The 115343-nt window shown below is 48.1% G+C and carries 85 protein-coding genes (2 of these 85 cut by a window edge); 62 read left to right on the plus strand and 23 right to left on the minus strand.

Annotated elements, in window-relative coordinates; genetic code table 11:
• Positions 1–276: the beginning of a carbamoyltransferase C-terminal domain-containing protein gene (locus LZD49_RS04015; RefSeq protein WP_234666033.1), read on the minus strand. Its footprint begins 1434 nt before the window's first position; the window shows 276 of its 1710 coding nt (coding positions 1–276); its start codon is at positions 274–276; its stop codon lies off the left edge, out of view.
• Positions 277–658: 382 nt separating this feature from the next.
• On the opposite strand from LZD49_RS04015, the gene LZD49_RS04020 reads away from it, so the two are divergent.
• The 4 genes from LZD49_RS04020 to LZD49_RS04035 are packed head-to-tail and all read left to right on the plus strand — an operon-like array spanning position 659 to position 4585.
• Complete coding sequence (locus tag LZD49_RS04020) at positions 659–1654, plus strand: glycosyltransferase family 4 protein (RefSeq protein ID WP_234666034.1); 996 nt, start codon at positions 659–661, stop codon at positions 1652–1654.
• Positions 1626–2960 carry a glycosyltransferase family 1 protein gene (locus LZD49_RS04025; RefSeq protein ID WP_234666035.1) on the plus strand — a complete coding sequence of 445 codons (1335 nt, stop codon included), beginning with the start codon at positions 1626–1628 and terminating at the stop codon, positions 2958–2960. Before LZD49_RS04020 ends, LZD49_RS04025 begins: the two co-directional genes overlap by 29 nt.
• Positions 2941–3513: an HAD-IIIA family hydrolase gene (locus tag LZD49_RS04030; RefSeq protein WP_234666036.1), complete on the plus strand. Its 573-nt coding sequence runs from the start codon at positions 2941–2943 to the stop codon at positions 3511–3513. Before LZD49_RS04025 ends, LZD49_RS04030 begins: the two co-directional genes overlap by 20 nt.
• Positions 3506–4585 (plus strand): glycosyltransferase family 9 protein, encoded by a 1080-nt coding sequence (locus LZD49_RS04035; protein WP_234666037.1) that lies wholly within the window; start codon positions 3506–3508, stop codon positions 4583–4585. The genes LZD49_RS04030 and LZD49_RS04035 overlap by 8 nt, the downstream gene beginning before the upstream one ends.
• A 41-nt stretch (positions 4586–4626) precedes the next feature.
• On the opposite strand, the gene LZD49_RS04040 is transcribed toward LZD49_RS04035, so the two are convergent.
• Complete coding sequence (locus tag LZD49_RS04040; RefSeq protein WP_234666038.1) at positions 4627–5049, minus strand: response regulator; 423 nt, start codon at positions 5047–5049, stop codon at positions 4627–4629.
• A 63-nt stretch (positions 5050–5112) separates the two neighbouring features.
• A complete protein-coding gene (locus LZD49_RS04045) occupies positions 5113–5565 on the minus strand; it encodes a hypothetical protein (protein WP_234666039.1) in 453 nt (150 codons plus the stop codon).
• A gap of 308 nt (positions 5566–5873) precedes the next feature.
• On the opposite strand from LZD49_RS04045, the gene LZD49_RS04050 reads away from it, so the two are divergent.
• From LZD49_RS04050 to LZD49_RS04075, 6 genes are all read left to right on the plus strand, one after another.
• On the plus strand, positions 5874–6401 hold the full coding sequence (locus LZD49_RS04050) for a DUF4142 domain-containing protein (protein ID WP_234666040.1): 528 nt from the start codon (positions 5874–5876) through the stop codon (positions 6399–6401).
• 123 nt (positions 6402–6524) lie between these two features.
• Entirely contained in the window at positions 6525–7682 is a 1158-nt protein-coding gene (locus LZD49_RS04055) for a zinc-dependent alcohol dehydrogenase (RefSeq protein ID WP_234666041.1), read from the plus strand.
• A gap of 8 nt (positions 7683–7690) precedes the next feature.
• Positions 7691–8185 carry a hypothetical protein gene (locus tag LZD49_RS04060; protein WP_234666042.1) on the plus strand — a complete coding sequence of 165 codons (495 nt, stop codon included), beginning with the start codon at positions 7691–7693 and terminating at the stop codon, positions 8183–8185.
• Between the two features lie 321 nt (positions 8186–8506).
• On the plus strand, positions 8507–11713 hold the full coding sequence (locus LZD49_RS04065) for a chemotaxis protein CheB (protein WP_234666043.1): 3207 nt from the start codon (positions 8507–8509) through the stop codon (positions 11711–11713).
• Complete coding sequence (locus tag LZD49_RS04070) at positions 11686–12699, plus strand: chemotaxis protein CheB (protein ID WP_234666044.1); 1014 nt, start codon at positions 11686–11688, stop codon at positions 12697–12699. Before LZD49_RS04065 ends, LZD49_RS04070 begins: the two co-directional genes overlap by 28 nt.
• A gap of 42 nt (positions 12700–12741) precedes the next feature.
• Entirely contained in the window at positions 12742–13779 is a 1038-nt protein-coding gene (locus tag LZD49_RS04075) for an SDR family oxidoreductase (protein WP_234666045.1), read from the plus strand.
• Positions 13780–13808: 29 nt separating this feature from the next.
• Here LZD49_RS04075 and LZD49_RS04080 read toward each other — a convergent pair whose 3' ends face one another.
• Complete coding sequence (locus LZD49_RS04080) at positions 13809–14183, minus strand: hypothetical protein (RefSeq protein WP_234666046.1); 375 nt, start codon at positions 14181–14183, stop codon at positions 13809–13811.
• A gap of 223 nt (positions 14184–14406) precedes the next feature.
• Here LZD49_RS04080 and LZD49_RS04085 point away from each other — a divergent pair, with 223 nt between their 5' ends.
• From LZD49_RS04085 to LZD49_RS04100, 4 genes are all read left to right on the plus strand, one after another.
• Positions 14407–14718 (plus strand): helix-turn-helix domain-containing protein, encoded by a 312-nt coding sequence (locus LZD49_RS04085; protein WP_234666047.1) that lies wholly within the window; start codon positions 14407–14409, stop codon positions 14716–14718.
• A 215-nt stretch (positions 14719–14933) separates the two neighbouring features.
• Positions 14934–15350 (plus strand): hypothetical protein, encoded by a 417-nt coding sequence (locus LZD49_RS04090; protein ID WP_234666670.1) that lies wholly within the window; start codon positions 14934–14936, stop codon positions 15348–15350.
• Positions 15351–15438: 88 nt separating this feature from the next.
• Positions 15439–16044 carry a hypothetical protein gene (locus LZD49_RS04095; protein WP_234666048.1) on the plus strand — a complete coding sequence of 202 codons (606 nt, stop codon included), beginning with the start codon at positions 15439–15441 and terminating at the stop codon, positions 16042–16044.
• Between the two features lie 350 nt (positions 16045–16394).
• On the plus strand, positions 16395–18518 hold the full coding sequence (locus tag LZD49_RS04100; protein WP_409021291.1) for an alpha-L-fucosidase: 2124 nt from the start codon (positions 16395–16397) through the stop codon (positions 18516–18518).
• 82 nt (positions 18519–18600) lie between these two features.
• Here LZD49_RS04100 and LZD49_RS04105 read toward each other — a convergent pair whose 3' ends face one another.
• A complete protein-coding gene (locus LZD49_RS04105) occupies positions 18601–19287 on the minus strand; it encodes a hypothetical protein (RefSeq protein WP_234666049.1) in 687 nt (228 codons plus the stop codon).
• Between the two features lie 242 nt (positions 19288–19529).
• On the opposite strand from LZD49_RS04105, the gene LZD49_RS04110 reads away from it, so the two are divergent.
• From LZD49_RS04110 to LZD49_RS04140, 7 genes are all read left to right on the plus strand, one after another.
• Entirely contained in the window at positions 19530–20087 is a 558-nt protein-coding gene (locus LZD49_RS04110) for a Crp/Fnr family transcriptional regulator (RefSeq protein ID WP_234666050.1), read from the plus strand.
• A gap of 96 nt (positions 20088–20183) precedes the next feature.
• Positions 20184–20603, plus strand: a complete 420-nt coding sequence (locus tag LZD49_RS04115) for a hypothetical protein (protein ID WP_234666051.1) — start codon at positions 20184–20186, stop codon at positions 20601–20603.
• A gap of 32 nt (positions 20604–20635) precedes the next feature.
• A complete protein-coding gene (locus tag LZD49_RS04120) occupies positions 20636–21694 on the plus strand; it encodes an efflux RND transporter periplasmic adaptor subunit (protein ID WP_234666052.1) in 1059 nt (352 codons plus the stop codon).
• A gap of 48 nt (positions 21695–21742) precedes the next feature.
• Positions 21743–24850, plus strand: coding sequence for an efflux RND transporter permease subunit (locus tag LZD49_RS04125; RefSeq protein WP_234666053.1), 3108 nt, complete (start codon positions 21743–21745; stop codon positions 24848–24850).
• Complete coding sequence (locus LZD49_RS04130) at positions 24847–26199, plus strand: TolC family protein (protein ID WP_234666054.1); 1353 nt, start codon at positions 24847–24849, stop codon at positions 26197–26199. The genes LZD49_RS04125 and LZD49_RS04130 overlap by 4 nt, the downstream gene beginning before the upstream one ends.
• Positions 26200–26243: 44 nt before the next feature.
• Positions 26244–27563, plus strand: coding sequence for an NAD(P)/FAD-dependent oxidoreductase (locus tag LZD49_RS04135; protein WP_234666055.1), 1320 nt, complete (start codon positions 26244–26246; stop codon positions 27561–27563).
• Positions 27560–29971, plus strand: coding sequence for a GAF domain-containing protein (locus LZD49_RS04140; RefSeq protein WP_234666056.1), 2412 nt, complete (start codon positions 27560–27562; stop codon positions 29969–29971). The genes LZD49_RS04135 and LZD49_RS04140 overlap by 4 nt, the downstream gene beginning before the upstream one ends.
• Before the next feature lie 92 nt (positions 29972–30063).
• Here LZD49_RS04140 and LZD49_RS04145 read toward each other — a convergent pair whose 3' ends face one another.
• Positions 30064–30954 carry a helix-turn-helix domain-containing protein gene (locus tag LZD49_RS04145; RefSeq protein ID WP_234666057.1) on the minus strand — a complete coding sequence of 297 codons (891 nt, stop codon included), beginning with the start codon at positions 30952–30954 and terminating at the stop codon, positions 30064–30066.
• A gap of 191 nt (positions 30955–31145) precedes the next feature.
• On the opposite strand from LZD49_RS04145, the gene LZD49_RS04150 reads away from it, so the two are divergent.
• The 16 genes from LZD49_RS04150 to LZD49_RS04225 all read left to right on the plus strand — a co-directional run bounded on the left by LZD49_RS04150 (position 31146) and on the right by LZD49_RS04225 (position 66085).
• Positions 31146–35273, plus strand: a complete 4128-nt coding sequence (locus tag LZD49_RS04150) for a hybrid sensor histidine kinase/response regulator transcription factor (RefSeq protein ID WP_234666058.1) — start codon at positions 31146–31148, stop codon at positions 35271–35273.
• Positions 35274–35595: 322 nt separating this feature from the next.
• The gene (locus tag LZD49_RS04155) at positions 35596–38676 is read left to right on the plus strand and encodes a TonB-dependent receptor (protein WP_255720947.1); all 3081 of its coding nucleotides are present in this window, start codon (positions 35596–35598) and stop codon (positions 38674–38676) included.
• A gap of 40 nt (positions 38677–38716) precedes the next feature.
• On the plus strand, positions 38717–40297 hold the full coding sequence (locus LZD49_RS04160) for a RagB/SusD family nutrient uptake outer membrane protein (RefSeq protein ID WP_234666060.1): 1581 nt from the start codon (positions 38717–38719) through the stop codon (positions 40295–40297).
• A 12-nt stretch (positions 40298–40309) separates the two neighbouring features.
• The gene (locus LZD49_RS04165; RefSeq protein ID WP_234666061.1) at positions 40310–41500 is read left to right on the plus strand and encodes a hypothetical protein; all 1191 of its coding nucleotides are present in this window, start codon (positions 40310–40312) and stop codon (positions 41498–41500) included.
• 83 nt (positions 41501–41583) lie between these two features.
• Positions 41584–43713: a glycoside hydrolase family 44 protein gene (locus tag LZD49_RS04170; protein WP_234666062.1), complete on the plus strand. Its 2130-nt coding sequence runs from the start codon at positions 41584–41586 to the stop codon at positions 43711–43713.
• Positions 43714–43837: 124 nt separating this feature from the next.
• Positions 43838–45196 (plus strand): glycoside hydrolase family 44 protein, encoded by a 1359-nt coding sequence (locus tag LZD49_RS04175; protein WP_234666063.1) that lies wholly within the window; start codon positions 43838–43840, stop codon positions 45194–45196.
• Between the two features lie 44 nt (positions 45197–45240).
• Positions 45241–46167, plus strand: a complete 927-nt coding sequence (locus LZD49_RS04180) for an RICIN domain-containing protein (protein WP_234666064.1) — start codon at positions 45241–45243, stop codon at positions 46165–46167.
• 450 nt (positions 46168–46617) lie between these two features.
• Positions 46618–49809, plus strand: coding sequence for a TonB-dependent receptor (locus LZD49_RS04185; RefSeq protein ID WP_234666065.1), 3192 nt, complete (start codon positions 46618–46620; stop codon positions 49807–49809).
• Between the two features lie 14 nt (positions 49810–49823).
• A complete protein-coding gene (locus LZD49_RS04190; protein ID WP_234666066.1) occupies positions 49824–51641 on the plus strand; it encodes a RagB/SusD family nutrient uptake outer membrane protein in 1818 nt (605 codons plus the stop codon).
• A gap of 220 nt (positions 51642–51861) precedes the next feature.
• Positions 51862–55992, plus strand: a complete 4131-nt coding sequence (locus tag LZD49_RS04195; RefSeq protein WP_234666067.1) for a two-component regulator propeller domain-containing protein — start codon at positions 51862–51864, stop codon at positions 55990–55992.
• Between the two features lie 94 nt (positions 55993–56086).
• The gene (locus LZD49_RS04200) at positions 56087–57742 is read left to right on the plus strand and encodes a sodium/sugar symporter (protein WP_234666068.1); all 1656 of its coding nucleotides are present in this window, start codon (positions 56087–56089) and stop codon (positions 57740–57742) included.
• A 44-nt stretch (positions 57743–57786) separates the two neighbouring features.
• Positions 57787–60240, plus strand: a complete 2454-nt coding sequence (locus tag LZD49_RS04205) for a glycosyl hydrolase family 95 catalytic domain-containing protein (RefSeq protein ID WP_234666069.1) — start codon at positions 57787–57789, stop codon at positions 60238–60240.
• Between the two features lie 31 nt (positions 60241–60271).
• On the plus strand, positions 60272–61957 hold the full coding sequence (locus tag LZD49_RS04210) for a glycoside hydrolase family 43 protein (protein ID WP_409021292.1): 1686 nt from the start codon (positions 60272–60274) through the stop codon (positions 61955–61957).
• A gap of 100 nt (positions 61958–62057) precedes the next feature.
• Entirely contained in the window at positions 62058–62972 is a 915-nt protein-coding gene (locus LZD49_RS04215) for a ThuA domain-containing protein (RefSeq protein WP_234666070.1), read from the plus strand.
• 50 nt (positions 62973–63022) lie between these two features.
• Positions 63023–64957 (plus strand): alpha/beta hydrolase-fold protein, encoded by a 1935-nt coding sequence (locus LZD49_RS04220; protein ID WP_234666071.1) that lies wholly within the window; start codon positions 63023–63025, stop codon positions 64955–64957.
• A gap of 96 nt (positions 64958–65053) precedes the next feature.
• Positions 65054–66085 carry an endo-1,4-beta-xylanase gene (locus tag LZD49_RS04225; RefSeq protein ID WP_234666673.1) on the plus strand — a complete coding sequence of 344 codons (1032 nt, stop codon included), beginning with the start codon at positions 65054–65056 and terminating at the stop codon, positions 66083–66085.
• Positions 66086–66151: 66 nt separating this feature from the next.
• Here the strand turns inward: LZD49_RS04225 and LZD49_RS04230 are convergent, their stop codons facing one another.
• A complete protein-coding gene (locus tag LZD49_RS04230) occupies positions 66152–66880 on the minus strand; it encodes a LytTR family DNA-binding domain-containing protein (protein ID WP_234666072.1) in 729 nt (242 codons plus the stop codon).
• A complete protein-coding gene (locus tag LZD49_RS04235) occupies positions 66849–67889 on the minus strand; it encodes a sensor histidine kinase (protein WP_234666073.1) in 1041 nt (346 codons plus the stop codon). Before LZD49_RS04235 ends, LZD49_RS04230 begins: the two co-directional genes overlap by 32 nt.
• A 275-nt stretch (positions 67890–68164) precedes the next feature.
• On the opposite strand from LZD49_RS04235, the gene LZD49_RS04240 reads away from it, so the two are divergent.
• From LZD49_RS04240 to LZD49_RS04265, 6 genes are all read left to right on the plus strand, one after another.
• The gene (locus LZD49_RS04240; protein ID WP_409021299.1) at positions 68165–69076 is read left to right on the plus strand and encodes an ABC transporter ATP-binding protein; all 912 of its coding nucleotides are present in this window, start codon (positions 68165–68167) and stop codon (positions 69074–69076) included.
• Positions 69063–72680, plus strand: a complete 3618-nt coding sequence (locus LZD49_RS04245; protein ID WP_234666074.1) for a M1 family aminopeptidase — start codon at positions 69063–69065, stop codon at positions 72678–72680. The genes LZD49_RS04240 and LZD49_RS04245 overlap by 14 nt, the downstream gene beginning before the upstream one ends.
• A 68-nt stretch (positions 72681–72748) precedes the next feature.
• Positions 72749–72952, plus strand: coding sequence for a hypothetical protein (locus tag LZD49_RS04250; RefSeq protein ID WP_234666075.1), 204 nt, complete (start codon positions 72749–72751; stop codon positions 72950–72952).
• A gap of 203 nt (positions 72953–73155) precedes the next feature.
• Entirely contained in the window at positions 73156–73734 is a 579-nt protein-coding gene (locus tag LZD49_RS04255) for a Crp/Fnr family transcriptional regulator (protein ID WP_234666076.1), read from the plus strand.
• Between the two features lie 87 nt (positions 73735–73821).
• On the plus strand, positions 73822–74358 hold the full coding sequence (locus tag LZD49_RS04260) for a YceI family protein (RefSeq protein ID WP_234666077.1): 537 nt from the start codon (positions 73822–73824) through the stop codon (positions 74356–74358).
• A gap of 153 nt (positions 74359–74511) precedes the next feature.
• Positions 74512–74889, plus strand: a complete 378-nt coding sequence (locus LZD49_RS04265; protein ID WP_234666078.1) for a nuclear transport factor 2 family protein — start codon at positions 74512–74514, stop codon at positions 74887–74889.
• A 133-nt stretch (positions 74890–75022) separates the two neighbouring features.
• Here LZD49_RS04265 and LZD49_RS04270 read toward each other — a convergent pair whose 3' ends face one another.
• Positions 75023–75679 carry an ABC transporter permease gene (locus tag LZD49_RS04270; RefSeq protein WP_234666079.1) on the minus strand — a complete coding sequence of 219 codons (657 nt, stop codon included), beginning with the start codon at positions 75677–75679 and terminating at the stop codon, positions 75023–75025.
• 91 nt (positions 75680–75770) lie between these two features.
• Between LZD49_RS04270 and LZD49_RS35975 the strand changes: the two genes are divergently transcribed.
• Positions 75771–75971 (plus strand): hypothetical protein, encoded by a 201-nt coding sequence (locus LZD49_RS35975; protein WP_409021293.1) that lies wholly within the window; start codon positions 75771–75773, stop codon positions 75969–75971.
• Positions 75972–76200: 229 nt separating this feature from the next.
• Here the strand turns inward: LZD49_RS35975 and LZD49_RS04275 are convergent, their stop codons facing one another.
• The 4 genes from LZD49_RS04275 to LZD49_RS04290 all read right to left on the minus strand — a co-directional run bounded on the left by LZD49_RS04275 (position 76201) and on the right by LZD49_RS04290 (position 80162).
• Positions 76201–77739, minus strand: a complete 1539-nt coding sequence (locus LZD49_RS04275) for a SulP family inorganic anion transporter (RefSeq protein ID WP_234666080.1) — start codon at positions 77737–77739, stop codon at positions 76201–76203.
• 450 nt (positions 77740–78189) lie between these two features.
• Positions 78190–78588, minus strand: a complete 399-nt coding sequence (locus tag LZD49_RS04280) for a DoxX family protein (protein ID WP_234666081.1) — start codon at positions 78586–78588, stop codon at positions 78190–78192.
• The gene (locus tag LZD49_RS04285) at positions 78585–78728 is read right to left on the minus strand and encodes a hypothetical protein (RefSeq protein WP_234666082.1); all 144 of its coding nucleotides are present in this window, start codon (positions 78726–78728) and stop codon (positions 78585–78587) included. Before LZD49_RS04285 ends, LZD49_RS04280 begins: the two co-directional genes overlap by 4 nt.
• Before the next feature lie 147 nt (positions 78729–78875).
• The gene (locus LZD49_RS04290; protein ID WP_234666083.1) at positions 78876–80162 is read right to left on the minus strand and encodes a spondin domain-containing protein; all 1287 of its coding nucleotides are present in this window, start codon (positions 80160–80162) and stop codon (positions 78876–78878) included.
• Positions 80163–80301: 139 nt separating this feature from the next.
• On the opposite strand from LZD49_RS04290, the gene LZD49_RS04295 reads away from it, so the two are divergent.
• Together LZD49_RS04295 and LZD49_RS04300 are read left to right on the plus strand one after the other, a co-directional pair.
• Entirely contained in the window at positions 80302–81006 is a 705-nt protein-coding gene (locus LZD49_RS04295) for a response regulator transcription factor (protein ID WP_234666084.1), read from the plus strand.
• Position 81007: 1 nt separating this feature from the next.
• Complete coding sequence (locus LZD49_RS04300; protein WP_234666085.1) at positions 81008–82513, plus strand: HAMP domain-containing sensor histidine kinase; 1506 nt, start codon at positions 81008–81010, stop codon at positions 82511–82513.
• A gap of 217 nt (positions 82514–82730) precedes the next feature.
• Here the strand turns inward: LZD49_RS04300 and LZD49_RS04305 are convergent, their stop codons facing one another.
• Entirely contained in the window at positions 82731–83057 is a 327-nt protein-coding gene (locus tag LZD49_RS04305; protein ID WP_234666086.1) for a VOC family protein, read from the minus strand.
• A 119-nt stretch (positions 83058–83176) separates the two neighbouring features.
• Here LZD49_RS04305 and LZD49_RS04310 point away from each other — a divergent pair, with 119 nt between their 5' ends.
• Positions 83177–84151 (plus strand): GlxA family transcriptional regulator, encoded by a 975-nt coding sequence (locus tag LZD49_RS04310; RefSeq protein ID WP_234666087.1) that lies wholly within the window; start codon positions 83177–83179, stop codon positions 84149–84151.
• Between the two features lie 87 nt (positions 84152–84238).
• Here LZD49_RS04310 and LZD49_RS04315 read toward each other — a convergent pair whose 3' ends face one another.
• Positions 84239–85813: a VCBS repeat-containing protein gene (locus LZD49_RS04315; protein ID WP_234666088.1), complete on the minus strand. Its 1575-nt coding sequence runs from the start codon at positions 85811–85813 to the stop codon at positions 84239–84241.
• 242 nt (positions 85814–86055) lie between these two features.
• Positions 86056–86460, minus strand: coding sequence for a hypothetical protein (locus LZD49_RS04320; RefSeq protein ID WP_234666089.1), 405 nt, complete (start codon positions 86458–86460; stop codon positions 86056–86058).
• A 271-nt stretch (positions 86461–86731) separates the two neighbouring features.
• On the opposite strand from LZD49_RS04320, the gene LZD49_RS04325 reads away from it, so the two are divergent.
• Positions 86732–87034: a hypothetical protein gene (locus LZD49_RS04325; protein ID WP_234666090.1), complete on the plus strand. Its 303-nt coding sequence runs from the start codon at positions 86732–86734 to the stop codon at positions 87032–87034.
• A gap of 113 nt (positions 87035–87147) precedes the next feature.
• On the opposite strand, the gene LZD49_RS04330 is transcribed toward LZD49_RS04325, so the two are convergent.
• From LZD49_RS04330 to LZD49_RS04345, 4 genes are all read right to left on the minus strand, one after another.
• The gene (locus tag LZD49_RS04330; protein ID WP_234666091.1) at positions 87148–88695 is read right to left on the minus strand and encodes a serine hydrolase; all 1548 of its coding nucleotides are present in this window, start codon (positions 88693–88695) and stop codon (positions 87148–87150) included.
• Positions 88696–88739: 44 nt separating this feature from the next.
• Positions 88740–89936: a hypothetical protein gene (locus LZD49_RS04335; protein ID WP_234666092.1), complete on the minus strand. Its 1197-nt coding sequence runs from the start codon at positions 89934–89936 to the stop codon at positions 88740–88742.
• On the minus strand, positions 89929–90309 hold the full coding sequence (locus LZD49_RS04340) for a BlaI/MecI/CopY family transcriptional regulator (RefSeq protein WP_234666093.1): 381 nt from the start codon (positions 90307–90309) through the stop codon (positions 89929–89931). Before LZD49_RS04340 ends, LZD49_RS04335 begins: the two co-directional genes overlap by 8 nt.
• A 108-nt stretch (positions 90310–90417) precedes the next feature.
• Complete coding sequence (locus tag LZD49_RS04345; RefSeq protein WP_234666094.1) at positions 90418–91365, minus strand: hypothetical protein; 948 nt, start codon at positions 91363–91365, stop codon at positions 90418–90420.
• A 315-nt stretch (positions 91366–91680) separates the two neighbouring features.
• On the opposite strand from LZD49_RS04345, the gene LZD49_RS04350 reads away from it, so the two are divergent.
• Together LZD49_RS04350 and LZD49_RS04355 are read left to right on the plus strand one after the other, a co-directional pair.
• Positions 91681–93783, plus strand: coding sequence for an HRDC domain-containing protein (locus LZD49_RS04350; RefSeq protein WP_234666095.1), 2103 nt, complete (start codon positions 91681–91683; stop codon positions 93781–93783).
• 192 nt (positions 93784–93975) lie between these two features.
• On the plus strand, positions 93976–95427 hold the full coding sequence (locus tag LZD49_RS04355; protein ID WP_234666096.1) for a T9SS type A sorting domain-containing protein: 1452 nt from the start codon (positions 93976–93978) through the stop codon (positions 95425–95427).
• Positions 95428–95556: 129 nt separating this feature from the next.
• Here the strand turns inward: LZD49_RS04355 and LZD49_RS35980 are convergent, their stop codons facing one another.
• Together LZD49_RS35980 and LZD49_RS04360 are read right to left on the minus strand one after the other, a co-directional pair.
• Positions 95557–95778 carry an alpha/beta hydrolase fold domain-containing protein gene (locus tag LZD49_RS35980; RefSeq protein ID WP_409021300.1) on the minus strand — a complete coding sequence of 74 codons (222 nt, stop codon included), beginning with the start codon at positions 95776–95778 and terminating at the stop codon, positions 95557–95559.
• 6 nt (positions 95779–95784) lie between these two features.
• Positions 95785–96522, minus strand: a complete 738-nt coding sequence (locus LZD49_RS04360) for an IclR family transcriptional regulator (RefSeq protein ID WP_234666097.1) — start codon at positions 96520–96522, stop codon at positions 95785–95787.
• 289 nt (positions 96523–96811) lie between these two features.
• Here LZD49_RS04360 and LZD49_RS04365 point away from each other — a divergent pair, with 289 nt between their 5' ends.
• The 3 genes from LZD49_RS04365 (at position 96812) to LZD49_RS04375 (ending at position 104095) form a co-directional block, all read left to right on the plus strand.
• The gene (locus LZD49_RS04365; RefSeq protein ID WP_234666098.1) at positions 96812–99913 is read left to right on the plus strand and encodes a TonB-dependent receptor; all 3102 of its coding nucleotides are present in this window, start codon (positions 96812–96814) and stop codon (positions 99911–99913) included.
• 19 nt (positions 99914–99932) lie between these two features.
• Positions 99933–101375: a RagB/SusD family nutrient uptake outer membrane protein gene (locus tag LZD49_RS04370; RefSeq protein WP_234666099.1), complete on the plus strand. Its 1443-nt coding sequence runs from the start codon at positions 99933–99935 to the stop codon at positions 101373–101375.
• Between the two features lie 107 nt (positions 101376–101482).
• Positions 101483–104095: a GH39 family glycosyl hydrolase gene (locus LZD49_RS04375; protein WP_234666100.1), complete on the plus strand. Its 2613-nt coding sequence runs from the start codon at positions 101483–101485 to the stop codon at positions 104093–104095.
• 47 nt (positions 104096–104142) lie between these two features.
• On the opposite strand, the gene LZD49_RS04380 is transcribed toward LZD49_RS04375, so the two are convergent.
• Positions 104143–104349: a hypothetical protein gene (locus LZD49_RS04380; protein ID WP_234666101.1), complete on the minus strand. Its 207-nt coding sequence runs from the start codon at positions 104347–104349 to the stop codon at positions 104143–104145.
• A 115-nt stretch (positions 104350–104464) separates the two neighbouring features.
• Here LZD49_RS04380 and LZD49_RS04385 point away from each other — a divergent pair, with 115 nt between their 5' ends.
• From LZD49_RS04385 to LZD49_RS04425, 9 genes are all read left to right on the plus strand, one after another.
• On the plus strand, positions 104465–106126 hold the full coding sequence (locus tag LZD49_RS04385; RefSeq protein WP_234666102.1) for a sodium:solute symporter family protein: 1662 nt from the start codon (positions 104465–104467) through the stop codon (positions 106124–106126).
• Between the two features lie 26 nt (positions 106127–106152).
• Positions 106153–107637: a GH39 family glycosyl hydrolase gene (locus LZD49_RS04390; RefSeq protein WP_234666103.1), complete on the plus strand. Its 1485-nt coding sequence runs from the start codon at positions 106153–106155 to the stop codon at positions 107635–107637.
• A gap of 5 nt (positions 107638–107642) precedes the next feature.
• Positions 107643–109025 (plus strand): glucuronate isomerase, encoded by a 1383-nt coding sequence (uxaC, locus tag LZD49_RS04395; protein ID WP_234666104.1) that lies wholly within the window; start codon positions 107643–107645, stop codon positions 109023–109025.
• A 5-nt stretch (positions 109026–109030) separates the two neighbouring features.
• Positions 109031–109864, plus strand: coding sequence for an SDR family NAD(P)-dependent oxidoreductase (locus tag LZD49_RS04400; protein ID WP_234666105.1), 834 nt, complete (start codon positions 109031–109033; stop codon positions 109862–109864).
• A gap of 32 nt (positions 109865–109896) precedes the next feature.
• A complete protein-coding gene (locus tag LZD49_RS04405) occupies positions 109897–110673 on the plus strand; it encodes an RraA family protein (RefSeq protein WP_234666106.1) in 777 nt (258 codons plus the stop codon).
• A gap of 21 nt (positions 110674–110694) precedes the next feature.
• Positions 110695–111672: a mannonate dehydratase gene (locus LZD49_RS04410; RefSeq protein ID WP_234666107.1), complete on the plus strand. Its 978-nt coding sequence runs from the start codon at positions 110695–110697 to the stop codon at positions 111670–111672.
• Between the two features lie 149 nt (positions 111673–111821).
• Positions 111822–112457, plus strand: a complete 636-nt coding sequence (locus tag LZD49_RS04415; protein WP_234666108.1) for an RNA polymerase sigma factor — start codon at positions 111822–111824, stop codon at positions 112455–112457.
• Positions 112458–112547: 90 nt separating this feature from the next.
• Positions 112548–113396: a FecR family protein gene (locus LZD49_RS04420; protein WP_234666109.1), complete on the plus strand. Its 849-nt coding sequence runs from the start codon at positions 112548–112550 to the stop codon at positions 113394–113396.
• A gap of 114 nt (positions 113397–113510) precedes the next feature.
• Positions 113511–115343, plus strand: partial view of a TonB-dependent receptor gene (locus LZD49_RS04425; RefSeq protein ID WP_234666110.1) — the 5' portion only. The gene runs 1659 nt beyond the window's last position; only the first 1833 of its 3492 coding nucleotides appear in the window; its start codon is at positions 113511–113513; the stop codon falls past the right edge of the window.

Raw genomic sequence — 115343 nt, forward strand, 5'->3', positions numbered from 1 at the left:
ATCATCCAACTGGCTTTCGTACACCGACGCCTCCGACACACTCTCCGGATCAAAGGAGTAGGCAATGCGGTCGACGTCTTGCAGGGTAATACCTGCTGTTTTGAGGCAGTAGTCGATGGCGTGGAAAGGCAGTTCCCAGGTGGAGAACGGCACGGGGCGTTTACCGTGTTTGATATGGGTAAAACGCTCTTCTTCGGCAGCCGCGATGATCTTGCCGTCTTTTACCAGTGCGGCGGCGGTATCGTGAAAAGCTGCATTGATTCCAAGAATATACATAGGCCAGATATGCGGTTTGTAAAATGCAGACGCCTGGGCACAAGTACCATGCCAGTACACACATCCCCGCCGAATTAAAATATTAAAATGCCATAAGTGAAGCCTCGCGTGCGGTCTTCTATACACACACGTATACACTCGCAGGAGACGTGTCATTTTCCTTTTGCCGGGCCAATGGGGATTTAAAACAGGGCACAGAACAACCTGGGGATATTCTTCCATGCCGGAAATTCTCTAAAATGCTTCATATACGTTGCGTTTAGAAGCGTTTGCCATGATTAACCGCCTCTGATTTGGCAAATGCCTGAGGGTCAGGAAAGCGTTTGTCGGGAATGGCACCGTTTTTTACTAGGCACCGCCTGTTTCACATACATGACCACATATGGACGGGACCCACAGAGGCCGGTTAAGGATCTTTACCTGGCACATCCACGGAAGCTATCTTTACTATTTTTCACAAGGCAACTATGACATTTTTATCCCCGTCAGTGACACCCGCACAGAGGGCTATTATGGCCGGGGCGAGACATTTCCTTTCGGGCCCAATGTGATAGAAGTGGATGCCGCCGAGGTCCGCAATATTGAATTTGATTGTATCCTGTTTCAGTCGGAACAGAACTACCTGTCCGACCAGCACTATATCCTGGCCGATTGGCAGAAGGAACTTCCCCGTGTATATGTGGAGCACAATACGCCCGAACGGCATCCCACCAACACCCGCCACGTCATGACCGACCCGGCCGTTACGATGGTGCACGTGACGCATTTCAATAAGCTGATGTGGGATAATGGTACGTCGCAAAATGTGCGGGTCATCGAGCACGGCGTCTGCATTCCGGCGGTTTCTTACCAAGGCGACATCCCACGCGGTATCGTGGTGATCAACCACATCCAGCAACGAGGACGCATCACGGGCTGGGACATTTTCGATGAAGTGCGCAAACATGTACCGCTCGACCTGATCGGGATGGGGACCAGTGAATCCGGCGGGCTGGGGGAGGTACTCAACCCGCAGTTGCCGGAGTTTATCAGCCATTATCGTTTTTTCTTCAACCCGATCCGCTACACCAGTTTCGGATTAGCCGTATGCGAGGCCATGATGACAGGCATGCCTGTGGTAGCGCTGGCGACCACCGAGTATGTGACGGTGATCAAAGACCGTGAATGCGGACTGATCGACACAAATATCGAGCGACTTATCGAAGGCATGAAGGCACTCATTGCCGATCCGGCCCGGGCCAGGCAGCTCGGTAAGGCGGCAGAAGAAGTGGCGGTAGAAAAATTTAACATTGCCCGGTTCGTAACGGATTGGGAAAACACTTTCAGACAAACCATCCAAGACCATTATCATGAAAAGGAAAATAGCATTCATCAGTGAGCACGCCTCTCCGCTTGCGGTATTGGGAGGAGTTGATAGTGGCGGGCAAAATGTGTATGTGGCCGAGCTTTGTAAGTCGCTTGCAAAGCTGGGTTACCTGATCGATATCTTTACCCGCAAAGACCGCAGTGACCTTCCCGAGATCGTTTCATGGCTGCCTGGAATTCGGGTGGTGCATGTTGACGCCGGACCTGCCACGGAGGTCCCTAAGGAGCAATTGCTGGGTTTTATGGATGAGTTCAGCAAAAACATGATCCGTTTTATCGGACAGCGGCACATGGAGTATGAGCTGATACATGCCAACTTCTTCATGTCGGGCCTTGTCGCTTCGCGTGTTAAGCGGCGGCTGGGGATTCCTTATGTGGTGACATTTCATGCGTTGGGCAAAATCAGGAAGCTTCATCAGCAGGACAGGGACGCATTTCCCGAAGAACGGCTCGATATTGAACAGATGATCGTTGACGATGCCGACTATGTCATTGCCGAATGTCCCCAGGACAAGCAGGACCTGGTAGAGCATTACCAGGCCGACCCGTCCCGCATTACCATTATCCCGTGCGGTTTCAGTTCCGACGAATTTCATCCGCTCGCCACGTCGGTAGCGCGAAAGCAATTGGGATTGGAGAAAGACGAGCTGATACTGTTGCAATTGGGGAGGGTGGTACCGCGCAAAGGGATCGATAATGTGATCCGTGCGATAGGTTACCTCCGCGATGTGCCCAAGCTGCGATTGCTCATCGTGGGCGGTTCGGAAGAGGTGCCGGATTTTGAAAAGGATGAAGAATTCAGACGCCTGCGCGACATTGCCGAGGAAGGGGGCGTGCGCTCGCAAGTCGAATTCGTCGGGCGCAGAAACCGCCAGGAGCTTAAACAATACTATCAGGCAGCCGACTTTTTTATTTCAACGCCCTGGTATGAACCCTTTGGCATTACCCCGCTTGAAGCGATGGCTTGCGGAACGCCGGTGATCGGTTCTGCGGTTGGAGGGATTAAATATACCGTTAAAGACCGTGAAACAGGATTTCTGGTGCCGCCACACGATCCTAAGGCACTGGCGCTGGCCGTGCGGGAGGGCATTTCGTGCCCCAACAGATACCGGGAATTGTGCCGTAAAGCCCTGGAGAGGGTAAACGCGCACTTCACCTGGTCGTACGTCGCCGAAAAGGCGGACCAGCTTTACCGCCGCGTGGGTCACCGCATTCCGACGCGGCCAGCGATTTACACGATTCAACTGAGGAATGCTGGCGATATGCAGCCAGCTGATTATCGAAATAGCACCGCTGCCTATGCAATCCCGCGCAGATAGGGCTGTGTTTCTGGACAAAGACGGCACGCTGATCAAAGATGAGCCTTATAATGTAGATCCCGCCAAAGTGGTTTTTGAAGCGGATGTGTTCGAGGGTTTAAGGACTTTGCAAGGTGACGGCTACCGGCTGGTGGTGGTAACAAACCAGCAGGGTTTGTCTATGGGATTATTTTCCAAGACGGAGCTGGATGCTTTGATCCGCTATTTTGAGGACATTTTCGCGGATAATGGTTTAGTCCTCTCGGGATTTTACTATTGTCCGCATCTGCCCGAAACGGCCGAAGATTCCTGTAAATGCCGCAAACCGGAGCCGGGTCTGCTGTTGGAGGCTGCGGCCGACCTGAATATTGATCTGGAACATTCCTGGATGATCGGGGATATTCTCAACGATGTGGAAGCTGGAAACCGGGCCGGCTGCCATAGCATCCTGATCGACAACGGGAACGAAACGGAATGGCTGGAAGGGGCGCATCGTGTTCCGCAATATACCGCCCGCCATTTTCTGGATGCTGCCGATTACATTACTTCACAAACTGTTGCCGACAATGTCTGAACATTTGCCATTTCGCAATGTGCTCTGCATCAGGGCCGACAATATGGGCGATGTGATTATGTCCTCGCCGGCCATGCGCGCTTTGAAAGAATCCTTTGGAAGCCGCATTACATTGCTCACTTCGAAGGCCGGCGCAATGATCGTGCCTTACCTAGATTGTGTGGACGGGTTGGTGACGGCCGATCTGCCCTGGGTCAAACATACGGGCGGGATGGGTTACGACCTTCCTGCGCTGGCCCGGCAAATCGCTTCGATGCATTTCGATGCGGTGGTCATTTTTACGGTTTACAGCCAGAGCGCGCTTCCGGCCGCGATGCTTGCGTACATGGCGGGCATTCCCGTGCGCATAGCCTATGCACGGGAGAATCCCTATGAGCTGCTCACTACCTGGCTCCCCGACGATGAACCTTACGAACGCATCCGCCATCAGGTGGAGCGCGACCTTAATCTGGTCGGGGCAGTGGGCGCGGAGGTTGCAGATTGCAGACTTTCATTGACACAACATACAGATGCGCTGGCCGGACTGAGGGTAAAACTGGCAGCAATGTCCATTGACACCATTACACCCTACGTTGTGCTACACCCCGGAGTTTCGGAAGAAAAACGGCAGTATCCTGTCCACCTTTGGATAGAAACAGGGCGGCTTTTGGCAGCAAAGTATGGATTGCCCTTGTTAATATCGGGATCCGGGTCGGAGAAGGCGCAGGCAGATGCTATCGCGCAGGGCATTGGAAACGGTGCCTGGTCGGTGGCGGGAGCATTGTCGCTGGGTGAACTGATCGCATTGATCGGCGGGGCAGATTATGTCGTCTCGGTGAACACGGCCACTATGCACATTGCGGCTGCTATGCAAACCCCCGTGGTGGGCCTATATGCACAAACCAATCCCCAGCACACGCCCTGGAAGAGCCCCCATGAATTGCTTTATTTCTCAGTCCCTTCACACTTACAGAGCCGGAACACTATCATCCGAGACGTTGCCAGGCGGTTTTATGCTAAAACAATTGCCTATCCATCTCCCGCAGACGTGGCTACCGCGGTAGAACGGTTACTTATGACAGTCAACTTTTAGTAAGTGGTGCAACGACGGGAAAAAGAGCAAGTATGAGCAAGCTAAAAATTATTAGGAGCTGCACACCTTCTCCAATAGTCAATCATAACCTTGATCGTCTCCTTGATTTCCTCGAATGCTCCGGGTTTTACAAAAAAGCCCTGTGCAGAAGTACTATACGCATCGATAACAGCCCGTTGGTTGATTGCTGTGGTAAAGTATACGTAGGGAATACATTTTAGACTGAGCTCGGCGTCGGTCTGGACTTTTTTTCTGAGTTCCAGCCCATTTAATTTCGGCAGATTTATATCGGAAATAATAATGAAAGGCCGTTCGGTTGTTGAATAAAGATAGTCGAGGGCTGATAAACCATCAGCGAAGTACATTCTTTTGTTCTCATATCCTAATTCTTTGAAGACTTCTTCCAACACAAACTGATCGTCGGTGTCATCTTCAATAATAATTATTGTGCCTGTTTTATCCATAGGGGCGTAAGATACATGAATAGGGTATTATAAAAAAGTAATGCTATTAAATCCCATATGCTATTATGTCTTCTGAAGTTCATTCAACTTTTTATCCATCGCAGCTATTACCGCACCAAAAATCAGGTGAGCCAAAAATAATTGCGAGTAAAACGCCGGACGGTTTGTGTGGGCAGTTCCTGGACGGCTGCTAAATAATGTTTCCCAGAAAAGTATGCCGGTTATTCCTGCAAAAGCGCCGTAACATAATCCGTTTCCCAGCGAAGGCTCCACCTTGGACGAGCGAAGCGTCCATTTATAAACAGCTGTAAATCCGACACCTACAACATAGTGTAAGACCCAGCCCAGCGGTTTCGAAAATTTGGCACCAGTCTTAAAGGTGTTATTGATGAAGGTGCCAAGTAATGCCGGCTCGCGGAAATTTTCTTTTTCGAGTCTGGATGCCATAAAACTGAACATGGTCATAGCGGACGTGCCGGCTACTGCCGATATGGAGGTTTTCTGGATTACATTCATAATACTCTAATACGAAGGAAAATGTTGCCCGGTTTGCGTTTCTAACGGCTAGCTCCGGTTTGTCGATATACATAATTCTTATGCCAACGCTCACCAGGTTTTCCCGAATTCTGCGGAAACCGCTGCTGTCGGTACATGGGGAAAAGGTCAGGGCGCCAGCATCGCTGGCATGATTTTTAGAAATCGCGCCTGCATTTTAAAACCACCTTACGGCGCATTTCATATCCGTAGCGGTGGCCCGGCCCGGATGCATACCCGGACGGTATGGCCAACAAATAGTTCTAGCAGTTTAAATCTTAACCAATTACATGATGAAAGCGGTTTTATTACTAATAACCTGTGTTTTGTTCAGCGCGGTACTGGCTTTTTCCGACCGGCTTGAGCGTGATTCGCCAGACGAAAAATTCGTGCTGGCTGCGGCCGATGGCGGGATGCTTGAAGTGATGTTGGGCAAGCTTGCCACCAAACGGGCAACGTCTGCCGAATGCAAGGCTTTTGGAAAAATGATGGTCGACGATCACACGAAAGTCAATGATGAATTGAAAGCACTGGCTGGAAAGAAGCAGGTGATGGTTCCGACCAAGCTAAGCAACGTTAAACAGCAGATGTACGACAGTCTGGCTGCCCAAAGCGGGGAGCAGTTTGATATGCTTTATATGAATATGATGATTGCCTCTCATGAAGAGACGATCGGACTGTTTCAGACCGAATCCAACGACGGACAGGATCCCGATTTCAAAAAATGGGCAGATACTAAAATCCCGGCATTGAAACATCACCTGGAAAAGGCAAAAGCACTGTTTCCAACAAAACCTGCGGGCTCGTCGGGTAAATAACAGGCCATTTGGTGCGCACTGCCATTCGCAAACTACCGCACGGGCGGCCGATTTCCCCAGGAATGGTTTTTAAGCATGGCGCGCATCGATTTAGAAAAAATCAACAACTAAGAAAAAGAAAATATGCTAGCAATGAATTATCGCGGGCCTTACCGTGTCAGAGCAGACCGCAATAAGCCTATGCCTGAAATTGAGCATTCCAGCGATGCGATCGTGCGGGTAACCCGCTCATGTATTTGCGGGTCGGACCTGCATTTGTACCATGGATTGGTGCCCGACACCCGCATAGGCACCACTTTCGGACACGAATTTATTGGTGTTGTGGAAGAGATTGGAGACTCGGTTCAAAACCTGAAAGTTGGGGACAACGTATTGGTTCCGTTTAATATCGCCTGCGGAAAATGTGTTTTTTGTGAGCAGGGCTTGTATGGCAATTGCCATGAATCCAATCCGCAGGCTACCGCGGTGGGCGGCATTTTCGGCTATTCACATACAGCCGGAGGGTTCGATGGTGGGCAGGCAGAATATGTGCGGGTACCTTACGCGGACATTGGGCCTACGATCATTCCCGAGGATATGGATCATGACGACGCGGTGCTCCTCACCGACGTTGTTCCCACAGGTTATCAGGCGGCCGAAATGGGAGGTATCAAACCGGGTGATACGGTGGTAGTCTTTGGGGCCGGACCTATCGGGATCATGGCGGCGAAGTCGGCCTGGCTATTTGGCGCGGGCAGAGTTATTGTGATCGATCATATTGAATACCGACTTGAATTTGTGAAGAAGTATGCACAGTGTGAGGCATATAATTTCCGTTCACTGGAAGATCCGGTGCTTTTTATTAAAAAGACAACGGACTGGATCGGTGCCGACGTCTGCATTGACGCAGTCGGCTGTGAGGCTGCCGGAGACGCGTTGCAAACCATCACCGGCCGCAAACTCATGTTGCAGGCCGGTTCGGCCACTGCACTGCATTGGGCGATCAATTCAGTCAAAAAAGGAGGTATTGTCTCGATCGTCGGTGTTTATGGGCCAACCGGCAATCTTATCCCGATTGGAAATGTGGTCAATAAAGGAATAACGATCAGGGCTAATCAGGCTTCCGTTAAACGTTTGCTTCCACGGCTCATCGAACATATTCAGGCGGGACGGATCGATCCCAAGGCGATCATTACGCACCGGATTCCAATGGAAGAAGTGGGAGATGCCTACCATATTTTTTCGGCCAAGCTCGATAATTGTATCAAAACAATACTTATTCCACCATCAGCCAGAAAATAATCAGTGTTATGAAAAAGACAGCAGAAGATTATCGCCACATTAATGGCTGGGGAATCGATTCGGACCCGTTGGACGTGCCGAATTACCCGATGAAAAGACGGACCGAAAACGACAACAAAGGGATGATTTGGGAGCGGCCTGCCCAACAGCCGGCTTTGGTTGAAGTGCTTCATTCCAATGAACGCCCCGGCATCTCGGCCGTATTTGGCTCGCCTAATCCGCCGTCAGGTTTGAGTGGCCGGCTTCGGCGATTTGCTTTCAGGTACAGTGAATCCACCTGGACACACTGGTTGGCGCTTCTTTTCGCCGATCGGATCAATATGATGGAAGGACTGGGAGATGATTTAAAACGAGGTCATATTCCAAACTTATTCGCAGAACATGGCGGTGCATCAGAATTAAAATACAACAAAATTGGCCTGGCCCGCAAGTTGCTCACGGTAGGCGCCATCATTACGGTGATTGTCGTAGTCAATAAGTTGCGGTCCCGAGATGATGATTAAAAGATGCAGTTGTACGAAGCGGGTATAGTTTTAGGGGTCACTGAAAGGTGACCTCTAAACGTTTTAAGGTTGGTCGCTTTTTATTATTCACAACCATTGCACCTATAAGTCGGAAGCGCCATCCTGCTCATTTGACCCGCTTAATACATCCCATTTGCCTGTTATAAGGTATTGGCACAATTTTAGCTTACACAAACAGCGCTTTTTAAAGTCGGAACCGGCAGGCAAGTAAGATGGGACGGGGCTGTTATTGTGCCCGGTTAACCCAAATAGGTTGCAATTAGCACTACCTTGCCGACTATTCACCTTTCCAGAAAACTTATGTTTGCGGCAGAACCACACCATATCATAGCAATAGGCGCTTCGGCGGGTGGCCTTGATGAGCTCAATACTTTTTTTGACCACACGCCTTCCGACGGGGTTTCCTATATCATTGTCCAGCATTTATCTGCGGAATTTAAAAGCCATATGGTAGAATTGCTTTCCAAGCATAGCAAACTGGTCGTACAGGAGGCCCAGGACGGCATGTTGATAAAAGGCAATGAGGTGTTTCTCATCCCCAATGATAAGGTTATGACTGTACGTGATCATTGTCTGTATCTGAAGGAAAAAAGCAATGATCGTATTCCCCACATGACGATCAATGTTTTTTTTAGTTCTCTGGCCTTAGATTATGGCCCAAGGGCAATCGCGGTCGTGCTTTCAGGGCTTGGATCGGACGGTACGGACGGCGTCAAGGCTATCAAAAAGGCAGGTGGGTTGGTGATTGCGAGGGAGCCTGACGGCACGGAATTTCACAGCATGCCGGCCAATGCGATCGCTACGGGCCTAGTGGATTTTATACTGGAGCCGGAAGCAATGCCGGCGGTCATAGAAGATTACGTAAAACGTGAATTGGATCTATTAGCGTCAGGAATACATGATGAAGAGCACGTAGGTAAAATTATTTCGCTCATCAGCAAGCAACTGCCGCATGATTTTTCCGATTACAAGCACTCCACCATATTAAGAAGGATCAAAAGAAGGGCCGCATCCAATAATTTTAGTAACCTGGAAACCTACATCCAATTCCTTAAAGCCAATCCCGGAGAGTTGGAGATCTTAGCGAAGGATTTTCTCATCAGTGTAACCGGATTTTTTCGTGATACGGAATCTTTCAGTTTCATCGAGGCCCAGGTATTGCCCACGATTATAGCGGGACTGGCGCCTCAGCAGGAACTTAGGATGTGGGTAGCCGGATGCGCAACAGGTGAAGAAGCCTATTCGCTGGCAATGCTGGTCAGTGAACAGTTAGGGGATGAGATCAACAACCATGTGGTCAAAATTTTTGCGACTGATATCGATGGTGCTGCCTTATCGCAGGCGAGTAAGGGCATCTATAAGCCAGGTATCCTGGTGAATGTATCACCGGAACGTCTCAAGAGGTTTTTCCGAATGGAGGGCGACGATTACATCGTCAATCCGGCACTCCGCAAGATGGTTATTTTCGCCCAACATGACCTGGTTAAAAATCCGCCGTATTGTAATATGCAGTTGATAAGCTGCCGGAATGTTTTGATCTACATGACGCCGGCCCTTCAAAAGAAAATATACCTGATGTTGCTATTTGGCCTGAAACAGTATGGCTATCTTTTTCTGGGCTCGAGCGAAAACCCTTTACCTATCCTGCAAAGCCTTAAAGTAATCAGCAAAAAATTTAAAGTTTACAAAAACCTGGATGCCAATCAGCATGTAAGGTTCGAATCATTCTCTCTGCCGGAAGTTTCTTATAAAAAACATACGGATGTCCCCCGGTCTCAGGATCAGAACTTTAAGGTGCCAGATCGGACGCTCGGTGACGCTATCAATGAGACGGTTATGAGGGATTTGGGGCAACTGGTAGTATGCATCGATCAAAATGAGAAGGTTCTCAAATTTTATGGCGATACTACCAAATTTCTAATGCAGAGAATCATGACCACGGATTTTGCCGAGCTCCTTCCAGGCCCATTGGCAATCGCTTACAATGCGCTGGTGGACGTAGTCTTGCAGAACGATGAGGCAGCTTCGGTCAGCGGGATCAAAATAAAACAAGGTGAACAAGTTATTGAAGTAACCCTATCGATAAGTCCAATGATTTCCAAAGGCCGGAATAATGGCCTGCTCGTGGTCCGAATCAGTGAGGACAAGGCAAATGAGATCGCAGCAAATGGCAATCTGGTCTTCGATGAAAAACTTTATTTCGACCAGTACACACAAAACCTGGAACAGGAAGTGAAAGAATTGAGGGAGAAGCTGATGGCATCGAACGAAAAATTGTATTCGCTCGATGAAAACATGCAGTCTTTCAATGAAGAGCTGCTTTCTGCGAATGAAGAAATGCAAAGTACCAGTGAGGAAATGCAGTCTATCAATGAGGAATTGCACACAATCAATTCTGATTATCAGCTGAAAAATAAGCAGTTGCTTGAACTCAACGATGATCTTAATAATTATTTCCGGAGCAATATCAACGGGCAACTATTTATAGATGATCAACTAAAGTTAATCAAATTTTCCCCAGGGGCAGTTAAGTTGATCAATCTGCTTGAAAGTGACATTGGCAGGCCGCTAAGCAACATATCTACCAATTTTAAGATAGAGACCATTATCCAGGATATCAACCGGGTATTGGCCGATGATATAGTTGTAACCAAAGAAATTGAAACAAAGGATGGCAACTGGTATCAGGTGATGACGATGCCTTATATTAAGTTAATGAATAACAAGACCGCGGGGGCCATCATTACGTTTAACGATATTACAAAGCTCAAAATAATTCAGCAGCAACTTGATAAAAGGAACGAGGTGTTGATGCGCATCAATGCCGACCTGGATAATTTCGTGCATACCGCGTCCCATGATTTGCTGGACCCATTAAGTAACATTGAAGGAAGTATTTCGCTTATGAATTCCATGGATACCCCTGACCCGGAGCTCAAAGAAGTCTTGCCGATCATCAACGGTTCGGTAAAGAAATTCCGTTCGCTGATCAGTGAGATTGCCGCGGTCGCTAAAATAGAAAGCAATGCCCTCGAGGTAGAGCCAGTCGATGTGGAGGAACTCATGGATAACATTGAATGGAGTCTGAGCGAGCGGATCAAGGCCAGCGGGGCGTTGATCAAAAGGGACTTTCAGGTAAAACAGATTGTGTTTTCGAAAAAAAACCTGCGGAGTATTCTTTATAACCTTGTCGCGAACGGTGTAAAGTACCGATCTGAAAGAGTGCCAATTATTGTTGTCCGGATCGCGTCAGAACGTGATTCTATCGCTCTGTCCGTGGAAGACAACGGAACTGGTATAGAACAACGTCATCTTGCTACCATTTTCGAGAAATACACAAGGCTTCGGACTGATGGTGAAGGCTACGGCATTGGCTTGTACCTGGCCCGCAAGATCGTTCATAGTTCGGGAGGTAGAATCGATGTTGAAAGTGAGCCGGGCCGTGGCAGTAAGTTTACAGTACACTTCAACCAAATATCATGGCCAATCAACCCAGGTTCATTGTAGTAATAGGAGCATCTGCTGGTGGCTTGAACGCACTTGCCGAGTTGGTACAAACCCTGCCTACCGGATTGGATGTCGCCTACTGTATCGTCCTGCATTTATCCCGAAAAGGCATTGGCGATTTCGTGGTGCACCGGTTGAGTAAGTCGACGGCCATGGAATGCAGTATGGCTATAAACGGCACTCTGATTGAGGCAGGGCATATCTACGTTGCCCCTCCCAACCAGCATTTGCTTGTGAAGAGTGGTAAAATTTTGTTAGGATCCGGTCCCCAGGAAAATCGTTTCAGGCCTTCAATCGACGTACTCTTCCGCTCTGCCGCTGTCGCATATACGTCGAACGCCATAGGGATTATATTGAGCGGTATGCTGGATGACGGAACCTCGGGGATGTGGGCCATCAAGAGAAGTGGTGGAACTTGTATTGTTCAGGATCCCAATCAGGCCGAATATCCCGACATGCCGCTGTCGGTAGTAAACAACATGGATGTGGACTACGTTATTGAGCTTGATGAAACCGGCCCGCTTATAGCCCGGATAACTGCTCTGGACAGGGGAGTGCCTACATCGGCTCCTCAGGATGTGGTGCTTGAATCACAGATAGCCGAAAAAACGGCAGTGGGTATAGATGATGTGGAACAAATTGGGGACAAAAGTGTTTTTGCCTGTCCGGACTGTGGTGGCAACCTGTGGACAGTAAAAGGGGATATCATCAATCGTTACCGGTGTCATATTGGTCATTCTTATACAGAGCGGGATTTAGTGGTCAAGCAGGCAGAAACGGCAAGTACAACGTTGTGGGTAGCCCTGAGGATGATGGAAGAGCGCAAACACCTGCTTCGCAAACTCGAAATCGAGTATAGCAACAAGGGGTACACTTCCTTGTCATTAGATCATCTCGAAAGGAAGAATGAAATGGAGAAGCATATTGACACGCTTAAAATTATTCTTTCAGAGCTACAAAACCACGATACAGCTCTTCTATTCTGAAACAGCTCGTGCTTGCACTAACGCCTTTTAATTTTACATGTCATGAAGAACACTTTCGGTTTTTTGCAGGAAAATAAATGGCAAACCTTGGGTATTGCGCTCGCCGGCTTGGGTGCAATGGCTATCGCAAGGGCTGCATACAGGCGCGTAACAAGCCTGGACTTTCGTGAAAAAGTCGTGGTAGTTACGGGTGGCTCGCGCGGATTAGGGCTCGAAACCGCACGCATCCTCGCTGGCAGAGGTGCCAGAATCGTGCTTTGTGCCAGATCGCAGGAGCATCTGGAAATCGCAGCGAACGAGCTCACTGCGCTTGGAGCGGAAGTGTTGACCATTGCCGCCGACTTATCGCATCAGGATGAAGCGCCGCGGGTGATCGAAAAGGTCATCGGACACTTTGGCCGGATCGATGTGCTGATCAACAATGCGGGTGTGATGATGGTCGGGCCCGAAAATTTGATGGAAATAGAAGATTATCACCGGCTGATGGACGCCAACTGCTGGTCGGCGTTGTATATGATTAAAGCGGCGCTGCCGCATTTCCGGGTACAAGGAGGCGGCCGCATTGCCAATATTTGCTCGATAGGCGGAAAAATATCTGTGCCGCATATGCTGCCTTACAGCGTTAGCAAATTTGCATTGACCGGCCTTTCGGAAGGACTGGCTGCTGAGCTTAAAAAGGACAATATTCACATTACCACCGTGGTGCCCAACCTGATGCGCACAGGAAGTCCCCGGAATATATCCCTGAAAGGTGCGCACGAGGATGAATACGCCTGGTTTAAGATCGCGGATTCGCTGCCGTTTTTATCGATGGACGCCCGTGTAGCGGCATCGGAAATTGTGAAAGGCATTGCCGCCGGTGATTCCGAAGTGATCCTGACGCCTATTGCTCGGGCGGCATCAGCCATGAACGGTATTGCTCCGGGAGCGGTAACCACCATCATGCAATGGACTAACGATTTCCTTCCCCAAGGTGGCGATCAGGAAGTGAAGAAAGGATTTGAGAGCGAATCCGAAGCAACAACTGGCCTCATCGGTTCACGAACCGACGAGGCAGCCGTAAGAAACAACCAAATTTAGAAAGTGACTAGCTAAAAATACGCATTCGGTCACTTCTTAGCTTGCCTGACCGCTTTTATCGGAAAATCTCCGTATTGAGATCCTATCGTTCCGGTTAGAGTGTCCCCTTTCTGCATAAAATTGTATTTGAATACGCCGTTCTGATTTTCTGTTGTAAAAGTGACTTTTCCCTGATCAACTGTTAATTCCTTCATCTCATTCTTTTCAGCGGCCTCAACGTATCCGACCGTTTTATTTTCCTTTTGCTCGAAAACCAAAAGTCCGGATTCGTATTCGGGTGGAACATCACTGATCAGGTATTTCCAGGTCCCGACCAGGTCGTCGGCCGTGAAAGCTTTTCGTGCTGCCATCGAGAACACGCTGATTGCGACAACCATTAGAAAGATGCACTGTTTTGTTTTCATGTCAATTCAGATGTTTGAGTTGGAAAGATCAGGTACTTAGTCGGAAATTAAAAATAAATATCGGCTTTGTGACATTTCAAGACCTGCTTCAGATCAAAAAACTAAAAAGGAGATTTTGCGCTTGTTATCTAGTTAGCTAACTTTAAAGCTTACAGGAGGCAATAGGTTGTATAATGCCTGGCAGTGGAGGTGAATCTGACGGCGGCAAAAAACGAATACTTCGATGAGCAACGGGACTTCAGATAAAAAGCTAACCGCTTTTTCCGCACAACCGGACGATCAGCAACGCAAACGAGCAACGGCCGGGAATGCGCAATATGAAGAAGAATTTGAAGTCTCCACATTAGGAGCTATGATTCAGGAATTGCGTAAGAAACAAGGTTTAACACAGGAGCAACTTGCGAAGAAATGTGGTACCACAAAAACCTACATTTCACGTATTGAAAACAACGCCAGCGACATCAGGCTTTCGACTTTGATGCGGATCATCAGGCAGGGTCTGGGGAGCAATTTAAAGCTTAGTGTGACGGATTGATGACTGGTGCTTTGTATTATTACCACATTACAATCGGCCACATCGCCAAGCCGTACTCATGATGCGACATCTTACTATCCAAACAAAAAGCACTTATGCGAAAAGCCTTTATTTTGATTTTTATTACAATAATTACAATAGGGTTAGTTTACGCCCTGGTCCATTATATTGGAGTACAAGGTTTTTTCTTCGCGTGGGTGCTTAACTTTATGTTAATGGGATGCGTGCTTACTTTTACTGAAACGTTAAAGAGCCAACTTAGTTCTTCATACTATAATGAAAAAGTGTGGGAGTCGAGGGGGAAAATATATGAGTCTCTTGGAATAAATTGGTTCAGAAAATTGCTGATCTGGATTGGTTGGGAAAGATTGAACAAAAAATCGAATCCAATAGAGAAGAACACCAAAGCTTTAATGCATCTTCATTACCAAACAAAACAATCGGAGTTGGGACATATAATAATTTTTTTCATAGTGATGGGATTCAATATTTTCGTCGCGTTTAAGTTTGGACTCCTTAAATCTCTCTGGCTATTAACACTCAATATATTTCTAAATCTGTATCCTATTTTACTTCAACGGTATAATCGCCCACGACTGGCAAGAGCGATAAATTTAAGTAAACGCAGATAAAGTAGTACATAGAAACTAAGAAGCGGAGACGTTGCCCTCTATGGAAGGATAGCCTACCAGCCGCGCTAACATCACAACAAGCAAAAAAATGAAATTCAAAACGCTATTCCTCTTCACGCTTGCAATGGCCATTGCGTTGTTCAGTTTTACAAATCAAAATAAAATTGATAAGTGCTTTATATCTTTTTCAGATGCCACTAGCTTAACGGCAACCAAGCCTGAAAGACTCCCGAAAACTTCGGAAAAAACCCGGACTGTTGCCACTGAAAACGGAGAAGTTGAAGTTACCCGAATTGACGGTTATCGCGTTTCGTACAACAACGAGAAAAAAGCTCAATTCGTAAGCTTAAAAGTCGAGCTTTCTGCACAAGATTCATACGAAACTGACCAGAAAAGATTACTTGATAATTTGAAATATCTAAATGCCCATTCATCGGGAATGGAAACCAAAGAACTAATAGAGCTTCAATTCAACGGCTACAAAATTTTCGGTTTAAGCCGGGGGTCAATAGAAACGGGAAGTACTTTGGGGACTTTTGTGATGTTTCCGGGCAATGGTGTGACTGTTTATTTTTATTTCAACAATGTCAAACCCGAATTAAGAAGTTTTGATAATATAGAAGATTACAAAAAACAACGAGACAGATTTATCGAAGAGTACACAAAGCACTTGACAGCTTGCAGCGATAAATGAAAGCAGGCCTGACATCAAAACACGCTCTGTATTTAACCTATCTCTAACTTGCAGGCGCTTTTCACGCGGGCCCTTCCCGGGCCGTCTGACCGGATGCCTCGGCAGAATCCTTGTCCCTTAACCGAACAAAGTGACCAGGATTATTGTGAAAGTCTGTTTTGGTCAAAAAAAAGTGTTTTTTCTGCACAATTTTTACCAGTAGCGTGACCTAGTTTTGCCTGGTCTCCCAATGAGTCATCAGATTGCATATAGACTGCTCAGTGACTGACCAGAAATGGTAGCTCATGGAGTAAATTGATACAATGGAATAACCCGATTAAAAATCAAACCACAACACCAACCGTAAAATAATGAAAAAAAGTAAGTCGGTAGACAGCCAGGCAAATAGCCGGAGAAATGTTCTGAGTGGGCTGTTAGTTGCGCTATTATTTGCACAATTAATCGGGGAATGCCTGGGGCAACCCACGCCTCCAAAGGCAGTTGGTCCGGTGCCTAGCAAAAACCAAATCAGATGGCAGCAAATGGAATACTATGCCTTCATTCACTTGTCAACCAATACATTCACGGATCAGGAGTGGGGATACGGGGAAGATGATCCCAAGATTTTCAATCCGGAAAAGCTGGATTGTCGCCAATGGGCGCGGGTATGTAAGGCAGCCGGGATGAAGGGCATTATCCTGACAGCAAAACATCACTCCGGGTTCTGTCTGTGGCCTTCTAAGTACACGGAATATTCGGTAAAAAACTCCAATTGGAAAGGAGGGAAGGGTGATATCGTTCGGGAATTGGCCGATGCATGTAAAGAATATGGTCTCAAATTGGGAATATACTTGTCTCCATGGGACCGTAATTACGCCGATTACGGCAAGCCGGAATACATTACTTATTTCCGCAACCAGCTTACGGAACTACTTACGAATTATGGCGATGTTTTTGAAATCTGGTTTGACGGCGCGAATGGCGGCTCGGGATATTATGGCGGCGCCAAAGAGACGCGTCATATCGATGCAAAAACCTACTACGACTGGCTCAATACCTATCAATTGATCCGAAAATTGCAGCCTAATATTGTTATCTGGAACGATGGCGGTGATAGGGCGGACCTTCGCTGGGTTGGCACCGAAGACGGCCACGTTGGTGAAAAAAATTGGAGCCTGCTAAATGCAACCGGCGAAGTCAGCAGGGATATGCTGCGCCATGGTCTCGAAAATGGGGATTCATGGGTGCCGGGAGAAGTTAATACCTCGATTCGTCCGGGCTGGTTTTACCATGAATATGAAGACAGCAAGGTTAAAACACTGCCACGGCTATTGGAGACCTATTACAGCTCCTTCGGCCGGAACGGAACACTATTGCTCAATTTTCCGGTCGACAAAAGAGGGCTGATTCATGAAAACGATGAAAAAGCGGTTTTGGAACTGGCGGCAGCCGTTAAAAAAGCCTTTGCCGTAGATCTTGCTGCGAACAAAAAGGTCAGTGCGTCCAATATCCGGGGCAATGCGAAAGAATATGGTCCTGATAAAGCTGTGGACGGAAAGTGGGATACTTATTGGGCTGCTGACGACAACCTGACGTCTGCTTCACTGACTATCGATTTCGGAAAACCGACCACCTTTAACCGCTTTCTAGTGCAGGAATACATTCCCCTGGGTCAGCGGGTGAAATCCTTTCAGGTCGAAGCGAAGGTCGGGAGCGAATGGAAGCAACTGGCGTCCCAGAGCACGATCGGTTATAAGCGGATTCTGGTGTTTCCAACGGTCGAAGCAACGCAACTCCGTTTTACCATTACAGATGCGAAAAGTTCTCCGGTGATTTCAAGTATTGGGGTTTATAATGCCCCTCAGGTGCTTACCGCGCCGGCCATCAGCAGAAATAGGGATGGCGCTGTGACCATAGAAGCCGCTGATAAAGAATCCGATATTTACTACACGCTCAACGGCAGCTCACCAAATAAGCAGTCAATGCGGTATAAGGGGCCGATCCAGGCGGACGGAAAAGTTGACATTCGTACCATTGCCTTTGATGCAAAGTCAGGGGAGAGCAGTCCGGAAGCAAAGGAGAAATTTGACATCGCTCATAAAAACTGGAAGCTGTTGGACCTCAGCGACGACAAAGCCAGCGCTGTGATCGACGGGAACCCCAATACAGCCTGGTACCGCCCGAAGGAACAAAAAATGCCGGCTGATATCGCCATTGATTTGGGAAAAGAAGAGACTTTGACCGGTTTCAAATACCTTCCGGGACAAGGCAGAACCAACGGTATCATTTCCCATTTCCAATTTTATGTTTCAACCGACGGTCAGACGTGGAAACTGGCAACTGAGGGTGAATTCTCAAATATTAAGAACAATCCGTTAAGCCAGACCAAGCAATTCGACGCTATTAAAGCCCGGTATGTCAAGCTCCGGGCGCTCCGCAATACGGAGGGAAATGATGATGCCGGTTATGCTGAAATCGATGTAATTACTCAATAGTGCATCGCTGAATTCGAAAGATCCTGCGGCAGCTACGGGGCCGCCGGATCTTTCGAATGATAATGTACCAAACTATCTTGCCTCAGACATCTTCGTCTGCAATCGCGTCGGCGTGTGCTTCGGCATCGTAGCTATCTGCATATTTGATCTCTTCAAGCCAGTATGCCGAACTCACGATGTCATAGGTGATGGAAGTCTCGCTTCGGGAAACCGTGTTCAACTGCCACAGTATGTCCTTCGCCTCATCAAAACGATCTCCTTCGATCTGATTTGAAAAAAGGCGAAGTATCAAACTTCGGTCTGACATGCCAGCTGCAAGAATTCTTAAAATCGGAGCTTCCGGGTTGCCATCGAAAATACTGACGTCGCCTTCAATTTCAATTGTGAAGCGAACCGCTTCTGCACGTGGGAATTTGCCGTTATAGGCGTCATAAAGCAATTGAGTCGACCTAAAAAGATCGGGATGTAGGGGCAGTTCGGGATATTCTTCCCAAAGTTTTTCAGTTAATATCTCATGTGAAAGATTGTCGATCTGCCCGTCTGTCAGACGTCCGGCAATTGTGTAATCCAAAACTATTTTTGCTGCTTCCTCAGGCTCAAAGTCGGTCAAGGACAGCATACACATTTCCTTTAACTCAGAATCATTGATGTCGGCGGGGTTATCATAATCCATCGCACTTAGCAGACTTATGAAATCTTTTTGATCCCAGGATCCGGGCAATTCCTGAATTTGCTCGAAAGACAGGACTTTCACTTTAAATTGACTCATTTTCTTATTTAATTATGTTTGAAAAACAAGCTCTGAGATGGAGAGCGAATAACAGGGACTAACGCCCAATGCAGGTAATACCATTCTCTAGCATAATCGTGCCTGGCGTGCGGGGCTGAGGCATTCGCTGATTTTTGGTATCCACGAGGTTATCACAGGAAATGATCAACTTTGTATGATTTGGACTGTACCCTTCTGGTGATAAGATCATTTTTTAAATTTGGATTTAACAAAATAGACCCATGGAAATTAAAGATTTTTTCACCTCAAAATCTTTTTCGGAAGAAGAAGCTTCAAAAATTGCCTCCGTTTTCAAAATGGAGACAGTTCATAAGGGACAAAAGATTTTGGAGCCGCATAACCGCGGGACAAAGGTTTACTTTGTGCAGGAAGGTCTACTCAGAACTTATTATTTAAAAGACGGTAAAGACATTACGCATCATTTTTTCTTGGAAAACACATTCGCATTGCCGCTGGAGAGCATTTTTTACAACAAGGTGGCTCCATACGGGATCGAATCTCTCGAGACGGGGATCGTCGTTTCTGCCCATTACCATGAGTTTGAGAGAATCTCAGAAATCTATCCATCTCTTCAGAAAATGATCAGATTACTCTTGATCGATGTATTACATGCTTTCTCCGAGCGGCTCTATGCCATTCAGTTTCAAACCGCGCAGGACCGTTACAAAGCCATCGTAGACAACCATCCGGATCTACTGGTGCGTGCCCCACTCGGGCATATTGCGTCGTATATCGGCATAACCCAACAGACCCTGAGTGTTTTAAGAGCACAACGCTAGATGAAATATTTTCGACTACCTTTCATTTTTTAATCTAGCTTAAAAGAAATCTTCCTGAATGCCCCGAGCTTTGCATTGTTAATTAAATGTTTAACTATGAAAGACTCAGAGCGTGTGCCCGGCACGTACCATTTTGTTTTTATTACAGACGAGGCCGGTATCAGCAGCACATTTCAAGACGTAAAGAAACAGGTCGTTCAGGGGAACGACAATCATGTTTCGCTTATTTGTTTCGCAGAAAACAGGGATCATTTGTTTGTAAAAGAGCTAGGCATCATGCACAGCCATTTTCCGGATCGTTTTCTAACCTACTTTGAAGAAGCAGCATCGTTGGAATCAGGTCCCATACCGCAGGAAACGCTCGAATCGGTAATCAATGAAAACACCCGGGACGTGCTTCATTTTTATCTGACCGGAAGCGCCTACTTTGTTCATTTAGTCTATCAGTACCTGATCTTCCTGGGCATTCCAACCAGCGGGATCACTACCCACGAAATCAGTGGGATTTCCTTCTAAAAAGCAGTCTAATACTTAATTTATCATTTATCATGAAACGTACTCATTTATGTGTACTTGCACTTGCTGCATGTACACTTGGTTCCTGCAACAAAAAACAAAAAGATCTGGCAGAGGCCCCTGTCAATGCCTTATCGGTGGTCACTACCACAGTTCAAAAAAGGCAATCCGACCACCAGATTTCCATTAGTGGGAATATCGAAGGTGAGAAAACCGTAAGACTTGGGTTTATGGTGGCTGGCAAGATCGGCTACATAGCCGCCGAGGAGGGACAAAAAATCGGGAAAGGGCAGCTGATTTCCAGCCTGGAACCGACAAACTATGCGATTGGAAAAGAAATCGCCGATGTACAGGTAGCACAGGTGCAGGACGAATACCAGCGTCTGAAAATCATGCATGACCGGAGAAGCATCAGCGAAAGTGATTTTTCAAAGATCAGCCATGGACTCGAACAGTCGAAAGCACAACAGAAGCTCCAAGCCAAAAATCTTTCGGATACCAGACTGTATAGCCCGATCAGCGGGGTGCTTTTAACGAAGGGTGCAGAAGTTGGTGAGATCACAGGGACGGGGACTCCACTCTTTGTCGTAGCTGACATCAGCACAGTGAAAGCGGTTGCGTATATACCGGAGGGTGAGTTGCATAATATCAAATTGGGCCAGGAGGCAACAGTACTGGTTTCATCGTTAAACGAGACGTTTAAAGGAAAAATAACGGAAGTCGGGTCGGCTGCCGATCCGTCGTCACGTGCCTTTACAGTGAAAATCACGATCAGGAACCCGAAGCTGTTGATTCGCCCGGGAATGATCGCCGAAGCCAAGATCAATTCGGGTGAAAAAAGTGAATTTCTCGCCGTTCCGACGGAAGCAGTGCTCAAAAATCTAGACAACCAGAGCATTGTATATGTGGTCGATAAAGGCAAAAATAAGGCCTTTGAAAGAAAAGTGAGCCTGGGCAGATTGACGGATAACTACATCGAAATTCTGGCCGGACTCCATCCCGGAGATGTGATCGTAACCTCAGGGCAAAACAAGCTGACAAACGGTGCAGACGTTGCCGTAAAGCAAGCAGACGTTGCTGTGAATCATTAAGTTGATCTGTATAACTCTGATTGACAATAACTTACAAATCGAATCATCATGAATTTCGTAGAAGCATCTCTCAAATACAAACAGGTTACCCTTTCAATACTACTGCTATTGTTTGCGGTGGGGGTGAATTCGCTGTTGAATATGCCACGGCGGGAAGACCCCAAAATTACCATTCGCCAGGGGCTTGTGATTGCCTTTTTTCCCGGAGCCAATTCGGCGCAAGTGGAAGACCAGGTTACTAAAAAAATCGAACAATACCTTTTTCAATACGCGGAAGTAAACAAGGCTAAAACGTATTCGACCACCTCCGACGGAATGGTGGTAGTGAATGTAGAATTGAGCGAACAGGTGAAGGAACCGGACATTTTCTGGAGTAAGCTGCGGCATCAGCTGTTGATATCTAAACAAATCGATCTTCCGGACGGCGTAAAAGGACCCATTGTCAATTCCGATTTCGGCGACACAGAGGCGCTGGTGATTGGAGTCGAAAGCAGTGAAGCCAGTTATTTGCAATTGAAGGATTACACCCGCAAGCTGGAAGATGCAATCCGTACTGTGCCTGCAACTTCCAAGGTGAAAAGGATCGGCGAGCAGAAAGAACAGATTGTGATCAGCTCCAACTCGGAAAAACTTTCGCAATATGGCCTGAGCCTCAGCCAGGTGGTCAAGGTGCTACAAAGCCAGAACATCATTAACGCAACAGGGGATATTAAAACTGAAAACAGCCAGACACCGCTTTACACGGATGGTTATTTCAACTCGGAAGGTGAGCTTGCCAATCAGATCGTAGGCGCTTCCAAATCGGGACAGACCATCCGCCTGGACGATGTGGCAACCTTAACGCGAACTTACAACGACCTGACGAGCAAAACGACCGTCAATGGGAATAAGGCGATGATCCTTTCCGTACAAATGCAAGAGGGGAATAACATTGTCAAGTTCGGGGAGCAGGTACAGGGCAAGATTGATGAGGTGAAGAAACTACTGCCTGGCAATGTAAAGCTGACCACGATCGTCAATCAGCCGCAAATGGTGGACTCTAACATCTCCCATTTTATCCACGAGTTTTTTCTGGCCATTATCTCGGTTGTAGTGGTCGTAATTTTACTGCTTCCGTTCCGCATTGCGACCGTTGCCGCCATGGCCATACCTATGACCGTTGCCGTCACATTCGCGCTCATGCAAGCTTTCGGAATAGAATTACACCAGGTCTCCCTGGCCGCTCTGATCGTTGTTTTGGGAATGGTCGTCGACGATGCCATTGTGATTGCGGATAACTATGTGGAGCTGCTCGACGAAGGCGTGGACCGCTGGTCGGCCGCCTGGCGAAGTGCCAGCGACCTGGTCATCCCGGTACTTGCCGCAACGGTCACAATTATAGCCTCCTTTGCGCCGATGGTGCTTTTGACAGGAACAGTGGGCGAATTTATCCATGCTTTGCCCGTAACCGTCGCCATCGCTCTGGCCTCGTCTTTCATTGTCGCGATGGTTTTAACGCCGCTTTTGTGCTACACTTTTATCAAAAAGGGGTTGCACGACCACAGCGATGAAGCAGCCAATAAAAAGAAAAAGGAAACCTTGCTGGACAAAATGCAGAATGGCTACAACGTTGCACTGGACTGGTGTGTAAAACATCCGAAAACGACCGTCCTTGCTAGTTTAAGCACAATACTGATAGCGGGGTACCTTTTTTCAACACAAGTCAAGCAAAAATTTTTCCCTGCCGCTGAAAGAAACCAGTTCGTTGTGGAGCTCTGGATGCCAACGGGTACGAAGATGAACAAAACCGAGCAGTCTATTGCAAAGGTTGAAAAGATCGTGAAAGCAGATAAGCGGGTACAGTCTTATGCCACATTTGTCGGCACCAGCGCCCCGCGGTTTTACTACAATTTCTCACCCGAAGTGCCGGTCCAAAATTATGCGCAGATCCTGATCAATACAGAAACAGAAGCAACGACGGATGAGGTGGCGGAGGAGTTGACGCACGTGATCGACAACCTGGTTCCCGAAGGTATGGTACAGGTGAAGCTTATGCAGCAGGGCCAGCCACTGAAAGCGCCTGTGGAAGTGCGCATCATTGGGGAAGATATAAACCGGTTGCAGCAGATAGGGGCACAGGTCGAGCAGGTTGTTAAAAAAGCAAAAGGCAGCCGCTTGGTGCGGGACGATTACCGCGAAGATTACTATGGAATTGGCATACATCTTAAAAATGACGCGAGCAGACTTGGCTTTACTACGACGAGCATTGCAAGCTCGGTTTACGTAGGCTTTGCAGGGGCACCGGTGTCGACTATTTATGAAGGAAATGAGCCTGTCGACATCGTTTTAAGGCTAGACGAAAAGAACCGCCGTTCCACCGACGACCTGTCAAATACCTACCTTGAATCACCGGTGACCGGTTCCAGTGTTCCATTAAGGCAGGTTGCCGACATCGTTCCACAGTGGTTTACCGGCAAAATCATGCACCGTAACGGCGTGCGCACGCTGACGGTCCAATCCGAAACACAAGCAGGAACTTTGCCTTCGGAATTGCAGGCTGAAATCCAGGCAGAGATTTCGAAAATAAAGCTTCCCACCGGCTACAAGATCCAGTATGGAGGTGAATATTCGAATAAGGCCGAGACGTTCAGTCAGATGATAGCAGTGCTTGGCGTGAGCCTGGTGTTGATATTCCTGGTGCTGCTGCTGCAATTCCGTAACCTGAAAGAAGTCGCGATTATCATGCTCACGATCCCTTTAAGCCTGTTCGGTGCCGTGTTCGGACTTTATATTACGGGCAACAATTTCAGCTTCACGGCTTTTATCGGGCTCATTAGCCTGTCGGGTATTGTGGTCAGAAACGCGATTATCCTCGTCGATCATACCAACGAACTGATCAGGCACCACGGCATGGACATCGCTACGGCTGCTGTTGAATCCGGCAAAAGACGTCTTCGCCCCATCTTTCTGACAGCCATGGCGGCCGCGATCGGCGTGCTTCCCATGATCCTTTCCGGCTCTACGATGTGGGGCCCGCTGGCGAGTGTGATCGCAGTGGGTGTGATATGGAGCATGGTGATGGCGCTGCTTACTGTTCCGGTGCTTTACATCGGCTGGATGAAGCCATCGGACAAAGAAGAATTATTGAAAAATAGCCTAATAACAGAACTGCAATGAAAAATAGGACCATCATTAAATCACTAGGGGTTTTAGCAACGGTGTTGCTGCTCAACCCCGGCAAAATAAATGCCCAGCAGGCCCCGCTTACGCTGGACCAGACGATAGAAAAGGCTTTGCAAAACAACAAAATGTACAGTGTCAAATCTTCACAGGTTGAAGAAAAACAGGCAAAAGTAAAAGAAGACCAGATCAAGGCTTACCCGGCCGTTTCGGTTAATTCTACTTATCAGTACAATGCCAGCATCGGTCACCTTTCCATACCGCAGGGAGCTCTGGGCCAGCTCCCGCTGCCGGAAGGCAATGCGGCAATGCCCGACAACGATTTGAATTTCGATCTTGGAGAGCATCACACATTCAATGCAGGCGCGACGATCTATCAACCGATTTCACAGTTAAGCAAGATCAAAACGGGTGTGGCAATTTCTAAAACAGACGTGGAAATTGCCGACCGGGAGAAGGTAAAAGTATCGCTGGAAATTCGTCAGGCAGTGGAAAAACTATATTATGGTATCCTGATCTTAGGCAAGCAAAAAGAAGAAGCCGTAGCGAAGCTGGAACTGGCAAGGATCAAATTCTACGATGTAGAAAGCGGGAAATTGTCGGGCAAAACCATTGAGTCGAATGAATCCGGTTTGCAGGCCAACATTGCGGACAAGGAGCAGAAACTGCTAAAACTGGAAATCCGGCAAGACGATTACCTGGCCGATCTGAGCCGTTTGACCGGCATTGAAACCGGTGAAATCAACCTTAGCAATGCAGCATTACCGCCAACGGAAGTCACCAAAACGCTGGAAGATTACAGGACCGGGGCCATGGAGAATAATGTGGATATCCAACTGGCGGATCTCGGTAAGATTAAAAGTGAACTCGCTATTAAGGCAGCCAAGCTGAGCTACCGGCCCGATATCGGCGTATTTGCAGGCTATACTTACCAGAAAGGGAATGTGATTTTACCACGAAACAATCCTATTGCGGGAGCGAGCCTTAAATGGGACGTGCAAAGTATTTTCAGTAACAAAGAAGTGATCAAACAACGTTACCTGGTTTCGCAGCAAGCGCAAACGCTCCTGGCCGATAAAAAGGACGAGGTGAACGACAACGTCGACAAGGCCTACCGCAAGATCCGCCAGGCGCAGTCGCTCATTCAAGTGGCCCAGCGCGCCTATACCTTCCGTATGCAGGAGTTGAAAGAGCAGGAAGACAAAAAGCTCGCAGGGATGAATACCCAAACCGACCTGCTTGATACCAAATCGTCACTGGCCAAATCAGAGGCCGATTTGTTGGCAGCACAGCTGAATTACAGGTTGGCGGTTTCAGATCTGAAGATCCTGACCGAGCGGTATTAACATCACGCATGCAGCAGCAATGCGCAGACTTAAATCACAATAACATGAAAACGATTATCATCGTCGGGGGAGGGCTCTCAGGCATGGAGCTTGCCAAAGAACTTTCCCGCACCAGGGATTTAAAGGTGGTCCTGGTGGACAAAAACAATTATAATTTCTTTCCTCCTCTACTTTACCAGGTTTCCACGGCCTTTATCGAGGCTTCCAATATCAGTTACCCTTTCCGCAGAATATTCCAGGAAAGAGAAAATATCAGCTTTTATATGGGTAGCCTGCTCCGTGTTGAACCTGAAACCAATACCCTTGTAACCGATTCAGGCTCTTTGCAATACGACTACCTGGTGTTGGCCATGGGCGCCGAAACGAATTTTTTCGGAAACCAGAATATCATCAGGAATGCGCTGCCCATGAAGTCCATCGACGACGCGCTCAATCTGAGGAATCATATTCTTTTGAAATTGGAAGAAGCTTCGCGTTCAACCTCATTGTTGAATAAAAGTAAGCTGGTGAACCTGGTGATCGCCGGAGGAGGCCCCACCGGTGTAGAGCTGGCGGGTATGTTAGCCGAAATGAAAAATCATATCGGCACCAAAGACTACCCACAATTTACAACGGAATTGGGACAGATTTATCTGATCAATAGTGGCCCCGCATTGCTGGGGCCCATGAGCACGAAAGCGCAAAAGGAAGCGCAGAAGATAATCAGCAAGCTTGGGGTTACGATCTTGCTTAATACGTTAGTAACAGATTATGTGAACGAGAAGGTGATGCTTTCCACAGGGGAAAGTATTGCTACGGCAACGTTAATCTGGGTATCCGGCGTCATTGGCCGGGAAGTAGAAGGATTGCCCAAAGAAGTGATTGGCAGAGGCCGGCGGATCATGGTGGACGAAAAAAACCATGTACAGGGATTTGAAAATATCTTCGCGATTGGAGATCAATGCTTACAGGTATCGGATGCGAAATTTCCAAATGGCCACCCTCAACTCGCCCAGGTTGCTATGCAGCAAGGAAAGTTGCTGGGTCAGAATCTGATCAGGCTCCAACAGGGCAGGCCTGCAAAACCCTTCCGGTATTTTGATAAAGGCAGTATGGCTATTATTTCCAAATATAAAGCCGTAGTGGATTTACCACGCGGGTTTTTCAGCGGCTTCATAGCTTGGCTGGTTTGGCTGTTCATACACATCATTCCATTGATAAGCTTTCGCAATAAGAGCAGACTCGCTTTCACCTGGTTCTGGAGTTTTGTGACCAATAATCCTACACTTCGGCTTATTATCCGTCCCGAAAAGAAATATGAAGTAGAAGGTAACCAGGGACCAAACGATGAGTATGACATTCATTTCTCAATGGGTAAATTATGAAATCGATCCTCGTTGACATCACGGATAAGATGTCTGCCGATTCACTTAATCTTATGGTGCTATCCTTCACCAAATTTATAGTTTTTCTGAGGTCAAGGGTCGATCTGGAAACCGGCTTTCAAAAGGAAGTATTACAAATGGTACTGGACAGGATTTTAGAAGACCCGGCATTCAGCAAGCCGGTGTATACCGACAAGGTAGCCGATTACATCGATCAGCTTCAACTGATCTATCACACGTTGGTTCCGTCGATGAAGCCCGAAGAAGGTCTGCTTTGGGGCCTGAGCGCGCCGATCGACCCATTGATTTTTTTTGTTACGGACTCTTTGTATGACCTTTTGTTTGATAGCGTAACCGAAACGCTCAAAGCCCATGTTGTAGAGGGTGATTTACAGCAGGATATTCAAAGGGCCTATGACATCATCCTTGAAAATCTCTATGGCATTTCGAAATCAGATTCTACTGATCTGATTGTCTGCGTCAATACGGAAACACCTGGCGAAAAAAAATATTACCGCATCAATATAGATTCCCGGTTTGTGCAAGTATCCCCAAAGGATAAGCTTCCTGCCATTGACCACGAAGCGATCAAAAATAAATTGCAAGATCCGGCAGGTTTGGAGTGGCTGGCAACAATGCTGCCACTGGATACTTTCAAGTTCGAAGGTTTCTCAGTCCTCACTGCCACAGACGTCACCCAGGAGCATGCCCTCGAAGAACTCAGAGAGATCATATTGAACAGGCAAGACCTTGATACCGGGTCGTATTTATCGAATATCACAGATGCCTTAAAAACACTGGCGGGCGATCCTACCATTGACTTTGGTATGATGCCGCTTTTAAAAGTGAACAATAAACTTGTTTTCAATTATAATAATTGGATTAGCAGTAGAATTATCAAAGCCGCACTGGAATATAGCAACGGTGAAAAAGCATACTTGTCTTTGGTGAAAAGGTACTTAAACCAACCTGGATACTTCGTCAGCAATGACCTGTCGCAATCAGAAATTGACCCTGACCTGGTGCAGGTTCTTAAAAATTCGTGCATACTTGCCGCCGCTCTGTTACCAGTCTACCACCATGGTGTTTTCTGCGGAGTTTTTGAAGTGTATTCCGATAGAGTGAACGGAATAAATGAAATTATACTGGCAAGATTAAATCACGCATTTGAACTATTAGGTCTGATTTATCAAAACACGATCAGTGAATTCAATGAAGAGATCGAACATGTGATCCGAGACAAGTTCACCTCTCTGCAACCCGCCGTTACATGGAAATTCAGGGACGCTGCATGGCATTATTTGCAGGACAAGGCGAAGAAAATACCCGATGTCGCCATTGAGCCAATCACGTTTAAGGGTGTGTATCCACTCTATGGTGCGGTAGATATCAGAAACTCCACAGGAGAGAGAAATGTGGCATTGAAGGAAGACTTCAATGCTTTGTTTGCGGTACTGATAGATACATTGTCAGTTCTAAAGCAGCATCTTGGGCTTTACCTTGCGGGCGAACTCATCTTCAAGACCAGGCAAATGCAAGCGCATTTAAATGATGAGACAACGCATACCAACGAGTTGCATCTTGAAGAATTCCTGGTCAATGAGATACATCCCGTTTTAGCACATTTTAGCAGAAAAAACCTGACGGGAGTAAATGAACGCAAACGTATGGATACTGCGAATAACGAATGCTCGGAAGAAGTATTCACGAGTGTGGAGAAGTATTTTGAATTTACAGATAAGCAAACAGGTCAGGCATTCGCGCATCGGCACGCATTGGAAGAATCGATGCAAACAATCAATTCCGCGGTAAATCAACATTTAGATATATTTAAGAATCAATTACAACTATCTTATCCAACTTTCTTCGACAAGTTTAGAACAGACGGGGTAGAATATGATATCTACATCGGTCAGTCAATCGATCCGGAAACACGTTACCACGATTTCTACCTGAAAAATATAAGGCTCGCCCAGTTGAAATGTATGGCCGATATTGCCTTGGTAACGAATGAGTTACTGGCCGGAATGGAGAAGAAATTACCGACTACACAGCTCATTTTTATAAACGCAGGGACCATCGATATCAGCTTCCGTGATGACGAGCGGCGATTCGACGTGGAAGGAGCCTATAACATCAGATACCAGATCATAAAGAAAAGAATTGACAAAGTTCATATTGCAGGAACGCAGGAAAGACTTACCCAGCCGGGCAAAATTGCCATGGTGTATTTTAGTAACAGTTCGATCCAGGAATACATCGGTTATATCACCTATTTACAACAGCAGGGAACATTGCTGGCGGACCTGGAATACCTGGATCTGGAAGAATTGCAAGGGGTAAACGGGTTAAAGGCGTTGCGCGTTGGCGTGAATTATGTGCAGACAACACTTAACGAGGCTCAATGAAAGTGGGATTGACATAGCAATGTCTGTCAGGTAACCACCGCGCCCGGACGGTGAAGCCTCTGCTAATTTGACTTTACTTTGAAGATGACCGGTTATGGCTGATCATCTTCGGAAAAATCTATTTGCTTCCTGTAAGCGCTGGGTGGAAGACCGGTCACTTTTTTGAACGTTCGTGTAAAATGCGACAGGCTTTCGAAGCCGGTCAGGGAAGCAATTTCGGCATTCGAGACCCGGCTGGTTGCCATAATGTGGACCGCCCGCTCTATACGAGTTTCATAAATAAATGATAGAGGGCGCGTGCCTGTGTGCTTTTCAAACAAGCGGGAGAAATACTCTGCATTCAGGCTGGCCCGTTCTGCGAGTAATTTCACTTTAAGTGGCAAATGCAGGTTGACGTACACAAAGCGCATGGCGTCAAGAATTTTTGCCGGAATGACCCTCGCTTCCCTGACCTGGAATATTTCAGGAACGGTAAAGCGGGATAATAGCTGTAAAAGGATGCCCTGCGTTTCAAGGAAGTCCGAAATTTTCTGGTGGTTGTTCAGCTCCTGGTATTCCTTGTAGTAGATGTTTTTCTCGTACACCTGGGGATTGTCGGAGCGATTGATGCCCCGTCCCGGATTGATATCCACAAGCCGACGGAAATTGATCAGGTCGATATCACACGCCTTTACCCTGTGGACGAGGCGAATATCCGAAAATAAGGATGTACCATCGGTTGACTCTTCAAAAAACTGAACGAAATACTGGCTCAGGAAGTTTTCACAAACCAGATTGCAAAAGGTGTACGAAGGTATGATGTAGAGATAGCCGGCTTCCAGCTTTAATGTCTTGGATGTATCCGAAATTTTCCCTTCCCCAGCATCGATATAGTAGATGCGATGATAGGGACTGATTACGTTTTTGTAATTCCATTTCGAGTCCAGTTGTACGTAGTCGGTGTTGAGAAGCGACAATGTATGCCGGAGAAACCGTTTATTCATAATTCATGAGAAAATTGGCCTAAAAATAGGTAAAAATCTGTTTCAGGTAAAAAAAGGTCTGTTTTTGATGCAATTTTTATGCGTGCATCGGGCTAGCTTTGAGGGTCAGTTGGGATGGACAGACCGGAAAATTGGAATGTAACAGGAAGGGTTTCTGATCTTGAAATTTAGTGGTGAAGCAATCAAGTTTTTTGAAAAGTGTTCGGCTGGTGATGATGTTGTTGCTGATTCACGTCACAGTCAAATCATTCGGGCAGGAGCGTCGGTTTGTTCATATTGATGCCCGCCAGGGCCTTTCCCATGCCCATGTAAAAGCAATTTATCGCGACGAAACCGGCTTTCTCTGGATCGGTACGGAGTCGGGACTCAACCGTTTCGACGGCTACACGATCAAGGTGTTTCGCAGCGATGCATCCGATTCCACATCACTGTTTCACGACTACGTTGTCGATCTATTTAAGATGCCGGGCGGGAAAATGGGCGTTCTCACTTCTATTGGCACATGCGTATATGACCCGGCAACAGAGACCTTCTCCCGGCCTTCACAAGGTTTTCAGGCATATTCCGTTACCAAGCCCGCCAACCTGCAAACCGTTGTACCGGATAACAAGGGCAACTACTGGTTTATCATTCAAAACGACGGACTGATCTGTTACAATGAGAGGAGCAAAAAGGCCTTTTCTGTAAAACATGCCGGCCGCGATACCACCTCCATAGCCAGCAACGACGTCACCGCCATAGCACAGCACGCCGATGGCACTTACTGGCTGGCACATTCCAATGGGATGGTCGAAAATGCAGTTCTTGAGAAGCAAGGCGTGAGGGTGATCAAAAGGCTCAATTTTTTTTACGATCGCAGGGTCAGCAAGGACGACCACCTGCATTGTAAGCTGATGCTGGACCCTGACGGGGATGTTTGGGTATATCCCAACAATTTCGATCTGGGCGTAGCTTATTTCAACAGGCAGCAGGGCAGGGTACTTCATTTTGGAAAGACCTTCGGAAGCCCCCGGCTGAGCTCTGACATGACCACCGGCTTGGTAGTGGACGTCAGGGGGCACATCTGGATCTCCAATGGACAAACCGGCGTTGACGTGCTGGATAAACAGGCGCTGTCTGTGACCCACATGTCGCATGTGGTGGAGAATGACCAGACGCTGAGTCATAATGCAATTACCACGATGCTCAAAGACGAGGATGGAGTGATTTGGTTGGGTACGTATAAAAGCGGGGTGGATTATTTTCATCAGAACATCAAGCGGTTTCCGCTCGTCAACCGGTATTCGAAGCCTAACGGTCTGCCTTTTGAGGACATCAATGCGTTTGTAGAGGATAAGAAGGGTAACCTCTGGCTTGGAACCAATGGCGGGGGATTGATATACTTTGACCGGCAGACCGGGAAATTCACGACTTACCGGCACGATCCGAAGAACCCGCAAAGCCTGAGCAACGATGTCATCGTCACTTTGTGCCTCGACCACAAAAATCAGTTATGGATAGGGACTTTCCTGGGCGGATTGAGCTGTTATGACGGACAAAAGTTCATTCGGTACCAGCAGGACCCCAAGCAGCCCAAAAGCCTTCCGGGCAGAAGCGTGTGGGAAATATTCGAAGATTCGCAGCAACGACTCTGGATCGGTACCCTCGACGGGGGCCTTTGCCTGTTTGATCAAAGTAAAAAAACCTTCACCAGGTTTACTCATCCAAAGCAATGGGCGCTCTATTCCGTTTGTGTTCCTACCATTTTCGAGGATTCGAAGGGCAACATGTGGTTTGGGACGCCCACGGGGATAGACGTATTGATGAAGGCATCCGGGGAGCTGGTCCACTTTGAAACCGAAAAGAACAATCCCGCCTCCATTGTCAGTAACGACATTTTAGGCATCCACGAGGATTCAAAGGGGAGGATATGGATAGGGACGCGGGGAGGACTTGGTCTATGGCAGCGGGAATCCAACACATTCATCAATTACACCGAGAAACAGGGACTCTCTCACAAGGCTATTCTATCGATGTTGGAAGATGAAGACGGACGGCTTTGGCTGGGTACTCCGAACGGCTTGTCATGCGCCACCATTTCTTCGGGGAAATCGGGCTTGCAAGTCAGTTTTAGGAATTATTCCGAAATCGATGGTTTGCAAGGCAGACAATTCAACGAGGATGCTGCGCTCAGGACACGCCGTGGAGAACTGATTTTTGGCGGGGCCAGTGGTTTCAACTTATTCAGGCCGCAGGATTTGGGTGAAAATAAGATAGTGCCCCGGTTGGCATTCACCGATTTTCAACTGTTTAACCGCAGCATCCACCCCTCATTGTCCGATCAGGATAAGTCGGTACTTACCTCCTCCATCACAACGAGTCCTTCCATTGTATTGCGGGCGAGCGACAATGTCTTCTCCATTGAATTTGCCGCCCTCAGCTTTATTCAGGCTGGTAAAAATCAGTACAAGTACAAATTGGAAGGCTTTAATGATGATTGGCTGAGCACTAACGCCGCAAACCGGAAAGTTACCTTCACCAACCTCGATGCCGGCGACTATGTTTTTCGTGTGATCGCATCCAACAACGACGGGCTTTGGAATGAAACAGGGATAGCATTGCCCATCAAGGTGCTTCCGCCTTTCTGGAAATCGCCCCTGGCCTATTCATTGTATACGCTGGGGATAGTTCTGCTTCTTCTGGCAACACGCAAGCTCATTCAGGAAAGGGAAAGGATGAAGTTTGCTATCACACAGACGCGTGAAGAGGCGAGGCGTTCACAGGAGCTGGATATGCTTAAGACAAAGTTCTTCACCAATGTGAGCCACGAACTGCGTACACCGCTTTCCCTCATTCTCGCCCCGGTTGAAAAGCTTAGTGCAAAGGCCGTGGATAGTCAGGACCAGAAACAGCTTGATCTGATCCAGAGAAATGCGAAGCGACTGCTGAACCTTGTCAATCAGCTACTCGACTTCAGAAAGCTGGAAGTGAACGAGATCCGGTTTCATCCCTCAGATGGTGACGTTGTCCGGTTCATTAAAAATACAGTCTATTCATTCTCGGATTTGTCTGAGAAAAAAGATATCCGGCTTACGTTTTATTCAAACGTCTCGGCGCTCGAAACGATGTTTGACCATGAAAAACTCGAAAAGATCTTATTTAACCTGCTTTCGAACGCCATTAAGTTTACTCTCGGCCCCGGCGAGGTGTCCGTGACGGTGGACGTTCAGGGCGCTGGGGAGAACAATGCGGTGGAGATCAGAGTCAAAGACACGGGCATTGGTATACCCTCTGAAAAACAGGAGTTGATCTTCGAGCGTTACTTTCAAAGTGATTTGCCCAATACGATCATCAACCAGGGGAGCGGTATCGGGCTGGCCATTACCAAGGAATTCGTTCGCATTCATGGCGGGACTGTTCGTGTGGAGAGCGAAGTGGGGAAAGGAAGCTGCTTTATAGTTGTGCTCTCTCTGAAGAAACAAAGCCAGGCGGTGCATGAAATCATTAACGAGCCCGTTCAATTCGCTGTGTCGGACGATGCAATTCGAACGGAACACGAATCTGCCAATAAGCCGCTCATTTTGCTGGTAGAGGACAATGAGGATTTTCGGTTCTATCTCAAAGATAACTTGAAGCAATCCTATTCCGTGATCGAGGCCGCAACGGGTGACGAAGGCTGGAACAAAACCCTTGCGCAACGTCCTGTCCTGATCGTGACGGATATTATGATGCCCGGCCTGAATGGGCTCGACTTTTGCAAAATGGTGAAATCGGACGAGCGGGTATCCCATACGCCGGTCATTTTGCTTACCGCGCGATCGGAGGATGAACAATTCCTCGAAGGATTTAAAGCAGGAGCAGATGATTACATTCCGAAGCCATTCAACTTTCAGGTGCTGGAGTCGCGCATCAGAAACCTTATTTCGTCTCGGCAAAGTCTCCAGGCCCTCTTTGCGCCCAAGAATGGACTTAAGGCAAGTGAAATTAAAATTACACCCTTGGATCAGCAATTTCTTCGCGATATGGTCCAGGTGATCGAGAAGCATATTTCCAATGCCGAATTTACGGTGATTGACCTCGCCCGCGAAATGGGTGTGAGCCGTTCGCAATTTTTCAAAAGAGTGCAGACACTTACCGGGAAATCCCCGCTCGAAGTGATCCGTGATATCAGGTTGCAGCACGCTGCTCAGCTCTTAGAAAAAAGCCAGCTTTCGGTCGCTGAAATTGCCTACCAGGTCGGCTTCAATAACCCTAAATATTTTGCCCGTTACTTCAAGGACTTTTACCATGTACTGCCTTCCGCCTATTCATGCGGTAAACGGGCAACGGGTAAAAATTAGCGTAAAACGGCCTCCCCGGCCCGTGTGCGCAAAATCAGTTTTTTGCTGTTTTTTGGCTATTTAATACTATTCTGGACTTTTTATCCCCCTCATTCGGACTAATTCGTACCCACCCATAGCTCATTGGTGCTCTACCTTTGATGCAAACAATTCCTGTTATGATGCTAGTCCGATAAGGCAAGTGGCGCGCCTGCCGCTGGACTATTATGAGGTAGGGAATCTGTTTTCAAATCGCATTGTGTAACGTACTTAAGGCAAATCAATGATGAAAAAAATTTACAGATGCTTCTGTGTTACTGCGCTTATTTTGTTCTCGTGTATGATGGCTCACGCGCAGCGACAACAGGTGTCAGGAACAGTGAAAAGTGAAACGGGAAGCCCGATGCCCGGCGTGACCATTCTACTGAAAGGAACTACGATGGGCGTCTCAACGGACCCGGACGGAAAGTTCGTTATTCAGGCAGCGCCTGAGGATGTTCTTAAAATTTCCTTCATCGGGTACCTGTCGCAACAAATTCCGGTGGGGAATAAGACTCGTTTTGACATCACTATTCAGCCGGATGTCGCTACACTTTCAGAAATTGTCGTAATCGGGTATGGTGAGGCGAAAAGGAAGGATGTGACGGGCTCCATATCGTCTGTTACCGGTGCTGAAATCCGTAAAACGAACCCGGTCACTTTCGATCAGGCATTACAGGGGAAAGTGGCAGGTATGGTCGTGCAGCAGGTGTCGGGGCAACCTGGCGGGGGCGTTTCGGTGCAGATCCGAGGGATTTCTTCCTTCGGCTCGGGAGGACCATTATATGTAATAGACGGTGTGATCCTAGGCGGGGCAACTTCATTGGGTGCTGGTACTAACCCGCTGGCTGCCATCAATCCATCGGAAATTGAGTCGGTAGACGTGCTGAAAGATGCATCCGCTACCGCTATTTATGGATCGCAGGCTACGAATGGCGTGGTGATCATTACAACCAAACGAGGCGCGGTAACACCTCCCCGCATCTCCTACGACTTCTACACGGGCTTTCAACAGTTGCCAAAGAGGATTCCTACCATGAATTTACGGGAGTACGCCACATTTATCAATGAAAGGAACGCCGGTTTAGGCTGGGGATTCGATACCCGGCCGGAATTTGCCAATCCTCAATACCTGGGCGAGGGTACCAACTGGCAAAACGAATTGTTCAAAAATGCGCCGATGACCAACCACACGGTCACCATCAACGGAGGCGATGTCAGAACCCAATACCTTTTTTCAGGTTCGTATTTCAAGCAGGAAGGGATTGCGACGGGCTCTGATTTCCGAAGGATATCCGTCAGACTGAACCTGGACAACAAGACGACCGACTGGTTGAAGATCGGTACGAGCCTTCAACTTGCGAACATCCGGGAGAATGTCAATGCGACCAGTTCCAACGTCATCAATTCGGCACTCAGCCAAACTCCCGACATTGCGGTGAAGAATGCGGACGGCAGTTGGGGCGGTGCGTATAACCCTAACGGTTGGGTGAACAGCACCATCAACCCCTATGCGGTGGCGACGATCAACAAGGACCAGGCGAACAGAAATCAGCTGTTTGGAAATGCCTATGCCGAGATCACATTCAGCAAATCTCTGACATTGAGAAATGAGGTCACCGGTAGCCTCTCAATGGCTACGGAGGATAAATTTAACCCAAGCTACACGATGGGGCTTGTAAAAAACAATAGCAATAGCGGATCGTACACTTACGGTCAAAGCATTTATACCACGATCCGAAATTACCTGACCTATTCACACACATTCAACGACCGGTACAATGCGAATTTGATGGTGGGACATGAGGCACAATTGAGCAAAGGCGAGAATGTAAGTGCAGGCCGCAATAATTTCCCGTCCAACAATGTGCAGGCCATCAGCAGCGGTGATCCTACTTCGGCTACCAACGGAGGTTCCAAAAGTCAGAATGCGCAGGAATCGTATTTTGGCCGGTTGAATTTGGGGTTGTTTGATAAATACCTGCTCACCGGTAACGTCCGCGCCGATGGCTCGTCCAGATTCGCGGCTGGAAACCGGTGGGTAACAACCTATTCGGGGGCCGTTGCGTGGAAGATACAGAATGAGGACTTTTTGAAAAACTTCAAAGATATCAATGAGTTGAAGCTCAGAATAGGCTACGGTTTGACGAATAATCAAAACGTCCGGGACTTCGCATATACATCTACGTTAGCGACGGTTGCCACCGGATTGTCGGGCATATCCCAGCTCACCGAAAACATTGGGAACCCTTATGTGGAATGGGAAAAAACGAAGTACAGCAATATCGGCTTGGACGCCGCCTTGCTATCTTGGCGCCTTAGCTTCTCCGTCGATTTTTACAACCGGAAAACGGATGGTCTGTTAATGCAGATTCCATTGCCCTATTATTCAGGAACCGCAGTGGGCTGGTCTCCCGGAGCATTGGATGCGCCTTATGTCAATGTGGGGACGATCAGCAACAAAGGATTTGACTTTAAAATCAGCGCTACCAACATTCAGACAAAATCGTTGACGTGGAAAACCGATCTGACGGTATCACGCAACATCAATAAGGTATTGAAACTAAACACCGATGGCGCTTCACTTGTTGGATCGCCGTATAGCCAGACAGTGGTAGGGAACTCGATCGGTCAGTTCTACGGGTACAAGACAGACGGCATCTTTTCCAAGAAGGAAGATTTTGAAACCCACGCATTACCGACCAAAAACGGCGCCCCGTTGCCAGTCGGAGCGGCAGGTGGTAGCATCTGGTATGGCGACCTTAAATTTAAGGACCTCAATGGTGACGGAGCGATCGATGAACGCGATCAGACCTATCTCGGATCGCCGATCCCGAAGCTTCAACTTGGGCTGAACAACTCAGTATCCTACAAGAAATTTGACCTGAATGTATTCTTAACCGGTAATTACGGTAACAAAGTGTTCAATCAGATGCGCATGAACGGCGAGTACCCAGGGACAAGCTTCGGATATTTGAAAGCGCTGAACAACTACGCAAAGCTTGCTTTGATTGATCCCGAAAAACCTGCTACCGACATCAATAACGTGTATGTCGTTAATCCTGAAACTGATATTCCGGGCGTGAGAAACGACAATACCAACGGCAATAACAGGGCTTCCGACAAATACGTCGAGGACGGGTCTTTCCTTCGATTCAAGACCATTTCGCTCGGGTACACGCTTTCGGACAAACTGCTGGAAAAAGCACACATTCATGCAGTACGGGTTTATGTCAATGTGTCGAATGCCTTCCTGATCACGAAATACAAGGGAATGGATCCTGAAATAGGCTCGTGGAACCCGCTGAATGCAGGGTATGACAGTGGTTTCTACCCGCAACCGCGTGTGTTTACCGTAGGCGCAAGCTTGCAGTTAACCAAATAGCGCTGAACCTTCATTTGATGAAAATCTAAAATATTGAGCAATGAAAATAAAAAATAAAATGGCGGCGGCCCTGCTTTTCTTCGCCGTATTCATGGCCGGATGCAGTGATAACTTTCTGGACCGGCCCCCATTATCGCAGATCAGTGCCGATAACTTTTATCAGACTACGAATGACCTGAGACTTGCAACGGCTGCCCTGTACGGTGGTAAGCCGTGGGGTGAATGGAATTACAACTGCTACCTGCCCATCGGTGAGGTTCTGAGCGGTAATATGGCCCTGAACTATTGGGGCGATGCGGTGCAACTGCATACTTTTTCGGTTACCGGGAGCAATGAAATCATGATCGCGAACTGGAAAGCCATGTACAAGATCATCGCGCATTGCAATGTTACCATCAAAGCCATTCAGGAAAAGGCGCCGGCTTCCATTCCGGAAAAAGACCGGAATGGCGCTATTGCCGAAGCAAAGTTTTTACGGGCATTTGCTTACTATAACCTGGCCTTGCTATGGAGGGACGTCCCCATTATAGAAGATAATACGGAGCTCATCAATGCTCCGCTGGTGTTCCGCAATGAGGTCAATGACGTTTACAAGTTTATAGTGAATGATCTGCTTTTTGCAACGAAAAACCTTCCCGCAAAAGATGCCGGAAGGGTGTCGACATGGTCTGCACAAGGAATGTTGGGTAAAGTATATCTGACCTGGGCGGGGCTGGATGCAAAAGGCAATGGCCCACGCAATCAGGCGCTTTTGGACAGCGCCAAATTCCACGCCGGTAACGTATGCAAGCAGAGCGGTTTGGCGTTGCTACCCAATTATGCGGACCTCTTCAAAACGCAGTTCAACGATAACCCGGAGTCATTATTTGCATTGCAGTGGGCTGCGGGTACCGGGTGGCTGGAAGGAAACATGTTGCAGATCTATTCACCGGGTGGCACCGAGATTTCGGCCGCAGGGCAGGCGGGTTGGTATTCGATATCTCCTACCTACGATTTGTACAAGCAATATGCGAAAGAAGATTCCATCAGACGTAAGGCCACCATCATGCTCAAAGGTGATTATTACGCTGAGCTGAATGCAGCAGGAGGAGGTTATAAATTTACCGGTAACACCGGTTTGAAAAAGCACATCATCGGCACAAGGGTCGATAACAGCGCACCCACGATGACCTTGACATCATCGACTGAGCATAATGCATTGCTAAGACTTGCCGAAGTGTACTTAATCTATGCAGAAGCTGTTATGGGCAACAATGCCTCGACAACCCATGCGGATGCGCTGCTGTATTTCAACAAAGTGCGTGCAAGGGCAGGCCTGGCCCCGGTAACCTCTATTGATGCTGAAACCTTGCTCAGGGAAAGAAGAGTTGAGTTGGCAGCGGAAGGGCATTTTTGGGAGGATCTGGTAAGGCTCTCTTACTACAACGAACCGAAGGCCATCAAAAAGCTGAATGAACAGGAACGGAACCTGTTTACCTACGATGGGGGTGTGGTTACAAAAGGTGACCCGCTCGCCGCTGTTACACCTGCCAACACCAATACATTCAAATTCCCGATACCCTCGCCGGAAGTGACAGCCAATCCCAAATTGTTAGAAGCTCCCGTGCCTTACTCGTTTTAAAAACATAGAGAAATGAAAAATATCATATACGACAGAATCTGTTTTCTTCTGTTTTGCTGCATCGCTGCGGTCTCTCTGCTACTTTCTGCATGTGAAAAGGATGAAATAAGCCCGCCGGTTATCACCGAAATACGAAATTATGCCGCATCGCCGAGCGACAGTGTGGTGGAAACGTTGAAGGCCGGGCAGTGGGTGGTAGTACTTGGGCAGAATCTCGGAGACGTTTCGCAAGTCTATTTCGGTAGTATCGCCGCAACCATTAACCAGACTTTATTAACAAGTCAAAGCATTGTGGTACAGGTTCCTACGATTCCGTTTGACTCCGTAGCGAGGGATAAGGTGAACATCGTTACCGTGGTGAACGGCAGTGGTTCTGCTTCCTTCACCATCAACATTACGGGTGCGCCTATGATAATGTATGTAAGAAACGTTGCCGCCGCGCCGGGCGATTCGATCGTTCACACCATATCGCCGAATCAAAAGGTGAATATTGTAGGATACAACCTCAAAAATGCTACTAAAATAGCATTTCAGGGGGTGGCGGCCGATTTGGCCGGCGCTGTTTATACCGATACCAGTGTTATAGTGAAAGTCCCCGGCAATTTTACCGGTGCCGATCCTGTACTGGCGAACACAATCACTTATGCCACGGCAGTCGACACAATCAATTATTTCATCCGAATTTTTGACCCGGCAATCCTGGAATATTATAAAGACCCCTTGTTTACCCTGCTCACCGGCGGAATCGGTAAAGAAAAAACGTGGGTGCTGGATCTGGATGCCAAAGGTGCTTCTGCCAAATTCAAAGGTCCGTTGTTCTTCTCGGGCGTCGATTACGGTTGGGATAATCAGTGTACCAAGACAGGAGGGGATTGCTGGCTGTATGACGCAAAGTATGAAAGCTGGATGGGCGCGGTTCAGGATTACGGTACGATGACATTAGGTATCAAGAGCGGCACAGCCGACCCGGTGGCGAAGGTGGTCCAGAAAGGGATAGCCAAAAGCGGGACTTTCTCGGGCAGCTACTTTTTTGATATCAAGACAAAGACCATTTTGTTCACCAATGTCGTCCCGCTCAATATGGGAAGAGATCAGGTTTGGTCAAAGGCATACGTCATCAGCCTCAAAGATGATAGGATGCAGCTGGGTTTCAAGGATCCGAACAAGGCGGAATTGGCAATTCATAACTATATCCGGAAATAATAATAGCGATCGCATTGGTCGGCAACAGGTATGCCTCTCCTCCATTAAACAGGGAAAACTCAAACCAATCAAAAGAACTAACAATGGGAAAACCATTACTTTACCTGGCCAAAATGTGCCTGGTCTGGGCATTCATGTGCTGCATGTCGATCACAGTCTTCGCACAGAACGTCACTATCTCAGTGAATGCGACGCAGGACAAGCGCCTCATTTCACCAAACATTTACGGCCGTAATGAGGGCTTCGACAAGCCCGACCAGTTTTACAAGGAAGCGGGCTTGCGCTTCGCGCGGATCGGCGGTGGTAATAACATGTCGGCTTACAACTGGAGGGCAAAACTTGCTGTTCATCCCGACTGGTTTAATAACGTTTACGGTGCCGACTGGGATGTTTATGCACAAAAAGTAAATAGCAACTTTTCCAATGTGCAGGGCATGTTTGCCTTTCAATTACTGGGCAGAGCTGCTTCCAGCGGGCAAAACAACTTTCCTGACTGGAATTATATGCAGGCGAACCCAGGTTGGTTCGGCAATCATCAAAATCTGGCCGGTGGCGGCACACCTAATCCGGATTCCAACGGACCGGCCCTGGTTGAGGGAAACAAGGATTTGTTCAGTAAGCCATGGCCCGCCGACTCTTCGGTTGGAATTCTCAATCACTGGTTTGGAGCCAATGGTTTGGGGTTCAACAAAGACAAGTTTGTGTACTGGAGTATGGATAATGAGGTAGATGTGTGGAATGGCACGCACGATTGGGAAATGCCAACGTTAATATCTGCCTCAGCCTTCATGGATCGTTATATCGAATTAGCGAAGAAAGCGAAGGCTATCTATCCGGGTATCAAGCTTTGCGGCCCGGTAACGACTTCCGAATGGCAGTGGTACAAGTGGTCCAATGAAAGCATATGGATAGACGGCAGGTATTACCCATGGATCGAGTATTTCATCAAACGCCTTGGCGATGAGTATAAGGCAACCGGCGTCAAACTGGTGGATGTGATTGATATTCACAACTATCCCTGGTATAATAATGACAATGCCCAGGCATTGCAGGGACACAGAATTTATTATGATACACAATATGATTATCCGGGTTCAAACGGCCTTAAATCAAGTACCGGCGGATGGGATAACTCACTTACCAAACAATACCTTTTCAAGCGCTTCGACGGCTGGCTGAACGAACATTTTGGGCCCAACCACGGCATTACATCCGGTGTAAGTGAATGGAGTCCCGGGCCGGACGAGCCAAATCTGGCGTCTGTGATATATGGTTCGCACCTGGGTACATTTGCAAATAACGGCGTGGAGTTGTTTTCGCCATGGAACTGGTTTACCGGCATGTGGGAAACATTGCACCTGTTCAGCAGAAATGCCAAGAAATACAGCGTAGCCAGTGCTTCCTCTGATGAAAATATGGTATCTGCTTACTCCTCCTTGAGCGAAACTGCCGACTCTTTGACAGTGATGCTTATCAACCGTGATATGGCGGCCTCCCGCACGGTTACAATCAATCTGAGCAATTTTACTATCGCCAACGGAAACTACAAAACATTGCGACTGGCGTCATTACCGGCCACGGAGACTTTTGTGTCGGATACGCAAAATGCGCTGCAGGAAAGCACAGTACCGGTGAGTTCCAATTCATTGACCATAACGGTGCCCGCACTTTCTACAACAGCCATTTTGCTCGCCAACGAAAGTGCCCTGCCGGTCAATCTGATCAGTTTTTCCGGAAAAGCTTCCTCCGAGGGGAATCTATTGCTCTGGAGCACGGCGGAGGAAGTAAACAACGAGGGGTTTGAAGTGGAAAGAAGTACGAACGGTGTGAGGTTCGAAAAAATTGGTTCTGTAACAGGTAAAGGCATGACATCGGCCAGGGTGGATTATCAGTTTGTTGATAAACAGCCTCTTTTGAATGCTTACTATCGGTTGAAACAGCTGGATTTTGACCACACCTACTCATTTTCGCGAACTATCAATGTGAAAAATGAATCCGGGATTAAACAAATCGTTTACCCCAACCCGGTCAGCGGAAAATTGAATTTTGACGTGCCGCCTGCAAAAAGGCAATTAGTTGTCCGGAATATGGCGGGAGTCGTTGTGGATGAGAAAGCTGACTTTTCGGCGACTAGTTACGACACCTCTCATCTGCCAAAAGGGCTATACCTGATCTCACTGGGGAGCTACACATTTAAAGTTTTGGTAGAATAAAAGATAACCCATTTTCACTCCTAGTACGCGATTGATTTTCAAACGACGGCCAATCCGGTTCGTCCCAGGAAATAACTCTATCCAATAAATAGGGGAAAAACAAACCAACTAAACAGGATTAAAAATGGAAAAACCATTACTTTACCTGGCCAATATGTGCCTGGTATGGGCACTGTTGTGCTCAATCTCAATCACTGCCTTTGCACAAAACGTCACTGTTTCAGTGAATGCAACTCAGAACAAACGATTGATTTCACCACACATTTATGGAAAAAATGATTTCCTTGACCATTCTGTTCAATTTTACAAAGATGCGGGCTTGCGTTTTGCGCGGATGAACGGGGGCAACAATGCATCAGCTTACAACTGGCGTCAAAAACTGGCTGTGCATCCCGACTGGTTTAATAATGTCTATGGTGCTGACTGGGATGCTTCTGCCCAAAAGATCAATAACAACTTTTCCAACATGCAAGGCATGTTTGCCTTTCAGTTGCTGGGCAGAGTAGCATCCAGCGGCAGTAACAACTTCCCCGACTATGAATACATGCAGAGTCACCCGGGTTGGAATGGTTATAGTCAAAATTTAGCGGGTGGGGGAACGCCCAATCCAAATGCTTCGGGACCGGCTTTGGTTGAAGGAAACAAGGATCTGTTCTCTAAGCTATGGCCGGCCGATTCTTCGGTGGCCATTCTGAATCACTGGTTCGGCACCAATTGTTTAGGGTTCAATAAAAACAAGTTTGTCTACTGGAGTATGGATAATGAGGTAGACATATGGAGCGGCACGCATGACTGGGCCATGCCCACGCAGCTATCAGCCGCTGCCTTTATTGATCGCTACATTGAACTGGCGAAGAAGGCGAAAGCATTATATCCGGGCATCAAACTTTGCGGGCCGGTTAATACCTCTGAATGGCATTGGTACAAATGGGCCAACGAAAGTATAAACATTAACGGCAGGTATTATCCCTGGCTTGAGTATTTCATCAAACGCCTTGGCGATGAGTATAAGACATCCGGTATCAAACTGGTAGATGTGTTGGATATTCACAACTACCCCTGGTATAATAACGATGATGCAGCGGCATTGCAGGGACATCGCATTTATTATGATGAAACCTATGATTATCCGGGTTCAAACGGTATCCGGACCAGCACCGGCGGATGGGACACCTCCCTAACAAAACAATATATTTTCAAGCGTGTCGATAGCTGGCTAACCGAACATTTCGGTGCAAACCACGGCATAACCACTGGCGTAAGCGAATGGGGAACAATGTCCAGCAGCAACCCAGCCTTGAATCGGTTATATATGCTTCGCACCTTGGTACGTTTGCAAACAATGGCGTTGAATTGTTTTCACCATGGAACTGGTCTATCGGCATGTGGGAAACATTGCACCTGTTTAGCCGGAATGCCAAAAAATATAGCGTATCCAGCACTTCTTCCCTTGAAAATACGGTATCTGCTTATTCCTCAGTAAACGAAAATGCAGATTCCCTGACAGTGATACTGGTGAACCGGGATATGAGTAGATCCCGCACGGTTACAGTCAATCTGAGCAATTTTAATGTTGCCAATGGAAACTACAACACATTGCGATTGTCGTCATTACCGGCAACGGAGACTTTTGTATCGCATACGCAAAATGCGTTGCAGCAAGGCACAGCGTCGGTCAATTCAAATTCATTGACCATCACTATACCCGCACTCTCTACAACGGCCGTTCTACTGGCCAAAGCAGCCACCTATGTTACCTTTAATAACCGGGCTACTGGTATGCTCATGGATGGAATGTACAGATACACCGACGGTTCGCTTGCCGGGCAGTGGCATTCCAGCGGCAGTACGGCACAGCAATGGGCTATTGAGCCAGCCGGAAGTTACGTGAAAATCAAAAACCGTGCTTCTGGCTTGTACCTGGATGGCAATGGGAACTCGGCCAATGGTGCGGGCGTAGTTCAAAAAAATGCCAGCACCAGTTTTAATCAGCAATGGCAACAGGAAGCCGCAGGGAGCTATGTGAAGTTTAAGAACCGTGCCACCGGGCTGTATATCGATGGCATGGGTAGCTCACAGGATGGTATAGACTTAGGCCAATGGCAGACAAGCAGCAGCTCAAACCAGCAGTGGTCGATCACCACAGTGGGAAGTTCGGGCGCGAGAGAAAGTGCCCTGGTTGACAAGGAAAATATCAGGATGGTCGAGCCGGGCGAGTCAAAGTTTAATGCCTATCCCAATCCTTTTGTCTCCAATTTCAAGCTTGAAGTGCCGGATTCCGGTGAGCCGTTTGAAGTTGTGTTTTATGACATGACAGGCAGAACGGTCGAAACGACCAGACATTCGGGTAGCTCCAATGGATTGACATTGGGATCTGGTCTTAAACCTGGTTTATATGTGGTTCGGGTAAAGGGCACAACGTGGTCCAAATCAATCAAAGTATTCAAAAGGTAGGAGTGTTTTTCCTTGGCCTGTCTTAAAACAGGGTGTGAAAGATGAAATCGAATATGAAGCAGCGTGAACATTCGTCCGGATGATCGCGCTGCTTCCTTTGTCAGGAAGGTAAGTGTTATGCCCGGCATTTGGCTGGCTCACAGAAAATGAAACCGAATAAACTGATATGCCTATTACAATTTGGTAGCCAAAAGAATCACAGACACAAAATACTTCAATTTTTGCTCAAAAATGTAACATGGACAATGGTTTTTGTAACATAAATTGGATGAAAATTGCACTATGTAAATATATATTTGTGCTCAGTTGTGCTAAGGGGAGAGTTTGTCCAACTAATTCAAAATCCAATACTTAAATGGACAGGGTCTTCCAGCATAAGATTTCAACTTAGTGTCGATGATCGACAGATCATTGTGTGAATGCTTCTACAACCTTTCATTCATTTTCATTATGAAAAGAAAATTACGGCTTTTTTTACAATTGTCATTTCTACAATTAACGTGTCTGGTCGGTGTTTCCGGCACGTTTGCGGCGAATGTGGTTGCCCCAGTAGAATATGGCGGAAATGCGCGGGTGCTATCTACGGATAAGAAACTGAGCGGCAAAATTACCGATGAGGCTGGCCAGGGGCTTCCAGGGGTTAATGTTACCATCAAAGGCAGCACCCGAGGCACGTCCACCGATGTAAATGGGCTATACTCCCTGGAATCTGTTGATGATCAGGACGTATTGGTTTTCTCATTTGTAGGGTATCTGGCCAAGGAAGTGAAGGTAGGAACGTTGAGCAAGCTCGATGTTGTCCTTGCCCAGGATACCAAGGCATTGGAAGAGATCGTAGTCGTGGGTTACGGCACCCAGAAAAAGGCAACGGTTACGGGATCAATCAGCAGCATTAAAGGTGATGCGATTGCGCAGGTTCCGGCCCCGAATATTTCGCAGTCACTGGCTGGACGCGTAGTAGGTGTCAGTATGCGTCCGAATGGCGGACAACCCGGCAAGGATGATCCGGATATCCACATTCGCGGTATTGTAACGACTGGCAATAACCGGCCGCTCGTCGTAGTGGATGGCGTCAGAAGGGATAATATCAGGCAGGTGGACCCAGCTAGCATCGAAACCATCACTATTTTGAAGGATGCCGCCGCCGTTGCGCCATATGGGATCGGTGGTGCCAATGGGGTAATTATGATTACTACTAAAAAAGGTAAAAGCGGAAAGCCACAGGTGCGGATCAGTTCCTCTTATGGTTTTCAAAATCCGACATACCTGCCCAAAATGCTTAATGCCAAAGATTACATGGCATTGCAAAACGAGGCTTACCTGAATCAGACGCCTGGCGGAACAAGTCTTCCGAATGATCCGGAACTTGTTAAAAATTATGATCAGCTTCATGCAGAGGACCCATGGAAATATCCGAATTCCAGCTTCGTCGATGTGTTTAACAAGAATGTCCCTGTACAAAACCACGGATTGGAACTGAGCGGAGGATCAGAAAATATCACCTATCACGCAGGAGTGAGCTATTTCGATCAGAAGGGGATATTCGACCCCGTGGGTTACAAGCGCTATAACTACAATTTGAGCCTTGAAATGGCTGCTACCAAAACTACAAAAGTTGGAATGTCGCTCTTTGGTAGCGTTGAAAACACCAAAGATGTGGATGCGGACGAAACAACCTCTGGTCACCTTTTCCGAAGCTTTTATAAGTTCTTACCTACCCAGAGTCTTATATATCCTGAGGGTGATAAATGGGGCGAATCTTCGGCCAGCACGCCGATCGGAGTTTTGCGGTCGGAGGGATATAGACGAACAAATGGAAACACCTTATTGGGTAGTTTGTTTGTTGAACAGCAGATCGCCAAGGGTTTGAGTGCCAAATTTGTGTTCAGCTATGACCCGTGGCAGCAAAATGTGAAATTGTGGCACGTACCGTTTGTCTATCATAAGATCGACCTTTCACAGAAACCTTATACTTACACCGAAGCGATTTCTCTTCAGGAAGGGAACGGCAGGCCTTTCCGGTGGCTGGGACTCCAAAATCAAAAACGGACCAATTACACCTATCAGGGTTATCTGAACTACAACCGCACGTTCGGAGCGCATGCGATTACCGGGCTGGTGGTGATGGAAGCACGTAAGACCAAAGCCGATTCCATGGCAACCCGTCGCAATAATTTCGCTATCGGGATCGATGAGCTGAGTTTCGGGAGTTCGGACAAACTGGATTACGACAATGCCGGTATTTCGTCGACAGGTTCGGAATTGGGATACGTATATAGGTTAGGGTACACTTATAAAGACAAGTATATCTTCGAAGCCGCCGGACGTTACGATGGCCATTACTACTTTGCTCCGGGCAGCAGATGGGGATATTTCCCCGCATTTTCGGCCGCGTGGAGAATCTCGGAAGAGAACTTCATGAAAAACTTCCGCTTTGTCGATGAGTTAAAGATCAGAGGATCATGGGGTAAGGCAGGTATGCTGGCAGGAGGGCCGTTTCAGTATCAGTCAGGGTATGACCTGAGAGGTGCCGCATATGGTTTTGGCAACGGGTCGCTCGTTCAGGGATCCAGGGTACCGCGCGAAGCAAATTCTAAGATCACCTGGGAGATTTCCACTAAAACAGACATTGGATTCGACCTCAGCATGTGGAATTCGTTGCTGACAGTAGAATTTGACTACTTCCATGAAAAGCGGACAGGTATGCTGCTGGCACCGCAAGTGACATTACCGGTTGAATACGGGCTTTCGCTTTCACAGGAAAATAAAGGAAGGATGAGCGCCAACGGGGTTGAACTCAACCTGGGCACGCGGAAAAGAATTTCAAAGGATCTGGACTTTTCTTTAAACGCCAATGCAAGCTATTCCATCAACCGCATGCTTGAAGTGTTCCAAACCGACGCGGAAGCCAAAAACCCCAACCGTACGCTCGTTGGAAGACAGTTTGGAACGCCTTACGGATTCAAGTCTCTTGGATTATTTAGCTCTTCAGAAGACACAAACGGAGATGGGATTGTGGGTGCCGCCGACGGCTATAACGTCACTCAATTTGGCGATTTACATCCGGGAGATATCAAGTATGCGGATTTGAGCGGTCCGGATGGTAAACCAGATGGCCTTATCGATAATTTCGATCTTACTGTGATTGGAAATCCTGTTTATCCCGCTTTGACCTTCGGCCTTACACCAAGTGTTAACTGGAAAGGATTTGATGTGAGCTTGTTTTTCCAGGGATCCGGAAAGTCCAGCATCAGCGTCAGACAATTTATGACCGTTCCATTTGAAAATAACGGCAGCAACACCGCTTACGAATACTACGATAACCGCTGGACTCCTGAAAATCAGAATGCTAAATATCCGAGATCAACGCCTGCGCCTTATGCGAATAACACCAAGGATTCGGATTTCTGGTGGGTTAATTCAAGCTATTTGCGCCTGAAAACAGCGAGCATTGGTTACACAATTCCAAAAGCACTGCTTAGCAAGTTGAAAATGAGCTCGGCCAGGGTCTACTTCCTGACGCAAAATCTATTTACGATCAGCAAAATCAAACACATCGATCCTGAAATGGGATACACGGACCGTGAGACCGCCTATCCCGTCATGAAGGCGAGCACATTTGGAATTGATCTGACATTTTAATGATAACCGATACAATGAGAGCTGCGATAAACTACTTCAAAATTATAGGTATGGGCATTTTGATGCTTGTACTTCCCGTATCCTGCGATACAGACGAGTTTTTGGAAAATGCCAATAAGGCCAATCTCACAGATAAGACACAGTGGGAGTCTGAAACAAATGCCGACGTTTTTCTCAATGATGTATACAGCGAATTACCCAATAAACTGAATCAAACGGAGACACTGGACTATTTCAGCGACGACTATAATATCAGTCACTATTACACTGCTTCGAACTGGCGGCAGGGTGTAACACAAATCCCGTCAAGCAGTACCGACAATCCCTGGGGAGGAACGCAGGGCCCGACGTATGGTTATACATGGCAGAACTTCTTTGTCAAGATCAGGAAGTGCAATACTTTTATCCAGAAACTGACGGAAAACAAAGCTAATTTTTCGGAGGCGTATTTCAACAAACGGATTGATGAAGCCAGATTCCTCAGGGCTTTCTTTTACAGTGAGTTTTTCGTCCACATTGGAGGTCTTCCCATTATCACGGTGCCTTTGGACAGAAACACGATGAGCCAGGAAGAGCTGTTACAGCCCAGAAAGACATTCCAGGAAACTTTCGACTTCATCGTCACCGAGCTCGATCAAATTGTAAAAGGGGAATATCTGGCAGTTAAGTACAATTTGTCGGACAAGGATGCCGGCCGGGCTACGCTGGGCGCCGCATTGGCGGTGAAAGGATGGATCGAGCTCTTCGGTGCCAGCCCGTTGTTCAATACTGCCGCACCGTATTTGCCGGATCCTGGAAAGTTTGTTCATTTCGGAAACTATGATGCTGCGCGCTGGGCAAAAGCTGCGGCGACAAACAAGCAGTTCATCGATAAATATGGCGACGGCCAGAAGTACAACCTGTTTGGTGATCTTAAGAATATCTTCAGGGCGAGCAATGAGTACAATTCCGAGGTGATATGGGATCGCCAGGTTGTTGCCAATGTGGGAGGTATGGGGTCGAGCTATGAGCAGCGCGGCGGGCCGACTTATGTGTTGGGAGAATATCGTTCTTGGGGCAACTACAATCCTACGCAGGAACTTGTCGACCAGTTTGCGATGGCTAACGGAAAACCAATTACCGATCCGACATCCGGATATAACCCGCAAAAGCCTTATGTCAATCGCGAGAAACGGTTTTATGACGCAATCGTCCACGACGGAGCTGTTTATAAGCAGGAGTGGATGCCGCGCGCCGACACTATTTATACCCGAATCGATGCAACTTATCCTAATCCCGACCGAACCAACCAGATCGATCTTGCCGGGAAAACCGATGTGGGCGATTCCGGATATTATCAGAAAAAACGCCTGAACCCGGATGCAGCACCGGGAAGCGACGCAAGCGGACAAAATTACATTTTCTTCCGGTATGCGGAGATCCTGTTGAACTTCGCAGAGGCCCAAAACGAAGCGAGTGGTCCGGATGCATCCGTGTATGACGCGATCAACAAATTGCGTGCACGGTCTGAACTGCCTGCACTCGCCACCGGCCTGTCCAAGGAAGCCATGAGAGCCGCTATTGCACGGGAGCGAAGAGTCGAACTGTGTTTTGAAGACAAGCGCTTTCTGGATAATAAACGTCTGGCTACCGCAGCTTCGGTGATGAGCAAACCGCGCCATAATATGGTGATCCGGAATTCGGTACCGGCCAATAATTCGGGCGTTTGGGTTTACAGTGTGGAACAGGAGAAAAAATACAATGTAAAGTTTGAGTTAAAACAATACATGAGCCCTATTCCCCAGAATGTCCTCGATCAGAACTCTGGTATCAAACAGAATCCAGGATACTAGTTTCTGTGTGCTATGCAAAAGCTTGCCGTTTCCAGGCAAGCTTCTGCATAGCAATACCTGCGGTCTGTAAGGTTTGGAGTCAGGTTCTACTAATCAATAATGTAACATACGCGATAGTTTATGTAACATACTGCCGATTGTTATAGTATTATCTCCATATATATTTGTTTTCTGTTGTAAACCCTTGTGAAAAGTAGCGAACGTAACAACAGATTTTATAATGACCGCAGTAGAAGATTGTATGGGGATAGACAAGTACAAAGCACTATTCGTAAAAAGCAAAGCGGTATCCTATTTAAATATGGTGATGGGAGCGCTGGTTGTTTGGTCGTGTTTCCTATCTAGTGCATCGGGGCAGTCAGCCAAGCTTTTTAGTGTCGAAAATGGGCTGTCGAGCAGTATGGTCACTGACATTCACCAGGATCGAAGTGGGTTCATCTGGGTTGCTACGGAAGATGGACTGAACCGTTTTGATGGGATAAAGTTCACAGTTTACCGGCAGGATAAGGCTAATAATGAAGGGGTATCCAGTAATTTCATTCAAGTCCTCTTCGAAGATAATGCGGGAAGAATGTACACAGGGTCACTCCATGGATTGCAATACTATGACCAGGCGACGGACTCTTTTCGGACCATACCACTCATGGTCGGTCAAAATAAATTGGCCAATATTCGGATACTGGCAATCTGCCAGCGAAAGAATGGCGATATCCTGGTGGGCACCTCGGGGCATGGCATATTCAAGGTAGCGGGTAAAGGTTCGCAACTGTATGCCAAACAAATACCCATAAAAGTCCCCAGTAATTTTATTATTCAGCTTTTTGAAGACAGTGAGAGGAATCTTTGGGTGTCAACCGAGGATCGCGGACTGCACCGGTTTGTGGATACATCTTTGAAATCCAGTAAAGCTTATTTTGTCTCCAAGAAGATCCAAAACAACATTATCACAAGCTTGTGCCAGGACAAATACGGCCGTGTATTTGCCGGCAATATGGTAAGCGGACTTTATCAGTACAGCCCAACTAGTGACACTTTTCAACCTGTCCCGTACATGGGAGCCGGTAATCTTCCGATAGCTGATCTGACGGTTAATGACAACGGGCAGATATTGATCGGAACGAGGGGAAAAGGAATGAAGTACTTTGACTCCGGATCCGGTAGGATTCTCGATATGAACCACAATGTGGACACTTTTGATTTTGCAAAATCGAAAGTGTACTCGACTTGTGAAGATAACTCGGGTAATACCTGGCTGGGTGTTTATCAGAAGGGCTTGCTGCTGCTGGGCGTGAATACAAACAGATTTGGCTATATGGGCTACAAGTCGGCCAGTAAAAATTTAATTGGTTCAAGCGCTGTGAAGGCGTTGTTTGAGGACAGTGACCGTACCATCTGGGTTGGAACGGACAATGATGGCCTGTATGCATTACCTGACGGGGAAAAGTCAAGTACCCATTATCTCCGGAGTAACGACAACCCTTCTGCGCCCGAGAATGTGATGACTGTTTTTGAAGATTCCGAGAGAAATCTTTGGACTGGGTCCTATCTGAGCGGACTGTCAAAATTGGATCGCAAGACCGGGAAATTTACCTCTTTTGATAAGTTAGCAGACAAGAATGGAGACAATGTTCAGCGGGTCTTCGATATCAAGGAAGATTCAAGGAAAAGACTTTGGATCGCCACGATGGGCTCAGGTATTTTTTGCATGGATCTGCGCACGGGAGCAGTCGAGAACCTGGATGCTTTGGCGGGCAAGATCAGCCTTCCGCGTGAGAATTTTCTTCCCAATAGTTGGGTGAACTGCTTACTGATTGCAAAAGACAATAAGCTATTTATCGGCACTTTTAATGGACTGGCCTGCCTGGACCTGGACACCAAAAATTTTGTATCCACATTGGGAGTGAACAGCCTTCTGAAGGGAGTGGTGATTTATTCCCTGTTTGATGATGATAAAGGTAACCTGTGGGCGGGAACCTCCCAGGGGCTAAAAAAGATCGCCCGCGCCACAAAAGCGATTACTACTTTCGACATGGGGGATGGCCTTCCCAGCAACCTTATCAGTGCGGTGAGGGGAGATAAGGCCGGAAACCTCTGGCTGAGCACAAACCGAGGCTTGTCAAAAATGGATTTGGAAAATAATACATTTGTCAACTTCTATTCGGCCGATGGATTGCAGGGAAACGAATTCAGCCCGGGTGCCTCCATGGCAGCCAGGAATGGAGAATTCTACTTCGGGGGGATCAACGGCCTGACCTATTTTAAACCGGAAGAAATCAGAATGTCCACCAAGCGTCCTGCCGTTCGCATTGTAGACCTTTATATTCATGACAAAGCCGTAAAAAAAGGGATGAAATCGGGTGGTTACATGATTGTTGACACCACAGTAAGCAGTGCGAGGGAATTCAATCTGGCCCATTATGATAATTCGTTCAGCCTTGAATTTTCTACGATGGATTTCATTGATGCAGAGCGCGTTTCCTATATGTATGCCATCAACGACAACGACTGGACAGCGCTGAGAGCAGGGACGAACAGACTGACATTTGACAACCTGGCACCTGGAAAGTATCAGTTTCGGCTGAAAGCAAAATCCAGCAAAACGGATTCCGAGCAAACGCAGGTGACGATCATCATTCATCCTGCCTGGTATTTTTCTACCTGGGCCTGGTTTGTCTACGGCTTATTAGGGCTTTTCGCTGCTGTTTATATTTTTAAAACACTTAAAAACAGGCGGTCGGTAAAACAAAAGATGCTGGCGCATTTACGGCGTGAAGAAGTCAATGAAGCTAAGCTGGAATTTTTCATCAATATCGCACATGAAATACGCACACCACTGACCCTGGTGGTTAGTCCGCTTCAAAAGTTGCTAAGCCAGGATTACAACCCGGAACGCATGCATTTGTATGAAATTATGGGACGCAATACCAAACGTATATTGGATCTGGTTAATCAGCTGATGGACATCCGGAAGATCGAGAAAGGGCAAATGTCTTTGCAATTTTCGAATGTAGAAATGGTGGCCTTCACAAAAGAAATATGTCTGCTGTTTGAGGAACAGATTGAAACCAAAAAAATAGATTTTCGGGTCGATGCGCCTTCAAAAAAGATTTTTGCCCATATAGATCCGCTCAACTTTGATAAGGTGCTGATCAATGTCCTTTCCAATGCATTTAAATTTACGCCGAAAGGTGGGAGGATCCGCATTTCACTTTCGATCAGAGATGCTGTGGGCTTAAATGGGCAACCCGAATTAATGATGGCTATCGAGGATTCCGGCCCATTCATTGATCAACATGAAACGGAACGCATCTTTGACTGCTTTTATCAGTCAGACCACCACCGCGACCATAACAGGTATGGAACAGGGATTGGCCTTCATCTCGTGAAGCAATTGGTGGAGTTGCATGGCGGTAAGATCCGGGCCGAAAATATGGCTGAACGGGGATGCCGATTTGTCATCGAAATGCCGGCCGAAGACGTGGGAGAAGAAATTGATTTCACTGGTGAAAAAGCGTCGGAAGATCATTTGTTACAGGAAATAACAGCAGATCATGGTCAGAAAAGCAAGTCAGGAAAAAAAGCCAGACGCCTGGTGGTGGTAGATGATGACAGTGAAATCTGCCATTATTTAGCGGACGAAATGTCCGGCGAATTTACCGTCTTCTCCTATGCCAACGGTGAAGAGGCCTATAAAGCCATTTTAAAAGAAATTCCCGATTTGATAGTAAGTGATGTGATGATGCCGGTGATGGACGGCATGACGCTTTGTAAAAAGGTGAAGGCAAATCCATTGGTCAACCACATACCGGTCATCTTGCTCACCGCGAAAACAGCGGAATCGACGAATGCGGAAGGATTGGAAATGGGAGCGGACGCTTATATTACCAAGCCATTCAATGTTCAGATATTGATGAAAACGATCAAGGGACTCATCAGGAACAGGCAAATACTAAAAAACAATGATAATGAGCAGCATTACCAGGAAGAATTCATTTCCAAAGTAAACATTAAGGCTTCGGAAGAAAAGCTGCTCGAAAAAGTGCATCTTTTGATTGATAAGAACCTGGCCAATCCGGATCTCAGCGTTGAGATGATTTCTAATGAAATCGGAATCAGCCGGGTGCATCTGCATCGTAAGCTCAAAGAATTGACCAATCTGACAACAAGGGATTTGATCCGCAATATCAGGCTGAAACAAGCGGCTGAGTTGATGACCGTAAAAGGTTTGACGGTTTCCGAGGTTGCTTTTGCCGTGGGATTTGCCAATGTGAATAGCTTTTCGGTTGCGTTCAAAGAGTTACACGGTGTCTCGCCAACCATGTTTGCGGAGAATTACATGGAAAAAGCATAAGCCAGTTTTTGAAATAATCATATTTAACTTTTGATAATCAACACCATTTTTAGTTATAATGTGTCTATTCGACACATTGAAAAATTACCAAAATATGAAGCTTGGACTGGAAACCCCCGATTACCTCATCTTTCTGATATACTTTGTCGTGGTTGCCAGTTATGGCTTCTGGGTTTACTATAATAAAGGGTCAAAAACCACGGATTCAAAAGATTTTTTCCTGGCAGAGGGCTCGCTGACCTGGTGGGCAATCGGCTCGTCTATTATTGCTTCGAATATTTCGGCCGAACAATTTATTGGTATGAGCGGGCAGGCCTTTCAGCTGGGGCTTGCCATCTCCGTATATGAATTGGTGGGTGGTTTGTCGCTGGTTATTATTGCAGTGTATTTCCTGCCGATCTACATCCGCAATGGTATTTACACCATGCCACAGTTTTTGGAACTGCGCTATGACAAGCGGCTGGCGACCATTATGGCTGTTTTCTGGCTCTTCTTATATATTCTGGTCAATCTGACGTCGATCATTTACCTGGGCGCACTAAGCCTGGAAAAAATGACGGGCTTCAACTATATGGCCTGCGCAGTGTTCCTGACCGTCTTTGCGATCATTATCACCTTGGGAGGGATGAAAGTTATCGGTTACACGGACGTCATCCAGGTTGTATGCCTGGTGATTGGCGGGCTGGCCACGACTTATCTTGCGCTCCAGCTATTGTCGGATAAGGTCGGTACGGGCGCAGGTGTTTTCGAAGGGCTGTCGCTGATCAAAGAAAAGGCGGACAGTCATATGCATTTAATGTTCAGCCCCGGCCAGTACCAGGTACACGACGGCAGGGGTGGATTTATAGACGCCTATCAGCAGCTCCCAGGCCTGATGATGTTCGTCATCGGTGGACAATGGATTGTCAACTTCAACTATTTTGGTTGTAATCAATATATGACCCAGCGGGCGCTCGGCGCCGATCTTACTACTGCCCGCAATGGGGTGCTTTTTGCAGCTTTCCTGAAAATACTGATGCCATTCATCGTGGTTTTACCAGGGCTTGCGGCTTATGTTCTCTTCCAGGAGAATGCAGACCAGGCTATTGTCAACGGCATCACCGACGCGGGTATCGTAAAACCAGACAATGCCTATCCGGTATTGCTCAACATATTGCCGGTCGGTTTGAAAGGCCTGGCATTCGCTGCGCTGACTGCGGCGATCGTGGCATCGCTGGCCGGAAAAGCCAATTCGATATCCACCATCTACATGCTCGATATCCACAAAAAATTCTTTAACAAGAACCTTGATGAAAAACGCACGGTAATGTTGGGCCGGGTGGCTATTGTGGTTTCGTTTGTGATAGCACTGGCGATCAGCCCATTCCTGAGAAACTTCGGCCAGGGATTTGAATACATCCAGGAGTATACCGGCTTTATTTCACCTGGTATCCTATCGATCTTTTTGCTGGGATTTTTCTGGAAAAAGGCGGCTACGCAAGGTGCACTGGCGGCCGCAATGCTGAGCATTCCACTGTCGGCGCTCATCAAGATCCAGTTACCCGAGGTCCCTTTTCTGAACCGGATGGGCATCGTCTTCTGGCTCTGTACCGTGGCGCATGTTTTGATCAGCCTGATGGTGTCGCATGGCAGGAACAACGATAAAGCACTTCTGGTACATGCAGAATGGTTTAAGACCAACAACGCTTTCCGGGCAGGGGCAATCGCGCTTTGCGGCTTGCTGGTGCTTATTTATGTGATTTTTTGGTAGGAAAATGACTGGCCAGAGATTTTAACTGACTACATAATAAATATATGCGAATATTACCCTTACTGCTGCTGATAACGACGATTGGCTTTGCACAAACAAAGCGTCCCTTAAAACTATGGTACAATCAGCCTTCCGGCAAGACCTGGGAGAATGCATTGCCAATCGGTAACGGCAGGCTGGGAGCGATGGTGTACGGGAATGTCGCTAAGGAAACAATCCAGCTCAATGAGGGAACGCTATGGTCGGGAGGCCCGAACCGGAACGACAATCCCGATGCTTTGGCTGCATTGCCGGAGATCCGGCGGCTGATTTTTGAAGGAAAGCAAAAAGAAGCGGAAAAGCTGGCCAACAAATCGATCATCACCAAAAAATCCCACGGCCAAATGTTTCAGCCCGCAGGAGAGCTGCACCTGAATTTTGCCGGACACGAGAAGTACGAGGGATATTACCGTGAACTGGACATCGGGCGGGCCGTGGCAAAAACGACCTACAAAGTAAACGGGGTAACCTTCAGCAGGGAAGTACTGGCATCATTTCCGGACCAGGTAGTCGTCGTGCGTTTGACGGCCGACAAGCCTGGTCAGTTGTCCTTTGAGGCTTCCTATTCCACCTTACATACTCAGCCGGAGGTAAGAACCACACCGGGCAGGGAGCTGATCCTTGCCGGCAGGGGTTCCGATCACGATGGTATCACGGGAGCTGTGAAGTTCAAAGTGATAACCCGGATCAAGACAGAGGGCGGCACTGTTTCCTCAATTGATACTTCGCTGATCGTAAAGCAAGCGACGGCAGCAACGGTATATGTCTCAATTGCGACGAACTTCAAGAATTACCAGGATGTGACAGGCGATGAGACTGAGCGGGCAACATCTTATTTGAACAAAGCGTATCCCAAATCTTACGAAGCGATCATGAAGCCCCACGTTGCCGCCCATCAGAAATATTTCAACCGGGTAAAATTTGACCTGGGCACCTCGGAAGCAGCGAGTCTCCCAACAGACGAACGTTTGAAGAATTTCCGGAACGTAAATGATCCCGAGCTGGTCACATTGTATTATCAATATGGGCGTTACCTGTTGATTTCCAGTTCGCGGCCCGGCGGGCAGCCTGCCAACCTGCAAGGTGTCTGGAACAATAAAATGCGGCCACCCTGGGACAGTAAATACACCATCAACATCAACGCCCAAATGAACTATTGGCCTGCCGAAAAAACCAATCTGGGAGAGCTCCATGAGCCTTTTCTGAAAATGGTGCAGGAACTATCTCAAACCGGGAAACAGACTGCGATGGACATGTATGGCGCGAGAGGCTGGATGGCCCACCACAATACCGATATCTGGCGCGCCACCGGGGCGATCGACGGTGCGTTCTGGGGTATGTGGATCGCCGGCGGAGCGTGGACGAGCCAGCATCTTTGGGAGCATTACCTTTATCATGGGGACAAGGCTTATCTGGCAAAAATCTATCCGGTTTTAAAAGGCGCGGCTACCTTCTATGTCGATTTTTTGGTGGAGCATCCCAAATACCACTGGCTGGTGGCAAATCCGGGCAGTTCTCCGGAAAATGCCCCGGCCGCACACGAAGGTTCGTCCCTGGACGCGGGTACTACGATGGACAACCAGATCGCATTTGATATTTTCACTACAACTATCCGCGCTGCGGAGCTATTGAGCAAGGACGCGGCATTTACCGACACGCTCAGGCAAATACGCAAACGACTGCCGCCGATGCACATCGGGCAATATGGACAATTACAGGAGTGGCTAGATGACGTCGACGATCCTAATGATCACCATCGGCACGTCTCGCATTTGTATGGGTTGTTTCCCGCTGTTCAAATATCACCTTACCGGACACCCGCGCTTTTCGCCGCGGCGCGGACAACATTGATGCAGCGTGGCGACGTCTCTACCGGATGGAGTATGGGCTGGAAAGTGAACTGGTGGGCGCGCCTTCAGGATGGAAATCACGCATTCTCACTCATTCAAAATCAGCTTTCCCCGTTGGGCACGAACAAGGAAGGCGGAGGGACCTATAATAACCTTTTTGACGCGCATCCACCATTTCAGATTGACGGTAACTTCGGATGCACTTCCGGGATTACTGAAATGCTCATGCAAAGTGCGGATGGTGCCGTGCATTTGCTGCCAGCGCTGCCGGACGTCTGGCAAAAGGGCAGTGTAGGCGGATTGCTTGCCTTAGGAGGGTTCGAGCTGGTCGACATGCAGTGGAACGGCGCCAAACTGACCAAAGTCGATATCAGGTCCAGGCTGGGCGGGAACCTTCGGTTGCGGGTGCCGGATGAAATGAAGTTGGCTGGCGGGGCAATCCTGAAAAAGGCCGTCGGCCAGAACCCCAACGCTTTTTATGTGACGGAAGAGACTCCAGCGGCCATCGTCTCACCCAAAGCGGCCAAAACTACCCAACCTTTGAAGGAAACATGGCTTTACGATGTCCCTACTCAGGCCGGAAAAGTATATTCGTTTGTTGCCCAATAGTTTTTTACTAGCTGATTTAAGATTTAAAAAGATGAATAAGCGATTTACCCAGGCTGTTTTTACAGCATTTTGCCTCGTCATGAGCTATGCCGTTTCGGCGCAGACGAACCTTGTAAACCCGATCCTCACGGGCTTTTACCCAGATCCGAGTGTGGTACAGGTTGGGACAGACTATTATCTGGTCAACTCTACTTTTTCCTACTTTCCGGGCATCCCCGTTTTTCACAGTAAGGATTTGAAGAACTGGAAGCAGATCGGAAATGTGATCGACCGGCCTTCACAGATGGACTTTATGGGCGAGAAGTTGACCCGGGGCCTTTTTGCCCCTGCCATCAGTTATCACAACGGTACATTCTACGTCACCTGCACCGACATTGATCACGATGGCAACTTTGTGGCCACAGCCAAAAATCCGGCTGGCCCTTGGAGCAACCCCGTCCGCGTACCGCAGGTTCGCGGGATCGATCCGTCTCTCTTTTTTGATGAGGATAACAAGGCCTACATCATCTATAACAGCGATGCGCCGGACCGCAAACCGCTGTATTCGGGCCACAGAACAATCCGTATCTATGAAATTGATCCGATAACCCTGAAAGTTATCGGGGAAGAAAAGCAACTGGTCAATGGCGGGGTCGACCTTAGTAAAAAGCCCGTGTGGATCGAGGCGCCGCACATTATGAAGCGGTTTGGGTGGTATTACCTTTATGCAGCAGAGGGCGGGACGTCCGTCAATCACACGGAAGTGGTGTTTCGCAGCAAATCCGTCTGGGGCCCTTATGTTGCCTATGAAAACAACCCGATTTTAACACAAAAAGGTTTACCGGAGGACCGGAAAGATCCGGTCACTTCGGCGGGGCATGCACAATTTGTAGATGGTCCGGATGGTAAAACCTACGCCATCTTTTTGGCCGTGAGGCCTTACGAAGGAGATTATTACAACACCGGTCGCGAAACCTTTATTGCCCCTGTTACCTGGAAAGACGAGTGGCCGATTATCAATCCGGATACCAAAGAAATTCAATATCGCTACACGACCGCATTCAGCGAAGTGAAGCAAAAAGGAGCGCTTCCGCAGGCTGGGAACTTCGGGTACACACTCACCTTTGAGAAGTCACTCGATCCCGCATTGCTTTTTATGCGGACGATTGATAGCAGCTCGTTTTCGCTGTCGAAGAAAAATGGCCTGACCATGAAATTGAAGCCGGAAACCATCATGGAAACAGGTAACCCATCCTTTATCGGCAAACGCCAGCAACATTTGTATTGCACGGCGGAAACCGAAGTAGACTTTTCGGCCAGTTCCGAAAAAGAAAAAGCGGGTCTGACCATTTTCCAGGATGAAAACCATTTTTATCTGATCAGCAAATCAATGGACCAGAACAAACCCGTCATTCAGCTCTACAAGAGTAGCCCGGAGGGCAAGGCAATGGAGTTGCTTTCTCAAATGCCCCTGCCCGGCGCGGCAGCCCCGGTGAAGCTTCGCATTGTGGCGGAAGGAGCGACTTACAGCTTTTACTTTTCCAACGGCACTACCTGGCAGCTGCTCAAAGACAAGCTGGATGCCAAATTCCTGAGTACCAAAGAGGCAGGCGGTTTTATCGGCTGTTTGTTCGGAATGTATGCCACTTCGTCGGGCGAGAAGACGACCAACTCCGCCTCTTTCAAATATCTGAAATACAGCGGTAACGATCCCATGTTTGAAAAGATTTCGAAATAGATCATGAAAATTGAAAGCATGCTTTTTCTTTTTGCTGCATTTGGTGGCTTACCCTGACTTTGATTATTTCCATTTAGAGGATCACTAAACATAGATGTCCATGAACAAAGCTTATTTTGTCATTGTTCTCACCTGCCTCTGTCTTTGCACTGCCCAGGCGCAGACAACCGAGCGTATTGCGGTGCTAATCGTGGATGGTTTCAGTAATCACGACTGGAAACAAACATCTGCGGTGACGAAGTGGATACTGGAAGAAAGTGGGCGCTTCGATGTGGATATCAGTACCATTCCCACAGATTCTTTGCAACGTGGTGCCTGGAACCCGGAATTTTCGAAGTATGCTGTTGTCATACAGAACACCAATAACATTCAGAATAACCGGCTTCGCTGGCCACCACAAGCCGAGCGAAACCTGGAAAAGTACGTAAAAGGCGGAGGAGGGTTGTATATCCTGCATTCGGCCAACAATGCATTCTCCCATTGGAAAGAATACGATAAAATGATCGGTCTGGGATGGCGCCGGAGCTCAGAGGGCGATGCACTCGAGATCGGCCCATCCAATCATGTGACGAGAATCCCACCGGGCGAGGGGCAGGGGACCGGTCATGGAGACAGGTTCAATGCGCTTATTCAAATTCTGAACCCTCACCCGATCAACAAGGGTTATCCTGGCAAATGGCAGACTGCAAATACAGAGGTATACCATTTCCCCCGCGGCCCCGCCGAAAATCTGACGGTACTCTCGTTTGCCTATGATAGCACCAGTACAAAAAGGACCTGGCCCGTGGAATGGGTTGTCGCCTACGGCGCAGGCCGGGTTTACAATTCGAGCATGGGACATTTATGGAATGGAGAGTTCTATCCGCCGGCTTATCGCTGTGTTGGCTATCAGACGACAGTAATCAGGGCTACGGAATGGCTGGCCACGGGTAAAGTAAGCTACCCGGTACCGGTGCAGTTTCCTACGGCGGAAACGCAAAGCCTCAGGGCAAAAGACACTTTTAAGGCTCCCTGAGTGACTTCTGCTATTTAAAATCAAACAAAAACCTATAAATATTTAAGCCAATGAGAAGACTTATCTTGCTAGTGATCAATGTATTGTTTCTGGCGATCATCGCCGCCGCTCAAAACGTCCAGATGGAAATGCCTGCCGGTTTCGACTCGGTTCGCCAGGGCGTCGCGGCCGGGAAAATTGACAGCATTCAATACACATCGAAAACCGTAGGCACTACTCGCAAAGCGCTGGTTTATACACCACCCGGTTATTCCAAAAAGAAAAAATACCCGGTGCTGTACCTGCTGCATGGCATTGGAGGCGACGAAAAGGAATGGCTCAAAGGCGGAAACCCGCAATTGATCCTGGACAACCTTTATGCCGACAAAAAGATTGAGCCGATGATCGTGGTGATGCCCAACGGCCGGGCGATGAAGGACGACCGGGCAACAGGCAATATCATGGCACCCGATAAGGTAGCCGCTTTTGCGACGTTTGAACAGGATCTGCTCACCGACCTGATCCCGTTCATTGAAAAGAAATACCCGGTGCTCACCGCCCCGGAGCATCGCGCGATCGCGGGCCTTTCAATGGGGGGCGGGCAGTCTTTGAACTTCGGACTGGGTAATTTGGGTCAGTTTGCTTGGGTAGGAGGGTTTTCATCCGCTCCAAATACCAAACAGCCGCAGGAGCTCATGCCCAATCCGGAGGAAGCAAAAAAGAAGCTTAAACTGCTTTTTTTGTCCTGCGGAGACGACGACCGGCTCATAACATTCAGCAAGCGCACGCACGATTATCTTTTTGAACATGACGTGCCCCACGTGTACTACATCGAACCCGGTGTTCACGATTTTAAAGTCTGGAAAAACGGCCTTTACATGTTTTCCCAGTTCTTGTTCAAACCGGTAAATGTGCCGTCCTTAACCAAGTATACCATTCTGGGCACGCCCGCTTCCACCAATATCCGCTCGGCAAAGTACCCACAGATCTTACCCGATAACCGCGTCGTGTTCAGGGTAAAAGCACCACAGGCACAGAAAGTGCAGGTTGACCTGGGCAAAAAATATGATATGATCAAAGATACGGCCGGAGTCTGGTCCGCGACGACCGATTCGGTCGGGGAGGGGTTTCACTATTATTCGTTGTTGATCGATGGTGTCGCATTAGCTGATCCGGCGAGCGAGACATTTTATGGCATGGGAAGAATGGCCAGCGGCATTGAAATACCTTTCCGGGGCGGCGGCTACTATGCCATGCGCGAGGTTCCGCATGGTGATGTGCGGATCCGGCGCTACTTGTCAAAAGCCAGCAATGCCTGGCGGGAAATGTACATATACACCCCGCCCGGCTACGACGCTTCGACTGAAAAATATCCCGTGCTGTATCTGTTACATGGAGGCGGCGAGGACCAGAGAGGTTGGGCCACACAGGGCAAAACAAACCTCATTCTCGATAACCTGATCGCGGAAGGCAAAGCTAAACCTATGCTGATCGTAATGATGGATGGAAATTTGGGAAGCCCGCTTGGCCCGGGCAGCCTCGCTACGGCGGGGGATGGCTTTTTGAAGCTATTCGAAAACGAACTGAAACAGGGAGCGATCCCTTTTGTGGAAAGTACTTACCGCGTGCAGACGAATGCCGCCAACCGCGCACTGGCCGGCCTTTCCATGGGTGGGATACAGACGCTCTATGCGGGTGTGAAAAACACCGACATGTTCTCTTCGCTGGGCGTGTTCAGCTCGGGGTGGTTTGGGAATAATAACGCATTATCGGGGCCACATTATGAATTTGCCAAAGCCAATGCCGGGAAGATCAACACCGACCTGAAAAACTTCTGGATTTCCATGGGCGGGCCTGAGGATATCGCCTACAAGAACTGCAAGATCATGCTTTCCAAATATGACGAGTTGGGCATTAAGTACAAATACAGCGAATATCCTGGCGGACATACCTGGCCTGTATGGAGACACGATTTGTTTGAATTCTCGCAGCTGCTGTTCAAATAAGACTAAGCGATACTAACGGATTACTTATAGCAAAACATAACTATGAAAGAATCAACAACTTTGGGTATTTTAATTTACGGCGTCGCCTTGTCTTTTATGGTGTCGGTCCCGGCAGTGGGCCAAGCGCAAAAGACCTTAAGGGAAACTTACAAAGACTACTTCCCCGTCGGCGTGGCGGTATCTGCAAGAACGTTATCAGGTCCGGAAGCTGAGCTGATCACACAGCAATTCAGCAGTGTTACCCCTGAAAATGCCATGAAAATGGGGCCAATCCATCCCGAAGAAAGCCGGTATGCATGGCAGGATGCTGACGCCATTGTGGCCTTTGCCCAGAAGAATGGCATGAAGGTGCGTGGGCATACATTATGCTGGCATAACCAAACCCCGAAATGGTTCTTTACTGACCAATCGGGAAAACAGGTAAGTCGTGAAGTGCTATTGGAAAGGCTCAAACAACATATCAACGATGTCGTCGGTCGCTACAAAGGCAAAATTTATGCCTGGGACGTTGTCAACGAAGCAGTGCCTGACACCGGCGCGGGTATCTACCGGCGTTCCAAATTCTATGAGATCATCGGGGAGGATTATATCGAAAAAGCATTTGAATATGCCCATGCCGCCGATCCGGACGCGAAACTGTTTTATAATGATTACAACACCGAAAGTGCTTCCAAGAGAGAAAAGATTTTTCAGTTGCTTAAAAAATTAAAAGCCAAAAATGTGCCGGTACATGGTGTAGGCTTACAAGGGCACTGGTCAATTTATGAGCCAACAGCTGCCGAACTGGAAAAATCAATTACTCAGTTTGCAAGTCTGGGCCTGGCGGTACAAATCACCGAACTCGATGTTTCAGTGCACCCGAAAGAGCACGAGCGCCGGGAACGCAAGCCCACTGACAACGGGGTACTAACGCCGGAAATGACGGAGAAACAGGCAGTTCAGTACAAAATGCTGTTTGATACTTTCAGAAAACACAAAGGAACACTGACGGGTGTCACATTCTGGAACGTTTCGGATAAATCAACCTGGCTGGACAACTTCCCTGTGCCTGGGCGAAAGGACTATCCCTTATTATTTGACAGCCAATACAAGCCGAAGGCAGCTTTCAATAATGTAGTCAATTTTTGAGCAGCTCAGCTACTTTCCGGTTGGGAGATCTTAAGATCCGAACAGAGGAATCCAGCGTATGAAGCCCTATTGAATGCCTTTCAGCATTTGTAAAAAAGGCTCGACATAGGTATCACTGATCGGTATAATCTGATCTCCTAACCGGATCCTGTTTTTTTCAATGTGGTCAATTTTGTCGATGGCAACCATAAAGGACCGGTGCACACGGGCAAAGCCTTGCGGAGGAAGCAGCTCTTCCAGTTTAGCGAAGCTCAGCAAGGTCATGATCTTTTCCCTGGCCGTATGGAGCAGCAGGTAGTCTTTCATGCCTTCCACGAAAATGATATCGCGGGTCGCAATTTTCTGAATGCGGTGGCCTACTTTCAGGAAGATGTACTCCTGTTCATGCTTCGACCCTGTTTTCACTTCTTTCTTCTCAGGCAGTAGTTTGGGACTTTGTTCTTGATACAAGCGCAGTACCCCCTTATAGAACCTTTCAAAGGAGAAGGGTTTTAACAGGTAGTCCTTTACTTCCAGGTCAAAGGCTTTCAGGGCATATTGATCGTAGGCTGTCGTCAGGATAATCATAGGCTTGGGGTTCAGCATCGGAATAAAGCTAAGCCCGTCCAGGTCCGGCATGTTGACGTCCAGGAAAAGCAGGTCGGGTTTATCTTCTTCCAACTGACTGGCCGCTTCCAGGGGGCTCATAAAAGTGCCTCTCAGTTCCAGGAACGGAACCTTAGATACATATTCTTCCAGTATTTCCTGGGCCAGATGCTCGTCATCAATGATATAGCAGGTGAGCTTTCCTTTCATGAACCTGTAAATGAAGTCCGCTGATTTTCAAAAAAACACGAAACATTTTGTCCGTGCCGTTGATTTCCAGGTTATGCTGGCCCGGATACAGCAACGCCAGCCTTTTTCGGACATTCTGCAGACCAATGCCACCTGGTTCTTCCAAGGCATTTCCCGGGTTTTCATTAACCGGATTTTGAATGCTGAAGGTAAGGGTATTTTCTATGATCTCTATTCTAACCTTAATATCACCCGGTGCCAGCCGGGCAGGGCTGTGTTTGTAGGCATTCTCCAGGAGGTGTATAAACAGCAGGGGGACAATGTGACAGGTTGCAGTGTCTCCTTTAACTTCAAGATCCACAACCGGTGCATTCTTATACCGCAGCTGTTGCAAACTCATATAATCCCGCAGGTAATTCATCTCCCTTGAAAGCGGTACCATGGGGGCATTGGACTCGTAGATCATGTAGCGCATTAAAGATGCCAGGTGCATAACAGCATCCGGTGCCGTCGCAGCTTGTTTGTAAACGAGTGTATGGATATTATTAAGGGTATTAAATAAAAAATGCGGATTGATCTGTAATTTAAGATTATACAGCTCAGCCTCCACTGCCTGTTTCTCCAACTGCTCTTTCCTGATTGTATTAAGCACGAGATTCTCAGTGACCCTGGCCAGCCAGCTCAGAAAGATGAAAATTGGCACAACAGATATTAGCGCCATGAGATAATACTCAAAGGCAGAGTGCCGGGTGTCCAGCGTTTTGTGATGAAAAAACAAAAAAAGAAATGGCCCGGTCGATATGACTCCTGCCAGCCTGAGAAAATAAGCACCCTTTTGTTTTTTACCTAAATAGCGCGTCAGGAGAAAGAAGTGGCCATAAAAAACATACAAAGCCGTTAGGATGAAGCCCGTGGTCGAGGTAAGCCAGTTGAGATTACCTTCATTCCCCAGTTGAAAGGCAACGAGTAGGCTCAGCAGAATCCAGAGCGCAATATGGATCAGCAAGAATACCTTTTTGATTCGATTCATAGAACAAAGATATTTTTTCCTGCCATTCCCCAACCACCCTATCTACCAAAGCCTTATCCCAATCTACGAAAGGCCCTATTGAGCCTGCAAGCGCTTTGGCGGGGGCAAAACGGCAGTTGGTCGATTACTTTATGGCGGCTGCATATCGCTTTTGGCCTTCCTGTCCCGCACCATTTCCTTTATTCTGAGGATGAGCGGAAAGACTGTACAGATGCCTCGCTGTCCTTATGTAAAAGATGAAGCGTAGTAAAGCAGAAATAATGGGGAATCACCAAATCAGCCTGTCCATTCGCAATGTCACTAAAACCTACGCCGGCGCGCGGCCCGCCGGCGCGCGATCCGCCGACGCGGTACGGGCACTAAATAATATTACCCTGGACATTCCTCCGGGCATGTTCGGCTTGCTGGGCCCTAACGGTGCGGGCAAATCTACGCTCATGCGCACGCTGGCAACACTGCAGGAGCCGGATCAAGGAGAGATTTTTTTTGGGGAGATAGATGTATTGAAGCAAAAGGAGCAGCTGCGTGAGACCCTCGGCTACCTGCCGCAGGAGTTCGGTGTTTACCCGAAGACGAGCGCGGAGGAGCTGTTGGATTACTTTGCGGTGCTCAAAGGCATCACCAACCGCGCATCCCGCAAAGAAGTAACGGAAAGCTTACTCAAGCAAACCAACCTATGGGACAAGCGCAAGCAGAAATTGGGTGGCTACTCGGGCGGAATGCGGCAGCGCTTTGGGGTGGCAGTGGCGCTGTTGGGTAACCCAAAGCTGCTGATCGTGGACGAGCCGACGGCCGGCCTGGATCCGGCCGAGCGCGTGCGATTCCTGAACCTTTTAAGCGAGTTGGGGGAAGACAGTGTGGTGATACTCTCCACCCACATCGTGGGAGATGTAGCAGAGCTTTGCACCAACATGGCCATCATCGACAAAGGGAAAATACTGCTGGACGCGAAGCCCCAACAGGCTGTTGCAGCTCTGAAAGGCAGGATTTGGCGCAAACTAATTGAGAAAAATACACTCCCTGACCTGGAACAGGAACACCAGGTCATTTCTGCCAAACTCTTGAGCGGGCGCACCGTCGTGCACATTTACAGCCAGGAAATGCCCGGCAACGGTTTTGAGCAGGTGGACCCCGATCTGGAAGACGTGTACTTCACCACCATGAATGGCAACTATGAAATTCTATAAGATTTTCCGCCTGGAATTCACCTACCAGCTACGCAGTGTCGCCACATGGCTTTACTTCCTGGTTGTATTGGGCCTTGCTTTCCTGTGGGTGACAGGTAATTACCTCGACGATGCGCGGGACGGTTATTTTTTGCTCAATGCGCCCATTGTCATAGCGGCTGTCGCCGTTTTAAGCAACCTCTTCTGGCTTCTGATAGGCGCATCGGTAGCAGGCGATGCGGCGGCGCGCGATGTGCAGACGCGCATGTTTTCCCTTACGTACACTTCTCCCGCCAGCAAAGCTGACTGCCTGGGTGGGCGATTCCTCGCGGCGTTTCTGCTCAATGTCATAGTCCTGCTCGGGATACCGATTGGCATCCTGTTCGCCATGTACTTTTCTGGCGTAGAGGCCGAAATTCTGGGCCCATTCCGACCGGCAGCTTATCTGACTTCCTTTTGCCATATCCTGTTGCCCAACACTTTTATCGTGACGGCCATCCAGTTCTCGCTGGCGGCGCTCAACCGAGGGGCCATGGCAAGTTACCTGGGTGGGGGGCTGCTCTTCCTGGCTGCATTTATGTTGGAAATGGCTTCGCATGACGTAGGGAGATGGGTGGATTTGCTGGATCCCATTGGTTTCACTCCCATTATGAGTGGCCTGTCGAGTGAATGGAGCCCGCTGGAAAAAAATACGCGCCTGCTGGTGCTGGAAGGCTCGTTGCTTGTGAACCGTCTCCTGTGGCTGGGCATCACGCTGAGCATGCTGACGTTTACCTATTACCGTTTCCGGTTCACCCACTCGCCTGGTAATAGCCCTGGGAAACTGAGCGCTTCACAACCCGCAAGTGCAACAGACTCAGGCCGGCTACCATGGGGAAAAATGGAGCCGTTACCACATTCGTTGGGAACCTTCGGCGCTGCGACCCATTTGCACCAATTAAAGATCATCACGCTAAATTCATTCTCGGCTTTGGCAAAGAATAAGACGGGACTTCTTCTCTTGAGTTTGATTGCGCTTATGATAAGTTTGGCTTTACCAGGGAATTTAAAAGCCAAAGGTGTCCCTTTGCTGCCCAGGACCGATCAGGTTTTGAATATTTTGACCGCACCTATAACGGCCCCTGGAAAGTTCTGGATCATGATTTTCCTGCTGACTGTTTTCTACGCCGGGGAGCTGGTCTGGCGGGAGCGGGAAAGCGGGCTGAGTGAACTGTCAAATGCGGCACCGGTACCGGAATGGGTCCTTTTTCTGAGCAAGTTCTTGTCGCTCAGTCTCTTGCTTATGATTTGGCTGGTATTTCTGCTGATGGCCGGGATACTTGCACAAATAGGCATAGGCGAAGCTAATGTGGAGTTGGATCTGTATTTGAAAGTACTCTTCGGATTTCAGTTGATAGAATGCCTGCTCTTTGCCCTGTTTGCGCTGGTGGTGCATGTAGTGGTCAATCAAAAGTATCTCGGCCATTTAGTGGCGCTTCTTGCTTTTGGTTGCTTGGTTTATGCCCCAAATCTGGGGATAGAGCACAAGCTCCTTGTCTTTGGAGCTAGTCCCGGGTGGTCGTATACCGACATGGGTGGTTTTGGCTTATCTATTGAGCCGTGGCTGTGGTTTAAAGCATATTGGGTAGCCTGGGCGATATTGCTCGCGGTAATGGGAAGGCTACTTTGGGCGCGTGGCCGGGAAGAAAGTTTCATGGCGCGACTGCTGTTAGCTCGCCGCCGTTTTACCCGGACTACCGCATTGACAACTGCCGTAGCGGCGGGATTAATTTTTACCTCGGGGAGCTTTATTTTCTATAATACCAACAAACTGAATCACTACACAACTGCATCAGAAATACTGGCGGGACGTGCCGCGTACGAGCAGCGGTATGGGAAGTATAGCAACGCGCCGCAGCCTCGGCTAACCCATGTCAACTTACAAGTTGAAATTTACCCCGAGCGAAGGGAGTTTGAGATAAAAGGAACTTATTTATTGGTGAACAGCCAATCGGTGCCTATTGATTCTGTGTACCTGGCCATTCCCACGGGAGCTGAAACGAACGGTTTGGCTTTTAACAGACCATTTACACCCGTGCTCGCGGACCGGAATTTAGGCTTCTTGATTTATACCCTCAAAAATCCTTTGGAGCCTGGTGACACCATGCAACTTGATTTTAAGGTGCATCACAAAGCGGAGGGTTTTACTAACAATGGTGCTGATTCGGTGGTAACAGCAAATTTTACCCACATCCGGAATTACGAATGGCTGCCCGCCATTGGGTACCAGCCGTATCGTGAGCTGGATGAGGTGGGGCTCCGAAAAAAATATGGCCTCGCTCCACGGCTTGCAACTGCCTCCCTATATGACGTGAAAGCCCGAAAGTATGCCCCGTTTGCGGAACACATTTTTTTCAATGCGGTGGTGGGTACAGGTGGGGGGCAGATGGTGGTAGCACCCGGTTCCTTGCGCAAAACTTGGAGGAATGGTGATCGCCGTTATTTTCACTATGCAACGAATGCACGAATTAGGCACGAATATGCTTTTTTTTCGGCAAATTATGCGTTGCATGAGGGGCAATGGATACCGTCACAAGATTCAGGGAAGTCAGTAGCCATTCAGATTTACCACGACCCCGGTCATACCGGGAACTTGGAGCGTGTGATGCAAAGCATAAAGGGCTCCCTGGATTACTACACAACGCAATTCGGGCCTTATCCGCATCGCCAGCTTCGGTTTGTGGCTAAACCGGGGTATAGCGGAGGAAACCATGCCGCTCCCATTACTATCACGGCCGAAGAAGGATTTTTCCTTTTGAATCCAAAGCAAGACCCGCGGGGTTTTGACCTGGTGACGGCAGTGGTAGCGCACGAAGTGGCGCACCAGTGGTGGGGTAACCAGTTAAAATCTGCCTATGTAGAGGGGGCAGGATTGCTTTCGGAGAGTTTGGCGTGGTATTCGGCCATGGGAGTTCTGGAGGAAAAGTATGGGCCTGAGCACCTGAGCAAGCTGTTGAGTTTTTTGCGGGAAGAGTACAAGAATCCCCGCACCCGGGCTGCCGTGCCGCTGCTGCGGGCCACCGATTATTACCACTATTACCGCAAAGGACCTTTCGCGCTGTATGCGCTGAGTGAGTACGTTGGCAAGAATCGGGTTAATGGAGCGCTACGTAGTCTGCTCCAAAAGCACCAGCCGGGCAAAACGCCCATGCCCACTTCTTTAGACCTTTATCAGGAACTACAGGCGGTAACACCGGATTCGCTCCGGTACCTGATCCACGACCTTTTTGAGCAGAATACCTTTTGGGAACTTGAGACAAAAGAAGCCATGACGAAGAAAACCAAGTCAGGTTCCTGGCAGGTGACGCTCAACGTACAGGTGCGCAAGCTGGCAGTGGATAGTGCCGGAGTTGAAATTGTGTTGCCGATAAATGATTGGATAAAGGTCGGGGTCTTTGCCGCTGCTAATGAGGGTAAGCAATCCCGAGAGCGGCTCTACCTGCAGCAACACTACGTAAATTCTACCAACCAGACCATTACAGTGACCGTGCCGCAAAAACCCGCCCGCGCCGGCATAGATCCCAGTCACTTACTGATAGACTGGAAGACAGACAACAATATGAAGGATGTGAAATCAGGCAATTAGTATCTGAAAACGACCTAAATGGCCGCGGCTGCTTCAAACTATCATTACTGGATCCAGATGAACATCCCATGGCTGGCCAGAATCTGTTCCGCCTCAAAATGGTCGACATCGATAAATCATACACTCAGATTACGATGTCGCCCAACCCGGTATCGGAAACGTTGACCATCGACCTGCCTTCCTGGAAGAATGTAAGCACATTGTCAATATTCGATAAAGTAAAACTGGTAATTCTCATTTCGATCCGTTCATCAGAACCCGCCGATCACTAAATTTCTGGCCCTTCATTTGCTTCTGCAGCGATCTTCGGATAAGTTATAAACCGATATTTGTGCGGCATTACCACAACAGTTGGTAACTTGCCGGTCATGTTCAGGGGATGCCCCGAGGACAATAATGTAACCAGAAATCCTCGCCGATGAGCAAATAAACTGGTAACAGCCTGGAATCTAAGTTAAATGGAATACGCCGGACAATGGATGCAAAAGAAATTCTGAAACAACATATTGCTAAAACCGCCAAACTGACTGATGAGCAGTTTGATTATGTGTTTTCGCACTTTAAACCCCAATCGTATAAGAAAGGGCAAGTGGTGATTTCCGAAGGAAGTCGTGTAGATTATGAGTATTTCGTGGTTTCAGGCTGTTTGAAAGCTTTTTTTGTCAATGACGAAATCAAAATGTATATCCTGCAGTTTGCCATGCCCACCTGGTGGTCGTCGGATTACGGCGCTTTGTACAACCAGACGCGGGCGACCATTAATATTGATTGTATCACCGACGCAGAGGTTCTTTGCCTTTCCAATGACGACCGCGAAAAAATATGCAGTGAGCTTCATCCGGTGGAGCACTTTTTCCGCTGGCGGACGAACCGGGGGTACCTGGCATCTCAAAAAAGGCTGTTATCATTTATGAACAACGATACGAAAGCCCGCTACGAAGAGCTGCTTGCGCTCTATCCCCAATTATACAACCTGGTCCCAAAACACCTGATCGCGGCCTACCTCGGCGTTTCCCGCGAGACGCTCAGCAGACTTTACAATACACATAAATAACCTCCTTCCGAAAGTGACCTACATCACGTAACGCCCTGCAGATTCCTGCGCTACTTTGTGTATCAAATTTAAACGATACATAAAGAAATGGAAACTAAAACATTTGCAGTCGAAGGTTCACAAAGCAACATCGACTGGACCGGAAAAAAAGTTACAGGCGCGCATAATGGCACCATCGACATCAAAGCGGGGGAATTAACCGTGCAAAATGGTAATCTGAGCGGAGGCAACTTCATTATTGACACCACTTCGATTAAAATTCTGGACATCACCGATCCGGCTACCAATGAACAGTTTGCTGGCCACCTGTTTTCAGCGGATTTCTTCTCAACAGAAAATTTCCCGGAAGCCTCATTTGTCATTACTACCGCAGATCACCTCGGCAGCGACAGCTACCTGATCACCGGCGATCTGACCATCAAAGGTATCACCCACGAAGTTACCTTCCCGGCCCAGGTACATGTTTCCGGCGATAAGATTACCGCTTCTGGCAAAGTCATCGTTGATCGTACGCGTTATGAAATGAAGTTCCGCTCGGGTAATTTCTTCACCAACCTGGGCGATACGCTCATCTACAATGAGTTTGAACTTGAAGTTCAATTAACGGCATTTGCCACGCTTTAAAATCGACGTTCATGCCATACGTCAATGCAGCTGGCAATGGTTGCGGGCGACTGGACGGAGGCGATGTTGCAGATCGCCACATCGAATGAAGTGTAAACACCAGATATGCGCAGGATCAGTATACCGGCGCATATCTGCTAAATTGAAAACACAATGAACAATTACACAGATCGCGCGGCAGATATTGCTGCGGTATTGTCGGACTATTTTAATGGGGTTTTTAAAGGAGACACGGAACTGCTCCGGAGCGCATTTCATCCACAGGCATTGGTGGCCGGCGATGTGAACGGACAGCCCTATTTCAAAACACTGGATCAATATCTTGACGGTGTTAAAAATAGGAAGAGCCCGTTTGAGCTGGGCGAAAGTTTTCGGATGGAAATTATATCCATAGAAATCATCAACCTGATCGCTGTTGCAAAGGTCCGCCTGCCTATGTTTGAGTTTAATTACCACGACCTGTTATCGCTGACGAAAATCGACGGAAGATGGGTGATTGTAAACAAGCTATTGACCAATGTAACCATGTAATCGATGGGTTAAACTAAAGAAAAGGATAAAATCCGTCACGACTCTCGTGTAGCTTTTTTTGTGGTCATCCGCCGCTGTCCTTTTCTCATTAGGTACATTCAATCCAGAAGCCCACTAATTTCAAAAAATACGACTAGTCTGCACGTAATCTTTCTATCGGATTTGCCGTGGCTGCACGGTAAACCTTTGAACCGATAATAATGCAACAACAGATTACAACGGTCAGAAATGTTCCTATATATGGAGCAGGCCCGGCATCAGGATGATATTTGAAGATAAACTGGAAAATAAACTTGCTGGTAAACAGGTAACCGAAAATCGAACCAACCACAAATGCAATCAACAGGATATGCACGAATCGCCGATTGACTGCCGCAATTATTTGCAGTACCGAAGCACCAAGAACTTTACGCATGCCAATTTCTTTGCTACGTTTATCTATGTTCAATGAAATTTGTGCAAACAAACCTGACGCTGAAAGGAGCAAGGTAACAATGGCTAGAAAAAAAGCAATTGATTTAAAACCTTGTGTCATGCGGAGTTCTTTTTCAATTAAATCTGATTGAAGGAAGCCCCGGTAAGGTAGGTTGGGAGCCACTTTATGCCATGCTGTTTGTAGGAATCCCGCGACTTGTGGTAATTTATCTTTACTTGTACGTACAACCATATACTTATATTCATCAGGCTTTGCCATACGCAGCACACATGGTGGCACAATATCATGCAAGCCATATTCTTTAAACCAGAACAGATGGCACTGACAGCGGGAACCAGTATGAGAAACAGCCAAAACCCATAATCCTTTGTAAGATCTGGCGAAAGATCTATTCCTGTAAATCCAATCATCGCTGGCGTTAGCAGGCTAACAAATAATAAGGCTAATGGCTGTAATCGGGCTTCTTGGGATAAAATTCCGGCCCAGGTTTGCAAGGTTCCATCATCAACAGCTGTACGCAATTGATGAAGTACGCACTTATCGCGAACAGAATTATAAAATTATTCCGGACGCAAAAGTTAATCTGGCGGCAAAGATTATTAAAGATTTGATTGGGCGCGCTCATGGAGCTGAATCTAACGCCTGAGAATTGAATATCCCGGGCTCGGGTAAATAAGAACCGTACGCAAAAGTCGTGACGGTTTTTCTCCCTATCTTTCGTTTAACCCAATGATGATATTTGACGGGATGGTAAAACATGTTTACACCTTGCAGGATGGGCTGTTACCTCGAGTGGATGTTGAGGTGGAATAAACAGCGGCATGAAGGGAAGTCAAATGATAGTCTTTCGCGGCGGATTCAAGTAGGCGTCCGCTTTATTCTTTTTCGGTTGCCACGCTGTACACAGGATCCTCGATAAGGTTTACATCGATCACTGCCTGGGCATTCTTTAAAAGCTTTCTGCAATCTTCACTCAGGTGTTTTAAGCGCAATCTCTTTCCGGCCGCCCGGTAACGCCCGGTCAGTTTGTTCACTGCTTCGATTGCCGACATATCTGCGATCCTGCTGTCCTTGAAATCGATGATGACCTCCATCGGATCACCGGCGACATCGAATTTCTCGTTAAACGCCGAAACCGAACCAAAAAATAGTGGCCCATAGATCTCATAATGCTTCACACCATTGGCATCGATATATTTTTTCGCCCGAATTCGTTTTGCGCTTTCCCATGCGAAAACCAGTGCAGAAATAATCACGCCGATCAATACCGCAAGAGCTAGATTATGTAGAAAAATTGTAATGACGGCCACCAGAACACCCACGAAAATGTCCTGTTTGGGCATTTTGTTAATGATTCGGAAGCTGGCCCATTCGAAGGTGCCTATGGCGACCATCAGCATCACGCCCGTCAAAGCCGCCATGGGAAGCCGACCGATAACGGGAGCGCCAAAAAGAATGACGCAGAGAATGGTCAGCGAGGCGATAATTCCTGAAAGCCTTGCCCGGGCGCCCGCGCTCAGGTTCACCAGCGTCTGAGCGATCATCGGGCAACCGCCCATGCCAAAAAAGAAGCCGTTCAGTACATTGGCCACGCCCTGCGCCATGCTTTCACGGTTACCATTTCCCTTGGTGCCTGTCATCTCATCCACCAGGTTTAGCGTCAGAAGACCTTCCGTCAGGCCGACAGCCGCCATCACCAGCGCATACGGCGCGACAATGCCTAGCGAATCGAAGTTAAAAGGGATTTCGGGAATGTGAAAAGGAGGAAAGCCCCCGGCGATAGACGCAATGTCGCTGACCGTTTTGGTTTCTATGCCGAAACCTAATACAATACCGAAGATGCACACAATAGCCACCAGCGACGCTGGCACCGCTTTGGAGATGCGGGGAAAAACAATGATAATCAACATCGTGATCGCAACAAGTGCGAGCATGGTGTAAAGTGGCGGTCCGGTCAGCCAGCCCGCGCCGGGTGCTGTCGATTCCTTGAACTGGTTAAGCTGGGACATAAAAATGATCACCGCAAGGCCGTTCACAAAGCCGTACATCACCGGCTGTGGTACAAGCCTGATAAATTTCGCAAGTTTGAAAAGCCCGATCAGGATCTGGATCAAGCCAGCAAGCGCCACAGCTGCAAAGACATATTCAATGCCGTGGCTTTGCATCAGTGCAATCAAAACGACGACGGTTGCGCCCGCGCCACCCGAGATCAGTCCGGGCCTGCCGCCGAAGATGGCCGTTACCAGTCCCATGATAAATGCCGCGTACAAGCCGACCAAAGGCGGGAAGCCCGCCAGGATAGCAAAGGACAACGATTCCGGCATCATGGTCATAGCCACGGTGATACCAGCCAGGATTTCATTTTTGTAGTTTACTTTCTGTTGGAAGTCAAACAGGTTAAAATATACATTCACGCCCTGGGAATTGTTTGAATAAAGGAAACAGGAGATTGCTGGCTCACTTGGTGGGAGCTTGCTATTCATGCTAAATGGTCGGAACAGATCAGGGCGGAGTGACCGGGGATGCAGCAGGTACTTTGTCCATAGGGAGCAAAAGTAAGTAATTTTTGCTGCTGTCTCGGAAATTATGGTCAGCAAACAATCACCCCCACGAACGGGCTTATGGCGTATGCGCGAATGTGATGCGTTAATTGTGCAGACAGGTAGTCTTCAAAAGATCGAGATCGATGAATTTGGCGCCGCGGCTGTAGTTGCCATAAGGAACAAGGTTCAGGATTTCTCCTGCCGCCGGTTGTCCTGCAATTGGTTACCGTGGGCCCTGGCCAATGCCGGAAGTTGTAATATAGCCCGGTCGTTTAGAAGATGCTGACTTCATTTTCGTATCCGAAGAGCGTGGTGGATTGCTCATCTTTCACGCCTGGTTATGCCCGAGAGGCTCTCGCGTTGCCAATAGGCGAGGGTAAGGCAACTGCCCAGCACCAGCAGCGCATAAACGAACAACTGTCCCGAATCGCCCTGCACGACGATACCCAGCCGTGTGAGGTGCATGAAAATCGCCCCGGTCATCACACCGATTCCGATCAATGCGCCGTACGCTGTGGTCCGCGGGAGGAGGATCAGCACGGAGGCAATCAGTTCAAATACACTCACCAGAATGCGTCCCCACGGTTCCATTCCCACTGTTGAGAATATATAAACGGATTCCGGGGAGGCGGTGAATTTGAAATACAAGGTCTGCAGCATGATCCCTGCGGCTAACACTCTGAGCACCCAGGTCCAGGTATTGCGGGCTTTCGCGGTCATTGTGCTTTGTATTTGATCGATGGCCATTGCATATCCGCTTTCCCGATCAGTTCCTCACGCTTTTTCGACCAGTTATTTTTCACTTTCATATGATAATTGAAATACGACTTGTCGCCGTATCGCCAGGCCGGATGTTTCAAGGTTAATCTGCTTTTTGCGCATTTCTGTCGTCTGTGAAAAGCTGGCGAATGCCGACAGGAGGATGCATGCGAGGATCGCGATCTTTCTTTTCATTGGATTGGTATTTCGAAATACAGCTTCGCGGACAGGCGCCGCGAAGCTGCCCGTTATTGTAATGTCACCTTAATGATGTTGCCGATTGCCGGTAGCGTCGTGAATTTATTAGGATTAGGCACAGGCGCGATGGCTTTGCTTTCGGAAAGTGGTGTTCCGGCCAGGTTGAATTGCGTAATGCCCGCGCCGGGGAATTGGTCGAGGGCCGTGCCGTTGTCATACAGAGCGATGGAACCCGAAACGTCGCCGGTCGCATTGCCATCGATATCGTTACCGCTGGTCGCGAAAAACCAGTCGTTTGAAAACCCGTACATGGTCGCGATCGCAATGCGGTCGCCAGGTGCGAGCATGAGCGGCTGCGAAACTTTACCGCCTGCATTGCCACCGAGTTTGGGCAGGAGTACCGTGCTGGCAGGCTCTTTAAGTATGTATACACTCTTAATGCCAGATTTAGTTTTCAATGCAGCGGCCAGCACATCGGCATTCCCTTTCTGGGCCAGGTCTTTCAACCCTTCTCCCCGGTCACTTTCGCCGGATTTGTAGAACGGATTTTCCGTGCCGTTGTAAACCACCACCAGCACCGGCGAGAGTGGCGTAAAAATGCCTGTCTGGACGGTAAGTAATGCGCTCAATGGTGCATTATCACCAGTCTCGGCAATGCGGGTCAACGCGTCTGTGGTGGCTTTGCCATCTGAATAGATCGGTTCGGGTAATAGCAGATTGCCGCCGGCAACGTACGAAATCGCCCATACGCCTGGACTGAATGGCGTTTCATTGGCCGTGCCGCCCGATTTGTTTTTAATAGTAACCGTGAACATGGAGTTGCCGTCATAGGCCAGCGACACGTTCATCAGCTGCGATGCGGGTAGGAACGTATGCCCGTAATCGTCGGCACCTTTCACTTCTTTGATATTCTTTGGCGTAGCTTCTGCTGTGCCGGGGTGGGAGAGGGCCATGCCCGGTGCGGAATTAACCCGCGTACCGTTGTCCCAAAGTTTAATCTGGGACGAAACATCGCCGATCAGGGGAGTGCCATCATCGCCGTACAGCTTGATGCCCGGATTTTCGGGTGCAAAAAACAGGTCATTGCTCCATCCATACATCGTAGCGAATGTAAGGCGTTGGTTTTTGGCTGCCGAAAAAGAGAACGAAACGGTCTCTCCCGGAAGGATGACGGGTGGCGTTCCGGTACCCTTGAATGTACCCGATTCCACCAATGGTTTGCTGTCGAGCACATTCTCTACTGTAATGCTTTTGGCGGTCGGTTGCGGGTCATGGTCCTTGGTGCAGGAGCTGAAAATAAGAGCTGTCATCGAAAGCCCAAGCAATGTTTTGATCATCGGTCTTTATGTTTTGCGTGTTTGGATGATGCAAAACAAGAAAGACGATGTCCCATAGCCGTTACGGAATTATAACAAAAGTATCACAGCGGCCTATCGCGCGGTTTTATTTATAAACTTTGCATAAAATCAGTAGGTAATGGATACGAAAAATGTATTGATCATAGAAGATGACAGCAATATCATCGAGCTGTTGACTATCCACTTGTCCGACCTCGGCTGCAAGGTCGTTTCGGAGAAGAACGGGCAGAATGGCCTTGTACGGGCAACGGGCTCGGCGTTCGATCTGATCATTTTAGATGTGATGTTACCCGGTCTGAATGGTATGGAAGTGTGCAGGAAGGTCAGGCAAACAGACCGGCAGACACCGATACTGATGCTTACCGCACGCTCGGAGGAGATAGACAAGGTAATGGGCCTGGAAACCGGCGCCGATGATTATTTGACAAAGCCGTTCAGTGTACGGGAATTCATCGCCCGCGTCCGTGTTATTTTTCGGCGCAATGAAGAAAAGGCACGATATAGCCAGCCACTGGCGCCCCGGATCAGCATTGCCGGCCTGGAAATCGATGTCGACAAGCGGAAGGTCTTGCTGCATGGCGATCGCATCGAGCTTTCTCCCCGCGAATTCGAGCTGATCGTCCTGCTGGCTTCCAGTCCCGGAAGAAGTTACAGCCGCAAACAATTGCTGAGCCTGGTTTGGGGATACGATTTTGAGGGGTATGAGCACACAGTCAACACGCATATCAATCGATTGAGAGGGAAAATAGAGGCCGACGTCTCGAACCCGTCATTTGTATTAACCACCTGGGGCATAGGCTACCGGTTTAACGAGGATCTTTAGAATGTCTGTTAAAACTATTCGCGGGAATCTGCTTTTCTGGAAGATAAGCGCCGTTTTTGCCGGTCTCCTGTTGGTGTTGGCCCTTGTTTTCGTCTTGATCGGCTCCCGTTTTTCGAAAACATATTATATGGCTGCGCACCAGCAGCTTTATGGTGACATTGCCGGGCACCTTGCCACTTTCACCCAGCCCATTAAAAATGGCCGGCCCGACACGACAGTCACGCACGACATCATCCATTCAACTATGGTAGCCAATCCGAGCGTAGAGGTATACCTGCTTGATACGCTTGGTAATATCACCGATTACGTGGTCCCGCAAGCCACTGTCCAAATGAATAAAGTGGATATGAGTAAGGTGAAGCAGTGGCTTGTTTCCGAATCGGGCAAGCGTCCGCTGGGCGACAACCCGAAGCGGTCCGGTGAAGAGAGTATTTTCTCGGCAGCCCCTGTTTTGGAAAACGGCAAACTGGCGGGCTATGTGTATGCTGTGCTCGCGAGCGAGAAGCAGAAAGAAATCTTGGGCGCGCTTAATGACGACCTGTATTTCCGGCTGGCGCTTTATATATTTTTCGCGGCATTGCTAGGTGCATTCGTGGTAGGCGTCGTTACTTTCTTTCTGATCACCGATAGTATTTGCAGCATTGCCGGTGTTTTCAAGAAGTTTCAGGAAGGCGACTACGGCGCGCGAATCAACGGCTACGCCAAAGGGAACCTCGGTGTTCTCACTTCGACCTTCAACGAGATGGCCGATGTGATCGTCGATAATTTCGAGAAGGTTACCGCCACCGACCGCCTCCGCCAGGAGTTGATCGCGAATGTTTCCCACGACCTTCGGACACCTCTTTCGATTATGCAGGGTTACACGGAAACGCTTATGATCAAGCGTGACTCGCTGTCCAGGATTGAGGCCGACCGGTATCTTTCCATTGTCCATGAAGGCACCAAAAAACTTGCGGGAATGGTAGACCAGCTTTTCCAATATTCCAAACTGGAAGCCAATGTAGTGGCACCACAAAAGGAATTTTTCCCGATCGGCGAGCTGGTCTCCGACATTGTGAGTGCCTATCAGTTAAAAGTGCAGGAGCGGAATATCATTTTGAAATTTGATGTCACCGGCACTTTGCCCGCCGTTTTTGCCGATATCAGCCTGACTGAAAGAGTTTTCCAAAATTTGCTCGACAATGCTATCAAATTCACGCCCGACGGCGGGCAAATTTCGATTGCGTTGGCGCAGACAGGCGACAGTGTGACGACCAGAGTGAGCGATACCGGGGTTGGAATTGCCAGGGAATATCAGGAGCAAATTTTCGAGCGCTACAAGCAGGCTGATCTGCATGCGTCACAGGGAAAGGGGATGGGCCTGGGGCTGGCAATTGTAAGAAAAATTCTTGAACTGCATCAGAGCTCCATCCGGGTTTTCAGTGAAAGAGGCACGGGAGCGATCTTTGAATTTGCGTTACCGACTTCCCGGGGAGATCAAAATGGCGGTTTGGTTGCTGTTCGGTAATTCCGCTAATGACGGGTGGCTCGCCTCTTCTTAGGAAGTTGGTGGACATCGCGCGGCAAGTAATTGCCGTACAACATGGTCTTAAAGCATTAAGGTTGATGAGCGAAATACCGGATGAAAGGATCAGCCTTGCCTTTAACGGTAAGGCTGATCCTGGTTTTAGAAAGCTTTTCGGATCATGCCGGTTCCATTGACCGTAGCGGGAATAGATCCCACGTTATTTTTGATGCAGGCAAAGCTTGTTACCGTCCGGGTCCTGCATCCAGGCAAAGCGGCCCCAGGGTGTAGGGTCAATTTCACCGGCCGTTATGCCTTTTGCCTTTAATACACCGATTTCTTTTTCAATGTCATCGGTCTCAAAAATAATCCCCTGAAATTTGGCAAGGGATATGGAAGTCAACTGACCTGGCAAGCCCATTTGCAGCCATGTTTCGCCGTTGCCCATGGGGGCTTCGGCGATTACCTGGAAGCCCAGGTTTACATAAAACTCTTTTGCTTTTTGTTGATCCGATACGGGGATCATGATAATTTCTGTTGCTTTCATTGTCGATTTTTTAAAAGTTATTGTGCTGTAAAATTAAGATTCGGATCATAGCCGGATGTACGGCGGAAACGACAATCTTACGTATTGATTGCGACACGTGCTTCGCCTATTTTTGCTATATGAAACACATTTCAATTCTCGCATTACACGACGCGACAATTAATTCTATTGATAGCAGTTACCAGATGCTGAGCCGGGTAAATGATTTCCTTCGCTACCAGGGAAAGCAAGCTTTTTATACCGTTGAAATAGTGGGCCAGGAGAAAAATGTAAAACTAAGCCGTGGGCTTTATTCCATTGCTGTTGACAAGACGATACACGAAGTGAGCCGTACAGATGTCGTGGTGATCCCCTTGTTATGTGGGGATTTCGCGAAGGCTTTGGAAACTAACCAAGGGTATTCTGATTGGCTCATCAATCAGTACAATAAAGGCGCGGAACTCGTTACGCTGTGCGTGGGATCGTTCTTCCTGGCCTCAACCGGGCTGCTCGACGGTAAAAGCTGCGCTATACATTGGGCAGCGAAAAGTGAATTTGAATCATTATTCCCGCAGGTAAATCTGATCGATGATATGATCATCACAGATGAAGCCGGCATCTACACTTCTGCCGGTGGATACTCTTACCTGAACTTGCTTTTGTATGTGATTGAAAAACACCTGGGCCGGGAAATGTCCATTCTGGCATCTAAAATGTTTGAGATTGATATTGACAGAAAGAGCCAACACCCGTTCACGATTTTCATGGGCCAAAAGAGACACGAGGATAAGGAAGTATTACATGCACAGGAATTTATAGAGCGCAATCCAACAGAAATGTTGAGCATCGAAGACATCTGCACAAAGGTCTGCCTGGGCCGCAGGACATTTGAAAGAAGGTTTAAGAAATGTACCGGCAATTCCGTCGCAGCATATATCCAAAGGGTCAAAGTAGAATTTGCAAAAAAGCAACTGGAGTCTACTGCTGAGACCATCAATGAGATCATTTATAATGTTGGCTATAACAACATCGATGCTTTTCGGAAAGTATTCAAAAAGTACACCGACCTGACACCTCTCGATTATCGCAAAAGATACAGCTCAGCGCGCTATTGATCACTGCTTGCTTTTGCCCGTCGTGCCTGCGACAGCCACAACCTTCAAACGCATAGGGCAACGCGACACAGGAATACGCGACAGTTCCTAACGCGCCGTATTTTCCAAAACAATAAGGGAGGGGCCATCGGAAAGCCATTTTTTACCGAGGCCAGTTGTATCACCCATCGGGATGAAATAGACGAATGAGCCAAGCACCAGATCGATATCCCCGTCCGCATCCATATCGCCCGCGTCCATGACTATCCACCGTCCTTTGGAAGATTGGGCGAATGAATAGTCTTCAAATTTTAACCTTCCTTTGTTTTCGAGATAGATGAAACTTTCCTCGGGATAGCGCAGATAGTCCGGGAAGAAGGAGATCGCTGCAATATCCGGGTCGCCGTCCATATCGTAGTCCCGGACAATTGCCTTGTAAGCGCCATTGAGTTGGTAGAAGTACGATTGTTTGAAATTGTTTCTACCATCATTCAAAAAGATGTAAATACCGTGATAATTTTTCAAAATAGGCGTTTTGTCGGCATTGTCCCCGCAGATATATACGATATCATCGAAACCGTCTTTGTTGAAATCGGCCAATTCAATATGCTGCGAGCCATTGAGCGGCGAGAAAGTCAGCAATCGTTTCTCTTTGAAGTGGCCGGAACCCTGGTTTTCATACAAAAAAACACCTTCGTCGGCCTGCGCCATCAATACATAGACATCCAGTAGCCCATCGTTATTGGCATCCTTGATAACCGCTGAAATGGCACCTGGTTTTTCATTTAAAACCCGTTTTTCGTAACCACCTCTCCGATTGTTTTCATACCAGGCCAACTGCCCCGTTTCATTGCCAAATTCGCAGGCAACCACATCCTCGTGCCCGTCTTTATTCAAATCCCCGTAAGCGACAAACACGGGCCGCCGCAAATTGGCAATGGCAGTCGCGCTAGCCTGGTAACCCGGTGCGGAACCGTTTGTGGTCAACCGATGCACAGCTCCATGGGCGTTATCAGTGGGAAAAACACCGTTTCCAATAGTCGTCAGATAGAGCTCATTTGATTTTTCATAAAACCCGATCGGGGTGGCGCCCAGCCGCATACTGTAATTCTCCCGAAGATCCGGGGTAAGGAATGTGAGCACGTTGCGTCTGCTTTTTCCATCACTAAATACAATTCCCCGCTTATCCGGCAGGATTTTGACCAGGGTCGTCAATGACGGCCGGTGCGAAAAAATGGATTCCCGGTATTTGAAATGCTTTAATCCAATTCGGATCGGACGTTTGCGAAGGGGCGGAGAGATGCTGTCCGGTGCATTTGCCAGGTAGTACTGCGTTATTTTTTTCCAATCCTCTTTGGCCACAACAGGCGTTTCCGGGTAAACACCGGCAGCACGAACCACTTCACCACCGGTTTTAGGATTAAACAAACTGTCCGGTCTGATGCCTCCACTGTAAATGCCCATTCGGTGACCCATCGCCGGAAGGACTTTCTGCCAACTGTTTTTTGGTAATAGTTCGGGGCTTACCAATGCATGGCACCGGCTGCAATGCGTGATTGCCAATTCCCTTCCCGAAAGATTGGAAGCCGGCACATCTTTAAACTCCGCTTTTTGATTTTGTTTTTTGGTATTACAGGAGACTAGGAGGGAAGTTAAACAGTAAAACAGGAGTATTTGTCTCATACAAAAAACGAAAATCGGGATTGGCAAATATAGATGAACTTTGGCTTTAATATGCTGATTTTCCTCCGCAGAGTCTATTTCTTCGTGTATGTGCGGCAAGGGTTGGCTCGACAATCTGTTCGTCTTCTGGGTCGCTAGTCTGGATGCGCTGGATGACTTGCTAGATGGTGAGTTCGGAGAAGTAAAAACAAAAAAACGGCCTTCCGAACCCGGAAGACCGTTGCAACGAGAGGCTATTCGCTTTAATTCTCAATGGAGAATCGGAGCTTTACAAATTGCTGCTTTCCTTTAATGTCTGCATCGTGCTGTATCTGAACTCTCTTTCCTTCCAGTTTTGATTTAAAGTAGTTGTCAACGGCAGGGATTTGGCTATGGGAAACAACCTGTTTTAATTGATTGTTTTCGTCGACCAGAAAACTGATCACGACAATGGCCTTTGTTAACTGGGCAGGGTAAGTGTTTTCTGCTTCCAGGAACCGGCGAATCTGGGTAGTCAGGTTTTGTTGTGATTTCGGCGCACTGCCTCCGTTACTTGGCTTACTTGCCGCCTTGGCGAAGGTCCCTGAAATGACGGCCATCATCGTAAGTGGGACGGCAAATTGGAAGAATGCCCGGCGCAGGGCAACATGAATTAAATTATTTTTCATAGCTAAGATTGTTTTGTCGTACTGGACCACCCAGAACATACTTCAAACCTACATGATCGCATGAAAACCTTTGGCCTTTAACTATTTACCGGCATTTAACCTGATTTTGCGGTATAAATCGCTGATTATTCGGTAACGCTCGCAAAAAATTCACCTATTCAGTGACGGGTGCTTTACTCCGCTCCGAATTCACGGTTATCAAATCGTTAACCGGCATCACTGCCGCAGTTTTCTGGGTACTTTTGGTAGACTCAACAAACTGAAACTTGACATGATGCACGAGAAAATCTTTATCGACGATAGCCTGAGGGAAGTGAAAATCATCGTGAAGGGATACCCATCGACCGATCAGAAATCGGTCTCCAAATTTTTTGACGTAATGATCCGTGAAGCTGGTCAGTCCCAGTTTCAGAGACCAATCAATTTAAACCTTCCCATCGCTTTTGATGCCGAGAAAATAGCAGGCAAGCAACTGGTTAGCCAGGTTATGGCTGCCAACGGGATTCGTGAAAAGGACGTTGAAATTGCCGTCACCGAATTCAATGAGATCGTCAACTCCTCGGTTCTGTGGTGAAAGCAAAATTTTGTTACCAAATGTGGTGTGACTCTCCCGCCAACAACGTAGCGATTGGGCGGCCAGATTAGATTGTATCACCATGTAATCTGGCCGACTGCGGGTAAGAGGAATCAATGCGGTATTGTTATTTCAATTGCTCCGAATTCGCCGTCGGTACCGTACTTTCTAACAGCATCCTGCTTGGTTAGCGCCTGAATAAAACACTTCTTTCCGGAAGTGGTTACCGACGAACCAGCGGTTGCTTTCTGCCCGTTCACGATCAGGAGGTTTACCTTGCCTAGGCCCGAGAATGAACCGTTACCTTTGAAGTTGTTATCCCCGAATTGTACGTTGATCTTGCCGGTTAACAATAGCTCCTTGTTCTCTGCCGACCAGTGTATATTATCAGCGTAAAAGACACCCGGTTTCGTGGGACGCAATTCCAGGGAAACACTGCCGATGTCCCGGCTCGCCACGGTTTTGAACAAGGCCTCGAAAAGTTCGGATGTACCGCCCGTGGATGCATTTTGAAAAGTAATCATGCCAAGCCTGGAAACCGGGTCGAAGAAAAGATATGTTGTAATGCCTGGATCGCCACCGGTATGGCCCCATATGGTGGCATTGCTTATTGTCGGGGAATCCCATTCATAAATATGCCAGGCCAGGCCTTGGCTACTATTGCCTGGTATCTGAAGGCACAGCATTTTTTCAACCGTTTTTTTCTTCAAAATCCTTTTGCCCTTGAAGTTACCGCCGTTCATCATCGCGATCAGGTAGTTGGATAATTCTCTCACACTTGTACGAACAAGCCCGTCCGGATAATTTGGGAAGCTGTACAGGCAAGCCGGTATGAATGTCCCTAGCTTGAAATCTGCCCCGGTAGGGTACAACTGACTTTCCCCCAATAAACTTTCACGGTTTTGTTCGGTTACGTAAGCGTAGGGTATTATATGCTTCTTAGTATCTATCTCTTTTAACATCCATCCGGTATGGTTCATGTCAAGGGGTTCAAAAATGAACTCTTTGCAGTATTCGTTAAAAGGCAGCTTTGTGATTTTTTCAACAATCAAGCCAAGCAGGCCGAAAGAGACATTTGAGTATCTCCGCTTTCCTGATCCGGGAGCCCATTCCCCAAAGTTGTCCCCTCCATGAAAGAACGTCCCTTCCGGCGTCAGATTTTCAAATATCCAGTCCTGGAGCGCCATCGTCGGGTCCCCGCAGGAATAACTGTGACTGTACGCTTGGCCGTCACGAATGGAAGAAGTATGGGTCAGGATCTGAAATACAGTTATTATTTTATCCGGATACTTAGGGTTTCTCACCTTAAAGTCCAGGTATTTGCTCACGTCTTCATCAAGGTCAAGCAGTCCTTTTTCCCACAGCTGCATAGCGGCGGCTGTGGTAAAAGTTTTGGAAACAGAACCGATATTCATAATACCCTCTGCGCTCATCGGTAGCTTGTTTTCGATATTTGCGTCACCATAAGCCTTTGACCAAACAATCGCCTCATCCTTCACGATACATGCAGCAAAGCCGGGGACTTTTCTATCCGACATAAAACTGCTAACCATTGAATCGATCGACGCCTCAATGGTCTGAGCCGGTGCAACTGCTGCGTTGAGTATCGGGCATAACGTCCCCAGAGAGAGCTTTAAAAGCCTCCGGAATAATTTGTTCATATCTCATGAATTGAATTTAAACTGGAACTTGATCTAAGCGCCAGCTACCTGGAAGTATTGACCTGAACAACCCCGACTGTACCGTCTGTACCGAGTTTTATTTTCGCTTGTTCTTTGGTCAGAAAGATTAGATTACATCGTTTGCCTAAGATGTGTACCGATTCGTTAACGGAAAGCCGTTTACCATCAACGATTAAAAGGGATCCCCGGTCGAAACCGGAAAACGATCCTTTGCCGGTAAAATCATTTGATCCGAACTTCACCTTCATACTTCCCCGAATCCAGATCTCTTTTTCCCCGGACCAGTGTATTTCGTCAGCATAGAAAATACCCTGGATCGAGTCTGGTAAGAAATCATTTGTATTTTTAAATGCCGTGTTCAGGAACAGGACGATCAAAAGCGGAATAAATAAGATCAGCTGCCAGGCTGGTTTTTTCTTTTGATTGAATCTGGATAACATATTCAGTCGGTTGCGGATAAAGAGATGATTGAACCCGCTGACGATGCTTTGTGTCTTGCGTTGGAAGGTGTAATTGATAATCTTATTCGAATAGTCACTAAGGGAAATTCCCGATCTTAACACGAAATCGTCGGCCAGGTATTCGTGGTTGGCTTTAATCAATTTCCTGAACAGGTACAAAAAGGGATTTAACCAGAAGAATACCAACGCTGCCTCTAAAATTACCACGTCAACAGAATGCAGTTGCCTTTTATGGGCCATTTCATGCCGGATCAACGCTTCGTCGAGCGTTTTGTTCTCATAACTCTCGCGCGTGATAAATATCGTATGGAAGAATGTAAATGGATTCACCTTTTCATTGAGCAGGGCTAGGGTAGTGTCCTGGTGAATAACTTTGTCAGCCCGGTACCCTTTTAGCAGCAGCAGTGAAATATGAATGGTAAACCGTATTAGTAAAATTGTAGAGACGATCGCATAAACAAGTAAACAAGCGAAGGGTACTTCCGGAAAATCTGTTTGTGCGGCTGCGATTACAGGTTCACTGACACGCAGATAATTGCTGACGGGCAATATCTTTAATAACGGTGCTGTATGTCCATGACCAAACTTTTGCAGCATGATCGGCGCCATATTTAGCGCGGGTACGATTAATGCATAAAAGACAGACAGCAGAAGAACCAGCCTATTCATATGATAAGCTCTCGAATTCCTGAAAAAACCTATATAAGTCAGGTAAAGGATCAGGGAACACGCCGTTGATTTAATAAGATAATCAGTCATTTGACCTGCCTTTTAATTGAGTGTCAACAATATCCCTTAGTTTCTTCAGATCGCTATCGCTTATTTCCACTTCCCTGGTAAAAAAACTCGCGAATTGCTCAATCGAATTGTTGAAGGAGTTCTTAATCAGGCTTCGCAGATGTTTGGAATAGTACTGTTCCTTGCTGATCAGAGGATAGTATTCTCTGCTGTTGCCGAAGAGCCTGTAATTAACTATTCCCTTGTCGATCAGTCTTTTCAGTAGGGTGTTAATAGTGGTGGTAGCGGGTTTAGGGTCTTTGTACTGATCCTTCAATTCCTTAAAAAACGACTTTTCCAGGCTCCAAAGATGGTTCATGAGTTCTTCTTCGCCTTTGGTCATATGGTTAGCCATTAGATGTGCTCTATTTGTTTGTATTGTGCTCTACAAATATAGAGCATTTTTTCGAAGCACAAAATTTTTTTTCATGGCAGTTCTGCTACCTCTCGGATCAGACGATGGTTAATTACTGACTAGCACTAGCTTACTGTCCCTGTTTCCCGCTTGTCTGTGCATCAATAGCTTACCATTTTTTGTTCTTTTCAAAAGATTAGACATGTTACCTTCAAACCTTCCTCCTTTGGTTGAATCGCCCCATCCGCCTTTATAATGACCAGCTACAAAAACATAATCCCCAAGTTCATATATCCTATTATAATAGTGCTTTACAATATAGGACATATCTGGTGTGTAGGTTTTGAGCATTTTCGGCCTGATATACTCCATTCCCACCCGAATCGAATCAAAAGTTGACAGAAGGATTGCATCTTTTGTAAATCCGTCAGCTCTCGCATTTCCGTCACCATTCGCTACGGCTTTTAACACAACTGCGTCAAATTCTTCAACTTCGGCAATCAATTTCTTATTCACATGATCTATTGCTGTGAAGTTAATTGCCTCAACCTGAATATCGGCATACGGCACTACCTCAGGTTCAATATAGGTATCAGCTCCAAAAGTTTCCGATATAATACTCAATTTTCCATCGTTGTCTCTTCTCCATAAAACCATATAATTTCCTTTGTATTCACCCTGTGGCTTTTTAATGGATGCGTAATGCACACTAAAAGTGCCTAATTCGAGCAAATGATCGGAATATGCTTCCACTGCGGATATTTTTTTCTTGTATACCTTAACATCTCCTGCCGCAAACCAGTCCTTAAAAAATTTATTTAGCACTTTAATTTCAAAAATGGCAGGCTTATACTCGGGAAAAAAAGTAAACTGACTGGCGTAAAAGCTGGTCAGTGCATTAACATCTTCCATCAAGTATAACTGCTCTATGCTACTGTTTATCGCTTCCAGTTCTATGCGCGAATCATCCAAATTCCTGGTGATACTTTGGCTCTTTAAGTCAATATTTAAAGCACCTGTTAGCGTGATAATGAATATTACTCGGATCATTTTCATATTCTTAATTTATATAAGTGTTTCATGGTTATTATGCTTGGGCATACTCGTAACATGGCGTTCACAGCATATGTAATGCAGTTTCATGTGCGAGGTAAAGTTGAGGTGGGTACTTGCACTTACTCAAAAGTACCAACCTGTTAATAAGGAAGAAATTAGATTGACTAATGGGAGAACAGGGGTGTACCAAATCCTCTTTTTTATTGACGAATGGTAAGTGTATCCGTTGCTGCCGGACACATGTGGCGGCTGATAAAAATCAGAATATAGTTCCAAGAACTTTGAATTCAGATTAATTTGCGGCAAAAAACCAGCATGCAACTCGATATTCATCATCAAACTATTCTTGAATACCTGACCCAGACCGACAAGCCGATCTTTCTAACCGGACGGGCGGGAACAGGTAAAACAACCTTTTTGCAGCATATCCGCCAGGACCTGGCCAAAGAAATGGTGGTGACCGCTCCGACGGCAGTGGCAGCGATTAACGCAGGTGGCGTTACGATACATTCTTTCTTTCAGGTTCCGCTGGGTCCCTTGGTGCCTGGTGTACGTGGAAAGAATCAGCCACAGCCCACAATCAGGTCTGTGAATCCGGAGAAGGAAAAAATGCTTCGGCGGATGCAGTTGCTGATCATAGACGAGATCAGTATGGTAAGGGCAGATACGCTGGATTACATAGATACGCTGCTTCGGCTTGTAAGGGCATCGGCAAGACCCTTCGGAGGCGTCCAGCTGCTGATGATCGGCGATCCATATCAGTTGCCACCGGTCACCAACAACGACTGGGATATGTTAAGCTCTTTGTATAAAAGCCCGTATTTCTTTGATAGCCTGGTTTGGGGTTCGTCGGGCTTTCTGACATTTGAGCTATCGCGCGTTTATCGCCAGACCGATCCTGTGTTTATCGACATCCTCAACAGTGTCAGGGATGGCAAGGTGACGGAAAATACCCTTTCTTCGCTGAACGCGCGGTACATTTCCCAAGCGGATTCTGACCTATCCGACTACGTTACGCTTTCTACTCATAATAGCAAGGTCAAAGAGATTAATCAGCAGCGGCTCGACGCATTACAGACTCCACAGCATCTTTTCAGCGCGACTATCTCCGCCGACTTTCCTTCTGAGGCGTTTCCGGCTGAGAAGGAGCTCATTCTTAAAGAGGGGGCTCACGTCATATTTATTAAAAATGACACCTCCGGAAAAAAACAATACTATAATGGGCGAGCAGCGCGCGTCTCGCGCATCGAGAACGGGCGGGTGCATGTCACTTTTTTCGATGATGGCTCCGACTTTATCGTGACTCCGGAAATCTGGCAGAATGTGAAATATGCTTTGTCTGAGACTGAGGGAAAGATCAGCGAATCCAGCGCGGGGACATTTTCGCAGTTGCCGTTAAGATTGTCCTGGGCTGTGACCATTCATAAAAGTCAGGGCCTGACCTTTGACAAGCTTGTGGTCGATGTCCGTACTGCGTTTGCTCCCGGGCAGGTGTATGTGGCCCTGAGCCGGTGCCGCTCACTGGATGGCCTTGTGCTACTCGCGCCCGTCAACGCGGCCAGCGTAATGGTGGCCCCGGCAGTGAAAGCCTTTATGCAAAATGCCTCGATAAACGCTTACGACAGTTCGCGCCTGGCTGCCGTACGACATGATAGCCTCAGGGAAGCGGTGCTGGATTTGTTTGACTTTACAATCCTTGCGGAATGCTGGGAGTCGGTGTTTGGGTTTATCAGGGAAAATGATGTGCTCCATGGGCTTGTCCAGCAGAGGACTGACGCTATATCGAAGTTGATCAATATTGAATTGCTAAAAGTTTCGGCCAGTTTTCGCAAGCAAGAGCTATTGACGCTCCTGAATCCGTCGGAGAGGCGGAGCTGGGAAGCCCTGGGTGAAAGGCTAACAAAAGCTACCAGCTATTTCTTTTCCAAACTCAATGAGGCTATGCGCGAAATTGGTGATTTGCTCTCCCAATGCCATCAGCGCGTCTTGGCCCCCGACTTTCATTTGTCTGCTGCGCGATTAACGCACTGCATCGGGCTGAGTGCCGCAATTTTTTTGAAATTGCCGGAGGTGACGAGCCTGGACGACCTTGTTTTAACGGCCGCAAAAGCATTACGCGATTACCAATCGGACAAAAGCGAGGCCAGTCCGGCGGCAAGCGGTAAAAAGCAACCGATAGTCGACGGAGCGCTCTTCGATAAATTACTTGAATGGCGGGCCAATCTTGCCCAGCAGCGAGACGTACAGCCGTATACGATTGTGTCGGATGTCGTCTTGACACAAGTGGTCAAAAAAATGCCAAATACACTAACTCAATTATCACAAGTCAAAAATTTCGGACAAGCAAAGGCCTCAGACTTCGGGCCTGATATTATTCGCATTATTCTTGCAAATAATGGGGCTAGTCAACTTTTCTAGAGCGTGTCAAATAATGGATGGATTACTGAAATGTAATGTCTGGGTAGTGTTCCTCATGGCATAGATATAACGTCAGTATCAAGGATAAAACTTTATTCCAGGATTTCACTCTCCATTCCATAATCCAGCATCACATTGAGTAATTAGTTGGTTACACCGACTTTTCTTTCGCATAACTATCTAATTATCATTATGAAGCATCTATCTACGCTTCTCCTGCTTCTGCTTTTGAGCAGAATGTCATTCTCACAATGTCCCCAAAATGGCACGTTTACAAGTCAGGCGGCTATCGATGATTTTGCCATCACTTATGGAAATTGTTCTGTTTTAGGTAGGGTTGGTATTAGCGGGTCTGACATCACTAATTTAAATGGTCTTTTGGGGCTTAAAACTGTCGAGATTTTGAGTATCGATATTAGTAACATGCCTATTAAGGATCTTACCGGGCTTAACAATCTGACAACTATAACAAATGGATTGGGTATCCAGTCAACAGTTGGCTCCCAAACATTTCTTGAAAGCTTCAATGGGCTGTCCAGCCTTACAAGTATTGGTGATTTACGACTTTTTAGACTTGGGCCGCAATTTAAGACCCTGTCGGGCCTCGGAAATATTCAATCCTTCTATTACTGCATTATTGATGACTGCGATGGATTGACCGATCTCAGTGGATTTGAAAGCATAGATTATATATTCAGAATTTCAGTTGGAGATTGCGATAAGCTGCAAAGTTTGAATGGGCTTCATAATGCTTATTCCATCGATGGACTTTATCTCAATCACAACCCGTCTATGACTACGATGGGCCTCACAGGTGCGCATGAAATAATCGAACTGTATGTCACTGAAACCGGCATGGTCAACTTCGACGGTCTTGAGAATTTGACGAAGCTTGCGTCGATTAACATATCTGACAACCCATCGCTAGAGAGCATTGCCGCCTTGAAGAATGTCGATTTTTTGCCTTGGGATATACGAATTTCCTCAAATCCCAATCTTGACGGGTGCACGCTACCGTTCTTGTGCAACGCGTTTGCCCAAAGGGAATATTACCTTAGTGGTAACAAAGGAAGCTGCAGTTCAAGAACTGCATTGCTCGCCGCCTGCGAACTGCTTCCAGTGACCTTAGCCCAATTTGATGTAACTAACGAGAACGGCGTCAATACCCTTCAATGGTCAACTGTGTCTGAACTCAACAGTGAGAAGTTTGAAATAGAGTACAGCAGTACGGGCAAAAGTTGGAAACAGCTCGGTACTGTTGCAAGCAGTGGGGATAGCGATTCACTTAAAACCTATTCCTTTATCCATCGCACGCCTGAGGCAGGAAACAATTATTACCGGCTTCGTATGGTCGACCGCGATAAAACTTTTGCATATAGTAAAATTGCCCATGCTTATGTTTATGGAAAAGTTGCAAAGGTTTACCCGAACCCGGTGTCAGATAGATTAGAGCTGACGCTGCCTGACTGGGATCAGGTTGATCTTTTCCAGTTAATTCGAACGGATGGCAAAATTGTGTTCGAGGCGGAACAATTACCTGAGAAAGTGATTGATGTGGCCAAATTTACTGCTGGTAATTATATCCTAAAAATAACCGATAAGGATGGATCTTCGGCAGTTCATAGAATTTCTCTGGTTAAGTAGCGGTTTATATTGGGGCTCTGCTTTGTTAAATTCTGTGTAACGTCCAGCTATCTTTGATCAACGATAGAAACTCTTTGTTTGTCCAGGTTAATTCGAGCTCAATTTCCGGCGGGAATACTATGAAACTCATTAACCCGCATGTTTTTCCTGTGTCGTGAAACGTTCGTGGTTGTTGAACGACTCCAAACCCCTGCCTTTTACAACCTTTTTTGCATATAGTTGCCCTTCGTCACGGAGCGGATCAAACTCAGCGGTAAGCACCAAGGCTGGTGGCAAACCGCGAAGATCATCTCGCTTAACAGGGCCAACATCCGGATTAAGACAAGAACAAAAACCGGTTTTATTAGTAATCCCGTTTCATTCCAGCTTCTGACTGATCTGCGTTGCTGTGTCCCGGAGTGCTAGCACGATTTCTTTTTGCCGGGAAGCTGAGCAGCGGTAATCCGGCAGGAAGATGCTCAGGCCGGCAACAACTTTGTCCTTGGCAAATACCGGCACCGCGAAGCCGCGTACGTGCGTGTTCTTTAAATGCGTCATGCAAATCCCTTCCCGCCTGATACTAATCAATGCTTCCATCAGCGACATGCGGCTTGCAGCTTCTTCCCAAAGCTCTGCATCGGGAAGCCCGTTATGCGCTATAAAACGTTCCAGTTCCTTTTCCGGGAGATAAGCCAGCAGCAGCCTGCCACTCGCAGTTTCGTACACATTCCGCTCGGAACGGACCTGTACCTGTATATCCTGGGTTGAATGCACGGCATAAAGGATGTAACGCTTCTGATTCCGCAGTACTCCAAGCAGGCACGATTCATTAAGCATTGCCGTAAGCTGCGCCATAGAATCGCGCGCGGCTACGACGAGGTCCTGTTCGTATTTGACTTCATTGGTAAGCCTGTAAGCCGCAAGCCCCAGCCGATAGCCTTTCTTTTTGCCCACATGTTCCAGATAGCCCTTCCCGATCATCGTGTTAATGATGTTTGAAGCTGTTGCCTGGTTGAGTTGAAGTTCATACGAAATTTCAGTCAGCGTCACAGCCTGACCGTTGCGCTGTGCAACGAGTTCGAGAATATCCAGTGCCTTGATTATAACTTGTACCATACTTTATCGATGTGATAGTAAATCTAGGGCAATGTGATGGTTAAAGCAAAAAATCTTTAATTTTTTGCCAGAGTATGGGAGTGCTTCCTAAATGTCTTTTTGTAGGTATAAATAATTGATATATAGCACATTAAACTATAAAATTCACTGTTTGGCCAAGCAAGTGCTCTTGAAAATTTTAATCAAAATAAATTTATTATACAAAAACTGTGTGTGAAATAAATTTGTTTATTAATATTGCATTGTTGAAGTATTATTTACTATTGTTGAAGTATAATCCAATAACCCTATGGAAACAATCTTTACCAGCAAGCCGGTTTGGTGGCTTGGTATTTGTCTTCTGCTGCTGACCGATTCGGTTTTCGCCCAAACGATCACCGGCAGGATTTCTGATGAAAATGGCGCGAAGTTGCCCGGCGTGAGTGTCGTATTGAAAGGCACGCAAAAAGGCACTTCTTCGAATGTTGACGGCGAGTTTTCAATTGCCGCATCGGGACCGGCCTCTATGCTGGTGTTTTCATACGTGGGATATGTAAGTCAGGAAATTGCAGTGGGCGATCGCACCCAAATCAACCTAACGCTCGTCGAGGATAACAAATCACTTCGCGAAGTGGTGGTGGTCGGTTATGGCACGCAGGAAAAGAAGGATTTAACAGGGGCCATCTCATCCATTGCAGCCAAGGACATTGTCAAAACGCCGGTATCGGGTTTCGATCAGGCTTTGCAGGGACAGGTGGCCGGACTTCAGATATCAAGCTCGTCCGGCGCGCCGGGCAGCAACACCAATATCCTGATTAGAGGAATAGGGTCGATATCCGGTGGTAATGAGCCTCTTTTTGTGATCGACGGCTTTCCGGTTTCCGGCGCGGGAGTAGGAAATCCATTGAACACGATCAGTCCCAACGATATTGAAAGCATCGATGTGCTCAAAGATGCTTCGGCCACTGCAATTTATGGGTCCAGAGGCTCTAATGGCGTCATTATCGTGACGACCAAGCGCGGCAAATCCGGAAAAGCGCAGATACAGGTCGATGCCTACACGGGATTTCAACAACTGGGCCGCAAAATTGAAATGATGAATGCCGAAGAGTTTGCAAGATTCACGATAGACGGTCGTAATAATGGCTATCTCGACAATGTCGCAACCGGTAAAATAACAGATCCCAATAGCGTCCGGCCCGCAACATTTCGCATTCCCGTGGATTTGCAGGATCCGGCAGTATTGGGAGAAGGCACCGACTGGCAGGATGCGATCTTCCGCAATGCGTCCATTAGCAATATACAGGTGGCTGCCTCAGGAGGAAATGAAAATGTACGTTATGCCGTTTCGGCAGGTTACTTCAATCAAAAGGGTATAATTATTAATACGGGATTGAAACGGTATAGCTTCCGTGCCAATGCCGATGCCAAAGTTTCAAAACGCCTTACCGTGGGCGTGAGCCTGCTGCCAAGCCTCACATCCCAGGACAACCTGCCTTTTTCGGGACACTACGGAGGATTCGGTATCATTCAAACCGCCATGGGCATTTCGCCACACGTACCCATATACCGGCCAGACGGATCATATGGCAATGAAATACCAGCGCCGGAGGGCTCCGCGGGCTTTCAGAGTCCGGTTAAAATCGCTAACGAATACAAAAACCCTTCATCTCAGTTCAGACTGTTGGGTAACACTTACGCCGAATTTGCGATCTCAGGCGATCTCAAATTCCGGACAACGTTCGGGGCCGATCTGAATTATTCAAAAAATCAGATCTGGATACCATCTACACTAAGTACATCGGCACCGATCGGCATCGCCTCTGCGACGGCTACCCGCTCAGAGAATATCAACTGGTTGAACGAAAACACATTAAGTTATAAAAAGACATTTGGGAAGCACATGGTCGATCTGGTAGGCGGCTTTACAGCACAGCGCGAAACAGGCGATGTGATCACTGCCAATGCTATTAATTTCCCCGATAACCTGATCCCCAACATTAATGGCGGCACAGTCAACAGCGGAACAGAGAACATTCAGGATTATACCATTTTATCGCTGCTGGCCAGGGCCAACTACACATTCAACGACCGGTACCTGATTACGGCGACGCTTCGCCGCGACGGATCATCCCGTTTTGGCGAGAACAACCGCTGGGGTACTTTCCCTTCCGCCTCGGTGGGCTGGCGGGTCTCAGAGGAAGCATTTATGAAGTCCCAGCATTTTGTCACCGATCTCAAACTGCGGGCAAGCTACGGCCTCACAGGCAACAATGCGATCGGTAATTACCGCGCGATTGGTCAGCTTACCAATGCCAATTACATCATCGGCGATGCGCTTACGCCCGGGCTGGCACGCAGCTCGTTTTCAAACGGACAGCTGGGCTGGGAATCGATGAAACAGCTTGATCTGGGCCTGGACCTTTCCCTGCTCGACGGCAGAGTTAACCTTACGGCCGATGTTTATGACAAGCGGAATACCAATATGCTTTTTAACATATCCACACCCGGAGCAACCGGATTGACCAACGCAGTGGTTAACCTGGGAGAAGTGCAGAACAAGGGTCTCGAACTGGCATTAATGACCCGCAATACGGCCGGGGCATTCAAATGGACCACCAATTCCAACATTACCTTCAACCGAAACAAAGTGCTGGCCATGAGTACGGATGCCGAACGTATTTTCAGCAGTGCAAACGGACAGGTTGCCAACACGCACGTAACACAGGTGGGAAGCCCGATCGGTGTTTTCTTTGGTCGTCGCCAGTTGGGTATTTTCCAGACTGCGCAGGAAGTGGCTGAGTACAAAGCGCAGCCACTGGCCAAACCCGGCGATGTGAAGTGGAAGGATATCGATGGCAACGGCGTGATCAACGACAACGACCGGGAGGTGATCGGCAGCTCGCATGCCAAATACTTTTTCGGGTTTAACAACACTTTTACCTATAAAAACCTCAGCCTGGATATTGCTACCAATGGGATGGTCGGTTACCAGATCTACGACGGCACGTTCATGATCAACAATGCCGGGGTGCAGAACAACACCAAATATGTTTATGATAACCGCTGGATTTCTCCCGAGCAGCCAGGTGACGGAAGGTTCGGCAGGACGATCAGGGGCGGTAAGAACACCAACACCGTTTACAGCTCGCAGTATCTTTTCAACGGCTCCTATTTGAGAATCCGCACCGTAACACTCGCGTATATGCTGCCGCAAAGCCTGACGCAGCGCGTGGGCTTGCAGAATGTGCGTATATATGCGACCGGTACAAACCTGTTCACGTTCACCGGTTATCGCGGATATGACCCGGAAGTAAGCGTTTCCAACGACAATCTGCTCGCCTCGCGCTCCGACTTTGGAAATTATCCCATCGCACGGTCATTCACACTAGGCATTAACCTCTCATTCTGAAATTCATAACCGGATTATCATGAAAATAAGACATATAAGTTTAGCCATTCTGGCCTTCTGGCTCAGCGCTTGCAGCGATTTCCTCTCCGTTTTGCCGGAAACCGAACGCACCGTGGCCAATTTTTACAAAACACCGGCCGACTACAATACCGCCGTGATCGGTACCTACGCGACATTCAAGCATGCCGGATTGTACGGTACAGGCGGTGGCTCGCTGATCTGGCTGGGGGAAGTTTCAACCGACAATACCGAATATGGCTATACGCGTACGCCGGTCAGCGCGATTGGTTTTGAAATTGAAGATTTGAACTATTCCCTTTCAAACACCTATTTCCGCGATGCATGGCTTGGGCACTACCAGGGAATCGCACGTGCAAACGGGATTTTGGACCGGATCGGTGATGCTGAATTTGATGCCGGACTGAAAGCGCAATACGAAGGTGAAGCCCGGTTTCTGCGTGCTATGTTTTATTTCAATCTGGTGCAGCTATTCGGCGATGTGCAACTGATCACGACCGAGATTGGCGATCCGTACGCGACTGCCGATATTCAACGCTCACCGGCGTCGGACGTGTACGCGCTCATCGAAGCCGACCTGGCTGTGGCCGAAGAGAAACTTCCAGCAACAATCACCGCAGCTAACGCGGGGCGTGCTTCCAAATGGGCGGCAAAGGCGCTGCTGGGTAAGGTCTTACTAACACAAAAGAAATATGCGCCCGCAGCCGCAAAGCTGAAAGAAGTGATCGATTCAAATGCACACCGTCTGATGGCCAGCTATGCCGATGTGTTTTCCGCATCGACTTCGTTTGCCAACAACAAGGAGGTGATCTTAGCTGTGCAGAACAAAGGCGGGCAAATTGGGCAGGGCGGAGGATTTTATACCCTGTGGACGCCTTTTGGCGCGGCATCACCAGATTTTGGTGTGTCCGGCGGGCCGGGCGACGGGGTCAACAAGCCGACCGCCGACCTGATTGCAGCATATGAGAAGGGTGATGTTAGAAAAACGGCATCCATAGCAACGTCCTACACGAACACGGGCGGGGTCGTCATCAACGAACCTTATCCGGTCAAATTCATTCAAACGGGCATTATCCGTGGCGAATCGGACGTGGATTACCCCGTACTTCGCTATGCCGACGTGCTGCTGATGTATGCCGAAACCTTGAACGAGCAAAATCAGCCAGCCGCCGCATTACCGCTGATCAATCAGGTGCGTAAACGCGCCGGATTGCCGGATCTGACCGCGGGCACGCAAGCCGATCTGCGGCTCGCCCTGGAGAATGAGCGCCGCGTGGAATTCGCTTTCGAAAGCCAGCGCTGGTTCGACCTGAAACGGACCGACCGCTTTGTGCCGGTTATGACTGCCAAGGGCCATCCGGCCAAACCTTTTCAGAATCTGTACCCGGTTCCGCTACGAGAACTTGAACTGAACAAGAAACTGACCCAGAATCCGGGATATTGACGTGAATTCAAGGTTTCTCTTTGCGTGGACCTTAAATGAAAGGCCATGTTTACGATTCGCCGGTGCTCATCGCGGATAGAGAAACAGTAATTTAAATGTGGTAACAGATGAAATTCACATACATGAAATGGTTGATCATGACGGCAATGCTGGCCATGGCAAATATAAATGATAGTCGGGCTCAAACGCCCGACTTAAAAGCAGACAACGGCGTAAAAAAGATCGCATCCGGCAGGATCATCCACCGCTTTTTTGATACTTCGCCTGTCAGCCCATCTGGTAAATTCGTGGCCTTGTTCCGTATGCCCTATGAGGATCATACACCTATACCCGGTGATGCCGGCGAGGTTGTGCTGGTTGACTTGACATCTGGCGTCGAGCGCATTGTGGCTACTTCCCGCGGTTGGGAAATACAGCTCGGGGCGCAGGTGCAATGGGGCGCCAGCGATGAGGAATTGTATTTCAATGACGTCGATACGGGCACCTGGAAGGCATTTGCGGTCAAATTGAACCCGCTTACGGGCGCGTTGAGGCGGCTGGAAGGGACTGTATTTATGGCGTCGCGCGACGGCAAAAAACTGGCTAGTCATAACCTGATCAAATCCCGGTACGCCCAGATCGGCTACGGGGTGATTATTCCCAAAGAGCTGGCTGCGCGAAATGTCGGCATTCCCGGGGACGACGGCATTTTTATTACTGATACCGATTCGGGTAAGTCAAAACTACTGGTTTCGATCCGGGATATTTATGAAAAGTCGGTCCCTTCCATTGCCATATCAAATCCGCAGGACTACGAGTATTATTGTTTTCAGGTTAAATGGAATCCTCAGGGAACGCGGCTGCTGACAACGGTTCAATGGTCGCCGGTCGGCGGCGGTGCTAGAAAGAGGGCCGTAATCACTATGAACGCCGACGGGTCTGATCTGAAAACCGCTATCACGCCCGAGCAATGGGCAAAGGGCGGGCATCACGTGAACTGGATGCCCGACGGCGATCATATTTCCATGAACCTGGAACTGGAAGGCAAACCCGGACTGGAACTGATCACCGCCCGGTACGACGGCAGCAATTTGAAAACGGTTTTTCAACCGGGCTCCGGACACCCTTCTTACCACCCCAAAGGAATGCCGCTGATTGTGACCGACGCCTATCCGGGTGAAATGGTCACGGCCGGTGACGGTACGGTACCTATCCGCTTGCTGAATACCCAGACAGGTGCGGAGCAGAAACTCGCCAGTATTTTTCTTTCCAAAGCCGAAGGAGAGTTTCGCATCGATGCACATCCTGCCTGGGATTACACGGGGAAATATGTGGTTTTTAATGGCTTGTCTGATGGGACCAGAAGCGTTTTCATCGTCCCGGTTAGCGGCGGCGGTACAACTGCGGCTTACCCTTGGGAGGTTCTGGGTAAACTTCAAACCCGCGATGCCAAACAAATACGGCACAGCAGCTGGTCGATCGGCGGCGAGACACTCGACCGGGACTATACCGATTATCAGTCTTATAGAACCTGGCTGGGACCGTTAGGAGCGAAGCGGATACGTTTGCAAGGGGGCTGGTCCAAATGTGAGAAAGTAAAAGGGATTTATGATTTTAAATGGCTGGATGCGGTGATTCCCGATGCGGCATCACGAGGGGTGTATCCGTGGGTGGAGCTCTCGTACGGAAATCCGATTTATGAGGGCGGGGGCGAGGCGAAGCTGGCAGGTCACATTCCAACGTCCCCGGAGGCATTGAAAGCGTGGGATAACTGGGTGCGGGCCATCGTGACGCGCTATAAGGAGCAGGTTCCTGAATGGGAAATATGGAACGAACCAGACCTGAATCCCCAGCATACCGGCCGGGAAATCGGCGCATTTTACCTGCGCACGGCCAGGATCGTCAAGTCCGTCCAGCCGAATGCCAGGCTCATTGCCCTTGGAATGGCCAGCGTCACACGCTTTGATTTCATGAAAGACTTTATGGATTATCTCAAAGAGAACGACGGGTTGCAATACGTCGATTTGCTTACCTACCATGGTTACGCGTACAATCCCGATGAGTCTTACCCAAAAATCGAAAAGCTGCGCGAATTGGTTTGGCGCTACAAACCCTCGATCGTCTTCATGCAAGGAGAGAATGGGGCACCTTCAACGCCTAAGGAAGTGACGATCGGCGCATTGCGTGACCAGGATTGGACAGAGCTTACACAAGCCAAATGGGACCTGCGCAGAATGCTGGGCGACCACGGCCGCGGAATCGCGACCAACCTGTTCACCATCAGCGATATTCATTACGCGCCTGGTGATCATATGGTAGGAATTAATACCAAAGGGATCTTGAAAACCAATGCCGACAAAACGATCGATCGTCCTAAAATGGCATTCTTTGCCGCCCAGCGCGTCTTTTCACTTTTTGATGATCAGCTCAGTTTGCAGAAGGACCAGCCGGAGTTGAATCAAGAAAACATCTACGCCTTTCATTACAAACAGGGTAAAGAAGCTCACCTTATCACAGTGTGGAGTGGTGAAGCCAGGCCAGCCGAAAGCTATACGGCCCGGCTGATTAACGTGAGTGTTGCGGGGATTTTTAAACAACCTGTCCTGGCAGATTTAATCACAGGAGAGATTTACGCGATCCCAGAAGAAAACTGGACCATTCAGGGCAGAAAGACGACCTTCAAAGACATCCCAGTTCCAGATTACCCAGTAGTAATTGCGGAAGGAATGCTACTTAATTAACCGTAAGAGATAGTATTTGACCAACGCAGATGTGTCAAAAAAAAGATTCATATTCTTTCTTCCCGTGAGGCCAGAATATCATTGGATAGACCACTTTTCAAACCTGCTAAGGCCTCTCTTACTTGCAAATGGGCTTTATTCGTTCCTGACGGTAGTTGTGGACGACCTTTTAGTAATTCGATATACCCATAAATGAGCATGAGTTCCTCGATTGAAAGTGTATCAATTTGGCTGATTACCTGCTCCTTTAACATACGTGTAATGTAGTTTTAACACAACTTATTAAAGATACTAAGAAATGCCAAATTGACGGGCCAAAGGTTAATGCAATATCAACAAGCACTTAAATAGCTATTTAACAAAACCAATATGAACAAACTCCATACCCTGGACTATGTTACCATCATCGTCTACATGGTTCTGATGTCGGGGATAGGCATTTTTCTGGGGCGGTACATCAAGAATATCGGTGACTATTTCAAGGGCGGAAGCGGCATTTCGTGGCTGGCGGGGGGCATTAGTAATTTTATGACCAAATTCAGCTCGTTTGTTTTCGTAGCCTATGCCGGAATCGCTTATTCGGATGGCCTGGTGGCCATTACGTTGATATGGAGCACGATATTTCCTTCCGTGCTGGCGGTTTTTGTTTATGCCAAACTCTGGAAAAGGGCCGGGATCATCAGTCCGGTGGAGTACCTGGAAACGCGCTTCAATGCATCCATCCGGCAAATATTTTCATGGAGCGGGGTGCTGCTGAAAGTACTCGACGACATGCTCAAACTTTATTCGATCGGCATATTTGTAACCGCAGCCTCGGGCATACCCTTTGAAACGGCAGTCATCTTCTGTGGCCTGGTGGTGGCCGTTTATACTGTAATAGGCGGGTTCTGGGCGGTTATTGTCACGGATGTAGTGCAGTTTGTCATCCTGTTCTTCTCGACATTGATACTCGTTCCGCTTGCTTATCATGCAGCCGGAGGTATCTCGCACATGCAGGAGGTGATCCCCGACAATATGCAGTTTTTGAACGGCAAAAAAGGCACGCCGTTTTTCGTCTTCGTCTACTACATCCTGATTATCATCAAATACAACGGCAACTGGACTTTCATACAACGGTTTTACAGCGCAAAAACCGAAGAAGACGGCAAGAAAATCGGATGGCTTTCAGCAATATTGTTTTTGATATTTCCTGTGATATTCCTTTTCCCGGCAGTGGCAGCAAGGGTGATCCTGCCCGAACTGGAAAACCCAGAAATGGCTTATGTGGCACTTTGTTTGAAACTGCTGCCGCAAGGGATCATGGGACTCATGCTCTCAGCAATGTTTGCCGCCACGATGTCTGTTCTCAGCGCCGAATACAATGTGACAGCCAGCGTGCTCACCCGCGACATTTACCAGCGGCTCTTCCGGGCCGATTCCACTCCAAGAGAAACGCTCTGGGTTGCCCGTATCATGACTTTGGCGGTTGGTTTGATCGTCACCGTCGGAGCACTTTATGTAGGCCGGTTTGGAGGGGCATTCAAGGCCAACCAGTACTTGACGGGTATTTTTTCGATTCCCATGATAATTCCCGTCATTATGGGGATTGTCTTCTGGCGGCCGCAGCCCTGGGGAGCTATCGCAACTTTGGTCATTGGAATTGCCACGGGTATTGCTTTGAACCTGAACCCGCAAATCAGCTGGGAAATGGCCACTTTTATTGAAATCGTGGTCTGTATAGCGGTATTCCTTGCCTCAGGTTTATTCCTTTCAAAAGACAGGGAGTATGTCAACAGGGTCAGCCGGTTTTTTCAAAAGCTGGCAAGTCCTGCGCCGGCAGTAAGCGGAGCGAGTGATTCTGCGGTCATTACCGGCTTGATGATGCTCTACGCATTCGCCTTTCTGGTTACCGGAAGCATGTTCATTTTCATGGGCTTTCCGTCGGCGGCGAACCTGAGCGGCAAACTCGCCATCGGCTCCGGGGTGATCTGTATCATTGGCGCCGGGGTGTTTTACTGGCGTGGGAGAGGGCAAAGGGCTGATCGCAGCTGAGTGATTTACTTGTTTAATAATTGTATATGAGAGTATTAAGTCTTTTAATCGCATTCATCTGCTTTACCTGTGGCGCATCTTCACAGGCGCAGAATGCAACTGTCGAAACGGGCATTCCCCTGCGCAAGATCGGGCAGCTCAAACCCAGAAGCACCGGCGAGATCGTTGCGTCAAACTGGATACTGGGCTGCGAAACCCTGGACAGGGATATGACCGACTATGAACAGTACAAGGAGTACATCGCGCCGCTCGGCATCAAAATGCTCCGAATGCAGGCCGGATGGGCCAAGACCGAGAAAGTGAAAGGGCAGTATGATTGGGCGTGGCTTGACAAGATCATCGACGACGCGGCCCGACGCGGCTTTCAACCATGGCTGGAAACTTCCTATGGCAATCCTATCTACCCGGGTGGCGGCGGTGTGAACCTGAGCGCCGGTATCCCCAGCTCTCCCGAGGCACTTGCAGCCTGGGACAAATGGGTCGCCGCGCTGGTAACGCGTTACAAAGACAAAGTAGTCGATTGGGAAGTCTGGAACGAGCCTAATTTTGGCGATAATGAGATTAACACCGCCGAAAAAGTCGCCGACCTGAACATCAGGACGGCAGTAATCATCAAACGAATCCAGCCGCAAGCGCGCATTTCCGGTCTGGCGATGGGGCATATCGACTTAAAATATGCCGACGCTTTTTTCAAATACATCCAGGATAAAGGCAAATTGAACCTGTTCGACAATATGACCTATCATGATTATGTCTACAACCCCGATTCCAATTACGATCATGTAGGTCAACTGCGGCAACTGCTCGACAAATATGCGCCCAACGTAAAGCTGCGCCAGGGTGAAAATGGCGCGCCGTCGTTCTCCGGGGGCGGGCGTGGGGCGTTAGGCGATTATGAATGGAGCGAATTGTCGCAGGCCAAATGGAATACCAGAAGGATGCTGGGTGATCTCGGCCACGACATGATGAGTAGTATCCTCGGCATAATCGATATAAACTACGCCGTTACGGCCGGTCCGATCAAGAAACTGAATGTAAAAGGACTGATTGAATCGGACTCGTCAAAAAGGGCGATACGTCCCAAAATGGCTTATTTCGCCATGCAACACGTTACCGCCGTATTCGATCATACGCTGGTTCGTATCAAAAACCTGCACCCGACTTTCAACGGCAATGCAAAAACGGAAGCCGGTGAAGTTAAATATTCCAAAAGCACGGACAGAAGCATTTCGGTTTATGGCTACGCGCATGCAAAGACCGGCAAACAGCTTTTTACAATATGGTCCGACGAGGCTATTCCGGCCAATACCAACAATATCAGAAACATCACATTCACCTTTCTGAATGCCGACATCGATCAGCCTGTTTATGTAGACATCATTAGCGGAGGCGTTTATGAAATCCCGCCATCGCAGTGGAAAAAGACCGATAATAAGATGATTTTCAGCAAAGTGCCCGTTTATGACGCGCCGGTACTGATTGCGGATAAGTCGCTGATAACTTTGAAGTAGCTCTTATGATCACAGCAGATTTCCTATTAACAAACCCGACCGCCAGGGCGCTTTTCCATGACACCGCCGAACGGCTTCCGATCATTGATTTTCACAATCATATTGATCCGGCTCCGCTTGCGGCCAACACGCATTTTACCAACATTTACCAGGTTTGGGTCAAGAATGATCCTTACAAACACCGGGCAATGCGCATCTACGGCATAGCCGAAGCATTCATTACCGGCAGTGAAGCCTCTGATTACGATAAATTTCTGGCCTGGGCCGAATGCATGATGCAAACAGTAGGGAACCCGCTTTTTCACTGGTCTTGCATGGAATTGCAGCGGGTTTTTGGCATTAACGAGTTGCTTACACCCTCCAATGCGCGCCAAATCTGGGAAAGGGCCAATGAAGTGCTGGCAAGCGAAGGCTTTGGAGCGCTGGATATATTGAAAAAGTTCAATGTCGAAACGCTCTGTACATCAGACGACTTGCTGGATGATCTGGCCAATCATTCCCTACTCGCCGGCGCCGACGTGGGTGTAAGCTGCCTGCCGTCGCTCCGGGGTGATAGTATCCTTGCCTTTGACAGACACTGGACCGTTCAATTGCAGCAGGTCAGCCAGATTGAGATCACGGGGCTTGACGCTTACAAAGATGCAATCATTAACCGGCTCGATTTCCTGGATCGCCAGGGCTGTCTATTGTCCGATCATTCGCTGGATGCCGGGTTCAGATATGTTTCCACCGGCGAATCAGTGGCTGATAATCTTTTTGCCAGGGTTATCAGGCAAGAAAGTCTGGATACGGAAGATCTGGTAGCGCTGCAATCGAATTTGCTGCATTTTCTGGGACAGCAGTACGCCAGGCGGCAATGGAAAATGCAGCTGCACATCGGCGCAAACCGCTTTACAAGCACCACGCTTCGCAATAAGCTGGGCCCGGCGGGCGGCTACGCGAGCATTGGAAACGCAGTAGACGTGCATTCGGTCAGCCGGTTGCTCGACGATCTGGACGTGCAGAACTCACTGCCTAAAACCATCCTTTATACTTTAAACCCGGCGGATAATGCGGTTTTTGCTTCCCTTACCGGCTCGTTTTCAGAAGATGGCGTGCGGGGAAAAGTACAGTTCGGGCCAGCGTGGTGGTATAACGACCACTATGAGGGGATTGTCCAGCAATTAGTAACACTGAGTTCTTACGGGCTGCTGAGCGCAAGTATCGGTTTCACGACCGACTCGCGCAGCATCCTTTCTTTCAGTCGCCACGAGTATTATCGTCGCATAGTTTGCAATCTGATCGGCACGTGGGCCGAAGAAGGCAAGCTACCGGATGACCCCGGATTCCTGGGCGAACTGGTCAGCAATATCAGTTACTACAACATTAAAAACTGGATCAAAAAATAACAGATATGGACATTCAAAAAGTAGCGGTAGTGACCGGGGCAGGAGGGACGCTCTGTTCGGAGATGGCCCGTGACCTTGCGCGACAGAAGTACCGCGTTGCATTGCTGGGACGAAGCCTGGACAAGCTGAAAATAGTCGAAAATCAAATTATCGAGGCGGGTGGTACGGCCATTTCGGTAAGTACGGACGTGGCCAATGAAGATTCCGTACGTGCTGCCAGGGAAATTGTAGAAAAGGAACTGGGCATATGCTCGGTGTTGATCAACGGTGCGGGCGGCAACCAGATGGAAGCGCTTACCAACACGACCGAATTCGACGAAAGGGAATTACTCGACGATCAGTCTGTGAAAGGGTTTTTTAATTTGAATATGCGGGTCTTCCAAAGCGTCATCGACGTCAATACAATGGGAACGGTACTGCCGAGCTTTGTTTTCGGAAAAGGGATGGCCCGGCAAAAACACGGAGTGATCATCAATATCGCGTCCATGAACAGTTTCCGCCCGCTTACCAAGGTAGGTGCTTACGGAATCGCCAAGGCCGGTATCGCTAATTTTACCCAGTGGCTTGCAGCCTACCTGGCACCGGCCAACATTCGCGTCAATGCCATTGCCCCCGGATTCTTTCTGAATGACCGCAGCCGCAAGATCATGTTCAATGCGGATGGATCTCAAACGGCCCGCGCTGAAAATGTATTGAATCACACACCTCAAAGACGTTTCGGCGAAGCTGCGGAGCTGCTGGGTTGCATGAACTGGCTTATCAATGATGAGGCTGCCGGCTTCGTAACTGGCATTATTGTGCCGGTGGACGGAGGTTTTTTGTCTAATGCAGGGGTTTGAAAATGAAATTAAAAAAATAAACGAATAGCTATATGAACACTGAAAATCATACAAACGGAACCCAATCCGGGTCTGAGCAATATCGGAAAGAAGTAGGGATGATGAACCTGGAACGGTTTATTGCCGAGCGGGAAACGATTTCCGACAAGCCGTTTCCAATCCCCGATCAGGAATTATTGTCACGTTTCGAGCAACTCTACACAGGGGCCGTCAATGATGTTTTGCGCGAATTCTGCCTGCTGCATCAGGCACTTCCCAACAGGATCGTCCCGTTACGCGAATACCGCACCGTCGCGGGTCTGGCGTTCACTGTCAAAAGTGCGCCGAATGCGAAGATCACAGGAGAAATGGAGTTTCGCACTCAAATGCTGGATGCCATGCACGAGAATGCGTTTGTGGTATGGGATTCGAGCAAGGACGAGCAGGCGACGATGTGGGGAGGGGTGATGACGGCGACAGCCAAAAATAAAGGGATCAAGGCTGCTTGCCTCGATGGCGGGATACGCGACACGCATCAGATACTGGAAGCGGATTTTCCTGTTTTTTATAAATACCGGATCTCAAACGGAAGCCTGGGACGCTGCCTGATCACCCATTTTCAAACAGTGATCCAGATCGATGACGTAACGATCAAACCGGGAGATGTAGTACTGGGTGACATCGACGGTGTGCTCATTGTTCCGCGCGACATTGCCTACGAGGTCCTTTTACGGGCAGAGGAGATCCGGGAGAATGAAAAGCAAATATTCGGCTGGGTCCACAATGGCGAATCCATTCAAACCATTACGGAAAGGGGAGGGTATTTTTAAGTGGAGCAAACCGACAAAAGCATGTTTCTTTCATTCTTATTTTTTGGAAATACCCCTGATGAAAAATGGCAGTTGTGCCGCCAGATGGGCATTGATTATGCTATTGCCAAGCTTGCACCTGAGCTTACGGGCAATGCGGCAATAGACGACTACGATTCATTTGCCCGTTCAAAAGATATTTTTGAATCGAACGGCTTTCAACTGACCGGGTTGGAAGGCGATCAGTTTGATATGATCCGGATCAAGCTGGGGTTGCCGGGACGTGAAAGGGACATCGAGCGTTACCAGCGAATGCTGGAAAACATGGGCAGGTTGGGCGTTGGGCTGCTTTGTTACAATTTCATGGCCACCGGCTGGTATCGCACCGATGTTAATCTGCCTGAGAGGGGCGGAGCGGTCGTGAGTGGCTTTTCAATGGAAAAAGCGATAACCGAACCCGTTTCAAAATACGGAACTTTCAGCGAGAGCCAAATTTGGGAAAACTATCACTGGTTTATCGAACAGGTTATGCCGGTTGCCGAGGCCAACGGCGTAAGAATGGCACTGCATCCCGATGACCCGCCGATCAGCCCGTTGCATGGGATCAGCCGCATACTTACCTCCGCTGACGCGATCCGGAAAGCACTTTCGCTGTCGGATAGCAGCTCGCATGGCCTCACCTTTTGCCAGGGGACCTATACGACGATGAATGAAAATGTGCATGAGCTGATCCGCGAATTCGGTAGGGCGAAAAAGATCTTTTTTGTGCACATCCGTGACGTGAGAGGCACGCCCGAAAACTTCCGTGAAACTTTTCACGACAACGGGCCAACCGATATGTTCAAACTGATGAGGACTTATTATGACATTGGATTCGACGGGCCATTACGCTCAGACCACGTACCGACAATGGCCGGTGAAAGTAATGAACATTTTGGTTACGAAATGAAGGGCAACCTTTTCGGGATCGGCTATATCAAGGGATTGATGGATGCGGGCATTTCTATCAACCACCTGTAATGGATGTATTGGTCTGAATACCGTTAAATGTAAACCTGACAAGTACAATTTTCAATAGTTAAGGGTAGAACACCTGATAAGCAGTCTTAGTAAAATATTCCTATTGAAAAGTAGTACAGGTCAATTTTTGAGGCTAATCATTTCGCCAGATGGTTCGGGACAGGCTGACTTCACAAGAAAATCTATTATTGTGGGATGAATTTCGCTCCGGTGACCCGGAAGCATTTTCACGTATTTATGAGTTGTTTTCAGCCGACCTTTACCGCTATGGATATAATCTGGTCCGAAATAAGCAACTGGTCGAAGACTGCCTGCATGAATTGTTCCTGCACATTTACAATAGCCGCCAACGGATTGGTCCGACCGACAACATCAGGTTTTATATGTACCGGGCGCTCCGCAGGAGACTTACCGACGCGCTGGTCAGGCTTAAAAAGCTGGATTCTCAGGCGTATATTTTTGAGAGCGCGGAATTTCTGGTGGAATCCTATGAGACAGAACTGGTAGAGCAGCAGACATTAGACCATCAGCGGCAAATCGTCATTGCTGAGCTCAACCGGCTTCCCAAACGCCAACGCGAGATTTTATACCTGGTTTTCATGAAAGGACTCACGTACAGCCAGGCCGCGGAAGTGATGAATATTACGATGAAAAGCGTTTACAACACCATTCATGTCGCATTGTCCGCGCTACGGACCTCCGTGGCTGAACGGTTTGACCGCGAGTGGGTTTTCATCAATGTGACAATTGTCGCGTTGATGGGTTACCTCGCAGCCCTGTATTAAATATTCATTTCGAAACGGGAAAAAAGACAAACAAATACGTTCTACATTTAAGCAACTTGTTTTTACGTATTTGATATCTCACCACAGCATATGGAAGAACAGGATCCAACAGGAAACTATATCAGAAACATTCATTTTAAGGAAAGCTCGCCTTCCCAGGCAGATCTCGACCGGCTCAGGAGCCGGATATGGAATGATATTGCAGAAACGGAGACAAAAAAAGGCTGGTGGAACCGGCCCTATTACCTGATCGCTGCCTCGGTCTCGCTTTTGGTTGTTTCGGCAGGCATCGCCTGGTGGAGCATGCGGCCTTCGCATTTACGCACGGCTTACGGGGAGATCCGTACGATCACACTCGATGACGGATCACACGTTACGCTCAATGCAAATTCAGAAATAACAATCGGAAAAGATCTCGCTGACAATGCGGTGCGCGAAGTTTGGTTGGAGGGCGAAGCTTATTTTGATATCGCCAAACGCAACGGTGCGAAGTTTATCGTCCATACACCGGAAGCACAGGTAGAAGTGCTGGGTACGGAATTCAATGTAAACGCAAGGCGGCAAAACACCAGGGTTGTCCTGCATGAGGGAAAAGTGAAGCTGCATGCTGCCCATGCGCCTGCGGTGGTGATGAAGCCCGGGGATATGGCGATCGTTTCCGAACGCAAACAGCCGATCCGACTCCGGCCGGTGCGTACGGAACTTTATGATTCCTGGAAAGAATCCACGATCGTGCTCGACGGAAAGCCGGTTGGCGAAATTACTGAAATGCTTCTGGACAATTATGGAATACGGGTAAGCTTTGCAGATACTGCTTTCCTAAGCAAAAAACTGGAAGGAAAGCTCAGCCTTCAATCGACAGATGATTTTGTGACAAACCTTGCGACGATCCTGGATCTGGAAATAGAAAAGGACGGGAATAGTTATCTTTTCAGGTGAAAAGGGTTTAGTTAAAATAAATCGAAAAAAAATCATAGGAAAACGGGAAATGCGGGAAGGTCGCCTGTTTGACAGTTGCATGCGATACAAAATCACCCAATCATTGTTTTGACTATGAAAATACTTTTCCCATTATTCTCCATATCCATTCTGATCTGTCCGGGGGATTTTTCCAAGGCGGCTTCCCGGCCGCCTTCCACGGAGATGCTGGAAAGCGGGCTTCCCGTTCAGGGAGAGCAGGAGGCAGAGAGTATGATCCTGCTCCTCAACAAACTGGAATCCATTCACAAGGTAAACTTCGTATATCAGCGTGAGCTCATCGAGGGAAAAAATTTGCCTTTTCCCATTGATGAGCACGACAATGTCGAAAATATCCTGAAACGGATCCTGCCGCCCCTGCATCTGAAGTATAAGAAACTGAAAGGCGGCGGCTACACAATCCTTCCCAGTAAAAACATCAAAAACGGTGCAGAAGAGCCGCAAGCCGGGAAGACGATCGTCTGGGAAAGCAGTAATCTGATGATGTTACCACGGCAGGAAAACAGCTTGAACCCGGCCGGAATCGCCAAGCCGCTGGCAGAGACGACCGTCAGCGGTAAAGTAACCGATGAGGTTACCGGAGAAGGCCTGCCGGGCGTTAACATCGTCATCAAGGGAACCCAGAAAGGCACAACGACCAATGCGGACGGCAAGTTTTCCATTGAGGTGCCTGGTGAAGGCTCTGTGTTGATTTTCAGCTTTGTAGGTTACGAAAAACAGGAGATCGCCTTGAAAAACCTTGGCGAAATAAAGGTGACGATGGTTTCGGACAACAAGTCGCTCGACGAGGTAATCGTAGTGGGGTTTGGCACGCAGAAAAAGATCAACGCTACGGGAGCCATTTCGACGATCGGTACCAAGGAGTTGATCCAGTCGCCGGTAGCCAATATCAGTAACTCTCTTGTAGGACGCATGCCCGGCTTGTTTGCAACCCAGTCGGGCGGCGAGCCAGGGAATGATGGTTCCAAGATTCGCATCCGGGGCGTTGGTACTTTCTCCGGAAACACCGACCCGCTGACACTCGTGGATGGTATTCAGGTAGACAATTACAACAATATCGATCCGAACGAAATAGAATCGGTAACAATCCTGAAAGATGCTTCCTCGACGGCTGTTTACGGGATTCGTGGTGCAAACGGGGTACTGATCATTACCACCAAGAGGGGTAAGGTGGGCCCGCCCAAAATCAGCTACACCTTCAATCAGGGTTTTAACTCATTTACCGACATGCGGAAGATGATGAACAGCGCTGATTACGCCACGCATTTCAATGAAGCTTTGCAGGCGGACACATACGTAAATGGCAACGTATATACACCCAAGTACACGTCCGAGGACATCGAGTTGTACCGTAATGGAAAGGATCCGGTATTCCATCCGAATGTCAACTGGCCCGATGTCATGTTCAAAAAAGTCTCGAAGCAATCCCAGCACAATGTGAGCATCAGCGGGGGTACGCAAAAAGTCCGTTATTTTGTTTCAGCCGGGCTTTTCAATCAGGAAGGGCTTTTTAAGGATACGAAAGATATTACCGACGCCTTTTCGCCTCAATCCATTTTCAGAAGGTATAATATTCGCTCCAACTTCAATTTTGACCTGACCAAACGGTTGAAAATGTCGCTAGACCTTTCTTCGCAGACCGAGACGCGCAGCGGCAATAACGGCACCAATACGGAGCGGGTTGTAGGCGACGTATTTCGCGCCAGCCCGTTGGAAACGCCGGGTATTGTCGATGGCAAAGTGGTCAACATCTTTACCGGCTCGCGCAACAATCCCTATGTATCCCTGCTTTACCCGAATCTGGCCGGCGGGCTCAAAAGGTCTTACCGTAACTATCTGAACGGAAATTTCCGCCTTGACTACGATCTTGGATTCGTGCTCGACGGGCTTTCCACACACGGAAACGTC

The sequence above is a fragment of the Dyadobacter sp. CY261 genome, from assembly GCF_021440085.1.
Lineage (GTDB): Bacteria > Bacteroidota > Bacteroidia > Cytophagales > Spirosomataceae > Dyadobacter.

Coding starts and splice junctions, on each gene's coding strand:
- LZD49_RS04020 (WP_234666034.1), top strand. CDS start 659: ATGGACGGGACCCACAGAGGCCGGTTAAGGATCTTTACCTGGCACATC.
- LZD49_RS04025 (WP_234666035.1), top strand. CDS start 1,626: ATGAAAAGGAAAATAGCATTCATCAGTGAGCACGCCTCTCCGCTTGCG.
- LZD49_RS04030 (WP_234666036.1), top strand. CDS start 2,941: ATGCAATCCCGCGCAGATAGGGCTGTGTTTCTGGACAAAGACGGCACG.
- LZD49_RS04035 (WP_234666037.1), top strand. CDS start 3,506: ATGTCTGAACATTTGCCATTTCGCAATGTGCTCTGCATCAGGGCCGAC.
- LZD49_RS04040 (WP_234666038.1), bottom strand. CDS start 5,049: ATGGATAAAACAGGCACAATAATTATTATTGAAGATGACACCGACGAT.
- LZD49_RS04045 (WP_234666039.1), bottom strand. CDS start 5,565: ATGAATGTAATCCAGAAAACCTCCATATCGGCAGTAGCCGGCACGTCC.
- LZD49_RS04050 (WP_234666040.1), top strand. CDS start 5,874: ATGATGAAAGCGGTTTTATTACTAATAACCTGTGTTTTGTTCAGCGCG.
- LZD49_RS04055 (WP_234666041.1), top strand. CDS start 6,525: ATGCTAGCAATGAATTATCGCGGGCCTTACCGTGTCAGAGCAGACCGC.
- LZD49_RS04060 (WP_234666042.1), top strand. CDS start 7,691: ATGAAAAAGACAGCAGAAGATTATCGCCACATTAATGGCTGGGGAATC.
- LZD49_RS04065 (WP_234666043.1), top strand. CDS start 8,507: ATGTTTGCGGCAGAACCACACCATATCATAGCAATAGGCGCTTCGGCG.
- LZD49_RS04070 (WP_234666044.1), top strand. CDS start 11,686: ATGGCCAATCAACCCAGGTTCATTGTAGTAATAGGAGCATCTGCTGGT.
- LZD49_RS04075 (WP_234666045.1), top strand. CDS start 12,742: ATGAAGAACACTTTCGGTTTTTTGCAGGAAAATAAATGGCAAACCTTG.
- LZD49_RS04080 (WP_234666046.1), bottom strand. CDS start 14,183: ATGAAAACAAAACAGTGCATCTTTCTAATGGTTGTCGCAATCAGCGTG.
- LZD49_RS04085 (WP_234666047.1), top strand. CDS start 14,407: ATGAGCAACGGGACTTCAGATAAAAAGCTAACCGCTTTTTCCGCACAA.
- LZD49_RS04090 (WP_234666670.1), top strand. CDS start 14,934: ATGGGATGCGTGCTTACTTTTACTGAAACGTTAAAGAGCCAACTTAGT.
- LZD49_RS04095 (WP_234666048.1), top strand. CDS start 15,439: ATGAAATTCAAAACGCTATTCCTCTTCACGCTTGCAATGGCCATTGCG.
- LZD49_RS04100 (WP_409021291.1), top strand. CDS start 16,395: ATGAAAAAAAGTAAGTCGGTAGACAGCCAGGCAAATAGCCGGAGAAAT.
- LZD49_RS04105 (WP_234666049.1), bottom strand. CDS start 19,287: ATGAGTCAATTTAAAGTGAAAGTCCTGTCTTTCGAGCAAATTCAGGAA.
- LZD49_RS04110 (WP_234666050.1), top strand. CDS start 19,530: ATGGAAATTAAAGATTTTTTCACCTCAAAATCTTTTTCGGAAGAAGAA.
- LZD49_RS04115 (WP_234666051.1), top strand. CDS start 20,184: ATGAAAGACTCAGAGCGTGTGCCCGGCACGTACCATTTTGTTTTTATT.
- LZD49_RS04120 (WP_234666052.1), top strand. CDS start 20,636: ATGAAACGTACTCATTTATGTGTACTTGCACTTGCTGCATGTACACTT.
- LZD49_RS04125 (WP_234666053.1), top strand. CDS start 21,743: ATGAATTTCGTAGAAGCATCTCTCAAATACAAACAGGTTACCCTTTCA.
- LZD49_RS04130 (WP_234666054.1), top strand. CDS start 24,847: ATGAAAAATAGGACCATCATTAAATCACTAGGGGTTTTAGCAACGGTG.
- LZD49_RS04135 (WP_234666055.1), top strand. CDS start 26,244: ATGAAAACGATTATCATCGTCGGGGGAGGGCTCTCAGGCATGGAGCTT.
- LZD49_RS04140 (WP_234666056.1), top strand. CDS start 27,560: ATGAAATCGATCCTCGTTGACATCACGGATAAGATGTCTGCCGATTCA.
- LZD49_RS04145 (WP_234666057.1), bottom strand. CDS start 30,954: ATGAATAAACGGTTTCTCCGGCATACATTGTCGCTTCTCAACACCGAC.
- LZD49_RS04155 (WP_255720947.1), top strand. CDS start 35,596: ATGGCTCACGCGCAGCGACAACAGGTGTCAGGAACAGTGAAAAGTGAA.
- LZD49_RS04160 (WP_234666060.1), top strand. CDS start 38,717: ATGAAAATAAAAAATAAAATGGCGGCGGCCCTGCTTTTCTTCGCCGTA.
- LZD49_RS04165 (WP_234666061.1), top strand. CDS start 40,310: ATGAAAAATATCATATACGACAGAATCTGTTTTCTTCTGTTTTGCTGC.
- LZD49_RS04170 (WP_234666062.1), top strand. CDS start 41,584: ATGGGAAAACCATTACTTTACCTGGCCAAAATGTGCCTGGTCTGGGCA.
- LZD49_RS04175 (WP_234666063.1), top strand. CDS start 43,838: ATGGAAAAACCATTACTTTACCTGGCCAATATGTGCCTGGTATGGGCA.
- LZD49_RS04180 (WP_234666064.1), top strand. CDS start 45,241: ATGAGTAGATCCCGCACGGTTACAGTCAATCTGAGCAATTTTAATGTT.
- LZD49_RS04185 (WP_234666065.1), top strand. CDS start 46,618: ATGAAAAGAAAATTACGGCTTTTTTTACAATTGTCATTTCTACAATTA.
- LZD49_RS04190 (WP_234666066.1), top strand. CDS start 49,824: ATGAGAGCTGCGATAAACTACTTCAAAATTATAGGTATGGGCATTTTG.
- LZD49_RS04195 (WP_234666067.1), top strand. CDS start 51,862: ATGACCGCAGTAGAAGATTGTATGGGGATAGACAAGTACAAAGCACTA.
- LZD49_RS04200 (WP_234666068.1), top strand. CDS start 56,087: ATGAAGCTTGGACTGGAAACCCCCGATTACCTCATCTTTCTGATATAC.
- LZD49_RS04205 (WP_234666069.1), top strand. CDS start 57,787: ATGCGAATATTACCCTTACTGCTGCTGATAACGACGATTGGCTTTGCA.
- LZD49_RS04210 (WP_409021292.1), top strand. CDS start 60,272: ATGAATAAGCGATTTACCCAGGCTGTTTTTACAGCATTTTGCCTCGTC.
- LZD49_RS04215 (WP_234666070.1), top strand. CDS start 62,058: ATGAACAAAGCTTATTTTGTCATTGTTCTCACCTGCCTCTGTCTTTGC.
- LZD49_RS04220 (WP_234666071.1), top strand. CDS start 63,023: ATGAGAAGACTTATCTTGCTAGTGATCAATGTATTGTTTCTGGCGATC.
- LZD49_RS04225 (WP_234666673.1), top strand. CDS start 65,054: ATGGTGTCGGTCCCGGCAGTGGGCCAAGCGCAAAAGACCTTAAGGGAA.
- LZD49_RS04230 (WP_234666072.1), bottom strand. CDS start 66,880: ATGAAAGGAAAGCTCACCTGCTATATCATTGATGACGAGCATCTGGCC.
- LZD49_RS04235 (WP_234666073.1), bottom strand. CDS start 67,889: ATGAATCGAATCAAAAAGGTATTCTTGCTGATCCATATTGCGCTCTGG.
- LZD49_RS04245 (WP_234666074.1), top strand. CDS start 69,063: ATGAAATTCTATAAGATTTTCCGCCTGGAATTCACCTACCAGCTACGC.
- LZD49_RS04250 (WP_234666075.1), top strand. CDS start 72,749: ATGGCTGGCCAGAATCTGTTCCGCCTCAAAATGGTCGACATCGATAAA.
- LZD49_RS04255 (WP_234666076.1), top strand. CDS start 73,156: ATGGATGCAAAAGAAATTCTGAAACAACATATTGCTAAAACCGCCAAA.
- LZD49_RS04260 (WP_234666077.1), top strand. CDS start 73,822: ATGGAAACTAAAACATTTGCAGTCGAAGGTTCACAAAGCAACATCGAC.
- LZD49_RS04265 (WP_234666078.1), top strand. CDS start 74,512: ATGAACAATTACACAGATCGCGCGGCAGATATTGCTGCGGTATTGTCG.
- LZD49_RS35975 (WP_409021293.1), top strand. CDS start 75,771: ATGGCTGTAATCGGGCTTCTTGGGATAAAATTCCGGCCCAGGTTTGCA.
- LZD49_RS04280 (WP_234666081.1), bottom strand. CDS start 78,588: ATGACCGCGAAAGCCCGCAATACCTGGACCTGGGTGCTCAGAGTGTTA.
- LZD49_RS04290 (WP_234666083.1), bottom strand. CDS start 80,162: ATGATCAAAACATTGCTTGGGCTTTCGATGACAGCTCTTATTTTCAGC.
- LZD49_RS04295 (WP_234666084.1), top strand. CDS start 80,302: ATGGATACGAAAAATGTATTGATCATAGAAGATGACAGCAATATCATC.
- LZD49_RS04300 (WP_234666085.1), top strand. CDS start 81,008: ATGTCTGTTAAAACTATTCGCGGGAATCTGCTTTTCTGGAAGATAAGC.
- LZD49_RS04305 (WP_234666086.1), bottom strand. CDS start 83,057: ATGAAAGCAACAGAAATTATCATGATCCCCGTATCGGATCAACAAAAA.
- LZD49_RS04310 (WP_234666087.1), top strand. CDS start 83,177: ATGAAACACATTTCAATTCTCGCATTACACGACGCGACAATTAATTCT.
- LZD49_RS04315 (WP_234666088.1), bottom strand. CDS start 85,813: ATGAGACAAATACTCCTGTTTTACTGTTTAACTTCCCTCCTAGTCTCC.
- LZD49_RS04320 (WP_234666089.1), bottom strand. CDS start 86,460: ATGAAAAATAATTTAATTCATGTTGCCCTGCGCCGGGCATTCTTCCAA.
- LZD49_RS04325 (WP_234666090.1), top strand. CDS start 86,732: ATGATGCACGAGAAAATCTTTATCGACGATAGCCTGAGGGAAGTGAAA.
- LZD49_RS04330 (WP_234666091.1), bottom strand. CDS start 88,695: ATGAACAAATTATTCCGGAGGCTTTTAAAGCTCTCTCTGGGGACGTTA.
- LZD49_RS04335 (WP_234666092.1), bottom strand. CDS start 89,936: ATGACTGATTATCTTATTAAATCAACGGCGTGTTCCCTGATCCTTTAC.
- LZD49_RS04340 (WP_234666093.1), bottom strand. CDS start 90,309: ATGGCTAACCATATGACCAAAGGCGAAGAAGAACTCATGAACCATCTT.
- LZD49_RS04345 (WP_234666094.1), bottom strand. CDS start 91,365: ATGAAAATGATCCGAGTAATATTCATTATCACGCTAACAGGTGCTTTA.
- LZD49_RS04350 (WP_234666095.1), top strand. CDS start 91,681: ATGCAACTCGATATTCATCATCAAACTATTCTTGAATACCTGACCCAG.
- LZD49_RS04355 (WP_234666096.1), top strand. CDS start 93,976: ATGAAGCATCTATCTACGCTTCTCCTGCTTCTGCTTTTGAGCAGAATG.
- LZD49_RS04360 (WP_234666097.1), bottom strand. CDS start 96,522: ATGGTACAAGTTATAATCAAGGCACTGGATATTCTCGAACTCGTTGCA.
- LZD49_RS04365 (WP_234666098.1), top strand. CDS start 96,812: ATGGAAACAATCTTTACCAGCAAGCCGGTTTGGTGGCTTGGTATTTGT.
- LZD49_RS04370 (WP_234666099.1), top strand. CDS start 99,933: ATGAAAATAAGACATATAAGTTTAGCCATTCTGGCCTTCTGGCTCAGC.
- LZD49_RS04375 (WP_234666100.1), top strand. CDS start 101,483: ATGAAATTCACATACATGAAATGGTTGATCATGACGGCAATGCTGGCC.
- LZD49_RS04380 (WP_234666101.1), bottom strand. CDS start 104,349: ATGTTAAAGGAGCAGGTAATCAGCCAAATTGATACACTTTCAATCGAG.
- LZD49_RS04385 (WP_234666102.1), top strand. CDS start 104,465: ATGAACAAACTCCATACCCTGGACTATGTTACCATCATCGTCTACATG.
- LZD49_RS04390 (WP_234666103.1), top strand. CDS start 106,153: ATGAGAGTATTAAGTCTTTTAATCGCATTCATCTGCTTTACCTGTGGC.
- uxaC (WP_234666104.1), top strand. CDS start 107,643: ATGATCACAGCAGATTTCCTATTAACAAACCCGACCGCCAGGGCGCTT.
- LZD49_RS04400 (WP_234666105.1), top strand. CDS start 109,031: ATGGACATTCAAAAAGTAGCGGTAGTGACCGGGGCAGGAGGGACGCTC.
- LZD49_RS04405 (WP_234666106.1), top strand. CDS start 109,897: ATGAACACTGAAAATCATACAAACGGAACCCAATCCGGGTCTGAGCAA.
- LZD49_RS04410 (WP_234666107.1), top strand. CDS start 110,695: ATGTTTCTTTCATTCTTATTTTTTGGAAATACCCCTGATGAAAAATGG.
- LZD49_RS04415 (WP_234666108.1), top strand. CDS start 111,822: ATGGTTCGGGACAGGCTGACTTCACAAGAAAATCTATTATTGTGGGAT.
- LZD49_RS04420 (WP_234666109.1), top strand. CDS start 112,548: ATGGAAGAACAGGATCCAACAGGAAACTATATCAGAAACATTCATTTT.